Annotated in this window: 113 protein-coding genes and 2 tRNA genes (2 of these 115 only partly in view); 63 read left to right on the forward strand and 52 right to left on the reverse strand. The window is 66.4% G+C overall.

The genetic code is table 11. The features are described 5' to 3' along the window. Window positions 1-157: the 3' portion of a cytochrome c gene (locus CDO87_RS07400; protein ID WP_100928190.1), read on the forward strand. Its footprint begins 242 nt before the window's first position; only the last 157 of its 399 coding nucleotides appear in the window; the start codon falls outside the window, past its left edge; it ends in the stop codon at window positions 155-157. A 1-nt stretch (window position 158) separates the two neighbouring features. Here CDO87_RS07400 and CDO87_RS07405 read toward each other — a convergent pair whose 3' ends face one another. After that, entirely contained in the window at window positions 159-842 is a 684-nt protein-coding gene (locus CDO87_RS07405) for a hypothetical protein (protein ID WP_100928191.1), read from the reverse strand. 344 nt (window positions 843-1,186) lie between these two features. Between CDO87_RS07405 and CDO87_RS07410 the strand changes: the two genes are divergently transcribed. Further along, entirely contained in the window at window positions 1,187-11,338 is a 10,152-nt protein-coding gene (locus CDO87_RS07410) for an Ig-like domain-containing protein (RefSeq protein WP_100928192.1), read from the forward strand. 352 nt (window positions 11,339-11,690) lie between these two features. On the opposite strand, the gene CDO87_RS07415 is transcribed toward CDO87_RS07410, so the two are convergent. Then, window positions 11,691-11,766: transfer RNA gene (locus CDO87_RS07415), tRNA-Lys, on the reverse strand. 466 nt (window positions 11,767-12,232) lie between these two features. Here CDO87_RS07415 and dapF point away from each other — a divergent pair. From dapF to CDO87_RS07435, 4 genes are all read left to right on the forward strand, one after another. After that, window positions 12,233-13,072 carry a diaminopimelate epimerase gene (gene dapF / locus CDO87_RS07420; protein ID WP_100928193.1) on the forward strand — a complete coding sequence of 280 codons (840 nt, stop codon included), beginning with the start codon at window positions 12,233-12,235 and terminating at the stop codon, window positions 13,070-13,072. Continuing rightward, window positions 13,069-14,334: a tRNA (N(6)-L-threonylcarbamoyladenosine(37)-C(2))-methylthiotransferase MtaB gene (mtaB, locus tag CDO87_RS07425; protein WP_100928194.1), complete on the forward strand. Its 1,266-nt coding sequence runs from the start codon at window positions 13,069-13,071 to the stop codon at window positions 14,332-14,334. The genes dapF and mtaB overlap by 4 nt, the downstream gene beginning before the upstream one ends. A 112-nt stretch (window positions 14,335-14,446) precedes the next feature. Then, entirely contained in the window at window positions 14,447-15,070 is a 624-nt protein-coding gene (locus tag CDO87_RS07430) for an FMN-binding negative transcriptional regulator (protein WP_100928195.1), read from the forward strand. 231 nt (window positions 15,071-15,301) lie between these two features. Next, window positions 15,302-16,024 (forward strand): phosphatidylcholine/phosphatidylserine synthase, encoded by a 723-nt coding sequence (locus CDO87_RS07435; RefSeq protein WP_198521839.1) that lies wholly within the window; start codon window positions 15,302-15,304, stop codon window positions 16,022-16,024. A 227-nt stretch (window positions 16,025-16,251) separates the two neighbouring features. On the opposite strand, the gene xylA is transcribed toward CDO87_RS07435, so the two are convergent. The 3 genes from xylA to CDO87_RS07450 all read right to left on the reverse strand — a co-directional run bounded on the left by xylA (window position 16,252) and on the right by CDO87_RS07450 (window position 19,540). Further along, the gene (gene xylA / locus CDO87_RS07440) at window positions 16,252-17,559 is read right to left on the reverse strand and encodes a xylose isomerase (protein WP_100928196.1); all 1,308 of its coding nucleotides are present in this window, start codon (window positions 17,557-17,559) and stop codon (window positions 16,252-16,254) included. 26 nt (window positions 17,560-17,585) lie between these two features. Further along, window positions 17,586-19,037 (reverse strand): xylulokinase, encoded by a 1,452-nt coding sequence (xylB, locus tag CDO87_RS07445; RefSeq protein WP_100928197.1) that lies wholly within the window; start codon window positions 19,035-19,037, stop codon window positions 17,586-17,588. Window positions 19,038-19,294: 257 nt separating this feature from the next. Next, window positions 19,295-19,540, reverse strand: coding sequence for an accessory factor UbiK family protein (locus tag CDO87_RS07450; protein ID WP_100928198.1), 246 nt, complete (start codon window positions 19,538-19,540; stop codon window positions 19,295-19,297). Between the two features lie 97 nt (window positions 19,541-19,637). Between CDO87_RS07450 and lgt the strand changes: the two genes are divergently transcribed. From lgt to CDO87_RS07470, 5 genes are all read left to right on the forward strand, one after another. Next, window positions 19,638-20,546 carry a prolipoprotein diacylglyceryl transferase gene (gene lgt, locus CDO87_RS07455; protein ID WP_100928199.1) on the forward strand — a complete coding sequence of 303 codons (909 nt, stop codon included), beginning with the start codon at window positions 19,638-19,640 and terminating at the stop codon, window positions 20,544-20,546. Further along, window positions 20,543-21,613 (forward strand): class I SAM-dependent methyltransferase, encoded by a 1,071-nt coding sequence (locus tag CDO87_RS07460; RefSeq protein WP_100928200.1) that lies wholly within the window; start codon window positions 20,543-20,545, stop codon window positions 21,611-21,613. The genes lgt and CDO87_RS07460 overlap by 4 nt, the downstream gene beginning before the upstream one ends. Window positions 21,614-21,695: 82 nt before the next feature. Beyond that, the gene (pgeF, locus tag CDO87_RS07465) at window positions 21,696-22,451 is read left to right on the forward strand and encodes a peptidoglycan editing factor PgeF (RefSeq protein ID WP_100928201.1); all 756 of its coding nucleotides are present in this window, start codon (window positions 21,696-21,698) and stop codon (window positions 22,449-22,451) included. A 163-nt stretch (window positions 22,452-22,614) separates the two neighbouring features. Further along, window positions 22,615-22,758 carry a hypothetical protein gene (locus CDO87_RS26980; protein ID WP_198521840.1) on the forward strand — a complete coding sequence of 48 codons (144 nt, stop codon included), beginning with the start codon at window positions 22,615-22,617 and terminating at the stop codon, window positions 22,756-22,758. A gap of 500 nt (window positions 22,759-23,258) precedes the next feature. After that, on the forward strand, window positions 23,259-23,939 hold the full coding sequence (locus tag CDO87_RS07470; protein ID WP_254698363.1) for a Hint domain-containing protein: 681 nt from the start codon (window positions 23,259-23,261) through the stop codon (window positions 23,937-23,939). A gap of 108 nt (window positions 23,940-24,047) precedes the next feature. On the opposite strand, the gene CDO87_RS07475 is transcribed toward CDO87_RS07470, so the two are convergent. Next, window positions 24,048-24,548: an Lrp/AsnC family transcriptional regulator gene (locus CDO87_RS07475; RefSeq protein ID WP_100928203.1), complete on the reverse strand. Its 501-nt coding sequence runs from the start codon at window positions 24,546-24,548 to the stop codon at window positions 24,048-24,050. A gap of 171 nt (window positions 24,549-24,719) precedes the next feature. Between CDO87_RS07475 and trxB the strand changes: the two genes are divergently transcribed. The 6 genes from trxB to CDO87_RS07505 all read left to right on the forward strand — a co-directional run bounded on the left by trxB (window position 24,720) and on the right by CDO87_RS07505 (window position 31,195). Next, on the forward strand, window positions 24,720-25,733 hold the full coding sequence (trxB, locus tag CDO87_RS07480) for a thioredoxin-disulfide reductase (protein ID WP_100928204.1): 1,014 nt from the start codon (window positions 24,720-24,722) through the stop codon (window positions 25,731-25,733). Continuing rightward, on the forward strand, window positions 25,733-26,071 hold the full coding sequence (locus CDO87_RS07485; protein WP_100928205.1) for a ribonuclease E inhibitor RraB: 339 nt from the start codon (window positions 25,733-25,735) through the stop codon (window positions 26,069-26,071). The genes trxB and CDO87_RS07485 overlap by 1 nt, the downstream gene beginning before the upstream one ends. Before the next feature lie 89 nt (window positions 26,072-26,160). Continuing rightward, window positions 26,161-26,712, forward strand: a complete 552-nt coding sequence (locus CDO87_RS07490) for a VOC family protein (RefSeq protein ID WP_100928206.1) — start codon at window positions 26,161-26,163, stop codon at window positions 26,710-26,712. A gap of 145 nt (window positions 26,713-26,857) precedes the next feature. After that, entirely contained in the window at window positions 26,858-28,936 is a 2,079-nt protein-coding gene (locus CDO87_RS07495; RefSeq protein WP_100928207.1) for a bifunctional sulfate adenylyltransferase/adenylylsulfate kinase, read from the forward strand. 236 nt (window positions 28,937-29,172) lie between these two features. After that, window positions 29,173-30,438 (forward strand): autotransporter domain-containing protein, encoded by a 1,266-nt coding sequence (locus tag CDO87_RS27490; protein ID WP_100928208.1) that lies wholly within the window; start codon window positions 29,173-29,175, stop codon window positions 30,436-30,438. A gap of 7 nt (window positions 30,439-30,445) precedes the next feature. Further along, complete coding sequence (locus tag CDO87_RS07505) at window positions 30,446-31,195, forward strand: hypothetical protein (RefSeq protein ID WP_100928209.1); 750 nt, start codon at window positions 30,446-30,448, stop codon at window positions 31,193-31,195. Here CDO87_RS07505 and CDO87_RS07510 read toward each other — a convergent pair. The 3 genes from CDO87_RS07510 to CDO87_RS07520 form a co-directional block, all read right to left on the reverse strand. Further along, window positions 31,183-32,397, reverse strand: a complete 1,215-nt coding sequence (locus CDO87_RS07510) for a peptidoglycan-binding protein (protein WP_100928210.1) — start codon at window positions 32,395-32,397, stop codon at window positions 31,183-31,185. The genes CDO87_RS07505 and CDO87_RS07510 overlap by 13 nt on opposite strands. A 240-nt stretch (window positions 32,398-32,637) precedes the next feature. After that, the gene (locus tag CDO87_RS07515; RefSeq protein ID WP_100928211.1) at window positions 32,638-32,868 is read right to left on the reverse strand and encodes a DUF1150 domain-containing protein; all 231 of its coding nucleotides are present in this window, start codon (window positions 32,866-32,868) and stop codon (window positions 32,638-32,640) included. Window positions 32,869-32,872: 4 nt separating this feature from the next. Beyond that, the gene (locus CDO87_RS07520; protein ID WP_100928212.1) at window positions 32,873-33,283 is read right to left on the reverse strand and encodes an Hsp20 family protein; all 411 of its coding nucleotides are present in this window, start codon (window positions 33,281-33,283) and stop codon (window positions 32,873-32,875) included. A gap of 167 nt (window positions 33,284-33,450) precedes the next feature. Between CDO87_RS07520 and CDO87_RS07525 the strand changes: the two genes are divergently transcribed. The 3 genes from CDO87_RS07525 to CDO87_RS07535 all read left to right on the forward strand — a co-directional run bounded on the left by CDO87_RS07525 (window position 33,451) and on the right by CDO87_RS07535 (window position 35,448). Then, window positions 33,451-33,675: a YdcH family protein gene (locus tag CDO87_RS07525; protein WP_100928213.1), complete on the forward strand. Its 225-nt coding sequence runs from the start codon at window positions 33,451-33,453 to the stop codon at window positions 33,673-33,675. Between the two features lie 79 nt (window positions 33,676-33,754). Next, on the forward strand, window positions 33,755-34,240 hold the full coding sequence (gene purE / locus CDO87_RS07530) for a 5-(carboxyamino)imidazole ribonucleotide mutase (protein ID WP_100928214.1): 486 nt from the start codon (window positions 33,755-33,757) through the stop codon (window positions 34,238-34,240). Between the two features lie 140 nt (window positions 34,241-34,380). After that, window positions 34,381-35,448, forward strand: a complete 1,068-nt coding sequence (locus CDO87_RS07535) for a 5-(carboxyamino)imidazole ribonucleotide synthase (RefSeq protein ID WP_100928215.1) — start codon at window positions 34,381-34,383, stop codon at window positions 35,446-35,448. A gap of 153 nt (window positions 35,449-35,601) precedes the next feature. Here the strand turns inward: CDO87_RS07535 and CDO87_RS07540 are convergent, their stop codons facing one another. Beyond that, window positions 35,602-36,300, reverse strand: a complete 699-nt coding sequence (locus CDO87_RS07540; RefSeq protein ID WP_100928216.1) for an HAD family hydrolase — start codon at window positions 36,298-36,300, stop codon at window positions 35,602-35,604. Window positions 36,301-36,420: 120 nt separating this feature from the next. Here CDO87_RS07540 and clpS point away from each other — a divergent pair, with 120 nt between their 5' ends. From clpS to CDO87_RS07565, 5 genes are all read left to right on the forward strand, one after another. Beyond that, entirely contained in the window at window positions 36,421-36,744 is a 324-nt protein-coding gene (clpS, locus tag CDO87_RS07545) for an ATP-dependent Clp protease adapter ClpS (protein WP_157136587.1), read from the forward strand. Between the two features lie 70 nt (window positions 36,745-36,814). Continuing rightward, complete coding sequence (locus CDO87_RS07550; RefSeq protein ID WP_100928217.1) at window positions 36,815-37,822, forward strand: class I SAM-dependent methyltransferase; 1,008 nt, start codon at window positions 36,815-36,817, stop codon at window positions 37,820-37,822. Window positions 37,823-37,848: 26 nt separating this feature from the next. Continuing rightward, window positions 37,849-38,646 carry an SDR family NAD(P)-dependent oxidoreductase gene (locus CDO87_RS07555; RefSeq protein WP_100928218.1) on the forward strand — a complete coding sequence of 266 codons (798 nt, stop codon included), beginning with the start codon at window positions 37,849-37,851 and terminating at the stop codon, window positions 38,644-38,646. Window positions 38,647-38,746: 100 nt separating this feature from the next. After that, complete coding sequence (gene hemF / locus CDO87_RS07560) at window positions 38,747-39,628, forward strand: oxygen-dependent coproporphyrinogen oxidase (protein ID WP_198521841.1); 882 nt, start codon at window positions 38,747-38,749, stop codon at window positions 39,626-39,628. Between the two features lie 171 nt (window positions 39,629-39,799). Next, entirely contained in the window at window positions 39,800-40,267 is a 468-nt protein-coding gene (locus tag CDO87_RS07565) for an SRPBCC family protein (RefSeq protein ID WP_157814938.1), read from the forward strand. Between the two features lie 93 nt (window positions 40,268-40,360). On the opposite strand, the gene CDO87_RS07570 is transcribed toward CDO87_RS07565, so the two are convergent. Both CDO87_RS07570 and CDO87_RS07575 read right to left on the reverse strand, forming a co-directional pair. Then, window positions 40,361-40,906: a pseudouridine synthase gene (locus CDO87_RS07570; protein ID WP_100928221.1), complete on the reverse strand. Its 546-nt coding sequence runs from the start codon at window positions 40,904-40,906 to the stop codon at window positions 40,361-40,363. Next, the gene (locus tag CDO87_RS07575; RefSeq protein ID WP_100928222.1) at window positions 40,906-41,355 is read right to left on the reverse strand and encodes a nucleoside deaminase; all 450 of its coding nucleotides are present in this window, start codon (window positions 41,353-41,355) and stop codon (window positions 40,906-40,908) included. Before CDO87_RS07575 ends, CDO87_RS07570 begins: the two co-directional genes overlap by 1 nt. Window positions 41,356-41,429: 74 nt before the next feature. Between CDO87_RS07575 and CDO87_RS07580 the strand changes: the two genes are divergently transcribed. The 7 genes from CDO87_RS07580 to CDO87_RS07610 all read left to right on the forward strand — a co-directional run bounded on the left by CDO87_RS07580 (window position 41,430) and on the right by CDO87_RS07610 (window position 48,224). After that, window positions 41,430-42,512, forward strand: coding sequence for a pseudouridine synthase (locus CDO87_RS07580; protein WP_100928223.1), 1,083 nt, complete (start codon window positions 41,430-41,432; stop codon window positions 42,510-42,512). Between the two features lie 84 nt (window positions 42,513-42,596). Then, window positions 42,597-42,794, forward strand: a complete 198-nt coding sequence (locus CDO87_RS07585) for a hypothetical protein (RefSeq protein WP_100928224.1) — start codon at window positions 42,597-42,599, stop codon at window positions 42,792-42,794. Next, entirely contained in the window at window positions 42,794-43,633 is an 840-nt protein-coding gene (locus CDO87_RS07590; protein ID WP_157814939.1) for a hypothetical protein, read from the forward strand. Before CDO87_RS07585 ends, CDO87_RS07590 begins: the two co-directional genes overlap by 1 nt. Before the next feature lie 247 nt (window positions 43,634-43,880). Further along, window positions 43,881-44,795, forward strand: a complete 915-nt coding sequence (locus CDO87_RS07595; protein ID WP_100928226.1) for a 5-bromo-4-chloroindolyl phosphate hydrolysis family protein — start codon at window positions 43,881-43,883, stop codon at window positions 44,793-44,795. A 24-nt stretch (window positions 44,796-44,819) separates the two neighbouring features. After that, window positions 44,820-46,016, forward strand: a complete 1,197-nt coding sequence (locus tag CDO87_RS07600; RefSeq protein WP_100928227.1) for a toxic anion resistance protein — start codon at window positions 44,820-44,822, stop codon at window positions 46,014-46,016. A gap of 2 nt (window positions 46,017-46,018) precedes the next feature. After that, window positions 46,019-47,047, forward strand: a complete 1,029-nt coding sequence (locus tag CDO87_RS07605; protein WP_254698365.1) for a DUF2927 domain-containing protein — start codon at window positions 46,019-46,021, stop codon at window positions 47,045-47,047. A gap of 49 nt (window positions 47,048-47,096) precedes the next feature. After that, window positions 47,097-48,224, forward strand: coding sequence for an SPFH domain-containing protein (locus CDO87_RS07610; protein WP_100928228.1), 1,128 nt, complete (start codon window positions 47,097-47,099; stop codon window positions 48,222-48,224). A gap of 234 nt (window positions 48,225-48,458) precedes the next feature. Here the strand turns inward: CDO87_RS07610 and CDO87_RS07615 are convergent, their stop codons facing one another. Then, window positions 48,459-49,004: a hypothetical protein gene (locus tag CDO87_RS07615; protein ID WP_254698367.1), complete on the reverse strand. Its 546-nt coding sequence runs from the start codon at window positions 49,002-49,004 to the stop codon at window positions 48,459-48,461. A 156-nt stretch (window positions 49,005-49,160) separates the two neighbouring features. On the opposite strand from CDO87_RS07615, the gene CDO87_RS07620 reads away from it, so the two are divergent. The 4 genes from CDO87_RS07620 (at window position 49,161) to dtd (ending at window position 52,706) form a co-directional block, all read left to right on the forward strand. Further along, on the forward strand, window positions 49,161-49,640 hold the full coding sequence (locus tag CDO87_RS07620; RefSeq protein ID WP_100928230.1) for a cytochrome b: 480 nt from the start codon (window positions 49,161-49,163) through the stop codon (window positions 49,638-49,640). Window positions 49,641-49,971: 331 nt separating this feature from the next. Then, window positions 49,972-51,108 carry a TFIIB-type zinc finger domain-containing protein gene (locus tag CDO87_RS07625; protein WP_100928231.1) on the forward strand — a complete coding sequence of 379 codons (1,137 nt, stop codon included), beginning with the start codon at window positions 49,972-49,974 and terminating at the stop codon, window positions 51,106-51,108. A gap of 258 nt (window positions 51,109-51,366) precedes the next feature. Next, window positions 51,367-52,266 carry a carbohydrate kinase gene (locus CDO87_RS07630; protein WP_100928232.1) on the forward strand — a complete coding sequence of 300 codons (900 nt, stop codon included), beginning with the start codon at window positions 51,367-51,369 and terminating at the stop codon, window positions 52,264-52,266. Beyond that, a complete protein-coding gene (dtd, locus tag CDO87_RS07635) occupies window positions 52,263-52,706 on the forward strand; it encodes a D-aminoacyl-tRNA deacylase (protein ID WP_100928233.1) in 444 nt (147 codons plus the stop codon). The genes CDO87_RS07630 and dtd overlap by 4 nt, the downstream gene beginning before the upstream one ends. A gap of 66 nt (window positions 52,707-52,772) precedes the next feature. Here dtd and CDO87_RS07640 read toward each other — a convergent pair whose 3' ends face one another. The 6 genes from CDO87_RS07640 to CDO87_RS07665 all read right to left on the reverse strand — a co-directional run bounded on the left by CDO87_RS07640 (window position 52,773) and on the right by CDO87_RS07665 (window position 64,029). Beyond that, window positions 52,773-53,954, reverse strand: a complete 1,182-nt coding sequence (locus CDO87_RS07640; protein WP_198521842.1) for an HlyD family efflux transporter periplasmic adaptor subunit — start codon at window positions 53,952-53,954, stop codon at window positions 52,773-52,775. Further along, window positions 53,954-56,182, reverse strand: a complete 2,229-nt coding sequence (locus tag CDO87_RS07645) for an ATP-binding cassette domain-containing protein (RefSeq protein WP_100930873.1) — start codon at window positions 56,180-56,182, stop codon at window positions 53,954-53,956. The genes CDO87_RS07640 and CDO87_RS07645 overlap by 1 nt, the downstream gene beginning before the upstream one ends. Before the next feature lie 14 nt (window positions 56,183-56,196). Then, window positions 56,197-57,435: a TolC family protein gene (locus CDO87_RS07650; protein WP_254698369.1), complete on the reverse strand. Its 1,239-nt coding sequence runs from the start codon at window positions 57,433-57,435 to the stop codon at window positions 56,197-56,199. A gap of 196 nt (window positions 57,436-57,631) precedes the next feature. Next, complete coding sequence (locus tag CDO87_RS07655) at window positions 57,632-62,032, reverse strand: Ig-like domain-containing protein (RefSeq protein WP_100928235.1); 4,401 nt, start codon at window positions 62,030-62,032, stop codon at window positions 57,632-57,634. A 186-nt stretch (window positions 62,033-62,218) separates the two neighbouring features. Then, complete coding sequence (locus CDO87_RS07660; protein WP_100928236.1) at window positions 62,219-63,331, reverse strand: Gfo/Idh/MocA family protein; 1,113 nt, start codon at window positions 63,329-63,331, stop codon at window positions 62,219-62,221. Then, window positions 63,328-64,029, reverse strand: coding sequence for a GntR family transcriptional regulator (locus tag CDO87_RS07665; protein WP_100928237.1), 702 nt, complete (start codon window positions 64,027-64,029; stop codon window positions 63,328-63,330). The genes CDO87_RS07660 and CDO87_RS07665 overlap by 4 nt, the downstream gene beginning before the upstream one ends. An 85-nt stretch (window positions 64,030-64,114) precedes the next feature. On the opposite strand from CDO87_RS07665, the gene CDO87_RS07670 reads away from it, so the two are divergent. From CDO87_RS07670 to CDO87_RS07685, 4 genes are all read left to right on the forward strand, one after another. Next, window positions 64,115-65,269: an LLM class flavin-dependent oxidoreductase gene (locus CDO87_RS07670; protein ID WP_100928238.1), complete on the forward strand. Its 1,155-nt coding sequence runs from the start codon at window positions 64,115-64,117 to the stop codon at window positions 65,267-65,269. After that, the gene (locus tag CDO87_RS07675) at window positions 65,266-66,156 is read left to right on the forward strand and encodes an aldo/keto reductase family oxidoreductase (protein WP_100928239.1); all 891 of its coding nucleotides are present in this window, start codon (window positions 65,266-65,268) and stop codon (window positions 66,154-66,156) included. The genes CDO87_RS07670 and CDO87_RS07675 overlap by 4 nt, the downstream gene beginning before the upstream one ends. 9 nt (window positions 66,157-66,165) lie before the next feature. Further along, window positions 66,166-66,669, forward strand: a complete 504-nt coding sequence (locus tag CDO87_RS07680; protein ID WP_100928240.1) for a flavin reductase family protein — start codon at window positions 66,166-66,168, stop codon at window positions 66,667-66,669. A 215-nt stretch (window positions 66,670-66,884) separates the two neighbouring features. Then, window positions 66,885-68,228: a cytochrome-c peroxidase gene (locus CDO87_RS07685; protein WP_100928241.1), complete on the forward strand. Its 1,344-nt coding sequence runs from the start codon at window positions 66,885-66,887 to the stop codon at window positions 68,226-68,228. A 74-nt stretch (window positions 68,229-68,302) separates the two neighbouring features. Here CDO87_RS07685 and CDO87_RS07690 read toward each other — a convergent pair whose 3' ends face one another. Together CDO87_RS07690 and CDO87_RS07695 are read right to left on the reverse strand one after the other, a co-directional pair. Beyond that, the gene (locus tag CDO87_RS07690; RefSeq protein ID WP_100928242.1) at window positions 68,303-68,764 is read right to left on the reverse strand and encodes an NUDIX hydrolase; all 462 of its coding nucleotides are present in this window, start codon (window positions 68,762-68,764) and stop codon (window positions 68,303-68,305) included. A 250-nt stretch (window positions 68,765-69,014) separates the two neighbouring features. Beyond that, window positions 69,015-70,223: a CynX/NimT family MFS transporter gene (locus CDO87_RS07695; RefSeq protein ID WP_157814940.1), complete on the reverse strand. Its 1,209-nt coding sequence runs from the start codon at window positions 70,221-70,223 to the stop codon at window positions 69,015-69,017. Between the two features lie 194 nt (window positions 70,224-70,417). On the opposite strand from CDO87_RS07695, the gene CDO87_RS07700 reads away from it, so the two are divergent. After that, window positions 70,418-71,224 carry a LuxR C-terminal-related transcriptional regulator gene (locus tag CDO87_RS07700; protein WP_100928244.1) on the forward strand — a complete coding sequence of 269 codons (807 nt, stop codon included), beginning with the start codon at window positions 70,418-70,420 and terminating at the stop codon, window positions 71,222-71,224. Window positions 71,225-71,388: 164 nt separating this feature from the next. Here CDO87_RS07700 and CDO87_RS07705 read toward each other — a convergent pair. From CDO87_RS07705 to CDO87_RS07735, 7 genes are all read right to left on the reverse strand, one after another. Continuing rightward, window positions 71,389-72,578, reverse strand: a protein-coding gene (locus tag CDO87_RS07705; protein WP_100928245.1) for an IS3 family transposase whose coding sequence is annotated in 2 segments (ribosomal slippage) — window positions 71,389-72,326 and window positions 72,326-72,578 — 1,191 coding nt in all. Because the reading frame shifts where the segments join, the coding sequence is not laid out codon by codon here. Further along, window positions 72,523-73,086, reverse strand: coding sequence for a hypothetical protein (locus CDO87_RS07710; protein WP_100928246.1), 564 nt, complete (start codon window positions 73,084-73,086; stop codon window positions 72,523-72,525). The genes CDO87_RS07705 and CDO87_RS07710 overlap by 56 nt, the downstream gene beginning before the upstream one ends. A 350-nt stretch (window positions 73,087-73,436) precedes the next feature. After that, window positions 73,437-74,996 carry a TniQ family protein gene (locus tag CDO87_RS07715; protein ID WP_254698371.1) on the reverse strand — a complete coding sequence of 520 codons (1,560 nt, stop codon included), beginning with the start codon at window positions 74,994-74,996 and terminating at the stop codon, window positions 73,437-73,439. A 155-nt stretch (window positions 74,997-75,151) separates the two neighbouring features. Next, window positions 75,152-75,228, reverse strand: a tRNA-Arg gene (locus CDO87_RS07720). A gap of 58 nt (window positions 75,229-75,286) precedes the next feature. Continuing rightward, window positions 75,287-76,669, reverse strand: a complete 1,383-nt coding sequence (locus tag CDO87_RS07725) for a HAMP domain-containing sensor histidine kinase (RefSeq protein ID WP_100928247.1) — start codon at window positions 76,667-76,669, stop codon at window positions 75,287-75,289. A gap of 34 nt (window positions 76,670-76,703) precedes the next feature. Next, window positions 76,704-78,125, reverse strand: a complete 1,422-nt coding sequence (locus CDO87_RS07730; protein ID WP_100928248.1) for an NAD(P)/FAD-dependent oxidoreductase — start codon at window positions 78,123-78,125, stop codon at window positions 76,704-76,706. A gap of 128 nt (window positions 78,126-78,253) precedes the next feature. Then, the gene (locus CDO87_RS07735) at window positions 78,254-78,991 is read right to left on the reverse strand and encodes a TVP38/TMEM64 family protein (RefSeq protein WP_100928249.1); all 738 of its coding nucleotides are present in this window, start codon (window positions 78,989-78,991) and stop codon (window positions 78,254-78,256) included. A 395-nt stretch (window positions 78,992-79,386) separates the two neighbouring features. Here CDO87_RS07735 and rpmH point away from each other — a divergent pair, with 395 nt between their 5' ends. From rpmH to CDO87_RS07795, 12 genes are all read left to right on the forward strand, one after another. Next, window positions 79,387-79,521, forward strand: a complete 135-nt coding sequence (gene rpmH / locus CDO87_RS07740; protein WP_005854912.1) for a 50S ribosomal protein L34 — start codon at window positions 79,387-79,389, stop codon at window positions 79,519-79,521. Window positions 79,522-79,556: 35 nt separating this feature from the next. Then, window positions 79,557-79,949 (forward strand): ribonuclease P protein component, encoded by a 393-nt coding sequence (rnpA, locus tag CDO87_RS07745; RefSeq protein WP_100928250.1) that lies wholly within the window; start codon window positions 79,557-79,559, stop codon window positions 79,947-79,949. Further along, window positions 79,946-80,167 (forward strand): membrane protein insertion efficiency factor YidD, encoded by a 222-nt coding sequence (yidD, locus tag CDO87_RS07750; protein ID WP_100928251.1) that lies wholly within the window; start codon window positions 79,946-79,948, stop codon window positions 80,165-80,167. The genes rnpA and yidD overlap by 4 nt, the downstream gene beginning before the upstream one ends. A 360-nt stretch (window positions 80,168-80,527) precedes the next feature. Then, on the forward strand, window positions 80,528-80,767 hold the full coding sequence (locus tag CDO87_RS07755) for a hypothetical protein (RefSeq protein ID WP_100928252.1): 240 nt from the start codon (window positions 80,528-80,530) through the stop codon (window positions 80,765-80,767). 102 nt (window positions 80,768-80,869) lie between these two features. Continuing rightward, on the forward strand, window positions 80,870-81,721 hold the full coding sequence (gene ttcA, locus CDO87_RS07760) for a tRNA 2-thiocytidine(32) synthetase TtcA (RefSeq protein WP_100928253.1): 852 nt from the start codon (window positions 80,870-80,872) through the stop codon (window positions 81,719-81,721). Between the two features lie 69 nt (window positions 81,722-81,790). Further along, window positions 81,791-83,335 (forward strand): bifunctional diguanylate cyclase/phosphodiesterase, encoded by a 1,545-nt coding sequence (locus tag CDO87_RS07765; protein WP_100928254.1) that lies wholly within the window; start codon window positions 81,791-81,793, stop codon window positions 83,333-83,335. 137 nt (window positions 83,336-83,472) lie between these two features. Then, the gene (gene yidC / locus CDO87_RS07770) at window positions 83,473-85,275 is read left to right on the forward strand and encodes a membrane protein insertase YidC (RefSeq protein WP_100928255.1); all 1,803 of its coding nucleotides are present in this window, start codon (window positions 83,473-83,475) and stop codon (window positions 85,273-85,275) included. Continuing rightward, window positions 85,272-86,015 (forward strand): MOSC domain-containing protein, encoded by a 744-nt coding sequence (locus CDO87_RS07775; RefSeq protein WP_100928256.1) that lies wholly within the window; start codon window positions 85,272-85,274, stop codon window positions 86,013-86,015. The genes yidC and CDO87_RS07775 overlap by 4 nt, the downstream gene beginning before the upstream one ends. Beyond that, window positions 86,015-86,665: a ribosome biogenesis GTP-binding protein YihA/YsxC gene (gene yihA, locus CDO87_RS07780; RefSeq protein WP_100928257.1), complete on the forward strand. Its 651-nt coding sequence runs from the start codon at window positions 86,015-86,017 to the stop codon at window positions 86,663-86,665. Before CDO87_RS07775 ends, yihA begins: the two co-directional genes overlap by 1 nt. A gap of 173 nt (window positions 86,666-86,838) precedes the next feature. Continuing rightward, on the forward strand, window positions 86,839-87,717 hold the full coding sequence (argB, locus tag CDO87_RS07785) for an acetylglutamate kinase (RefSeq protein ID WP_370313263.1): 879 nt from the start codon (window positions 86,839-86,841) through the stop codon (window positions 87,715-87,717). After that, window positions 87,714-88,373, forward strand: a complete 660-nt coding sequence (locus tag CDO87_RS07790; protein WP_100928259.1) for a ferredoxin — start codon at window positions 87,714-87,716, stop codon at window positions 88,371-88,373. Before argB ends, CDO87_RS07790 begins: the two co-directional genes overlap by 4 nt. Continuing rightward, window positions 88,370-88,855, forward strand: a complete 486-nt coding sequence (locus tag CDO87_RS07795; RefSeq protein ID WP_198521843.1) for a histidine phosphatase family protein — start codon at window positions 88,370-88,372, stop codon at window positions 88,853-88,855. Before CDO87_RS07790 ends, CDO87_RS07795 begins: the two co-directional genes overlap by 4 nt. 29 nt (window positions 88,856-88,884) lie before the next feature. Here CDO87_RS07795 and CDO87_RS07800 read toward each other — a convergent pair whose 3' ends face one another. The 6 genes from CDO87_RS07800 to CDO87_RS07825 form a co-directional block, all read right to left on the reverse strand. Further along, entirely contained in the window at window positions 88,885-89,895 is a 1,011-nt protein-coding gene (locus CDO87_RS07800) for an amino acid ABC transporter substrate-binding protein (protein WP_100928260.1), read from the reverse strand. 177 nt (window positions 89,896-90,072) lie between these two features. Further along, a complete protein-coding gene (locus CDO87_RS07805) occupies window positions 90,073-90,783 on the reverse strand; it encodes an ATP12 family chaperone protein (RefSeq protein WP_100928261.1) in 711 nt (236 codons plus the stop codon). Continuing rightward, the gene (locus tag CDO87_RS07810; protein WP_100928262.1) at window positions 90,780-91,457 is read right to left on the reverse strand and encodes an HAD-IA family hydrolase; all 678 of its coding nucleotides are present in this window, start codon (window positions 91,455-91,457) and stop codon (window positions 90,780-90,782) included. The genes CDO87_RS07805 and CDO87_RS07810 overlap by 4 nt, the downstream gene beginning before the upstream one ends. Beyond that, window positions 91,454-92,497, reverse strand: coding sequence for an RluA family pseudouridine synthase (locus CDO87_RS07815; protein WP_100928263.1), 1,044 nt, complete (start codon window positions 92,495-92,497; stop codon window positions 91,454-91,456). The genes CDO87_RS07810 and CDO87_RS07815 overlap by 4 nt, the downstream gene beginning before the upstream one ends. Further along, on the reverse strand, window positions 92,494-92,868 hold the full coding sequence (gene crcB, locus CDO87_RS07820; RefSeq protein WP_100930877.1) for a fluoride efflux transporter CrcB: 375 nt from the start codon (window positions 92,866-92,868) through the stop codon (window positions 92,494-92,496). The genes CDO87_RS07815 and crcB overlap by 4 nt, the downstream gene beginning before the upstream one ends. A 90-nt stretch (window positions 92,869-92,958) precedes the next feature. Then, window positions 92,959-94,236 carry a DEAD/DEAH box helicase gene (locus tag CDO87_RS07825; RefSeq protein ID WP_100930878.1) on the reverse strand — a complete coding sequence of 426 codons (1,278 nt, stop codon included), beginning with the start codon at window positions 94,234-94,236 and terminating at the stop codon, window positions 92,959-92,961. A 598-nt stretch (window positions 94,237-94,834) separates the two neighbouring features. On the opposite strand from CDO87_RS07825, the gene rplO reads away from it, so the two are divergent. The 3 genes from rplO to CDO87_RS07840 all read left to right on the forward strand — a co-directional run bounded on the left by rplO (window position 94,835) and on the right by CDO87_RS07840 (window position 97,440). Then, window positions 94,835-95,296 carry a 50S ribosomal protein L15 gene (rplO, locus tag CDO87_RS07830; protein ID WP_005854878.1) on the forward strand — a complete coding sequence of 154 codons (462 nt, stop codon included), beginning with the start codon at window positions 94,835-94,837 and terminating at the stop codon, window positions 95,294-95,296. 135 nt (window positions 95,297-95,431) lie between these two features. Next, window positions 95,432-96,799: a preprotein translocase subunit SecY gene (gene secY / locus CDO87_RS07835; RefSeq protein WP_100928264.1), complete on the forward strand. Its 1,368-nt coding sequence runs from the start codon at window positions 95,432-95,434 to the stop codon at window positions 96,797-96,799. Then, entirely contained in the window at window positions 96,796-97,440 is a 645-nt protein-coding gene (locus tag CDO87_RS07840; protein ID WP_100928265.1) for an adenylate kinase, read from the forward strand. Before secY ends, CDO87_RS07840 begins: the two co-directional genes overlap by 4 nt. Here CDO87_RS07840 and CDO87_RS07845 read toward each other — a convergent pair. Then, window positions 97,415-97,888, reverse strand: a complete 474-nt coding sequence (locus tag CDO87_RS07845; RefSeq protein WP_157814941.1) for a BLUF domain-containing protein — start codon at window positions 97,886-97,888, stop codon at window positions 97,415-97,417. The genes CDO87_RS07840 and CDO87_RS07845 overlap by 26 nt on opposite strands. Before the next feature lie 321 nt (window positions 97,889-98,209). Between CDO87_RS07845 and rpsM the strand changes: the two genes are divergently transcribed. The 4 genes from rpsM to rplQ all read left to right on the forward strand — a co-directional run bounded on the left by rpsM (window position 98,210) and on the right by rplQ (window position 100,694). Beyond that, entirely contained in the window at window positions 98,210-98,578 is a 369-nt protein-coding gene (rpsM, locus tag CDO87_RS07850; protein WP_005854870.1) for a 30S ribosomal protein S13, read from the forward strand. Between the two features lie 15 nt (window positions 98,579-98,593). Beyond that, window positions 98,594-98,989, forward strand: a complete 396-nt coding sequence (rpsK, locus tag CDO87_RS07855) for a 30S ribosomal protein S11 (RefSeq protein ID WP_100928267.1) — start codon at window positions 98,594-98,596, stop codon at window positions 98,987-98,989. Between the two features lie 117 nt (window positions 98,990-99,106). Continuing rightward, the gene (locus CDO87_RS07860) at window positions 99,107-100,123 is read left to right on the forward strand and encodes a DNA-directed RNA polymerase subunit alpha (RefSeq protein WP_100928268.1); all 1,017 of its coding nucleotides are present in this window, start codon (window positions 99,107-99,109) and stop codon (window positions 100,121-100,123) included. 154 nt (window positions 100,124-100,277) lie between these two features. Further along, window positions 100,278-100,694 carry a 50S ribosomal protein L17 gene (gene rplQ, locus CDO87_RS07865; protein WP_100928269.1) on the forward strand — a complete coding sequence of 139 codons (417 nt, stop codon included), beginning with the start codon at window positions 100,278-100,280 and terminating at the stop codon, window positions 100,692-100,694. A gap of 109 nt (window positions 100,695-100,803) precedes the next feature. Here the strand turns inward: rplQ and CDO87_RS07870 are convergent, their stop codons facing one another. Genes CDO87_RS07870 through CDO87_RS07880 form a run of 3 tightly spaced genes read right to left on the reverse strand, consistent with a single transcriptional unit; the run spans window position 100,804 to window position 101,973 of the window. After that, entirely contained in the window at window positions 100,804-101,226 is a 423-nt protein-coding gene (locus CDO87_RS07870) for a DUF4174 domain-containing protein (protein WP_254698373.1), read from the reverse strand. Between the two features lie 49 nt (window positions 101,227-101,275). Next, the gene (locus CDO87_RS07875) at window positions 101,276-101,731 is read right to left on the reverse strand and encodes a host attachment family protein (RefSeq protein WP_100928270.1); all 456 of its coding nucleotides are present in this window, start codon (window positions 101,729-101,731) and stop codon (window positions 101,276-101,278) included. Window positions 101,732-101,733: 2 nt separating this feature from the next. Further along, entirely contained in the window at window positions 101,734-101,973 is a 240-nt protein-coding gene (locus tag CDO87_RS07880; protein ID WP_100928271.1) for a hypothetical protein, read from the reverse strand. A 124-nt stretch (window positions 101,974-102,097) separates the two neighbouring features. Here CDO87_RS07880 and CDO87_RS07885 point away from each other — a divergent pair, with 124 nt between their 5' ends. Beyond that, window positions 102,098-103,483 (forward strand): trypsin-like peptidase domain-containing protein, encoded by a 1,386-nt coding sequence (locus CDO87_RS07885; protein WP_100928272.1) that lies wholly within the window; start codon window positions 102,098-102,100, stop codon window positions 103,481-103,483. A gap of 2 nt (window positions 103,484-103,485) precedes the next feature. Then, the gene (locus tag CDO87_RS07890) at window positions 103,486-104,796 is read left to right on the forward strand and encodes a replication-associated recombination protein A (RefSeq protein WP_100928273.1); all 1,311 of its coding nucleotides are present in this window, start codon (window positions 103,486-103,488) and stop codon (window positions 104,794-104,796) included. 111 nt (window positions 104,797-104,907) lie between these two features. On the opposite strand, the gene CDO87_RS07895 is transcribed toward CDO87_RS07890, so the two are convergent. From CDO87_RS07895 to rpmC, 14 genes are all read right to left on the reverse strand, one after another. Continuing rightward, on the reverse strand, window positions 104,908-106,113 hold the full coding sequence (locus CDO87_RS07895; RefSeq protein ID WP_100928274.1) for a cytochrome P450: 1,206 nt from the start codon (window positions 106,111-106,113) through the stop codon (window positions 104,908-104,910). Between the two features lie 81 nt (window positions 106,114-106,194). Next, on the reverse strand, window positions 106,195-106,986 hold the full coding sequence (locus CDO87_RS07900) for an MBL fold metallo-hydrolase (RefSeq protein ID WP_100928275.1): 792 nt from the start codon (window positions 106,984-106,986) through the stop codon (window positions 106,195-106,197). Between the two features lie 155 nt (window positions 106,987-107,141). Next, window positions 107,142-107,267, reverse strand: a complete 126-nt coding sequence (locus tag CDO87_RS27435; protein WP_256388405.1) for a hypothetical protein — start codon at window positions 107,265-107,267, stop codon at window positions 107,142-107,144. A 239-nt stretch (window positions 107,268-107,506) separates the two neighbouring features. Further along, the gene (gene rpmD / locus CDO87_RS07905; RefSeq protein ID WP_100928276.1) at window positions 107,507-107,695 is read right to left on the reverse strand and encodes a 50S ribosomal protein L30; all 189 of its coding nucleotides are present in this window, start codon (window positions 107,693-107,695) and stop codon (window positions 107,507-107,509) included. Between the two features lie 3 nt (window positions 107,696-107,698). Then, a complete protein-coding gene (rpsE, locus tag CDO87_RS07910; protein ID WP_100928277.1) occupies window positions 107,699-108,277 on the reverse strand; it encodes a 30S ribosomal protein S5 in 579 nt (192 codons plus the stop codon). Between the two features lie 212 nt (window positions 108,278-108,489). Beyond that, on the reverse strand, window positions 108,490-108,849 hold the full coding sequence (gene rplR, locus CDO87_RS07915) for a 50S ribosomal protein L18 (protein WP_100928278.1): 360 nt from the start codon (window positions 108,847-108,849) through the stop codon (window positions 108,490-108,492). Window positions 108,850-108,860: 11 nt separating this feature from the next. Next, window positions 108,861-109,394, reverse strand: a complete 534-nt coding sequence (rplF, locus tag CDO87_RS07920) for a 50S ribosomal protein L6 (protein WP_100928279.1) — start codon at window positions 109,392-109,394, stop codon at window positions 108,861-108,863. A 12-nt stretch (window positions 109,395-109,406) separates the two neighbouring features. After that, on the reverse strand, window positions 109,407-109,799 hold the full coding sequence (gene rpsH / locus CDO87_RS07925; protein ID WP_100928280.1) for a 30S ribosomal protein S8: 393 nt from the start codon (window positions 109,797-109,799) through the stop codon (window positions 109,407-109,409). A 13-nt stretch (window positions 109,800-109,812) separates the two neighbouring features. Continuing rightward, window positions 109,813-110,118: a 30S ribosomal protein S14 gene (gene rpsN / locus CDO87_RS07930; RefSeq protein ID WP_005854839.1), complete on the reverse strand. Its 306-nt coding sequence runs from the start codon at window positions 110,116-110,118 to the stop codon at window positions 109,813-109,815. Window positions 110,119-110,129: 11 nt separating this feature from the next. Continuing rightward, a complete protein-coding gene (rplE, locus tag CDO87_RS07935; protein ID WP_100928281.1) occupies window positions 110,130-110,711 on the reverse strand; it encodes a 50S ribosomal protein L5 in 582 nt (193 codons plus the stop codon). After that, window positions 110,704-111,015 (reverse strand): 50S ribosomal protein L24, encoded by a 312-nt coding sequence (gene rplX, locus CDO87_RS07940; protein WP_100928282.1) that lies wholly within the window; start codon window positions 111,013-111,015, stop codon window positions 110,704-110,706. The genes rplE and rplX overlap by 8 nt, the downstream gene beginning before the upstream one ends. Before the next feature lies 1 nt (window position 111,016). Next, complete coding sequence (gene rplN / locus CDO87_RS07945) at window positions 111,017-111,385, reverse strand: 50S ribosomal protein L14 (RefSeq protein ID WP_023851005.1); 369 nt, start codon at window positions 111,383-111,385, stop codon at window positions 111,017-111,019. A 96-nt stretch (window positions 111,386-111,481) separates the two neighbouring features. After that, window positions 111,482-111,805 (reverse strand): 30S ribosomal protein S17, encoded by a 324-nt coding sequence (rpsQ, locus tag CDO87_RS07950; protein WP_100928283.1) that lies wholly within the window; start codon window positions 111,803-111,805, stop codon window positions 111,482-111,484. Between the two features lie 4 nt (window positions 111,806-111,809). Beyond that, window positions 111,810-112,019, reverse strand: coding sequence for a 50S ribosomal protein L29 (gene rpmC / locus CDO87_RS07955; RefSeq protein ID WP_005854825.1), 210 nt, complete (start codon window positions 112,017-112,019; stop codon window positions 111,810-111,812). Window positions 112,020-112,332: 313 nt separating this feature from the next. On the opposite strand from rpmC, the gene CDO87_RS07960 reads away from it, so the two are divergent. Continuing rightward, window positions 112,333-112,358, forward strand: partial view of a hypothetical protein gene (locus tag CDO87_RS07960; RefSeq protein WP_100928284.1) — the beginning only. It continues 562 nt past the right edge of the window; the window shows 26 of its 588 coding nt (coding positions 1-26); it begins with the start codon at window positions 112,333-112,335; its stop codon lies beyond the right edge, outside the window.

Below are 112,358 nucleotides of genomic sequence, written 5' to 3' on the forward strand. Positions count from 1 at the left end.
GCTGGTCAGCCACGGCTCGCCCATGCCGGTCTACGGCGACTTTTTCGAAGGGGTTTTCGACGTGCCGATCAAGACCCCGGCCGGACAGCCCGTTCTGACCTCGCGCCCGGTCGTGGACCTCGTGGCCTTCATCACGCAAATTCAGCGGCAGGAATGAGTCAGCGGCAGATGCCCTCGGTCTCCACGTCCTTCCACGGCACCCGCACACGCGGTGTCGTGATGACATGGTCCAGCCGGTCGATGGGCATCTCGGCGGCGATCAGGCTGCGCAGGCGGGCGGTGCGCGGCGCCTCCGGGTCCAGGAGACGGCAGCAGACGTATTCCTCCACGATGCTGCCCTGCTGTTCAAAGCCGTAGTCGAGAAAGCGCGTCGTGTTGTCCGGATCGAAGAGATAGGGGTCCTTCGATGCGACGTGCTCGTTCAGGGCCTTGAGCGGCGTGTAGCCGGTGCGCTTCCGGTTCTGCCATTGCCAGACATGGGTCGCCTCGTGGGCGAACAGCATGGCGTCCAGCAGGTCGACCTCCTCCGGCCAGCCCTCCAGAAAATCGGGGCGGTAGATGTCGTCGCGGATCATCACCTTGTTGAAGAGCACCGTGGCCGCGGGCGCGACGGTGACCTCGGTGGTTTCCGACAGCGGCGGCCAGATGCGTTCCTGGCACGTCGTGCGCGGGCGGACCGGGATCCGGTAGGTCATCGCACCTGCGAAATGGCCATCGACCAGCCGGATCTTCGAGGTGTCGAGGTCCGGGCCGTGGATGGCAGCCAGGTACTCGGCCTCCGACGGGGTCAGGGGCCGGCCACAGGCCGCGAGGAGAAGAAGAAACAGCAGGGCAAGGCGCATGGCCGGAGGATGGCGCGACGACGGGCGGATTGGCAAGCGGTGTCGGAGCGGCCACGCAAAAAAGAGCCAACCGTCTGGCGCCCGCGAATCCCATTCGATCCATCGACCCTTTCCAATTGGCCGCGCACTGGAAAACAGGGCAATTCACACGGTCCCGGTGTGGGGACGAATTGCCCGCAATCTGTGATTGTCAATCCGTGACGCAATCATCGCATAAGGCCCAATTACCGCATTCATAGACAAGTTCAAAACTTGCGCGAATTGACCGAAATCGGGCAGAACTTTGTGCAATTTATGTCTCAGTGCCCCGTTTTTCCGTGGGCCGTTTTGAGGAAATTTTTCTCTTGCCCACGATTTCCCAGTCGCAGATCGACGAGCTTCGCACCAGCGCGTCGACCGCCCTCTCCGCCCTGAACACAGCCTATGCCACGCAGGCCCTGGCCGAAACGCTCCCGCTGATCGGGACCAGCCTCGGCGGGTCCGTGAACGACGCGACGCAGGTGGTCGGCGACGTGCGCACCGCCCTTCTGAACGCCCTGTCGGCGCTGTCGGGGGCGGCCTCTTACACCGCCGCGGAACTGGAAATCGAGGTCGCCAACGCCCTGTCTTCGCTCGGCCTGTCCGGCGTCGTGGTCAGCGCCAGCGTCGGCACCGACAGCGTCACGCTGACACTGGGCGCCAGCGGCGAGGAAACCGCTCACCTCGGCCTTGCGGGCGACCTCGCCCTGCCCGGCCTGGGCCTGTCGCTTTCGGGCACCGCAGAGGTCGCCGCAGCCGCCGCGCTGAACCTGACGCTCGGGGTGGATGCTGCGGGCTTCTTCATCGAAACCGCCGGCTCGGGAGTGGACCTGTCGCTGGGGACGACCTCGGTCGATTTCGCGGCGACCGCCAATATCGGCGTCCTGAATTACATCGTCGCCGATGCCGGGTCCGATCTCGACCTCGACTTTGCCGTCGACCTGATCGACCCGAATGGCGACGGCATGCTGCGCCTGTCGGAGCTGTCGCAGGATTTCCTGAACGTCCTGCTGACCGGCGACGCCGATATCTCCCTTTCGCTCGCCGCAGATTTCGGCACCGGCGCCCTGCCCTCCGTCTCTACCGTGCTGGACGTGGACTGGCAGTTCGTCAACGCCACCGTGACGCCGGGCGATCAGAACATCAGCTTCGGCAACCTGCCGACCGTCGTCCTGAGGGACGTGACGCTGGACCTTGGGACCTTCCTCGAAAACGTCATGCTGCCGATCTTCGACGCGATCGAGCCGCTGATCGAACCCGTGGGCAAGGCGCTTGAGGTCATCACCGCCGACATCCCCTTCCTGAAGTACTTTCCCGACTGGCAAGAGACGCTGGACCTGACCGGCGACGGCACGGTCAACCTCCTGGATCTCGTCAGGCTGGCGGCGCCGAACTTCGACCTGCGCCCGCTCGAGGACTTCATCGAGCTGGCCGAAGACGTGGTCAAATGGGCGGAATACCTGTCCTCCGTCAACCTCGGCGAGGCGGGTCTCAACTTCGGCGATTACGCGCTGGAGACCGGGCAGGACGTGCGGGCGCTTGCGTTCAAGCTGGCGGATTCGGACCTCGACCTGCAGGGGCTGGCGGACAACCTGTCGGACGTGGTCGCCAACGTGTCCGGCAGCGACTGGGGCGCCGCCGGGGCGGATGGCACGACGCCGAAGGACATGCTGCAGGAGATGATCGAGGGCACCAGCTTTGCCCTGCCGATCCTACAGGATCCGGGCCAGGCGCTATCCCTGCTGCTGGGCGGCGACGCCGACCTCGTGGAGATCTACTTCCCCACGGTCGACTTCGAGGTGGGCGGCGACAGCCTGATCAACCTGCCGATCTTCCCGGGCATAACGGTCAACATCGGCGGATCCATCGGCGCCGCGTTCGATCTCGCCTTCGGCTACAGCACACGCGGACTGGCCGCCCCGGGCGCATCCGTTCTGGATGCACTCAACGGGCTCTACATCATCGACGGCGCCGGGCCGGAGGCCTCCGTCTCTGCCACCATCGACCTCGGCGCCTCGCTCGACGCCTATATCGCCAGCATCTACGGCGGCGGCAACATCACCGGGACGATCAACCTCGACATCGCGGATGGCATCCAGAGCGAACCGGGAAGGCTGTACTACGACGAGTTCCTGACGGCGATCACATCCAACCCGTTCAGCGCCTTCGACGCCTCCGGGTCGATCACCGCCGGGCTGTCGCTGGCCGCGAAAGTGCTGGGCGGCGACCTTTTCCGGCTGGAGACACCGCAGTTCACCCTGGCGGACTTCAACTTTTCCGGGCGCGCGGCGCTGGCGACCTCCACCTCCACGCTGGGGCTGGGCGCACTGTCGGGTGGCACGCTGACCCTGAACACCGGCGCGCTCGCGGGCAACCGGCTGGTCGGCGACGCCGCGGATGGCGCAGAGGTGGTCTATGTCAGCTCTGCCGGCGGCAGCGACGTCACCGTCTCGATCAATGGCTATGCCGAGACCTACGGCGGCGTCGCGCTGCTGCTTGCGGCCGGAGGGGCGGAGAGCGACCAGCTTGTTCTGGCCGAGACGCTGTCCATCGCCGCGCAGCTTTCGGGCGATGCCGGCCACGACATGCTCGCGGGTGGCGCCGGTGACGACACGCTGGAAGGCGGCGACGGCAACGACACGCTCTTCGGGCGCGACGGCGACGACAACCTCTCCGGCGGGATCGGCGACGACCTGTTCTATGGCGGCAACGGTGCCGACACCATCGTCGGCGGCGACGGGGAGGACATGGTGACCTATGTCCTGTCCTCCGCCGGGGTGAACGTGAACCTCGGGACCGGGAACGGCACGGGCGGCAGCGCCGAGGGCGACAGCCTGTCCCAGATCGAGGTGCTTCAGGGCTCCAACCACCGCGACACGCTGACCGGCAGCGCCGGGAACGAAATGCTGATCGGCCTGCTGGGCGACGATTCCGTCGCGGGCGCCGGGGGCGACGACGTGCTTCTGGGATCGGAGGGTGCCGACACGCTGGACGGCGGCACCGGCGCAGACACCATGGTCGGCGCGATGGGCGATGACGTGTACTTCGTCGACGATACCGGCGACGTGGTGGACGAGAACCGCTACGGCGAGATCGGCAACGGGACGGTCAGTGCCGCGGCGGGCGGTGTGGACGAGGTGCGCGCGGCGATCAGCTGGTCCATCGCCACCGGCAGCCAGTACCAGATCGAGAACCTGACCCTGATCGGCAGCGCCATCTCCGGCACGGGCAACGATAACGCCAACGTGCTGACCGCGAACCAGTCGGCATTGCCCGGCGGATCGCTCTACGGCGGGGCAGGCGACGACACGCTGAACGGCTCGGCCGCGGGCGAGTGGCTGGACGGCCAGTCCGGTGCCGACAGCATGATCGGTCTCGGCGGCGACGATACCTACGTGGTCGACAATCTGGTCGACGAGATCGTCGAGACCGCCGGGAACGGCGCCGATGCTGTGATCTCCAAGCTCTCGACCTTCGCGCTCGACGCCTGGCACGACATCGAGACGCTCTATGTCGACGACTCGGTGACCGACGGCGACCTGACCGGCAACGCGCTAGACCAGACGCTGGTTGGCGCTGACGGCGACGACACGCTCGAAGGCAAGGGCGGGGCGGATGCCTACTTCGGCGGCGCCGGACGCGACCGGGCCAGCTATCGCAGCGCGGCCTCGGCGGTGCTGATCGACCTGACAGAGGCCACCCAGTCCGGCGGCGATGCCGAGGGCGACACCTACGTCAGCATCGAAGAGATCGAAGGCTCCGCCCACGGCGACACGCTGATCGGCGACGACACCGACAACGAACTCTACGGGCTTGGCGGCGGTGACACGCTGCTGGGCGCGGCGGGCAGCGACACCCTCTGGGGCGGCACCGGCAACGACAGCCTCGACGGCGGGGCGGGCGCGGACACGCTGGTCGGCGGCGATGGCGACGACACCTACGTGGTGGACCACGCCGCAGAGCAGGTGACCGAGATCGGCACCGGCACCGACCTTGTCGAGGCCTGGGTGGACTGGTCGCTCGACACCTCGAGCCAGCAGAACATCGAGGACCTGACCCTCTTCGGCACAGCCCGCACCGCGACCGGCAACGCGCTCGACAACACCCTTACCGGCACGGCGGGCAACGACCGGCTGAACGGCCTCGCCGGAGAGGACACGATGATCGGCGGCGGCGGAGACGACACCTACGTCGTCGACAACGCACTGGATTCGATCGCGGACAGCGACGGCCACGACCTGATCGAACTGCTCTCTGCCGGGACGGGAAGCTTCGACATGTCGGTGCAGGCCGTGGCCGTCGAGGACCTGACCGTCACAGACAACGCCCGCGCCATGGCGATCACCGGCAACGCGCTGGACAACCGGATCACCGGCAACGCCTACGGCGACACCATCAGCGGCGGAGACGGCAACGACACGATCATCGCGGGTGCGGGCGGACGTGCCGTGATGAACGGCGACGACGGCGACGACGACCTGCGGCTGTCGCTTGCCTCGCTGGGGTCAAACTACATCCACGGCGACCTCGGCACCGCCGACATCATGCGGATGGACTGGTCCGACGCGACCGGAACCATCAACTACACGAGCAACTCCGGCGGCACCTATTATCGCACGCACGTCGACAACTTCGGTTACACCTATGTCTACTTCGACGGCATCGAGGCCTTCGACCTGCAGGGCGGCGCCGGATCGGACACCTTGGTCGGCGGCGACCTCGACGACACGCTGCACGGCAACGGCGGCAGCGACCGGCTGTACGGCTATCGCGGCGCGCTGGACGTGTCCGGCGGGGCGGGGCATGACCTCGTCTACGCGACCGTGCGCACGGCAGACGACGTGGACCTCGGGCTCGACTTCACGCTGCGGCTTGCCGATACGCAAGACGGGACGGTCACGGTCAATGCCGGCACCGCGGTCGAAACCCGCTGGGAGGGGATCGAGCAGATCCGCCTGACCACCGGGTCGGGCAACGACCTCTTGGACACGCGCGGCGTCGCCTCCAGCAGCAACCACTTCAACACCTCGAACGCCTTCGATTCCGGCGATGGCGACGACACCTTCGCCACCGACCTGCTGGCGCTCGGGGCCACCGTGTTCACCGCGGGCGCGGGCTATGACAGGTTGATCCTCGACTGGAGCACGGCGAAATACCTAGTGAACCTGACGTCGAACTCGGGCGGCACCTTCTACCGGACCTACGCCGACAACTTCGGCTACGTCTACCAGCACTACTCCGACATCGAAGAGATCCACATCGAGACCGGCGCAGGCAGCGATGAACTCTATGCCGTGGGCGGCCGCGACCGCTTCATCACGCAGGGCGGCAACGACCGCATCCACGGCGCGGACAAGGGCGACACAATCGTTGCGGGCGAAGGTCACGACTGGGCCCACCTCGACCTGCGTTTCGACCCGACGACAGAGACCGACCCGGCGGAGGACATCTCTCTTGTCCTGGCGGACATCGCCTCCGCAGAAGCTGTTTTCTTTGCCGGCACCGGCGACGAAACGCACGTCCAGGGCATTGAGCAGTTCACGCTCTACACCGGCGCGGGCAACGATACCGTCGACACGCGCGGCGTGGGATCGAACTACAACGTATTCAACAAGAGCAACTACTTCGACGCAGCCGATGGGGACGACCTGTTCGCCACCGACCTCAGCGCGCTCGGTTTCTCGCGGTTCGTGGCCGGTGAGGGCTACGACAAGCTGATCCTCGACTGGAGCGCGACGCTCCACGCCACCACGCTGTTGTCCAATTCGACCGACACCTTTTACCGGACCTACGTCGACAACTACGGGTACACCTACCTCTACTATTCGGACATCGAAGAGATCGACATCAAGACCGGCGCAGGCAGCGACATTCTCTATGCCATCGGCGGCCGGGATCGCTTCATCACGCAGGGCGGCAACGACCGCATCCACGGCACCGACAAGGGCGACACCATCATCGCGGGCGAAGGCCACGACTGGGTATCGCTCGACCTGCGCTTCGATCCCGCGACCGAGACCGATCCGGCAGAGGATATCACCGTCAACCTGCTCGACCTGCAGTCGAACACCGCGACCTATTACGCGGGCACCGCCGACGAGACGCAATTGCAGGGGATCGAGCAGATCCACCTCTACACCGGCGCGGGCAACGACACCTTCGACGCGCGGGGCGTGGCGTCCTCCAGCGATTACTTCACCTACAGCAATCACTTCGATGCGGGCGAAGGAGACGACGCCTACCTGACCGATCACCTGTCGCGCGGCACAGGGAACTTCGTGGCCGGGGCGGGTTATGACAAGCTGACCATCGACTGGTCGGCCACCGGCAATGCCGTCGAGTACCAAAGCAACTCCAGCAGCACGTGGTATCGCGGCTACGTGAACGGCTGGGGTTACATCTACCAGTATTTCTCGGACATCGAAGAGATCGACATCACCTCCGGGTCTGGCAACGACAGCCTGCGCGCCATCGGTGGGCGGGACCGTTTCGTCACCAACGGCGGCAACGACCGCATCCACAGCGCGGACAAAGGCGACACGATCATCGCGGGTGAGGGCCACGACTGGGTGTCGCTCGACCTGCGCTTCGATCCCGCGACGGAGACCGACCCGGCAGACGACATCACCGTCAACCTGCTCGACCTGCAGTCGAACACCGCGACCTATTACGCGGGCACCGCCGACGAGACGCAATTGCAGGGGATCGAGCAGATCCACCTCTACACCGGCGCGGGCAACGACACCTTCGACGCGCGCGGAGTGGCGTCCTCCAGCGATTACTTCACCTACAGCAATCACTTCGATGCGGGCGAAGGCGACGACGCCTACCTGACCGATCACCTGTCGCGCGGCACTGGAAACTTCGTGGCCGGGGCGGGCTACGACAAGCTGACCATCGACTGGTCGGCCACCGCCAACGCCGTCGAATTCCAGAGCAACTCCAGCAGCACGTGGTATCGCGGCTACGTGAACGGCTGGGGTTACATCTACCAGTACTTCTCGGACATCGAAGAAATCGATATCACCTCCGGTTCGGGTGGCGACAATCTGCGCGCCATCGGCGGGCGGGACCGTTTCGTCACCAACGGCGGCAACGACCGTATCCACAGCGCGGACAAAGGCGACACGATCATCGCGGGCGAGGGTCACGACTGGGTGTCGCTCGACCTGCGCTTCGATCCCGCGAGCGAGATCGACCCGGCAGAGGATATCACCGTCAACCTGCTCGACCTGCAGTCGGACACGGCGACCTACTACGCGGGCACCGAGGACGAGACGCAACTACAGGGTATCGAGCAGATCCACCTCTACACCGGCGCGGGCAACGACACCTTCGACGCGCGCGGCGTCTTTTCGACCTACGACCTGTTCGGCTACAACAACCACTTCGACGCAGGCGCGGGTGACGACGCCTATCTGACCGATCACCTGTCGCGCGGCACGGCGAACTTCGTGGCCGGGGCGGGATACGACAGGCTGACCATCGACTGGTCGGCCACCGCCAACGCCGTCGAGTACCAGAGCAATTCCAGCAGCACATGGTATCGCGGCTACCTGAACGGCTGGGGTTACATCTACCAGTACTTCTCGGACCTCGAGGAACTGGACATCACCTCCGGCTCCGGCAACGACAGCCTGCGCGCCATTGGCGGGCGGGATCGCTTCGTCTCCAACGGCGGCAACGACCGGATCTACGGCGCGGACAAGGGCGACACGATCATCGCGGGCGAAGGCCATGACTGGCTGCAGCTCGACATGCGGTTCGCCCCCGGGACCGAGATCGACCCGGCAGAGGACATTTCCCTGATCCTGGCCGACGCGCAGACCGCCGAAGCGGTGTTCCACGCCGGAACGGAGAACGAGACGCGCGTCTCCGGCATCGAACAGATCCACCTCGCGACCGGGGCGGGCAACGACACGCTCGACACGCGGGGCGTTGCCTCGCACGTCAACTGGTTCAACCTGTCGAACTGGTTCAGCAGCGGCGCGGGCGACGACCATTTCGCCACCGACCTGCTCGCCATCGGATCGGGCTACTTCGATGGCGGCACGGGCACCGACCTGTTGACCCTGGACTGGAGGACGGCCACCAACGGCATCACCTACCATCCGCAGTCCGACGGGTCGGTCTACTACCGGGTTTACGTCGACGCATACGGCTACGTCTACCAGACCTTCGCCAAAGTGGAGCAGTTCGACCTCGAAGGCGGATCGGGCCACGACAACCTGCGTGGCGGCGCGCTGGACGACACGCTCACCGGCAATGGCGGGCGCGACACGATCGGCGCCGGGGCCGGAAACGACAACGTGTCCGGCGGGGCCGGCAACGACCACATCACCCTTGGCGCAGGCAACGACACGGCCGAGGGCGGCGCGGGCGACGACACCATCCTCGGGTCGACCGGACCAGACGACAACGTGGCCGTGTACCGGACCCCGCTGTCCGGCCTTTTCGTCACCGACCTGGGCGGCGGCGTGTACCAGGTCAGCTCGGCCGGCGAGGGCACGGACCGGCTGGAGAACATCCAGACGCTGCGCCTGACGGACGGGGTGACGACTTCGGATCATGCCATTGCGGACCTCGTGAACACCGCCCCCGCCCTGCCCGCCGACACGGCGGTGACCCTGACACAGGGACAGGCCGGGCCGGTCTACACCGCCAGCGCCACCGACGCGCAGGGCCACGCGGTCACCTTCTCGCTTTCGGGTGCGGATGCGGGGCTCTTCACCATCGACCCGGCGACGGGCGAGATCGCCTATGCCGGCAACGTGGCCGAGCTCCTGCCCAATAGCGCGGCGGGAACCTCCGACTACGCGCTGATCGTGACGGCCTCGGACGGCGTGGCAAGTTCGGCGCAGACCCTGACGGTCACGGCGGTGAACACCTACCTGCCCACCGCGCAGGACGACAGCGTGACCACCGCGCAGGACAGCGCCGTCACCATCGACGTGCTGGACAACGACGCGGACGGCAACGGCGGCGTGCCGACCATCGCCTCCGTCGCGCAGGGCAGCCACGGCACCGTCACCGCGCAGGACGGCCGGATCGTCTACACGCCCACCGCGGGCTACCATGGAGCGGACAGCTTCACCTACGAGATCGCCAACGCGCTTGGCCACCGCACCTCGGCCAGCGTCGATGTCTACGTGAACCGGGTGACGACGCTTGTGGATGGCGAGGCAGAGGACAACCTCCGCCCGTGGACAAGCAAGGCCACGACCTTCAACGCGCAGGGGCGGAAATCCCAGGTCCAGGTGACCTTCGACAACGGCCGCGTCGCCGAGACCACCTACGAGGGCGGGCGCCGGGCCGCCTATTCCGTTGTGGACAGCGACGATGTCTTTGCCTGGGCGCGGCAGGACCGCACCTACGACGCAAACGGTGCGCCACTGGAATACGCGATAACCTACGACGACGGGCGCATCCGCACCGGCACCCTGATCGAGCCGGGCCGCTGGGAAACCGTCATGCGCGGTCCCGACGACAGCATCCGCTGGAGCAATGAGACCACCACCACCTTCGACGGCGAAGGCCAGCCCGCCACGCGGCAGACGGTCTTCGACGATGGCCGCACCGCCACCACCACCTACGTCGACGGCACGCGCGCCACCTACACGATCAGCGACGGAGGCGACAGTTTCGACTGGGCGCAGAAGACCCGCAGCTTCGACGCGGACGGCACCCCGGTCGGCTTCTCGACCACCTACGACGACGGCAGCGTCCGGACCCGCACCTACCTTGGCGACGGACAGTGGGAAACCGTGCTGCGCGGCCCCGACGACGCGATCCTGAAAGGCAACGTGACCACCACGACCTTCGACGACGACGGCGCACGGACAGAGCGCGAGACCGTCTTCGATGACGGCCGCATCGCCACGACCACCTTCACCGGCGGCAAGCGCGCGAGCCATTCCATCGTCGACCACGACGACGCCTTCGGCTGGGCCCGCAAGGACCAAGTCTTCGACGCCAGCGGCGCCCCGGCGGAATACGTGACGACCTACGACAATGGCCGCGTGCGGACCGCGACCTTCCTCGATGATGGCAGCTGGGAAACGGTCCTGACCCGGGCCGACGGCAAGGTCCTGTCCAGCAGCGCGACCACGGACACCTTCGACGCGAACGGCGTGCGTCTGTCCCGGGAAACCGTGTTCGACGATGGCCGCATCGCGACGACCACCTACACCGATGGCATCCGCACCGCCCACAGCGTGATCGACGCCGAGGACGCCTTCGTCTGGACCCGTCAGGACCGCACCTTCGACACCAGCGGCAACCCGGACGAGTTCGTGACAACCTACGACGACGGGCGCATCTACACGGAGACCTTCGTCGACGGCCTCCGGACCGAGGGCACGACGGTCGACTCCGACGACGTCTACGACTGGATGCAGCGGGTCTTCGAGTACGATGCGAACGGCCAATTGGCGACCACCACGACAACCTTCGACGACGGGCTCATATCCGTGACATGAGGGGGGGACGCCGCTTTGCGCGGCGTCTGCCTTTCCTGCCCCGGTCCCACAAACTGCTGTCGCAGCTTTCTAAGGTTGCGCAGGATGCGGCACGTCCCGATCTTTCACTGGCCGGGAGGCGACCCAGACGAAAACTCCCCTTATGCAATCGGCACCAAAAGTACACGATTCGCATACGTTGGCGCTCAACGCACCGCCGCCCCGCAAGATCCGTCTGCTCCGAAGCCCGCCGGACGCCACACGGCACTCCTTGCCGCAGCCCTAAAGGCACCAGAACCACGGTCGGTCATGTAAGGAAGGTAACTGAACCCGTTCGCATCGACGATCATGTGCCGTCATTCCGGGAAGTCAGTGGTGAGCCGTGCAGGATTCGAACCTGCGACCCACTGATTAAAAGTCAGTTGCTCTACCAACTGAGCTAACGGCCCACTGTGTGGAGCGCTGTCTAGTCACAACTGCGAATCCCGTCAACCCCGATATCCGGCTTTTTCTCTGACTATGGGCAGTATCGTCGAATGGCTTGTGTATAAACGAAAAAGCACATGTCGGGAACGTCTATGGCGCCGCTGTCACAGGGAATCAGCCGCTGGCGACATGACCGTCCGGTCGTGCTGCCGCTCGTCTTCGTCGGAGTGCTCCACCGGCCGCTCTCTCCCGCGTCGACCAGACCGATGAATAGCGGACACAGACCCAGCCACAATCGCCAAAGGCACCCGGGCCTCGCAGGCCTACCCAACCCGCTGGCCACCCGCCTCTGCCCGACCGCGGCCCGGCCCACCAACGGCCAGGAACCACCAAGCTTCCGCCGATACCACCGAACGGCGTTTCCTCGTCGCGACGGAGTGACCGCCGGCCTTGCCACCCCCTCTGGCGCGCGTCGGTCTTCGGGCGTATATGCGCGCCATGGACAACGCGCGCGACACAGGCTTGCCCTTCATGAAGATGCACGGGCTCGGCAACGATTTCGTTGTCATCGACGCCCGTGCGCGCGCCGTTCAGGTGACACCCGAACTGGCCATGCGGCTGGCGGACCGGCACATGGGCGTGGGTTTCGACCAGCTCGCCCTGATCGAGCCGGGCCGCAACGCGGACGCGCACCTCGTTTTCCTGAACTCGGACGGCTCGACCTCGGCGGCCTGCGGCAACGCAACCCGCTGCATCGCCCGGCACCTGATGACCGAGACCGGCAAGGACCGCCTTGTCCTGACCACCGACCACGGCGCGCTGCATGCGGTGGATGCCGGAAACGGGCTGACCTCCGTGAACATGGGCGCGCCGGTCCTCGACTGGCAGCGCATTCCGCTGGCGGAGGAGGTGGACACCCTGCACCTGCCCATCGACGGCGATCCGGTGGCGACCTCCATGGGCAACCCGCACTGCACCTTCTTCGTGGCGGATGCAGAAGCCGTGGACCTCACGACCTTCGGCCCGGCCATCGAGCATCACCCCCTTTTTCCGCAACGCACCAACGTGCAGGTGGCGAGCCTTGTCGGCCCCGACCACCTGCGGATGCGGGTCTGGGAGCGCGGCGCGGGGCTGACGCTGGCCTCCGGTTCCTCGTCCTGCGCCACCGCCGTCGCTGCCGCCCGTCGGGGGCTGACCGGGTGCGCCGTGCGCATCGACCTCGACGGCGGCACGCTGCAGGTCGACTGGCGCGAGGACGGCGTCTGGATGACCGGCCCCACCTCGCATGTCTTCACCGGCACGCTGACCGCCGAATGGCTGGGCCAATGACCGACGCGCCCCGATTCACCACGCTGGGCTGCCGCCTCAACGCCTACGAGACGGAAGCGATGAAGCGCCTCGCCGCCGACGCCGGGCTGACCGACGCGGTGATCGTCAACACCTGCGCCGTCACCTCCGAGGCCGTGGCCAAGGCCCGCAAGGAGATCCGCCGCCTGCGCCGCGACAACCCCGACGCGCCGCTGATCGTCACCGGCTGCGCCGCGCAGATCGACCCCGACAGCTTTGCCGCGATGGACGAGGTCACCCACGTCATCGGCAACACCGAGAAGATGGCGCCCGAGACGTGGCGCCGCCTGACCCCCGATTTCATCGGCGACACGCCCCGCGTGCTGGTCAACGACATCATGTCGGTCGAGGAAACCGCCGGCCACCTGATCGACGGCTTCGGCACCCGCTCGCGCGCCTACGTGCAGGTGCAGAACGGCTGCGACCACCGCTGCACCTTCTGCATCATCCCCTACGGCCGCGGCAACTCGCGCTCCGTTCCGGCAGGGGTGGTGGTCGACCAGGTGAAGCGGCTGCGCGACGAGGGCTACAACGAGGTCGTGCTGACCGGCGTCGACCTGACGTCCTGGGGCGCGGACCTGCCCGGGCAGCCACGGCTCGGCGACCTTGTGCTGCGGCTGATGAAGCTGACCGACATTCCGCGCCTGCGGATCTCCTCCATCGACTCGATCGAGGCGGACGACGCGCTGATGCAGGCCATCGCGACCGAGCCGCGCCTGATGCCACACCTGCATCTGTCCCTGCAGCACGGCCACGACCTGATCCTGAAGCGGATGAAGCGGCGCCACCTGCGCGACGACGCCATCCGCTTCTGCGAGGAGGCGCGCGCCCTGCGCCCCGACATGACCTTCGGGGCCGACATCATCGCGGGCTTCCCGACCGAGACGGACGAACACTTCGACGCCTCGCTGCGGCTGGTGGAGGACTGCGGCCTGACGTGGCTGCACGTCTTCCCCTACTCGGCACGGCCCGGCACACCGGCCGCCAAGATCCCCAACCGGGTGGACGGCACCACGATCAAGGACCGCGCCGCCCGCCTGCGCGCCGCTGGCGACGCCGCCGTGATCCGCCATCTCGCAGCGCAGGAGGGGCGCACGGCGCAGGTGTTGATGGAAGCGCCCGACATGGGCCGCACGGAACAATTCACCGAGGTCACCTTCGCCACGCCGCAACCCACCGGCCAGATTGTCGCCGCGCGCATCACCGGCAGCGAAGGCACCCGGCTGACCGCCACGCCGCTCTGAGCCCTCGGCACCACGCCGCGCCTCTGGCCCGACGCCCGGCACGATCCACGCTTTACCCGGCGCAAGCCACATGCGACGAACGCCGCGGCCCCAGACCGGATCCCAAGACCCCATGCACACCAATCCCGCCTTCCGTCAGACCGAAGAGACCGTCGCCCTCGACTTCGCGCGCAGCCGGGCCTTCGGCACGCTCTGCCTCTCGACCAGCGCGGCGCCGCACCTCGCGCATGTGCCCTTCCTGCTGGCCGGGGACGGCCGGACGGTCGACCTGCACCTGACGCGCTCAAACCCCATCGCCCGCGCCTGCCGCGAACCGCGCGAAGTGACCCTGGCCGTCACCGGGCCGGATGGTTACGTCTCGCCGGACTGGTACGGCCTCGACGACCAGGTGCCGACCTGGAACTACGTAGCCGTGCACCTTTCAGGCACCTTGCAGCCGCTGCCGCCCGAGGACCTGCCCGACATGCTTGCCCGCCAGACCGCCGCCTTCGAGGAGTTCATCCCCGGCAAGACACCCTGGACCATGGACAAGATGTCGGAGGAAACGACCGCCCGCTTCCTGCGCATGATCCTGCCTTTCCGGCTGCAGGTCGCGCAGGTCGACAGCACGTTCAAGCTGAACCAGAACAAGCCCGAAGACGCCCGCCGCAGCGCCGCCCACCACGTGGAAGAAGGCTTCGGCTCCGATCTGGCGCATCTTGCCAACCTCATGCGCACCCCGCCGTCCGGCACCTGAGCCGGGTTTCGCCTCGCGTTCCGCGAGACGACCCGCGCGCCTTCGGCGCGAAGTCAGGTATTTTTGCCAAGATGAAGGCAGAAGCGCCGCCCTGCCCTTCATCTTGGTCCAAATACCTCGGGGGAGCGGCCTCTTCGGAGGCCGCGGGGGCGGAGCCCCCATCCAACAGTCGGCTGCGGCACGTCCTTCTGATCGTTTGCTTTCCCACCCGATTTCCTTCATGACGGGTCGATGACCCCGAGCCTGAAGTCCACCGTGACCGTCGAAGCCCGCGCCCTCTGTGTCCACCTGCTGACCGCCACCGGCGCCGTCTTCGCCATGCTCGCCCTGCTGGCGGCCGTGCAGGAGAACTGGCCGGTGATGTTCCTCTGGCTGGTGATCGCCTTCGCGGTCGACGGCGTGGACGGACCTCTGGCCCGGAAATACGACGTCAAGACCAACGCGCCGCGCTTCGACGGGGTGCTCCTGGACCTGATCATCGACTACCTGACCTACGTGTTCATCCCGGCCTTCGCGCTTTTCCAGAGCGGGCTGCTGCCCGGCTGGACCGGCTGGTTCGCGATCATCGTCATCACCTTCGCCAGCGCGATGTATTTTGCCGACAGCCGGATGAAGACGACCGACAATTCATTCCATGGTTTCCCGGGCTGCTGGAACATGCTGATCCTCGTGCTCTTCGCGATCAAGCCGGGGTTCTGGGTGATCCTCATGCTGATCACCGTTCTGGCGGTCGCGATGTTCCTGCCGCTGAAGTTCATCCACCCCGTCCGGACCGAGCGCTGGCGCGCACTGTCCCTGCCGGTGGCGCTGGCCTGGACGTTCTTCGCGGGCTGGGCCGCCTGGGTCGAGTTCCACCCGGAAAGCTGGGCCCACTGGGGTCTGGTCGTGACCTCGGTCTACCTGATCGCCGTGGGCATCGTTCAGCAGATCGTGCCGGCGCGGAACAAATCGTAGGGCGGGGCTTCGCGCCGCCTTTCCCGGTGCGGCTCAGTGCAGCGACAGGCGCCAGATCTCCCGCAGCAACCTGGGCCATCGACATTTTCCTCCCGCATGAAAGAGCCCGTTCAAACATCGGGTCCGCAGTGAGGCGCCATGCCCGTTCCGGCAAGGACCTGCAAAGGCGCCCGCCTGACCGACGCGCGCCTCCGCGACCTGGCCACTAGCCCCGCCAGCCGCAGCCGTCAGACGAAGCGGTTCACGTAGTTCTCCAGCCGCTCCTGCCGGCCGGAGCGCGGTTCCGGCTCGATCCGCTCGTCCAGCACCCGCTTCTGGATGCTCGCCAGGTCGGAGCCCAGCATCGCCCGCGCCCCCTCGCTCTGCCAGCCGGCGTACCGCTCGTCCAGCGCCTGCTCCAGCCCGCCGTCCTCGATCATCGCCGCGGCCGCCTTCAGCCCCCGCGCGCAGACGTCCATGCCGCCCGCGTGGCCCGCGATCAGGTCGATCGGGTCGATGCTCTGCCGCCGCAGCTTCGCGTCGAAGTTCGTGCCCCCGGTGGTGAAGCCGCCGCCCTTCAGAACGTGGTAGTAGGCCAGCGCCACCTCCGGCACGTTGTTCGGGAACTGGTCGGTGTCCCAACCGGACTGGTAGTCGTTGCGGTTCATGTCGATGGACCCCAGCATCCCCTCCGCCGCGGCAAGCGCCAGCTCATGTTCGAAGGAATGCCCGGCCAGGATCGCGTGGCCCTGCTCGATGTTCAGCTTCACCTCGTTTTCCAGCCCGTACTTGCGCAGGAACCCGATGCAGGTGGCCACGTCGAAGTCGTACTGGTGCTTCGACGGCTCCTGCGGCTTCGGCTCCACGAGGATCGTGCCTTCGAACCCGATCTTGTGCTTGTAGTCGACCACCATCGACAGGAAACGGCCCATGTGGTCCAGCTCCTGCTTCAGGTCGGTGTTCAGCAGCGTCTCGTAGCCCTCGCGCCCGCCCCACAGCACGTAGTTCTGGCCGCCCAGCTTGTGGGTCGCGTCCATGCAGCCCTTCACCGTGGCGGCGGCATAGGCGAACACGTCCGGATCGGGGTTGGTGGAGGCCCCGCCCATCCAGCGCCGGTGCGAGAACATGTTCGCCGTGCCCCACAGGAGCTTCGCCTTCGAGGCCGCCTGCTTCTCGCCGATGTAATCGGTGATCTCTTCCAGCGTGCTCAGGTTCTTCGCGTAGTCGCCCTGTTCGGGGCGGAGGTCCGCGTCATGCCAGCAGTAGAACGGCACGCCCAGCAGGTCGAACATCTCGAAGGCAACATCGGCCTTCATCTTCGCCCGGCCCATGTCGTCCTGCGGATGCCAGGGACGCACGAAGGTCTGCCCGCCGAAGGGATCGCCCCCCTCCCAGGCAAAGGAATGCCACCACGCCACGGCAAAGCGCAGGTGTTCCTCCAGCCGCTTGCCCAGCACCACCTCGTCCGGGTCGTAATGCCGGAAGCAGAGCTCCGACGCACTGTCGGCCCCCTCGTACCGAAGCGGCGCAATCCCCTCGAAAAATCCGGTCGTCATGTCAAATCCCCTCCCAAGGATACGTGTTACGGCAGGTCCTTCACCGCCGGATAGGTCGCGCGGTAGGCCGCGAAGGCCTCGGCATAGGCGTCCGCGAGGGCTGCCTCCGGTGCGACGGTCTCGCGCACGGCGGGGGCCACCATGACCTCCTCGACCGTGCCCGCACCGCAGCCCACCATGGCCAGCCGCGCCGCCCCCAGCGCCGCGCCGAAATCCCCGGCCTCCGGCAGGTCAAGCGGCACGCCCAGCACCGTGGCGATGGTCTTCACCCAGAAGCGCGAGGCCGCGCCGCCGCCGATCGCCAGAAGGCTCTGCAGCCGGACCCCGGTCTGGCCGAGGGCCAGCGCACAGTCGCCAAGCGCAAAGGCCACGCCCTCCATCACCGCTTGCGTGATGGCGCGGCGGTCCGTCGCCTGCTCGATGTTCAGGAAACCGCCCCGGATGCGCGCGTCGTTGTGCGGCGTCCGCTCGCCCGAGAGATACGGCAGGAAGCGCAGCCGCCCCGGCCCCGCGATCTCGTCGCCCAGCTCGCGCGCCAGGTCGGCGGGCGACGTCCCCGTGACCCGCGACAGCCAGTTCAGCGAATCCGTCGCGGCGAGGATCACCCCCATCTGGTACCACTGCCCCGGCACCGCGTGGCAGAAAGTGTGGACCGCGCTCTCCGGCAGCGGCGCATAGCCGTCGCGCCCGGTCAGCAGCACGCCCGAGGTGCCAAGCGACACGAAGCCCTGCCCCTCGCGCATCGCGCCGACCCCGCAGGCCGAGGCCGCATTGTCACCCGCGCCGCCCACGACGGCCACGGTGCCGGTCATGCCCCAGCGCTCGGCCAGATCGCGGCGCAACTGCCCGCCCACCTCGGAGCCTTCGACCAGCCGCGGCATCTGCGCCCGCGTCATGCCGCCCGCCTCCAGCAGCCGCCCGGACCAGTCGCGCGCGCCCACGTCCAGCCAGGACGTGCCGGCGCTGTCGGACATGTCGGCGAACAGCTCTCCGGTCAGGTGGAAGTTCATGTAGCCCGCGGGCAACACCACATGCGCGACGCGCGCGAAGGCCTCGGGCTCATGCGCGGCCATCCACGCCAGTTTCGGCGCGGTGAAGCCGGGGAAGACGATGTTGCCGGACAAGGACCGCACACCGTCGGTCGCGTCCAGCGCCGCCGCCTCGGCAAAGCTGCGGGTGTCGTTCCAAAGGATGCAGGGCCGCACCACCACACCTCCGGCATCGAGGCACACCGCCCCGTGCATGTGCCCCGATACGCCTATGCCCCGCACCGCCGCCATGTCCGCCGGACGCTCCGCCGCCATCCGCGTCAGCACGGCATCGACCGCCGCCACCCAGACCGCCGGGTCCTGCTCCGACCAGCCGGGATTGGGATGCGCGGTCTGATAGCTTTCCGACACGCTCGCGACCGGCGCGCCGTCCTCGCCCACCAGAAGCGCCCGCAGGCCCGATGTCCCGAGATCCAGACCGAGATACATGGCTCACCTCCCTGTTTGCGCTGACACAAACACCGAAGCGGCCCGCCAAGTCAAACGGTATACCAGAAACCGGGCGCCCGCCCCGTTTCACCTTGTCCAAATACCTCGGGGAGCGCGAGGGGCAGGCCCCTCGCAGCACGGCGCCCCAGAAGGCGCCCCCGCACATCATGCGCCGGACAGCCCAGAAAACGCAGCGGGCGCGGGGCGTCAGCCCCGCGCCCGCCCCGTGGCGACCTGCGGCAGCAGGGCGCAATCCCTTACTTCGAGGACGACTCCAGCTTGTCCAGCCGCGCCTTCAGCGCCTCGTTCTCCTCGCGCGCCTTCTGCGCCATGGCGCGGACGGCGTCGAATTCCTCGCGGGTCACGAAGTCGCGGTCCGCCAGCCAGCGGTCCACCATTCCCTTGAAGGCGGTCTCCGCCTCTTCCCTCGCCCCCTGCGCCACGCCCATGGCGTTGGTCATCAGCTGGCTCAGATCGTCGAAAACCTTGTTGCGGGTTTGCATGAAAGTCACTCCGGCTTTGCGTTTCATACCTATATGGACACCAAAGGCCCGACGCTCAAGGTTGACGGCATCCCCGGAGCACAGGCAAGAGGCATCCATGATCGCAGCCATCCCCTTCCCGAACCTCTCGTCCGAGGTCTTCTCCGTCTCCGCCTTCGGCATGGAATTCGCGCTGCGCTGGTACGCGCTGGCCTATATCGCGGGCATCCTGATCGGCTGGCGGCTGGCCGTCAGTGCGCTCAAACGCGCCCCGCTCTGGCCCGCCGACACGCCGCCGATGACGCCACGCCAGGTCGAGGACCTGCTGACCTGGATCATCCTCGGGGTCATCATCGGCGGACGGCTGGGCTTCGTGCTGTTCTACATGCCGGGCTACTACCTGAGCCACCCGCTCGAGATCCCGATGATCTGGCAGGGCGGCATGGCATTCCATGGCGGCCTCCTCGGGGTCATCGTCGCGACGCTGATCTTCTGCGCCCGCAACCGCATCCCCATGCTGCCCACCGCCGACCTGCTCGCGCTGGCCACGCCGCCGGGGCTACTGCTCGGGCGGCTCGCCAACTTCGTCAACGCCGAGCTCTGGGGCCGCCCCTCCGACGCGCCCTGGGCGGTGATCTTTCCCGGCGACATGGCCCAGTCCTGCGGCCAGCCCATCGGAGAGCTCTGCGCCCGCCACCCCTCGCAGATCTACGAGGCAATGCTCGAAGGGCTGCTCCTCGGCCTCGTCCTGCTCATGCTGGTGCGGCGCGGTGCGCTGAAGACCCCGGGCGTCGTCGCCGGGACGTTCTTCGCGGGCTACGGCCTCGCCCGTTTCGTGGTGGAGTTCTTCCGCCAGCCCGACGCGCAGTTCGTCAGCCCCGGCAACCCCACCGGCCTTGCGCTGCACATCGACGGCTTCGGCCTGACCATGGGCCAGCTCCTGACCCTGCCGATGATCCTCGGCGGTCTCGCCCTGATCCTCTGGGCGCGGCGGCGCAGGTCCGGGGCCGGTGCGCGCACCGCATGACCGCGCTCAAGGATATCGTCACCCGCCAGATCTCGCGCACCGGGCCGCTCACGCTGGCCGATTACATGGCGCTGTGCCTCTCGCACCCGGAGCATGGCTATTACGCCACCCGCGATCCGCTGGGGGCTGGGGGCGACTTCACCACCGCGCCGGAGATCTCCCAGATGTTCGGCGAGCTGATCGGCCTCGCGCTGGCGCAAAGCTGGCTGGACCAGGGCGCGCCCGACCCCTTCGTGCTGTGCGAGCTCGGCCCCGGACGCGGCACGCTCATGGCCGACGCCCTGCGCGCCACCGCCCGCGTGCCCGGCTTCCACGATGCGCTGACCCTGCACCTGGTGGAAACCTCGCCCGCCCTGCGTGCCGAACAGGCCAGCCGCCTGCCCGGCGCGACATGGCACGATTCGGTCGTCTCCCTCCCCGAGGCGCCGCTGTTCATGATCGCCAACGAGTTCTTCGACGCCCTGCCGATCCGCCAGTTCCAGCGCCACGCGAAAGGCTGGCAGGAACGGGTCGTCGGCCTGAAGGACGGCGCGCCCGTGCTCGGCCTCACCGATCCCGCCCCGCACGAGGCGCTCGACCACCGGCTGGCCGATACCGAGCCCGGCCAGATCGTCGAAACCTGCGCCCCGGCACAGGCCATCGCGCAGGAGATCGGCCGCCGCATCGCGGCCCACGGCGGCGCGGCGCTGATCGTCGACTACGGCGACTGGCGCTCTCGCGGCGACACCTTCCAGGCGATGTACCGGCACAAACCCGCCGAACCTTTCGACAGCCCCGGGGAGGCCGACCTGACCGCGCATGTCGACTTCGAGGCGCTGGCAGGGGCCGCGCACCCCGCCGCCCACAGTGCCCTGACCCCGCAGGGCGTGTTCCTCGAACATCTCGGGATCACGGCGCGTGCGCAGGCCCTGGCGCGCGGGCTGGGCGGGGCCGCGCTGGAAAGCCATGTTGCCGCACATCGGCGGTTGACGCACCCCGCGGAAATGGGGTCACTGTTCAAGGTGCTGGCGCTCTTCCCGCAGGATGCGCCGCCGCCCCCCGGAACCGGTTTGCCCGATCCGTCCTGATGTCCGCCGCGCCGAAAGCCATGTATCCCGCCCCCGCCGCCCCTCTGCCCGCACGCACGACGACCCCGGATTGACGCCAGCAATGACGCTCGAGATCATCACCGCCGACAACCTTTCACCCTTCCGCCACGGCTTCTTCACCCGAAGGGGCGGGGCGTCCTCGGGCATCTTCTCGGGGCTGAACTGCGGCCCCGGCTCCTCCGACCAGTCGGAGATGGTGTCGATCAACCGCGCCCGCGTCGCCGACGCCCTGGGCGTGGAGCCCGGCGCGCTTGTGACCGTGCACCAGGTGCATTCCGCCGATGCGGTGACCGTCGACGGACCGCTGGACGAGCCGCGCCCCAAGGCCGACGCGCTGGTCACCGCGACCGAGGGGATCGCCCTCGCCGTGCTGACCGCCGACTGCCAGCCGGTGCTCTTCGCCGATGCCGACAACGGCGTGATCGCCGCCGCCCACGCGGGCTGGCGCGGGGCGCTGGGGGGCGTGCTGGAAGCGACGATCGAGGCGATGGAGGCACTGGGCGCCGAGCGTGACAGCATCCAGGCCGTCATCGGGCCTTCGATAAGCCAGGGCGCCTACGAGGTCGGGCCGGAATTCCTCGACGACTTCATGGCCGAGGACCCGGCCAACACCCGCTTCTTCGCCAGCGGCACCGGCGACCGGATGCTGTTCGACCTGCCCGCCTACGGGCTGCACCGCCTGCGCAGTGCAGGGGTAGAGGCAGAATGGACCCGCCACTGCACCTACGCCGACCCGGACCGGTTCTATTCCTACCGCCGCGCGACCCACGCGGGTGAGGCGGACTACGGCCGGTTGATCTCGGCCATCCGGCTCTGATCGCGGCCAACCGTCGGCGGCACCGTTCGGAAACAATGCCGCCCGGGTTCGCGATATTATCCCAACTCGGTCACAAGTCCGCCCCATTTGACCGCGACATTCGGGGGCAGAGAACAGGCGGACAAGCCGCCCGACAGAGCAGTCAGAGAGAAGAGCCGGGATCATGAAACAGCGTCGCTTCATCAAGTCGATCATCGAAACCGCCAGGGCGAACGAAAGCACCCGTATGCCCTGGGAGCGTGGCGCGCCCCGCGCCGCGATGATCGCGAACCGCAAACCGGCGGCGCAGGTCCTGAAGCGCGCCTGAGCGCATCTGACCGACACGGGCCCTTCCGGCCCGGACCGAAGACCGGATGACAGGCCGGAACAGGGCGGGGATTTCCCCGCCTTTTCCGTTTCCCCCCCCGGGGCACCGTCGCGCGGCACGCTCCACACCCAAGGAACTGCAGCGGCGAAACCGAGGACGATTCGGGGCCGCGCGGGGCGAACTGTGGCAAAACCGTTCACCCCCCACCGACAATCCCCGCCTCGCCCCGAGGATTGAAGACGCAACACCCGGGTGCGCCTCTCCAATTTTGACCTCCGGGAAGAATTGGGGCTAATTCATCATCAGCGAAGACGCGAAATCATACGTCCTTCTGTCGTTGTTGGTGGGGGCCAGCACGGTTGTGACCGACCTTTTTAAGGGGTGCTCACATGTCCAGTCTCCACCGCGGGTTTTCTCCCGCAGCCTACGCAGGCACTGCTTCCATTTCTCCGGCCCGTGACGCTCACACGGACGGGCGGCCTCGGCGTGCAAGTTCTCTCATGCGCAAGTTCGAGGTCGCCACCCTGCGGCCGGACCTGACCGTCGATTTCACCCAGCACGTCGCCCCGGCGACGCCCTTCTTCGAGGAATGCGCCTCGGCCTTCGCGCGCGGCACGCTGATCGACACCGTGCGCGGCCCGGTCGCGATCGAGGACCTGGTGCCCGGCGACTACATCCAGACCGCGCTCGGCTCCGAACCCGTCACCTGGATCGGCTCCACGACCTACGTGCCCGGACGCGCGACAGAGGACACATCGCTCACCCACCTGACCCGCGTGACCGCGGATGCCATGGGTCTCGGCAGCCCGCCGATGGACCTGCTCTTCGGGCCGGCGGCCCGCATGGTCGTGCGCCACGCGCGGCTGAAGGCGCTGCTGGGACAGGCCGCCGTGCTCGCCCGGGTGGAGGAATACACCGACGGCGACCGCTTCCTGCAGATCAGCCCCGCCGGCACGGTGCAGCTGTATCACCTGATGGTGCGGCGCCACACGACGCTCAAGGTCGGCGGCGTGGAGGTGGAGACGTTCCACCCCGGCAATTCCGCCAGCCAGCAGCTCGGCGCAAAGACGCGCGAGCTGTTCATGTCGATGTTCCCGAACTTCGAAACGCTGGGCGACTTCGGCGAGACCTGCGCCACGCGCACCTCCCGCGAGGTCATCGAGGGCCTGATCGACGCCTGACGACCGCACCCGGCCCGACCGGGGGAGGCAGGCGGCGCATAGCCCCGCCCTACGACCCGTCGCGACAGATTGTAGGGTGGGGCTTCGCGCCACCCTGCGCAGCATGTGTCAGGCGGTGCGGCTCAGCCGCTCTTCCAGCACGTCGAACGGCACGCCGGGCTCGTCCTTTGCGCCGCGGATCACCAGCGAGGTCTTCACGCTGGCCACGTTCGGCGCCGTCAGCAGGTCGCCGGTCAGGAAACTCTGGAAGGTCGACAGGTCGGGCGCCACGCACTTCAGGATGAAGTCCACCTCGCCGTTCAGCATGTGGCACTCCCGCACCAGCGGCCAGCCGCGGCACCGCGCCTCGAAGGCCGACAGGTCGGACTCCGCCTGGCTCTGCAGCCCGACCATGACGAACACCTGCACCTCGAACCCGAGCGCCCGGGCGTCCACGTCCGCGTGGTAGCCCTGGATATAGCCCTGCTCTTCCAGAACCCGCACCCTGCGCAGGCAGGGCGGCGCGGAAATGCCCACCCGCCGCGCGAGTTCCACGTTCGTCATGCGCCCATCCGTTTGCAGTTCGGACAGAATCTTGCGATCAATAGGATCTAGCCGATGCGTCGGCATGCCTCTCCCCCTGCCAATTTTCGCGTTTGTTATACCAGCCCCCGGACTGCGCGCAATAATATTTCGCAAAAGCGCAATATTCTTATCCCATGTTCGCTCAATCCTGACGCATTGCACCTGTGGTCCCGGTGACTATATGCAAGGCCCATCCCGAACGTATGGAGCGGCCCCATGGCAGAGACGTCCCAAACCCGCCACACCAAGGTCCTGATCATCGGTTCCGGCCCGGCCGGATACACCGCAGGTGTCTATGCCTCCCGCGCCATGCTGGAGCCGATCCTCGTGCAGGGGCTGGAACCCGGCGGCCAGCTGACCACCACCACCGAGGTGGAGAACTGGCCCGGCAACACCGAGATCCAGGGCCCCGATCTGATGGTCAACATGGAAGCGCATGCGCGCGCCATGGGCACCGAGATCATCGGCGACATCATCACGAAGATCGACTTCGACGTCCGCCCCTTCGTGGCGCATGGCGACAGCGGCACGACCTACACCGCCGACAGCATCATCCTCGCCACCGGCGCCCGCGCCAAGTGGCTGGGCATGCCCTCCGAGGAGGCCTTCAAGGGCTTCGGCGTCTCGGCCTGCGCGACCTGTGACGGCTTCTTCTACCGCGGGCAGGAAATCGTGGTGATCGGCGGCGGCAACACCGCGGTCGAAGAGGCGCTGTTCCTGACCAACTTCGCCTCCAAGGTCACGCTGATCCACCGCCGCGACGAGCTGCGTGCCGAGAAGATCCTGCAGGACCGCCTGCTGAAGAACCCGAAGATCCACCCGCTCTGGTTCCACCAGCTCGAGGAAGTCATGGGCACCGACATGCCCAAGGGCGTCACCGGCGTGAAGGTGAAGAACGTCAAGACCGGCGAGATTTCCGAGATCCCCTGCGCCGGCGTCTTCGTCGCCATCGGCCACGCGCCCGCCTCCGAACTGGTGAAGGACGTGCTGGAAACCCACATGGGCGGCTACGTGAAGACGAAGCCCGACAGCACCGAGACCTCGATCCCTGGCGTCTTCGCCGCGGGCGACCTGACCGACCACAAGTACCGGCAGGCAGTGACCTCGGCCGGGATGGGCTGCATGGCCGCGCTCGAGGCCGAGCGCTGGCTGTCCGAACAGGACCTCGACGACGGCAAGGACACGGTCGAGCCGCTGGGCTACGGCGTGCCCGTCGAAGCGGGACACTGATGGACCACGACTTCGCCGCCCAGCGGGCCGAGACCCGGGCCACCTATGCCGAACTGCGCGACGGCCCGGGCCTGCCCGAATTCGCCGACGTGGACTATTTCCTCGTCCCCGAGGGCGAGGCCGACTGGCGCCCGCTGGCCGATGCCCTCTCGAAGGAAGGCTTCGACTGCGACTGGGTGGAGGACGACGAGGAAGGCCGCTACCTCGTGGCCACCCTGCCCGACCAGATCATCTCGGCCGACGGCATCTGGCTGGGCGAGGAAGTGGCCACCCGCCTCGCGCTGGACCACGGCTTTGCCCCCGATGGCTGGGGCCTCATGGGCGACGGCGAAGACTGACGGCGCGCGCGTGCCGCGCTGTCGCATGAACGTCATCCGCCCCGGTTAATCACGCCCCGCAAGGCGGGACCGGAAAACGGAGACAGCACATGCGCTGGCGCGGCATCAATCACATCGAACTTTCCGTCCTCGACTACGACACCTCCGTGGCCTTCTACGACCGGCTGTTCGGCTGGCTCGGCTACAAGAGCTTCTGGACGATGGATGTGGGCTACCGCTCCACCTATTACATGGCGCGGTTCCCCGCCCCGCATTCCTACATCGGCATCCAGCCCGCGCGATCGGGCGGCAAGCTGGATCACGCCGCCCGCGCCACGGGCCTGCACCACATCGCGCTCTGGGCCCGCAACCGGCGCGAGGTCGACGCCTTTCACCGCGATTTCCTTTTGGCGAACGACATCCCCGTGACGGAGGCGCCCGCCGAATATGCGATCTACGCGCCCGGCTACTACGGTGTCTTCTTCGACGATCCGATCAACGGCTTTCACTGGGAACTGGCCCACATCCCGATGATGCCGGGCCTTGGCATGGTCCGCCGGTTCCGCGCCGCATGGAAGGACGCCGCCCGAGAACACCCGGACTGGCCGGGCGACGGGATGCAGCAGGCGATGAGAAAACTGCCGGGTCGCGACAAAAAGTGACGCCGCGGCAGCGGATCGTGACCTATCGGCCACGGCGATCCGCGCGGATGGGCGAAATTTCTCCTAACCCGGATTTTGGGGTTTGCTGCAGGTGCGAAATGATGCGATGCGTTCAGCACTGAACACACTTTGAGTCGCCGGTTTCATGACTTCGCTTTCTGCCTCTTCGACGCTTCGGGAAGACGATCAGCTCTTCCGCCTGCTGCGTCAGCTTGAAAAGGCACCCGAGGCCTCGCAGCGGGCCACGGCGGAAGCGCTGGGAATATCTCTCGGCACGCTCAACACGCAGCTCAGGGCGGCGCAGAACGCGGGCCTGATCGTGGTCAGCAACCGGCCCGGGCCGGATCGGCGCCAGCGCTTCGCCTATGCGCTGACACCCGAAGGAACGGCAGTCAAGAACCGGCTGATCGACGCCTTCCTTGCACGGAAATTCACCGAATACGCGGCGCTCCATGCCGAGCTCACGGGCTCTGCCAGCGACCTCGTCCCCCTCAAATACAGGAGCAAACTGATGCAATCCAATCTTGCGCCCATCCCGGAGCTGTACGTCTCCTACGACAGCGCCCAGAAGCTGAAGATCGAAGCCGGCGAGCTGACCTCGCACGATCTGACCCCCCGCCAGATCTGCGACCTCGAGCTGCTGATGAACGGCGGCTTCTACCCGCTTAAGGGCTTCCTGGGCGAAGACGACTACAACGGCGTCGTCGAGAACATGCGCCTGGCCGACGGCCAGCTCTGGCCGATGCCGATCACGCTGGACGTGTCCGAGGACTTCGCCGCCAAGATCGAGGAAGGCCAGGACATCGCGCTGCGTGACCAGGAAGGCGTGATCCTCGCCACCATGACGGTCACCGACAAGTACATCCCGAACAAGTCGAAAGAGGCCGAGAAGGTCTTTGGCGCCGACGACCTCGCCCACCCGGCGGTGAACTACCTGCACAACTCCGCAGGCAAGGTCTACCTCGGCGGCCCCGTCACCGGCATCCAGCAGCCGGTGCACTACGACTTCCGCGCCCGCCGCGACACCCCGAACGAGCTGCGCGCCTACTTCCGCAAGCTCGGCTGGCGCAAGATCGTCGCGTTCCAGACCCGCAACCCGCTGCACCGCGCGCACCAGGAACTGACCTTCCGCGCCGCGAAGGAAGCGCAGGCCAACCTGCTGATCCACCCGGTCGTCGGCCTGACGAAGCCGGGCGACGTGGACCACTTCACCCGCGTGCGCTGCTACGAGGCGGTGCTGGACAAGTACCCAGCCTCCACCACCACCATGTCGCTTCTGAACCTCGCCATGCGCATGGCCGGTCCGCGCGAAGCCGTCTGGCACGGCCTGATCCGCAAGAACCACGGCTGCACGCACATGATCGTCGGCCGCGACCACGCGGGCCCGGGCAAGAACTCTGCCGGCGACGATTTCTACGGTCCCTACGACGCGCAGGAACTCTTCCGCGAGCATCAGGCGGAAATCGGCTGTGAAATGGTCGACTTCAAGCACATGGTCTACGTGCAGGAACGCGCCCAGTACGAACCCGCGGACGAGATCGAGGACAAGGACAACGTCACCATCCTCAACATCTCCGGCACCGAACTGCGCCGCCGTCTGGCCGAGGGCCTCGAGATCCCGGAATGGTTCTCCTTCCCCGAGGTCGTGAAGGAACTGCGCCGCACCAAGCCGCCGCGCTCCAAGCAGGGCTTCACCGTGTTCTTCACCGGCTTCTCCGGCTCCGGCAAGTCGACCATCGCCAACGCGCTCATGGTCAAGCTGATGGAAATGGGCGGCCGCCCTGTGACGCTGCTCGACGGCGACGTCGTCCGCAAGCACCTGTCGTCCGAGCTGGGCTTCTCGAAAGAGCACCGCGACATCAACATCAAGCGGATCGGCTACGTCGCGTCCGAGATCACCAAGAACGGCGGCATCGCGATCTGCGCGCCCATCGCGCCCTACACCGCGACCCGCCGCGCCGTGCGCGAGATGATCGAGGAATACGGCGCCTTCTGCGAAGTGCACGTCGCGACCACGATCGAGGAATGCGAAAAGCGTGACCGCAAGGGCCTCTACAAGCTGGCACGCGAAGGCAAGATCAAGGAGTTCACCGGCATCTCCGACCCGTACGAAGAGCCGCAGAACCCCGAACTGCGCGTCGAGACCGAGAATGTCGAAGTCGACAACTGCGCGCATCAGGTCATCCTGAAGCTGGAATCGATGGGCCTGATCGCGGGTTCCTGATCCGCCCCATCCAGACCGAACGCGAAAGGCCGGGGCATGTCCCCGGCCTTTTTCATGTCCGCCTTGGCCCGACGGGGCAGAACACCCCGCGCCCCAGCATCACAAATCGCGGAGAACCATGCACAGGGCGCAAACCGGATATGCGTTTACGTTGCATTTACCGCCCGGAGGGATATTCTTTCTCAAGCCTTGCCGCTCACCGGCAGCGCCGGTTCGCACGTGTTCCGGGGATCAGCATGAGACTTCTGCGTCGAACATCCGCCTGTGCTGCCGCCTTCCTCTCCATCGGTGCCATGAACGCGGGGGCGGCCCTTGCCGGCTGCAACAACGAATTCTTCTCCGTCGACTACAATTACGGCGGCTCGCAATCCTACGGGTTCCCCGGCGACCTGCAAAGCGGCGAGGACGCGACCTTCGCCGCCGCGGGCGACTTCCAGTTCTTCAAGATCGAGGTGAACGGAAAGGTGCTGTGCAACTCCGTCGCCTCCTGCAACGGCTACACCTACACCGCCCCCGCGACCGACAGCTACTACTTCCTCGCCACCGGACAGAGCGGGCCGGGCACCGGCAAGTCCGGCACCGCCACCTATTCCTGCACCGCCGCGACCACCGGGGCGGGCACCGGAACCGGGACCACGGCGAACAGCGGCGCCGCCACCGGGGGCGGACTTCCCGCGGCGGCGCAGGGCGCGGGCGCCACCGTCGCGGCGGCCGGATCGACCGCCGCCGTGGGCAACGCGATCAACAACGCCATCACCGGCACCGGGCCGAACCTCTCGACCCAAGGGCTGTTCCTGTCCGGCGGCGGCCCGTCCTCCCCGCTGCAGGCCTGGGCCTCGCTCCAGGGCCGCAACTACAGCGGCGACATCGACGGGCGGTCCTTCGAATTCACCCTCGGCGCGGATATGGAGGTGGCCGCAGGCACCCGGCTCGGCCTGTTCCTGTCCTCCGGCCGCGCCGACCTGGACGTTGCGGGCATCGACGTGGAAACGGACGCGCTGTCCTTCGGCCCCTACTTCAAGACCCGCCTCTCCGACACCTACGAGGTCACCGGCTACGCGCTTTTCGCGAGGCCCGATTACGAGGTCGGCGGCACCTCCTACGAGGCCGAGCGCCGCGCCGCGGGCCTGACCGCCAACGCAAACTACATGTGGGGCAACACGGAGATCGAGAGCTTCCTCGGCGTCTCCGGCTTCTCGGAGGATCATCCCTCTGCCGGCGCCCTGTCGTCGCGCACCGTCAGCGCGCTCACCGGCTCCATCGGGACAAAGGCGATCTTCGGCCAGGGCGCCCCGCTCCGGCCCTACGTCAGCATCGGCGCCGACTTCAACCGCTACGACGACGGGGTGAACCGGCGGACGACGCACAACACGCCGCGGCTCGGCACCGGGTTTACCTACCACACCGGCAGCGGATCGCTGTCGATGGACCTGAACGGCGGCCAGATCTTCGAGGACACCCGCGATGTCGAATTGCGGATGAACTACAACTTCAACTTCTGAGGCCCCCTTGCCGACATTCAGCGGGGCGGGGGCCACGTCCCTCGCCCTTTCCTTTCCCGAAGACCTGAAGGCGGCGCGCAGCGTCATCTCCCTCACGTCGATCCCGCCGCGCTTCGCAACGCTCGGCCCGGTGCTTGAGACGCTGACAGCACAAGGCGCCGATGCCGTGGTGCTCGCCCTGCCCCGCACCTTCCGCCGCTTCCCCGGCCCGACAGAGGCGCCGCCGCTGCCCGGGGGCGTGACCCTCCTGTGGTCCGAAACCGACCCCGGCCCGGCGCTGAAACTGCTGGGTGCGCTGGCCGCCTGCCCCCACGCGCGCATCACCGCCTGCGACGACGACACGCTCTACGGCGACGGCTGGCTAAGCGCGCTCCAAGAGGCGGGCACCGGCCGCATCGCCACCACCGGCGCGGGCTGGTCCGTCACCCGGCTGAAACGCCGGGGCTGCGCCCCGCCCGCCACCGACATCGCGCAGGGGTTCTCCGGCCTCAGCATCACCCCCGGCATGTTCGGGCCCGAGGTTTTCGATATCCCGGAGGTGGCGTGGCCGGTGGACGACATCTGGTTTTCGGGTCACCTCGCGCAGCGCGGTATCCCGTTCCACGCCGTCCCCGCCGCCCGCACGCTCTGCACGCCGCTCGACCGGCCCGCCGCGCTGCAATCCGCGCAGGACCTGCCCGACCGCGCCACCGCCAACGCGGCCACGGCCTTGTGGCTCAACGACCGCTACGGCATCTGGCCGTCTCAGTTGCTCTGAACCTGCGCTGTCTCCGCGGCCGGCGGCAGCGTCTCCTGCCCCGCGATCAGCCCGTCGCCGTCGATGTCGATGTCCTGCACGAACTCCAGCCCGTATGCCCGGCTCTCCAGCATCCCTGCATAGAGCGCCTCGAACTCCTCCACGCTCATGCCATAGACCTGCGCAAAGGCCTCGTACCAGTTGTCGGTCTCGCCCACGGCGCGCCAGAAGCCGATCAGGCTCTGGTCGCCGAAACGCCCGGCCAGAAGGGCAGCGGCATAGTGCGACACCGCGTAGGCCCCGGCGGTCCGCACCTCGTCATCGGTGCGCACGCTGGCCAGCGACTTCTGCGCCGCGACGGCCCGCGCCCTCAGCAGGAACAGCGCATCCCCCGCCACATGCGCGTCCCGGGTCCAGTAGCGCGACTCCAGCACCTCCGCCGTGCCCTCCACCATCCAGGCAGGCCCAAGGCGGCGGCGCACCGTCTCGCCCTTGCGCACCCAGCGCTCCACCTTGTCGTAGGCCATCTCGCGCTGCATGTGGTGGACGTACTCATGCACCATGACCGAGGTCAGCGTGTCCCGCGCCAGCCGGAGCTGCGCGGCATCCTCCACCCCCATCGCCAGCCCGCAGAAGGTCATCACGTCGCGGTACATGCTGCCGCCCAGCCCCCGCGTGCCAAGGCAGTTCCGCTCGGCGGAGGCGCGCAAGGTGGTGCCGGGGATCTGCTGCCCCTCCTCCGTCGTGCGCACCAGCTCGCGGAAGGCCTCCGGGGTGACGGCGGCGGCGATCTGCACCCGGCTGGCCAGCCGCACGCCGTACTGCTCCGCCATGTAGGTGCGCGCCTGCGCATGCGCCGCCAGCAGGGCGCGGCGCATCTGCGGGCTGACCTCGTCGGAGACATGCACCTCGGGCATCCTGTAGGACGGCATGAACGGCAGGGCATCGAGGTGAAAGCGACCGATCTCGCGGCACCAGCCGACGGCCGCCCGGCGCGAGAACTCCGGCAGCCGCCCGTAGGCCTCCCGCGCCTCGGGCGCGCTCTCCGACACCAGCGCCGCCACGGCGGCCCTTGTGCGCGGGCCCGACTGGCCGTCCACCGGCCCCGGATCCTGCCCCAGCGCGGAAAGCTGGTTCTGCACGCAGGCGACATGCGCGTCGCCCGCAAGGACCGGGCCGGACAGGCCGCACAACAGGAAAAGGATCGCTGCGACGAAGCGCATGGCACCTCTCTGAACAGAACGCACCCGCGGGCACGCCGGACGAGCCAAGCGCATGTGCCCCGACCTGTCAAATCAAAGCGGGGTTAGCCACCGGGGTCATCCGGCAGGGCAAGCGGTTCTCGGCTGTGGGAAGGAAAGCGCCCGGGACATCGGGCCATCGCCCGCTTCGGGCGCACCGGACAACGGCGCGCCGCGCGGGGACACCGGGCCGGGCGCCACAGGGGCGCCCGCCGGCAGGTCTCAGTGGACCGTCACCGGTGCCAGGTCGTTCTGACGGGCCAGCGCGAAGGCCAGGCTCCGGTTCTTCACAAGCGCCAGACGCTCGCCATCGGCACGGTGCACGGCATAGATCGTGTCGCGGCCGTCCATCTGGTCCTGCATCTCTTCCGGCAGCTCGTCGCGCTGCACGGGACGCACGTAGACCGTCCGGCCTTCGTCCATCAGCTTGGAAATGTCGTACTTGGTATGCATCCAGTTACCCCTTCCTGATCTTGATCGTCTGAACCACGGTCTCCGGCTGGTTCTGCGTCAGGTCGACGTGCAACAGCCCGTTTTCCATCACCGCTTCACCCACCTCGACGCCGTCCGCCAATACGAAACTGCGCTGAAACTGCCGCGCGGCAATGCCGCGGTGCAGGAAAATGCGCTCGGCCGAGTCGTCGCGCGACCGTCCGCGGATCACCAGTTGCCGGTCCTCGACCGTGATCGAGAGGTCCTCCTCGCGGAAACCCGCGACAGCCAGCGTGATACGGAAAGAGTGTTCGGACGTCTGTTCTATGTTGAACGGCGGATAGCCTTCCGACGTCTTCGCGGTCCTCTCCAGCAGCCGTTCCAGCTGCTCGAACCCCAGCATGTGCGGGTAGGACCCCAGTGTGAGTTTGCTCATGGACGCATTCCTTTCAGTCCTTGATACAAGCGACCGTTTCGCGCGTGTCCCTGTCGGCAACCCGCACACCCGGAATATGGGAACAGCCGATGGACCGCGCAAGGGTCTTTGCGCAGAGCCTTCTCTTCGCTATGTTGATGTTTCACGGAGCTTTCAGGAGTCGGCAGATGAACGCCCCAACGGACATCTCCATGAAGAACGACGAGGTCCTGCGCGTCGAACTCGAGGTCTTTCGCAGGGAACACCGCGACCTGGACGAATCCATCCGTGCGCTGCAGACCACCGGCACCGCCGACCAGATCACGCTGCAGCGCCTGAAGAAGAAGAAGCTTCTTCTCAAGGACCGTATCGCGCTGATCGAGGACCGGCTGACCCCCGACATCATCGCCTGAGGAAGGCCGCGGCGCCCGTTGCACCCGGCGCCCGGCCCCCTATAAAGAGGCTTTCCCGCACAGGATCAGGGGCAGCGGCATGACAATCGAGATCGGCATCATCATGGGCAGCCAATCGGACTGGCCCACCATGAAGGAGGCCGCCGAGGTGCTCGACGAACTCGGCGTCCCGCACGAGATCAGGATCGTCTCCGCGCACCGCACCCCGGACCGGCTGTGGGAGTACGGCAAGACCGCGGCCGAGCGCGGGCTGAAGGTCATCATCGCGGGCGCCGGCGGCGCGGCCCACCTGCCCGGCATGATGGCGTCGAAGACCCGCGTGCCGGTGATCGGCGTCCCGGTCGAGACCAAGGCGCTCTCAGGCGTCGATTCGCTCTATTCCATCCTGCAGATGCCGCGCGGCTTCCCCGTCGCCACCATGGCGATCGGCGGCGCGGGCGCGAAGAACGCGGGCCTGATGGCCGCGGCCATCCTCGCCAACACCGACCCCCACCTCGCCCGCCGCCTCGACGACTGGCGCACGGCCCTCGCCGCCTCCATCCCCGAGGAACCCGTCCGCGACTGACCCGGTCCGCGAAGGTCCCGCGCCCGCCCTTCATCTTGGCAAAAATACCGCGGGGGAGTCACCGCAGGTGACGGGGGCAGAGCCCCCGCTTGCAACGCCGGCCATCCCGCGCCAGACAGCCGAAAACACGGAGATCAGCCATGTCCCCTCTCCCCACCGGCGCCACCATCGGCATTCTCGGCGGCGGCCAGCTTGGCCGCATGCTCTCGGTCGCGGCCTCGCGCCTCGGCTTCAAGACGGTGATCTTCGAACCCGGCGGCGACTGCCCGGCCTCGCACGTGGCAAACTACCACCTGCAGGCCTCCTACGGGGATGAGGACGCCCTGCGCCGTTTCGCCGAAAGCGTCGACGTCATCACCTACGAGTTCGAGAACATCCCGACCTCGGCGCTCGACCTGCTGGAAAGCCTGAAGCCCATCCACCCCAACCGCGAGGCGCTCCGCGTCAGCCAGGACCGGCTGACCGAAAAGACCTTCCTCACCGGCCTGGGCCTCGCCACCGCCCCCTTTGCCGACGTGCCCGATGCGGCGGCGCTCGACGCGGCGCTGGAAACCATCGGCGCTCCCGCGATCCTCAAGACCCGGCGCTTCGGCTACGACGGCAAGGGGCAGGCCCGGCTGAAGAGCGCGGACGACGCCGCAGAGGCGCTGGCCGACATGAACGGCGCCCCGGCGATCCTCGAGGGCTTCGTGGACTTCTCGAAGGAGATCTCGGTGATCGCCGCCCGCAGCCAGGACGGCCAGGTCTCGGCCTTCGATCCGGGCGAGAACGTGCACGAGGGCGGCATCCTGCGCACCACAACCGTCCCCGCCGAGGTCCCCTCGCGCCTCATGACCGATGCCGTGCTGCTGGCCGGCCGCATCCTCAACGCGCTCGATTACGTCGGCGTGATGGGGGTCGAGCTGTTCGTGACGCCCAAGGGCCTGATCGTGAACGAGATCGCACCGCGGGTGCACAACTCCGGCCACTGGACGCAGAACGGCTGCCTCGTCGACCAGTTCGAACAGCACATGCGCGCCGTGGCGGGCTGGCCGCTGGCCAACGGCGAGCGTCACTCCGACATCGTGATGGAGAACCTGATCGGCGACGACATGGACCGCCTGCCCGGGCTGATGGCCGACCCGGCGGTGGCGCTGCACCTCTACGGCAAGGCGGAGGTGAAGCCGGGCCGCAAGATGGGTCACGTCAACCGGTTGGTGAAGGGCTGAGCCTCCGGTAGCCGGGTTTCGCTGCCTCCGGCAGCGACCCGCCGGGGGTTTCACCCCCGGACCCCCAAGGTATTTCGGCCAAGATGAAGGGGGCCCGAACCTTTCCGGAGCGGCCGGGCGTTTCTTTGGACGGGCGGTTCCCGGACCGGTGTTTCAGCCGATCTCCCTCACCAGTTCCGGCAGGCCCGACAGATCCGCGATCTCGCGGAAGCGCGCAGCGTCGGGTGCTTCGGCGTGTTCCAGCGCCCAGGCGAGGTCATGCGGCACATGGACGCCCCAGGCCCCGGCTGCGATGGCGGGCACCACGTCGGACTTCATCGAGTTGCCGACCATCATCGCCGCCTCCGCCCCACCCGGCATCGCCCCGAAGATCCGCGCGTAGGTGGCAGGCCGCTTGTCCGACACGATCTCCACCGCGTCGAACAGATCGCCGAGGCCCGAGGCCGCCAGCTTGCGCTCCTGGTGCAGGAGGTCGCCCTTGGTGATCAGCACCAGCCGGTGGCCCGGCGCCAGGGCGTGCACCGCCTCCTCGGCATGGGGCAGAAGTTCGACGGGATGGGCCAGCATCTCGCGCCCGGCCTCCAGCAGTTCGCCGATGACGGAGGCGGGCACGCGGCCGTCGGTGACCTCGATCGCGGTCTCGATCATCGACAGGGTGAACCCCTTCACGCCGAATCCGTAATGGCCGATGTTGCGCCGCTCCGCCGCGACCAGCCGCTCCTCGAGGTGCGCGCGCTCTGCATGATCCTTGAGCAGGTCGGCGAATTTCTCCTGCGTGCCCACGAAGAACCGCTCGTTGTGCCACAGCGTGTCGTCCGCGTCGAAACCGATTGTTAGCAGATTTTGCGCCATTTTGTATTCATCCTCCGTGCCCCCCTTTTCGCCGGGGGCCTCGCGGCTATATAAAGTGGCCGTATACCGGAACGCAAAGCGCGACAGGCACATATGACAGACGCCCCGCAGAAGTGGACGATGGCCGCAGACGAGCCGGATGATGGTCAGGGTGAAACCGGCGTCGTCACCAAGACGAAGCCGAAGACCAAGCGCCCTCCGCTCTACAAGGTCCTGCTGCTGAACGACGACTATACGCCGATGGAATTCGTCGTGCACGTTCTCGAACGGTTCTTCGGCATGACCCACGCGCAGGCGTTCGAGGTCATGCTGACCGTGCACAAGAAGGGGGTCGCCGTGGTCGGCGTCTTCAGTCACGAGATCGCGGAAACCAAGGTCGGGCAGGTCATGGATTTCGCCCGCCGCCACCAGCACCCCTTGCAGTGCACCATGGAAAAGGAATAGGCCCCCGGTTTCACGGGACGGGGCCGCACACGCCTTGTCCGCCAGAGACAAGGGAACGGTCTTTCCGCTCATGACATCCGAACGCCTCCGCTTCGCCATCGAGACCGGCGGCCTCGTCCTTCCGGACGACGGGCCCTTGGCCCTGATCGGTGCGCCCGCCAATGCCCCCGTCGACATGCTGGACACGACCCGCGTGACGGTGATCCAGACCGATGCCGCCGCGCATGACGGCTGGGCCGCGCGCGGCCTGCCGACCGCCACCGCGCCCGAGGGCCGCTATGCCGCCGCCATCGTCTCCCTCCCCCGCGCCCGCGACGCCGCCGAGGCGCGGCTTGCCCTCGCTGCGCAGCACGCCGAGATGGTGGTGGTCGACGGCGCCAAGACCGACGGGGTGGAGGCGATCCTGAAGGCGCTGAAGCAGCGCGTGACGCTCGACGGACAGGTGTCCAAGGCGCACGGGCGCTGCGCATGGTTTCATCCGGGCGAGGCGCTGGCGGACTGGGTTCGCCCCGCGCAGGCGCAGAACGCCCATGGCGACTGGGTTGCGCCGGGCGTCTTTTCCGCCGATGCGCCGGACGAGGCCTCCGTCGCGCTCGCCGGGGCGCTGCCGCAGCTCAAGGGCGACGTGGCAGACCTCGGCGCCGGCTGGGGCTGGCTCTCGCGCGAGATCCTGCGCCACCCGGGCGTGAAGACCCTGCACCTCGTCGAGACGGAGAAGACCGCCCTCGACTGCGCCCGCCTGAACGTCACCGACCCGCGCGCCGTCTTCCACTGGGCCGACGCGACCACATGGACCCCGCCGCAGCCGCCGGGCACACACGCGCCCCGCAGGCTCGACGCGGTGGTCATGAACCCGCCGTTCCACGCCGGCCGCCGCGCCGATCCCGCGCTTGGCCGCGCCTTCATCGAGGCCGCCGCCCGGGCGCTTGCGCCGCATGGCCAGCTCTGGATGGTCGCCAACCGTCACCTCCCCTACGAGACCGCCCTCACCGCGCTTTTCCGCGATGTGGCCGAGATCGGGGGCGACTCACGCTTCAAACTGTTGCACGCTGCCCGGGTCATCCGGACGCGGCGCTGACCGCCGAACGAGGAAAGGCGCGAACCATGAGTTTCTCCATCGAGGGCAAGACCGCCATCGTCACCGGCGCCGCGAACGGCGTCGGGCTCGCCATCGCCAAGCACTTCGCCAACAACGGCGCCAACGTCATGCTCGCCGACATGGACGAGGTGCGGCTGGCCAAGGAATGCGAGAAGGGCGACGAGGACAGCATCAAGTTCTTCGCGGGCGACCTGCGGGAAAAGCTGACGCTGGCCAACCTGCTGTCGGCGACGCTGGACGCCTACGACCGCGTCGACATCCTGGTGAACGGGTCGCGGCAGATGCTGCCGACCGACCCGCTCGACCTCGAGGACAACACCCTCGACAAGCTGCTCGACCAGAACCTGATGACCGCCTACCGGATGAGCCAGCTGGTGGCGCGCCGGATGATCAAGCAGGCGGAGGGCCAGACCGAAGGTCAGGTCGGTGCCATCGTCAACCTGTCGTCGATTGCCGCCCGCCGCACCCATCCGGAGCTTCTGGCCTATTCCGTGTCCTGTGCCGCGCTGGACCAGATGACCCGTTCGATGGCGGTGGCGCTGGCGCCCAGCCGCATCCGGGTGAACGCTCTGGCCTTCGGCTCGGTGATGTCTGCCAGCCTGAAGGACACGCTGAAGGAACACCGCGACTACCGCTCCGACATCGAGAACCACACCCCCCTTGGCCGCATCGCGCCCCCGCGCGAGCTGGCCGAGGCGGTGCAGTTCCTCTCCAGCGACGGCTCGGGCTTCATGACCGGGCAGGTCATGACGGTGGACGGCGGGCGCACCCTGCTGGACCCGGTGGCCGCGCCCGCGCACTGACCGCAGACCCCCGGCTGTCTGCACCGCCGGCACCCTCGCGTCGCGTTGCCCCTGCCCCGGCCCGCCGCTAATGTCCGCCCGAATGCGAGGAGACACCGCCATGATGACCGCCGAAAAAGACCGCGCCAGCGCGTGGTTCCGTAACCTCCGCGACCAGATCGTCGCGGCCTTCGAGGCGCTCGAGGACAGCCATGACGCAGGTCCCTTCGCCGAAGGCAACGCCGGCCGGTTCGACGTCACCCGGACCAGCCGCCAGTCCGACGACGGTTCCGACGCGGGCGGCGGGCTGATGAGCGTGATGCGCGGCGGGCGGGTGTTCGAGAAGGTCGGCGTCAACGTCTCCACCGTCTACGGCACCCTGGGCGTGCCCGCGCAGCAGGCCATGGCGGCGCGCGGCGTCCCGGGCATCGCCGACGACCCGCGCTTCTGGGCGTCCGGCATCTCGCTGGTGGCGCACATGCAGAACCCGCACTGCCCTGCCGTCCACATGAACACCCGGATGTTCTGGACGCCCGGCGCATGGTGGTTCGGCGGCGGCTCGGACCTAAACCCGTGTATCGAGTACGACGAGGACACCGCCCATTTCCACGCCACCCAGAAGGCCCACCTCGACCCTCACGGGACCGAGCACTACCCGGCGCTGAAGGCCTGGGCGGACGAGTATTTCTACATCCCCCACCGCAAGCGCGCGCGGGGCGTCGGCGGCATCTTCATGGACGACCGCAACTCCGGCGACTGGGAGGCGGACTTCGCCCTGACGCAGGACATCGGCCGCGCCTTCCTGCCCGCCTACCTGCCGCTGATAGAAAAGCGCCGCACCCAGCCCTTCACCGATGCGGACAAGGACGTGCAACTCGTGCACCGCGGGCTTTATGCCGAATACAACCTCGTCTACGACCGCGGGACGAAGTTCGGACTGGCCACCGGACACGACGCGAATGCCGTCCTGATGAGCCTTCCTCCGTTCGCGAAATGGGTCTGAAACATTCGTGAACACCCGCCTTTGAGGGGGCTTGCAAGACACCTTGCAAAATCATAAATCACCCGCCGTGACCAAAGGGAAATTCCCGGTCATGGCCGGAGATTCTGGCGCCTCCGAACGCTGCCAATCGTTCGCGCCCCGTGGCCCCGGCCCCATCTCATGGGGCTTATCTTGACCTATCACGACATCGACGCGTCCGCTCCGGTTGCTGCCCGCGCGGACATCCTTATCGAGGCACCGGCTTCGGCCGTATGGGCCGTGCTTTCCGACGTCCCGAGCTGGCCCGCGTGGTTCAGAAACGTGGAGTGGATCAGCGCCCACATCCCGCTGGTGCCCGGCACCGCCTTCGAGATGCGCGCCAACAGGCAGACCGTCCGCGCACGCCTGCAGGTGGTCGACCCGAAGCACCAGCTCGGCTGGACCAGCGCCGCGCTCTTCGTCTCGGCGGGGCACCTGATCACGCTGGAGGACCACGGCAAGACGACCCACGTCCATGCCACCGCCTCCTACCGCGGCGCCTGGCCGATGGCCCTGCCGAAACAGGCGAAACGCCACGCCAAGGCGGTCCTGATCGAGGGGCTCGCCGATCTCAAGGCCGCCAGCGAGGGCAAGAAGCCGACGCTGCACCGCGCCGCCTGAAACATCCCTGAACCAGACGGCCGGGCGGCGGGACACCGCCCCCGGCCAGACACTCCGGCCAGACACTCCGGCCACACGCCCCGGCACCACCGCTCAGGCGTCCCGCCACTCCCCCGGCGCGAGCCCTTCGACCGACCAGTCGCCCACCGACCAGCGCACCAGCCTGAGGCAGGGCAGGCCCACATGCGCCGTCATCCGCCGCACCTGCCGGTTGCGCCCTTCCGAGATCGTCAGCGACAGCCACGCATCGGGCACCGACTTGCGGAACCGCACCGGCGGATTGCGCGGCCAGAGGTCGGGCGGGTCGATCGCCACGCACTCCGCCCGCCGGGTCGGCCCGTCGTTCAGCTCCACACCCTCGCGCAGCGCCCGGATCTGGTCCTCGGTGGGCATGCCCTCCACCTGCACGAGGTAGGTCTTCGGGCGCTTGAACTTCGGCGAGGCGATGCGCGCCTGCAGCCGCCCGTCGTCCGTCAGCACCAAGAGCCCCTCTGAATCGCGGTCGAGCCGCCCTGCCGGGTAGACGCCCTTCACCTCGACGAACTCCGACAGGGTCGAACGCGGGCTGTCCGCGTTGCCCTTGTCGGTGAACTGCGACAGCACGCCCATCGGCTTGTTGAACAGGATCACCCGCGCCATCACCGCCGCTCCCTGAAGAAACCCGTCAGCAGGGCCGAGGCCGCCTCTGCCCCGATCCCGTCGTAGACCTCCGGCACGTGGTGGCACTGGGGGTGCGAGAAGACCCGCGGCCCCTGCGCCACGCCGCCCGATTTCGGGTCCGCCGCACCGTAATACAGCCGCGCCACCCGCGCGAAGGAGATCGCCGCCGCGCACATCGGGCAGGGCTCCAGCGTCACGTAGAGGTCATGCCCCGGCAGCCGGTCCGACCCCGCCGCCGCGCAGGCCGCACGCAGGGCCAGCACCTCCGCATGGGCCGTGGGGTCCGACAGCTCCCGCGTGCGGTTGCCCGCGCGGGCCACCACCTCGCCCGAAGGGGCCACGACGACCGCGCCCACGGGCACCTCGCCCCGGGTTGCCGCCGCGCGCGCCTCTGCCAGCGCCGCGTCCATGTGCGAACGAAAGACCATGTCCCCCCTTAGCGCGCGGGCGTGAGGCAGGAAAGCCGCTTCCCCCGGCCCCCGCCGACACGGTAAGAGGCCCCATGGACAACAAGACCCCTCCCGGAGACCGAATCGCCAAGGTCATCGCCCGCGCCGGCCGCGCCAGCCGCCGCGAGGCAGAGCGCATGATCGCCGAAGGCCGCGTTGCGGTGAACGGCACGGTCATCGACAGCCCGGCCCTGAATGTCACCGACAAGGACCGCGTCACCGTCGACGACGTGGCCCTCGACGGGCCGGAGGAGGCGCGCCTCTGGCTGTACCACAAGCCCACCGGCCTTGTGACGACCACCAAGGACGAACAGGGGCGGCCGACGATCTACGACGACCTGCCCGACGACCTGCCGCGCGTGATGTCCGTGGGCCGGCTCGACCTCAACTCCGAGGGCCTCTTGCTGCTGACCAACGACGGCGGACTGAAGCGGCGGCTGGAGCTGCCCTCCACCGGCTGGCTGCGGCGCTACCGGGTGCGGATCAACGGACGCCCGACCGACTCGATGCTGCAACCGCTGCGCGACGGCCTGACCGTCGACGGCCAGACCTTCCAGCCGATGATCGTCAGCCTCGACCGCCAGCAGGGCGCCAACGCTTGGCTGACCGTGGGCCTGCGCGAAGGCAAGAACCGCGAGATCCGCCGCGCCATGGCCGACCTCGGTCTGTCGGTGAACCGGCTGATCCGCATTTCCTACGGGCCGTTCCAGCTTGGCCAGATGAAGCCGGGCGAGGTGCAGGAAGTGCGCCGCAAGATCCTGCGCGACCAGCTGGGTCTCGGACTGGACGCCGAACCCGATCCGGAGGCAAAGCCAAAGCCGCGCCTCCAGCCCCGCGCCCGCAAAGCGGCCGACCCCACCGGGGCAAAGCCCGTGCCGGCACGCTCCGGCGGCGGCAAGCCCTCTGCAAGCGCGGACGGTCCGTCCCGGCACGCTGGCAAGCCGGGGGCGAAACCCGCAGGCAAGCCCGCCGGAAAATTCGCGGGTAAATTCGCCGGTAAACCGGGCACCAAATCGGGCGCCAAACCGGGCACCCGGGCAGATGCGAAGGCCGGTCCGTCGAAGGGCAAACCTGCACGCTCCGGGCCGTCGCGCCCGGGCAGCGGACCCAAGTCGCCAAGGCCGCGCCGGGACTAGACGCCTTAACGATCTGTTCACCATTTCAAGGTTTTTCCCGGACAGCGCCGCGTTTTCGCCCGGATTCGGCACGAGGTTGAGGTCATGATGACATCGACTCTCGCCCTTCTCATCCTGTTCGGCTCTGCGCTTCTGGTGCTGAGCTACCTGCGCGTCGTCGTGCAGGACACCTGCTCGATGCTGGCCCGATGCGCCGGACGCGCGCGGGACAGCGGGCAGATGATCTCGCGAGGGGCCTTTGTCACGCTCTGGCTTCTGATCTTCTTCCTGAGCTTCTACTGATGCGCAGACTTCTCGCCATGCAGCGCCCGGCGGAGGCGCCCCTGGAATGCCCGAACCAGGACACGGGGCTCAACTTCCTGTTCCTGGCAGCCTTTCCGCTGTTCGCCTGGATGTTCTACGGCGGGTTCTCCGCCATGGCCACGGCCCTCGTCGAACTCTGGATCCTCTCCGTCGCGCTGCGCCTGATCGCGCACGGCACGCGCCTGCACGCCATCTACCGCGTCACCCCCGGCGCAAAGGCCCCGCGCATTCCCCGCAAGCTCCTCGGCTCGCTGCTGATCGGCACGATGATCGTCGTGCTGGCCAGTCACCGCTTCGAGGACATCGTCCTGCCGCTGCTGATCGGCGTCTGCGGCTTCGGCCTCGGCATTGCCGCCTTCGGGCTCGACCCGATGCGAGACAAGACCGACGTGCGTGCCGACAATGGCCGGCAGGAGGCCGACATCCTGCTGGAACAGACGGATCACCGGCTGGCGATGATCGCCGACCGCATCGCCATGCTGGAAGACGCGGAGATCACCCGCCGCACCGAAGCCGCCCGCACGCTCGTCCTGCGCCTGATGCGCGGCTTCGCCCGCGATCCCCGGTCGCTGGCCCGGCTGGCGCGCCCGGTCGACAAGTTCGTCAGCCTGCTCGACGCGGAATCGAACCGGCTCTGCGACGCGCGCTCCGGCGAGGGTGCCCAGTTCGCCCGTCGCCGCTACATCGCCAAGCTGGACGTCATGACCGAAAGCTTCGAGACAAGCGCCCGCAGGACCCGTGTGCGCGGCGACAAGGACGATTTCGAGATGGAGGCCGACCTCCTGCTCGACCGGATGCCCACCAACAGCGCCGCCTGACGACCGCCCCGCGCCCCTTTCCTTCTCCGCCGCCCGGCGCGTCAACGGACAGGTCGTCCGTGGGCAAGGTGACGCTGACTGTGGATAGTTCCCCCTAGCAAGTGCAGCATTTAGCCCCTAAGTTTCGGTCACACGCAGACCATCGGGGGCCTGGATGTCCGGAAACGCCTTGCAGAAGATCAGCTATATCCTGCTGATCGTCCTCCTCTTCGGAGTGTCCACGGGCTGGCTCGGGGGCCTTTGAGCGATGGCAAAGCGCTACGGCGGAAAATACAGCCCCGACGGGGACATGGCGGGCAAACCGACGCTTCGTGAGGACCGTGCCGAGGTGCGCGCCTACAAGGGCGCAAAGGTCGCGCCGGCCGGTGCCCGGTCCAACGTGCTGTTCATTCCCGGGCTGCTCCTCGCCTTCTTCTCGATCAACGAAGCGCCGGCCGACATGGCCGTGGGCCTTCTGGGCGCCGGATCATTGATCCTTGGCGCGTGGCTCCTGCGCGACGGGCTGCAGGCCGAATCCGCCTACCACGAACGCAAGATCGCCCGCCGCCCGTCGATCCCGCGCAAGCTGTTCGCGGCGGGCCTCTGCGGCATCGGTGCCGCGCTGGCCGCCTGGACGTCGCAGCACGGTGTCGCGGCCCCGGCGATCTACGGCGTCGTCGCCGCCGCGCTGCACATCGGCGCCTTCGGCATCGACCCGATGAAGGACAAGGGAATGGATGGCATCGACACCTTCCAGCAGGACCGCGTGGCCCGCGTGGTCGACGAGGCGGAGCGCCACCTCGCCGCCATGAACGAGGCCGTGAAGCGCGCCGACGACGCCCAGTCCGAGGCCCGCGTCGAACGCTTCACCGTCAAGGCCCGCGAGATGATCCGCACCGTGGAGGAAGACCCCCGCGACCTGACCGCCGCCCGCCAGTTCCTCGGCGTCTACCTGATGGGGGCGAAGGACGCCGCCATCAAGTTCGCGGATATCTATTCGCGCACCCGCGACCGCGGGGCCAAAACCGATTTCATGATGTTGCTCACCGATCTCGAAGAGAGCTTCGACAAGAAGATCGAAAAACTGCTTGAGGACGACAACGCCGACCTCAACATCGAGATAGAGGTCCTGCGCGAGCGCCTGCAGCGCGAAGGCGTGCATCTCGACCGGAAGTTGGGCTGAAATTTTAAACGGGGGATCCCTTAGATGTCTGAAAACGTTCGCCAGGAAGCTCAGAAGACGCTCACGATGGTCGATGAGGTCAACGCCACCATCCTGCCGGAACCGGCCGATGCCAATGCCATCGTCCCGCTGAAGGAAGCCCCGGCCGAGACCAGCGAGGAAATCCGCGCCCGGATGGACGAGATCGACATGAGCGACACGAACTCCATCGTGTCCTTCGGCTCCGCCGCGCAGGCCGAACTCCAGACGATTTCCCAGGCGATGCTGACGGACGTGCGCAACAAGGACGTGGGCCCGGCGGGCGACAGCTTGCGCGGCATCGTCACCACGATCCGCGGCTTCTCCGTGTCAGAGCTGGACGTGCGCCGCGAACGTTCGTGGTGGGAAAAGCTCTTGGGCCGCGCCGCCCCCTTCGCCAAGTTCACCGCCCGGTACGAAACGGTGCAGGCGCAGATCGACAAGGTCACCGACGACCTCCTGAAGCACGAGCACCGGCTCCTGAAGGACATCAAGTCGCTCGACCTGCTCTATGAAAAGACCCTGCAGTTCTACGACGAGCTGGCGCTCTACATCGCCGCCGGCGAAGAGAAGCTGGAAGAACTTGACGGCATCGCGATCCCCGCGAAGGAGAACGAGGTCCAGAACGCCGACGAGGGCGACCAGGTGATGAAGGCGCAGGAACTGCGCGACCTGCGCGGCGCCCGCGACGATCTGGAACGCCGGGTGCACGACCTGAAGCTGACGCGCCAGGTCACCATGCAGTCGCTGCCCTCGATCCGTCTGGTGCAGGAAAACGACAAGTCCCTCGTGACCAAGATCAACTCGACGCTGGTCAACACCGTGCCGCTCTGGGAAACCCAGCTTGCGCAGGCGGTCACCATCCAGCGTTCGAAGCAGGCCGCCGCCGCCGTGCGCGACGCCAACGACCTGACCAACGAGCTTCTGACCTCCAACGCCGCCAACCTGCGCGACAGCAACAAGATCATCCGCGAGGAGATGGAGCGCGGCGTCTTCGACATCGAGGCGGTCAAGCAGGCCAACGCCGACCTGATCGGAACCATCGAGGACTCGCTGCGGATCGCGGACGAGGGCAAGGCGCGCCGCGCCAAGGCCGAAGAGGAACTGAAGAAGATGGAACACGAACTGCGCGACACGCTGGCCTCCGCGAAGGCCCGCAAGACCGGGACCGGCGACGTCGCCGCAACCGCGGTGCCGTCCTGATCATGGGCGCAGCGCGCGACATTTCCCGGTCCGCAAGGGCCAGGCTCCGGGCCAATGTCCCGGCCTGGGTCCCGGCGCTCCTCTGCGTCGCGGCCCTATCGGCCTGTGACGAGGCGGCGCTTGCACCCAGCCAGACCGTCGTCACGCCCGAAGCCCGCCCTGCCCCCGTGGCCGCCCCCCCGCCGGTCACCGAAGCGGAGCCGACGCCGCCCTCCGCCGCCTCGCGCGAGATCGCGGCCTATTACTCGCGCGTGCAGGCCGACAACCTCGCCCGCGGCCTCCTGCGCACCGACGGTGGCGGGCCCGACACGCCGTTCACCGACACCATGCTGGTGCGCAACTTCATGGCCATCGCGCTGGAAGAGGAATACATCCGCGGCGAGGGCCTGCGCCCGGCCGGCCCCGGCGCCTCCTCGGCGGTCAAGAAGTGGACCCAGCCGGTGCGCGTCACCACCGAGTTCGGCCCCGGCGTCCCGCGCGAGCAGATCGACTGGGACCGCGCCGAGGTGGCGAAATACGCCGCCCGCCTTGGCCGCATCACCGGCCACCCGGTGTCGATGAGCAACGACAACCCGAACTTCTACGTCCTCTTCATGTCGGAGGACGACCAGCCGCAGATCGCCAACCGCATCCGCCAGCTCGTGCCGGACGTGAACCCCAACGCGCTGCGCATCTTCCGCAACCTGCCGCGCGGCATCCACTGCCTCGTGATGGCCTTCGCCACCGACTACGGCGGCTACGACTACGGCACGGCGATCGCGGTGATCCGTTCCGAACACCCGGACCTGATGCGCCGGTCCTGCGTGCACGAGGAAATGGCCCAGGGCTTCGGCCTGACCAACGACAGCCCCTCCGCGCGCCCGACGATCTTCAACGACGACGACGAATTCGCGCTGCTGACCCGGCACGACGAGCTGCTGCTCAAGATCCTCTACGATCCGCGCCTGCGCCCGGGCATGTCCGCCGAAGAGGCGCTGCCCATCGTGCGCGAAAAGGCCGCCGATCTCGTCGGATCCGGCAATTCAAGCTGACCGCGCCCCCCGCCGCCGTCCGACCGTTTTGAGATAAGGAGAGATTTCAATGCCGATCTGGGATTTCCTCAAGGGACAGTTCATCGACGTCATCCACTGGACGGACGACACCCGCGACACGCTCGTCTGGCGGTTCGAGCGCGAGGGCCACGAGATCAAGTACGGCGCCAAGCTGACGGTGCGCGAAGGACAGGCGGCGGTCTTCGTCCACGAGGGCCAGCTTGCCGACGTCTTCACCCCCGGCATGTACATGCTGGAAACCAACAACATGCCGATCATGACGTCGCTCCAGCACTGGGACCACGGCTTCCAGAGCCCGTTCAAGTCAGAGATCTACTTCGTCTCGACCGCCCGCTTCACCAACCTGAAGTGGGGCACGAAGAACCCGATCATGCTGCGCGACCCGGAGTTCGGCCCGACCCGCATCCGCGCCTTCGGCACCTACGCGATCAAGGTCGCCGACCCCGCGCTCTTCATGCAGGAAATCGTCGGCACCGACGGCGAGTTCACCACCGACGAGGTCGCCTTCCAGATCCGCAACATCATCGTGCAGGAATTCAGCCAGGCCATCGCCCGCTCCGGCATCCCGGTGCTCGACATGGCGGCCAACACCGGCGAGGTCGGCGGGCTGATCGCCAAGGCCATCGACCCGACCATCGCCGCCTACGGCCTGACGCTGCCCGAACTCTACATCGAGAACATCTCCCTCCCCCCCGAGGTCGAGAAGGCGCTCGACGCCCGCACCTCGCGCGGGCTGGCCGGCAACCTCGACGACCACATGAAGTGGAAGGCGGCCGAGGCCATGGGCAAGGGCGGCGCCATGGACCAGTCGATGGGCATGGGCTTCGGCGCGGGCATGGGCATGAACATGGCCCAGCAGATGACCCAGCCCTCCGGCGGTCAGCCCGGGCCCTGGGGCGGCCAGCAGCAACCGGCCGCCGCCGCGCCGCCACCGCCTCCCCCCCCGCCGGTGGAACACGTCTGGCACATCGCAAAGGCCGGGCAGACCACCGGCCCGTTCTCGAAAGCCGACCTCGGCAAGATGGTCACCACCGGAGAGTTCGACCGCGAAACCCACGTCTGGACGCAAGGCCAGGACGGCTGGAAAAAGGCGGGCGAAGTGTCCGAACTGGCACAGCTCTTCACCGTCATGCCCCCGCCGCCGCCGCCGATGTAACCCCTTCGCGGCCCCCGCCCGGACACCCGGGGGCCGCGCCCCCCGTCACCGCGCGCAACGCCGCGCTCCGACGCAAAAGCCGCGCCCCCTTCCGCCCGGCCATGACTCCTCCGCGCGCCACAGGCCGCCGGGGCCACTCTCCGCTGCCGACGCCCGCCACTACACCAGGACGCCCCCACCTTCATCTTGGCCAAAATACCTCGGGGGGCCGCAGGCGGGGGCGGAGCCCCCTCCTCACCCGCCCGACAGTGCCCGCGGCAGGGCGCTCATCAGAGCCGGGGCGTTGCAGGCATAGGGCGGAAAGGCGTGCTCCGTCACACGCTCCACCGGGAAGGGCCGGAACGGATCGACCTGGCTTTCATACATAAGCTCGCCATCCAGGCAGAGGTCCTGCGCCGCGCTGCCGATGTTGAAGCCGAAGCCGCCCGTGCCGCAGCTCGTGCCGAAACCGTCCATGTTCCACGCCTGCGGCATATCCACACCCATGCCCTCGACCAGCAGTTCCGGCCCCTCGGGGTCGAGGAAGAGCCGCCAGTCGGTCTCCTCGTTCAGCATCCGCAGGCCCCAGTGGCCGATGGCTTCGCCGTCCTTCGTCCCGTCGACGTGAAAGCAGATCAGGTCGCTGTCCCGCACCAATGGCGCGGACACGTCCCGCGTGTCGTATTGCAGCGCGCCCGACACCGCGTAGCCGCCAGACCCCTCCCAGCGGAAGGCCATGGTCACCGTCTCCGCCCGGAGCGGCGCCGCCAGCAGGATCATCAGGGTCGTTCGCAGGTACACGCAGCAGTCCTCCATCGTTTGCCCCGAACCTAACCGCCTGATCCCCTGCGGCAAGAGGTCGTCTCCGGCGCGCTTGCCTTGAATCGCGCCGCCCGTAATCTGAACCCGGCAATTCACCGGTGCCGTGCGGCACCGCAGCTTCGGGGATTTCACGGCATGGCCCGCCAAGAGGGATATTCCGGCCTCCAGATCGGCCTTCACTGGACCGTCGCGGTGCTGATCGCCGCCGCCTTCCTGACCCACGAGGACATGGGCCGCGCCCTGCGCAACCGCCTCGAATCGGGGGAGGACGCCACGCCGCTGCACGTCTGGCTGGGGATCGGCGCGCTGGTCTTCATCGCCATCCGCATCGTCGTGCGCGCCTTCCATGGTGCCCCGCCGCCGCCTGCCGGTCAGCCCCGCTGGGCCGACCTCGCCGCGCTCTGGGGGCACCGCGCGCTTTACCTCCTGATGATCGCGGCGCCGCTTCTGGGCATCGGCGCCTGGTACGGCGGGCTGCGCACGTCAGGCGAGGTGCACGAGGTCGTGGGCGAGGCGCTGGTAATCCTCGCCGCCGCCCATGCGGTCGTGGCGCTCCTCCACGCGGTCGTGAAACGCGACGGCGTGCTGACCCGGATGTTCCGCCCGCAGGTCTGAGGGCCCGCGCGGGGCCGCGTTAACAAAGATGACGCAACGTCACGCCGATCCGCGGCGGACCGCGGGCGCAAAGGTTAACAACCGGCCGGTTCGGACCCCCGGACCGGCCGGTTCACCCCTTACAGCGCGTTCACGTTTCCGAACGAATGCTTCCGCCCTTGTGGTCCCGCACCCGGAAACCCCAACAGGTGCCCAGCGCACGGCAGCTTAACCCTACCGCACGCACCGGTGATAAAGGCCAAATGTGAACGCGCGCCGCCCTGCCCCCTTCCCCTCCGCGCCAATCCTCCTAGGATGACCGCAACCGCCATTGATCCAAGACGATTTTGCCATGAGTGACACGCCCCCGCCCTTCGACTCCGCGCCGCCCGAGACCGGCCCCAAGGAAGAGCACCGCTTCCCCTGCGACCAGTGCGGCGCCGACTATCGCTTTGATCCTGAACGCAATATGCTGATCTGCGACTTCTGCGGATCGACCCGCGAGGTGATCGAGCAGCGCAGCCCGTGGGAAGGCGGCCTGAAAGAGCTCGACTTCCGGGCGGCGATCGACAACCTCCTGCCGCTCCAGGAGATGGAGGAGACCCGCGTCACCACCTGTCCGAACTGCGCCGCGCAGCTCGAATTCGACCCGGCGGTGCATGCCACGGAATGCCCCTTCTGCGCCACGCCCGTGGTCGCCGACACAGGCACCCACAGGCACATCAAGCCACGGGGATTGCTGCCTTTTGCGCTGGACGAGGCCGCCGCGCGCGACGCCATGACCAAGTGGCTGGGCAAGCTCTGGTTCGCGCCCGGCGGGCTTCAGGACTACGCCCGCAAGGGCCGCAAGATGAGCGGCATCTACGTGCCCTACTGGACCTACGACGCCAACACGGCCTCCCGCTACTCGGGCGAACGCGGCACGGTCTACTACGTGACCGAAACCGTGGTGCGCGACGGCAAGCGCCAGCAGGTGCAGGTCCAGAAGATCCGCTGGTCGCCCGCCTCGGGCCATGTCTCGCGGTTCTTCGACGACGTTCTCGTGCTGGCCTCCCGGGCGCTGCCGAAGCGGTTCACCGACGCGCTGGAGCCCTGGGACCTGGCCGCGCTGGAGCCCTACCGCCCTGAATTTCTTGCCGGTTTCCGGGCCGAAGGCTATCAGGTCGACCTCGACGAAGGCTTTGTCGAGGCGCGCGCCCACATGGACCGGCAGATCGAGCGGGACGTGAAGTTCGACATCGGCGGCGACCGCCAGCGAATCCACCGCATCGACACGAACGTCTCGGACGTGACCTTCAAGCACATCCTGCTGCCGGTCTGGCTGGCGGCCTACAAGTACCGGGGCAAGACCTACCGCTTCGTGGTCAACGGCCGCACGGGCCGGGTGCAGGGCGAACGGCCATGGTCGGCGTGGAAGATCGCCGTGGCGGTGATTCTCGGCCTGATCGTCGCCGCAGGCGTGGGCTACGTCTTCGCCCAGAACCAATGAGGGGAGGCGGCGCAAAGCCCCGCCCTACATCCCGCTGCGCCCCGTGGATTAACGGATTCGTAACCCGTGACGGGCAATGTGTGACCACCCCGCGATTTGTCCTGCCGGTGACGACCGGAACGTTAACGGCCCGGTGCGCCCCGATGCACCGGGCATGTTTCTCCGGCCCCGGATCCGCAACATGGGCTTGACCCCTTCCGCATTCGCGTCTCTTCCTGATAGATAGCGCAAACACGAATGCCAGAAGGGACCGGACCCATGATCCTCTGCTGCGGCGAAGCTCTCATCGACATGCTGCCCCGCGAAACGACGGCGGGTGAGGCGGCCTTTGCCCCCTACGCCGGCGGCGCGGTCTTCAACACCGCCATCGCGCTTGGCCGCCTTGGCGCCCCGGCGGGCTACTTCGGCGGGCTGTCGAACGACCTCTTCGGCCAGCTTCTGGCGTCCACCCTGACCGCCTCCAACGTCGATCACACCCCGGCGGCACGCAGCGACCGCCCGACGACGCTGGCCTTCGTCACGCTGGTGGACGGCCACGCCAAATACGCCTTCTACGACGAGAACACCGCCGGGCGGATGCTGTCCTCGGACCAGCTTCCGGCGCTGGACGACACCTGCAAGGCCCTGTTCTTCGGCGGTATTTCCCTTGTCGGCGAACCGGCGGCCGACACCTATGCCGATCTGTGCGAACGCGCGGGCGACCGCGTGGTCATGATCGACCCGAACATCCGCCCCGGCTTCATCACCGACGAACCGCGCTACCGCGCGCGCCTGAGCGCCATGCTGAACCGGGCCGACGTCGTGAAGATCTCCGACGAGGACATGGAGTGGCTGGGCACAGCGCCCGAAACGCTGCTGAAGCAGGGCGTGGCACTGGTGCTGGTGACGCGCGGCGCGGAAGGCGTGGACATGGTCAGCCGCGAGGGGACGAAGCGCATCGCCGCGCAGAAGGTCGCCGTGGTCGACACCGTGGGTGCGGGCGACACGTTCAACGCGGGATTCCTCGCCGGGCTCGACCGGGCCGGGCTGCTGACCCGGGAGAAGCTCGCCTCTGCATGGCTCGACGATCTGGCACCCGCCGCCGACCTCGGCGCCCGGGCCGCCGCGATCACTGTCAGCCGCGCGGGCGCCAACCCGCCGTGGGACAACGAGCTGTGAGGGCACTGATCCAGCGCGTCACCAACGCCCGCGTCGAGATCGGCGGCTCCACCGTCGGAGAGATCGGGCCCGGCCTGATGATCCTCGTCTGCGCCATGCAGGGCGATACGGAGGCAGAGGCCGACCGCCTCGCCGCCAAGATCGCGAAGCTCAGGATCTTCCGCGACGACGAGGGCCGCATGAACCGCTCCGTCACCGACACCGGCGGCGCGGCACTGGTCGTCAGCCAGTTCACCCTTGCGGCCGACACCTCGCGCGGGAACCGTCCCGGCTTTTCCGCCGCCGCCAGCCCGGACGAGGGCGAACGCCTCTACAACCACTTCGCCGCGCAGGTCCAGAAGCAGGGCATCCCGGTCGCCACCGGACGCTTCGGCGCGGACATGGCGGTGAGCCTGACCAACGACGGGCCGGTGACGATCTGGATGGACACCGACAGCTGATCCGCGGCAGCCCTGACGGGAAGGCCTTCGACGAGACAGGCAGCGCGCCACAGGCGCCCCGCCGGATCACGGTTCGTGGAAGGCCTCGCGCGATTTGTAGAGCGGTTTCAACAGGTACTGGAGCACCGTCTTCTCGCCCGTGTGCAGCTCCGCCTGCGCCTGCATCCCGGGACGAATCTGCATCGCCGCCTGCCGGTCGGTCATCGCGTCCCGGTCGACGCGCGCCGTCACCTTGTAGTGCGGCGGCATCTCCGGGCGGCGCTCGTCCTTGAAGGTGTCCGCCGAGATCACGTCGACCCGCCCCTTCAGCGCGCCGTAGATCGTGTAGTCGTAGGCCGACAGCTTGATCGTGACTTCCTGCCCGGGACGGATGCCGGCGATGTCCTCGGGCTTCACCTTGGCCTCGACGTACAGTTCCTCGTCCAGCGGGATGATCTGCATGATCTCCTCGCCCGGGCGCACCACGCCGCCGATGGTCGTCACGCTCAGCTTGTTCACCACGCCGTGCAGCGGCGACACCAGCACCGTGCGGTTCAGCTGGTCCAGCGACGCCTTCAGGTTCTGCTTGAGCGTCGCAAGTTCCTTCAGCGTCTCGGAAAACTCCTCGGCCCGGGCCAGTTCCGTGCGCGTGACGATCTCGTCGTAAGCGTTCTTTGCGTCCGCATGGGCCTTGCGGGCCCGCGTCACCTCGATCAGCGCGACCACCTTCTTGTCCAGAAGGTTCTCCATCAGCGCCTTCTCTTCCGCCGCCTGGTCGAGCACCTTCTGCGCCCCCTGCCGCCGCGAGATATAGTCGGACTGCCGCGCCGCCAGCAGCGCCTGTTCCGAGGCGACCATGGCGGGCAGGCGCTCCCTAAGTTCGTCGGGCACCTCCACCACGGAACTGCCGGACAGCTCCGCCTCGAGGCGCAGCCTTCGGATTTCCAGCGCGGTGATCTGGTCGCGCAGATCGTCGACCGAGGACCGGAACTGCGTGCCGTGCAGCCGGGCCAGCACGTCGCCGCGCAGCACCTCGTCGCCTTCCTTCACCAGAAGCTCCGACAGGATGCCGCCTTCGAGGTTCTGGATGATCTGCGGACGGGAGGAGGAGATGATCTCGCCCTCCGCCCGAACGATCTCGTCCAGCCACGCCATCGACGCCCAGACGATGAAGACCCAGACCGAAATGGCGCACAGCCAGATGGTCATCGACGGGCCACGCAGCGACTTCGACAGCTGCGCGCCGAGGTTGGTGGAGGACGCCGCCATCAGGCCGCTCCCGTCGCGGGCATGGACGCGGCCACGGGGGCCGGGGCACCCGCCACCTGCGCGCCGCGCAGATGCGCCAGGACCTGGTCGCGCGGCCCGTCCACGATCATCCGGCCGTTCGCCAGGATCATCGTCCGGACCGCCAGTTGCAGGATCGGCACCCGGTGCGTGGCGATCACCGCCGTGCGCCCCTTCAGCCAGTGTTCCAGCCGGGAAATCAGCGTCTTCTCAAGCGTCTGGTCCAGCGCGGCGGTGGGTTCGTCCAGCAGGCAGACGCTCGGGTCCTGAAGCCACAGGCGCGCCCAGCCGATGGACTGGCGCTGCCCGACAGAAAGCCCCTCTCCGCCGTCGCGGATGTCGAGGTCCAGCCCCTTGGGATGCGCCTTCACGAAGGGGCCGAGGCCCGCGAAATCCAGCGCATCGAAAAGCCTGTTGTCGTCCCGCTCCAGCAGCGACAGGTTCAGGTTGTCCCGAAGCGTGCCGTGGAACAGCCGCACGTCCTGCCCGAGGTAGCCGATGTTGCGGCGCAGGTCCTTCGGTTCGATCTGCGCCATCTCCGTGCCATCGACCAGCACCTTGCCGGCCTGTGGCTGGTAAAGCCCGGTCAGCATCTTCAGAAGCGTGGACTTGCCCGAACCGTTGGCGCCCAGCACCGACATCACCTGCCCGGGCAGTATGCTCAGCGCGTTCACGTCCAGAACCGCCGCGCCTTCGGGGTCGTAGCGAAAGCTCACACCCTGCAGGTCGAAGCGGCCGCCCAGCGTCTCGCGGCGCAGGTAGGTGCGCGTGGCAGAGCGGTCCTGCTGCACCTCGGCGATGGAGTCGAGCCCGTCGAGCGCCGCCTTGACGTTGCCCCAGCGGGCCAGGATGCCCGACAGCTGGGTCAGCGGCGCCAGCGTGCGCGAACACAGGATGCCCACGGCGATGATCGATCCGACGGTGAATTCGCCTGCGAAGACAAGGTAGGTGCCGGTGATGACCGCCGCGACATAGGTGGCCTGCTGGACGCCCTGGCTCCAGAACGTCAGGGTCGCCGCCAGCCTGCGCTGGTCGGAGGATTTCAGCGCCTGCACTGCGCTCAGTTCTTCCCACAGCCGGGCAAAGCGGTCCTCCGCGCGCTGAGTCTTGATGGTGTCCAGTTCGACCACGGTTTCCTGCAACAGGCGCGACTGCTTGGACGACGCGCCCTGCATTTCCTTTGTCAGGCGGATCATGCGGCGCTGCATGAAGAAACCGGGCACAACCATCAGGACACCGCCCGCCACCAGCACCCAGACGACGCTGCCCGCGATCGACCAGACCATCAGCAGGAAGACGAAGATGAAGGGGATGTCGGCCAGCGCGCCCACGGTCGAGGCGGTGAAGAACTCCCGCACCGATCCGAATTCCCGCATGGAGGAGAAGAGCTGCGACGGCGTGCGCCCCGGCAGGTCGGACCGCATGCCCAAGAGGCGCTTCATCAGGAGGCCCTGCACGCCAAGCTCGATCTGCCGTCCTGCCCCGTCCAGAAGCTGGGACCGCGCGACCTTCAGGAACCCTTCGAGCAGCAGCGCCAGTCCGGCGCCCGCCGCCAGCACCCAGAGCGTCGCCTCCGACTGGTGCGGGATCACCCGGTCGTAGACTTGAAGCGAGAACAGCGCGACGGACACCGCCAGCAGATTGGCCACGAAGGAGCCCAGGGCCACCTCGCCGAACTGCTTGGAGAAATGGCCGAACTGGCCCCAGAACCAGTGCTGCTTGCGCTCAACCGCTGCGTGGGTTTCCGCTAGGTAGGCGACCGGTGCCTCCGCCCGGATCAACTGACCGGAAAAGAACCGCGCGAATTCTGCCAGCTCAACCTCGGAGGTGCGGGACACGGTGGTGTCGTCGTAGATCGTCAGCCAGCCCGCCTCCTGCGACAGGACCAGCACAGCCTGCCCGTTCTTCATCACGGCGATGGCAGGCCAGAGACCGGGCACGAGGCTGTCGGGTTCGTCCTCAAGGGCCAGAAGGCCCGCGGCCTCGACCCCTGTGCGCAGGGCGTAGGCATCGTAGCTGTCGTCGCATCCGGCGTTCTGCGACAGGGCTTCGAGGATATCGGTCGCCTTGGCCTCCACCCCGAGCCGCCCGGCCAGCACGCGGATCAGCGTCGCCCGGGCGCGCCCCCGTGTGCTAAACCGCGACGACGCGCCAGAGCCGTGCCCCGAGGGCACCGCCCTCAGCACGGCATCGCGCGCCCGGCCCGCCATATGCAGGACCTGGCTCAAATCGCGCCGCCTTCGGCCAGCGCGCCACGCAGGCGGGCCAGTTCAAGCTCCGCGCGGGCGGCCTTGTATTTCAGCTCGATCTCCGTCTCCAGCGCGCGGGCGTAGGTCTCGTAGGTGTTGACCACGTCCATGACCTGCCGCTGTCCGCCTTCGAACTGGCGCTGGAACATGTCGAGGTTCTGTTTCGCGGCTGCGGTCAGGCCCTTCGCCTCGCCCGCCTGCCGCTCGTAGGCCACAAGCCGCGACTGCTGGCTGGCGATATGACGATCCGCGGTCTCGCGCGCCTCGGCAACCTTGCGGTCGGAGGTCTCCTTCGTGGCCTCGATGGCCTTGAACTCTGCCAGCGTGCCCAGCCCGAAGAGCGAATCCGTCGTCACCTCCAGCCCGCCGCTGGTATCGCCGTAACCGTCGACCGATCCGGTGGCGGCGAGCCCCGGCAGATGGCCGGCACGCTCGATCCGGGCCGTGGCCAGCGCCTGCTCCCGCTCGGCACGGGCGCGCAGGACGCCCAGGGCCTCACCCGCGGTGTCGTCGCGCAGACCGCCCAGCCCGCGCAGGTCGGTCAGGGAGGTCGCGGTCATGGCGTTCAGTTCGGCCAATGCGGTCGCCTCCGCCTCCTGCGCCTCGGCAGAGCGGGCGCGGATCGAGGCCAGCTTCTGTTGCAGGACGTTCAGGTCGGACGTGTTCGAAACGCCGCCCTGCACCCGCTGCTGCATGACCCATTCGAACTTTGCCATGTCGTCGTAGGCGCGGTTGAGATGCAGCGACAGGTCGCGGTTTTCCTCGGCGGTCACGTACAGCGACAGCGCGTCGAACACCCGCTGGTTGCCGTCTTCCACAAGCTGCACGGCGGCGCGTTCCACGTCCGCCTTGGCAAGGTCGCGCTCTGCCACCTTGCGCCCGTTGTCGAACAGCACTTGGTTCACGACCATTTCCGCGACCAGATCCCCGAGGGAGGTCAGCGACACCCGCGGCCCGATCGTGGGCATCCAGTTCTTGCGGGCGGCCTCTTCCAGCAGTTGGGCCACGCGCAGCTCTGCCTCCGCCACCCGCGCGTCGGAGGCGATGACAGCATGCGACACGCGGGCGTAGGGCGTGCCGGAAACGATGACCGACGGCCGGGCCTGAAGGGCGGCGATGATCTCCGAGGCATCGCCCGGCCTGACCACGGCCTTCCGGACGCCCGCATCCTGTTCGGTCGGAATCGTCGCTTCGGCGCCCCTGAAACGTGACACGAAGCCTTCACCTATATCCGTGGAACACCCTGCCACGATTGCCGTCATGGCGATCATGGCCAGGCTCCGCCTGTAAACTACACTCATTTCGTGCCCCCGTTGTCGGCCCGACTGCTCTGATTACCGGGATTCGGGGCCCGGTTGATCCGGACCTCCGAATGTCTTGCTTGTGCACCCTTTGCGCGGGCGTCCGTCTTCAGATCACCACGTTGGTGATGTCGTCGTCGATCAGGACGGTGGACCCGCCCAGCTCGAAGACGTTGAAGGTATTGCCGTCCTGCGTCACCGTCCCGTTCGCGGTGGCGCCGGTGATCGTGACCATGTCGTCCGACCCGCCGTGGATCGCGACCGTATCGGTCGTGGACGACAGCGCCTGGATCTGGCTTTCGGTGATCGTCAGCTGGCTGTCCTCGGCGAAGTGCAGGTCGATCGTGTCGATGTTGAACTGCCGCAGCGCAGAGGCGATGTCGTCCGACATCTGCACCTGGTTGGTGTTCGGATCGTCCGTCACGAGATACGCGCCCGAGGTGTTGCCCGCCTGGTCGGTGGACGCCAGCACGAGGTGCGTGCCGTCCGCGACCGTGTTCTGCAGGAACAGGTAGGTGTCCTGACCCGCCGACACGGTGTTGGCGATCTGCACCTCCGAGACGTTCGGGTTGCCGGACGGATCGCCGACCTTGCCGAGGAACAGGTCGTCGGCGGTGGTGTCGGTCCAGACCTGCGCCACCCCGCCGCCGCTGCGGCCGTAGCCGGTCCAGCTCAGCGTGTCGGGCGCTTCGGTGTCGATGCTCAGCGTCTCGGTGATCGAGGCGGTGTTGCCCGCCGCGTCCACGGCAGAGATCACCACCGGCGTGCTCAGCGTGCCGGTCGGGATCGAGGAGGACGGCACATCCACCGTCCAGCTTCCGTTCGCGGCCACCGTTGCCACATGGGTGTGGCCGTCGATCTCGATCTCGACGGTCGAGCCAGGTTCGACGTTGCCGGTCAGGGTGATGCCCGCTGCGGCCTCGGCAAAGTTCACCACGCCGTCGCCCGCCACCGTGCCGGTGGTCTCCAGCTGGTTCACCAGCGTGTCGATGGCAAAGTTGACCTGCGTCGTCGCCGTGTTGCCTGCCGCATCGGTGGTGTTCACCGTGGCAGAGGCCGGCATCTCGCCCGACGGGACCCGAGCGGCAGAGAAGTCCACCGACCAGTTGCCCTGGCTGTCCACCGTCGCGTTGTGCGTGACACCGTTGAAGCTGACAGAGACCGTGGCACCCGGCTCCGTCGTGCCCTTCAGGGTGAAGCCGTCCGACGCCTCGGCGGCGTTGATGACGTTGTCGCCCTCGACCGGATCGGTGGAGGTGGCGAAGTTCTGCACCTCGGTGTCCACCTTCACGCTGTCCGTCCGGGTCAGCGTGTTGCCCGCGCTGTCCACGATCTGCGCGGTGATCTGCGCGGTATAGGTGCCGGGCGCGATCTCGTTCGCGGCGAAGGGCGCGACCCAGTTTCCGTTGGCATCGGTCAGCACCCGGTGGGTGACACCTTGCATGGTGACATCGACATACTGGCCCGGGGTGGAGGTGCCGGTCAGCACCACGCCGTCGGACGCCTCGACGAAGTTCACCACGTCATCGGTTTCCACCGGGTCCGGGTCGATGGTCAGGCGGCCCGCGTCGGTGTCGATCACCACGTTCTGGGTAATCGTCTGCGTGTTGCCCGCACGGTCGGTCGACACGGCGGTCAGCACGGTGGTCGTCTCGCCCGTCGGCAGCTGCGAGGAGACGAAAGACGCCGTCCAGTTGCCGTTCGCATCGACAGAGGCGTTCACCGTCTGCCCGTTCAGCGTCAGCCGCACCGCGCCGCCGGGTTCGGTGGTACCGGTCAGGGTCAGACCCTGCGAGACTTCGGCGGCGTTCATCACCCCGTCCGCGCCACCGGGCGTGGAGGTCAGGGCAAAGTTGCGCACGAAGGTGTCCACCTCGACGCTGCCGGATGCGGTGGCCGCGTTGCCGGCGGCGTCGACGGAAGTGGCGCTGGCGGTCAGCGTCGTCTCGCCTGCCGGGATCTCGGCGGCGGCGAAATTCGCGCTCCAGGTGCCGTCCGCGGCGACGGTCGCGGCGTGGGTCACGTTGCCCAGTGTCACCTGCACCGAGGAGCCGGGCTGGGTCGTGCCGGTCAGGACGATACCATCCGCGCGCTCGGCGAAGTTGATGACACCGTCGGTTTCCACGGTGGAGGTGGCGATGGTGACGGTGTTCAGCGTGTCCACGGCGATGCTGCCGGAGGTGCTGGCGCTGTTGCCCGCCACGTCAGTCGAGGTGACGGCCACGTTCAGCGCCGTTTCGCCCGCCGGGATGGACGCGGCAGGGACCGTCACGCTCCATGTGCCGTTCGCGTTGGCCACGGTATCGATGGCAAAGGGCGTGCCGCCCGCGGCGCCGACCGTGCCTGTGATGCGCGCGCCCGGCTCTGCGTTGCCGGTGAGGACAAAGCCGTCCTGCGCCTCGGTCGCGTTCACCACGCCGTCGCCTTCGACGGTCGCAGTGTTCACGGTCACGGCGGTCTGGGTGTCGACGGCGATGCTGACGGTCTGCATCGCGGTATTGCCCGCAAGATCGGTCGCGGTGACGGAAGCGCCCAGCGTGCCGACCCCTTCGGGGATCAGCGCGGGGGGCACGGTCACGCTCCACGCGCCGGTGTTGTCGGCGGTGGCGCTCAGGGTCTGGCCGCCGATGGCGACGGCAATGGTCGCGCCCGGCTCTGCCCCGCCCGCCAGGGTCACACCCGCCGCGCGTTCGGACGCGTTCACCACGAAGTCGGCATCGTCGAAGCTGGCGAAGAGCGAGGTGTTGCGGTCCACCGTCACGGTGCCGGATGTGGAGGTCGTGTTGCCTGCAGCATCCACGGCCGTGGCCGTCAGCGTGCCGGTGTATCCCAGCTCCGAATGGCCCGGCGCGCCGTCGATCAGCGACGGCGAGAAGTCGAGCGTCCAGGTTCCGTCCTGCGCCACGGTCGTCGTGCCCAGCGTCAGCCCGCCGGAGGTCACGGTAATCGCCGATCCGGCCTCGCCCGTGCCGGTCACGGTCACGTCAGAGCCATACTCCGCACCGTTCACCACGCCGTCGACGGCAACGCTGCCGGTGTCGATGGTCACGGCCTGCTCGGTATCCACGTCGAAGCTGTGCGAGGTCGTGGAGACGTTGCCCGCCGCATCGGTGGCGGTGACATCCGCCGTGGCCGTATAGGTGCCCGGCGCAAGGTCGCCGCTGCCGAAGGTCACGGACCACGCGCCGCTGGAATCGGCGGTCGCGGTCTGGGTCACGCCGGCGATCACCACGGAAACCGCATTGCCCGGCTGGGACGTGCCGCTCAGCGTCACACCGGCGGCATGTTCGGCGGCAGAGATCAGGTCGTCCCCGGTCAGCGGCACGTTGTCGAGCGCCACCATGTTGACCGTGTCGATCTGAACCTGGTCGGTGACCGTGGTGCTGTTGCCGAAGGCATCGGTGGCCGTCATCGAGAAATCGGTGACGTATTCGCCTTCGGGGAAGACGGTGTCGTCGAAGGTGAAGCTCCACGCGCCGTCCGTGCCGATGATCACCGTTTCCGACACGGTGCCGATGGTGATCGTCAATTCCGCACCCGGCTCGCCGGTCCCGGTGATCGTCACGCCATCGGAATGATCGACCGCGTTGACGATGTCGCCCAGCGAGACGGTGCCATCCGTGATGTCGATGGCCGGGGGCGTCGTGTCGATCACGAAGGACGGGCCGTCGAGATCGGTGACCGTGCCGTTCGGATCGGTGACGGTAACGTCGATGTCCTCGTAGCTGCCGTCATCGGGAAACTCGGGGCCGGTGAAGATCACCTCCCACGTGCGGTCCTCGCCGGCGGTCGCGGTGACCGTGTCGTCGCCGATCACCACCTCGATCACCGAGCCGGGGTTGGCCGTGCCGGTGACGGTCAGGGTGGGATCGTCGTTGCCGCTGATACTGTAGGATTCATCCGGGTTGTCGACGGTCGGCGCGATCCAGTTGTCGCCAGACGATCCGTCGCCGCCATCGCCACCGCCGCCGCCCTTGCCGCCGACCAGAAGCGGCAGACCCAAGAGCGCACCAAGGCCGCCGGCCCCCGCGCCGCCAAGGCCGAGCAGCGGCAGAGCCGCGAGCATCGTGGCCTCTTCGCCCTCACCGTCGAAGTCGGAAACACCCTGCGCCACGACCTCCGGATCGTCGATGAAGATCAGCGAGTCGGACGGGCTCCACTTGCCCCATGTCTCCGTCGGGCCGTACTGAGCGAACAGGACGCCACCCTCGGTCTCGACAAAGCTGACCTCGTTCAGTTCGCCGTTGGCGCTGATGAAGAGACGGCTGTTCGCGGCGCCCGCGCTGCCCGAACTGAAGTAGTCCTCCAGCACGATCACACGGCCATCGGCAAGGGTGATCAACAGGTCATTGGCCGCCCGGTCGTAGCCGCGCAGGTCGCTCTGACCGATGTTTAGGGAAATATCGTTACCTGCGCCGCCAGCAAGAAGAAAACTTTGTCCTTCACCACCAACGGAACCGCGTTCCACCGCACCCTCAGGGGTACGGATCACGAATTCAATCGCATTCATCACTACACCGCTCTTGCCTCTGCGCCCGTCGATTTTTTTATTTGACGGGCATTTTTTGCTCTGATGACCGGTTAACTTATTTTGGTCTCAGTCGCTAGGCGAAATTGACGTTGGTGCCGCCTCACGTCGCTTTGATCAGGATAAATCGCAAGTTCTGCGTCATCTTGTGGCAAAAATGCGGCGGTCTCAGCAACTATCGAAATGCATGGCCTGGCCGCGTTGTGCCGCAAGTTGTGCGGCCAATCCCATTCTCACCGCCCAGGCCCCATCCTGCAGCGAGACCTCGCAGCGCGCGCCATTCCTCACCGCCTCAAGGAATCGGACATGCTGATAATAGGTGGCACCGTTGTGGTCGCCCGCATCCAGAAGAGTCGGGTCGACGGGTATTTCCACGATGCGCGGCGCCTTCGGGCTTCGCGGGCTGACAATGACCTGCGGCACCGGCGCCTCCGATGCGGGGCCGGGCCAGAATCGGGTGGGTCCGGGCACCAGCGCCTCGATCTTGCCAACGGGGCCGACCGCCAACAGCTCCTCCTGGTAGCGGGAACCTTCTGCGTACATGCAAAGCTCCAGCATGGCGCGGGCGCCGTTGGCGAAATCGACGATGACATAGGCGCTGTCCCAGATGTCGGGCACCTCCTCGCCATAGCGTTCGTCGAGGTGGTTCACCTCCTGCCCGGCGCTGGCCATGATCCGCACCGGGTCGGACTTCAGGATCAGGCGCATCAGGTCGAAGAAGTGGCAGCACTTCTCCACCAGCGTGCCGCCGGTGTTCCGATTGAAGCGGTTCCAGTCGCCGACCTTCGGCAGGAACGGAAAGCGGTGTTCCCGGATGGTCAGCATCTTCACACCGCCGGTCGCGGCCTCCACCTGCTGCAGGAAGGTCGCAACAGGCGGCATGTAGCGGTATTCCATCGCCACCCAGATCGGCGCGGGATAACTGGCCGCGATACGCGCGACGCGTGCCGCATCCTCGGGCGCGGTATAAAGCGGCTTCTCCATAAGGATCGGAAGCGGCCTCAGCTCTGCAATCCGTTCGAGCTGCGACAGGTGCAGGTGGTTCGGACTGGCGACCAGCAGCGCGTCGAGGTCAGGCTGGGCCAGAAGGTCGTCGACAGAGGAAACCTGCCCGGCCCCCGGGGCAAGGGCGCGTGCCGCGCCGGCCATCGCCTCCGACGGCTCGTAGATGGCGGCGACGCGGGCATTGGGCAGAAGGGCGATGTTGCGCAGGTGCTCCTGCCCCATCATGCCGCAGCCGATGACACCGTAATTGACGGTCGCGAGAGAGATGTCCTTCATTTCAGCCGTGCCACGTATGTTGCAACTGTCGTGTCGATCCAGCCGCGCGACACCTCCGCGCGCGCGCCCTCGCGCGAGAAACTGATGCGCGAGGCCAGGAGCGTCGGTGTGCCGGCGGTCAGGCCGTAGGACGCTGGCGCCCAGTCGGGCACCGGCGCGACAGTCATCCGGTCCTCCACCCGGCCGATCATCAGCCCAAGCTTGTCGCGGTAGAACAGGTACAGCGACTCCGACAGGTCAGCGCGGGTCATCCTTGCCGCGTAGGAGGCGTCGAGGAAGACCTCTTCGAGGATCGCGGGCACACGGTTCAGACGGCGCAGGCGGCGGATGCGCCACGCCTCCCTGTCCGTTCCGAACGCCGGGAGGTCATCGGGCTTCGGCACCCTCGCCACATCGAGGACCTCGGCGGTGGGCAGGCCGCCGCCTTCCAGCAGCTCGACCCGGAAGAAGGCATAGACCGCCTGCACGTCGGCCCGCGCGCGGATGTAGTTGCCCGACCCCTGCACCCGATCCAAGAGCCCCTTCTCCGTCAGGTCGGCCAGCGCCTTGCGCAGCGTTCCGACGGAAATCCCCAGCTTGGCGGCGTAGTCGCGTTCGGGCGGCAGGCGCTCCCCGTCCGCGAGGCGCCCGGCATTGATCTCCCGGATCAGCATCTCGCTGATCTGGAGGTACAGGGGCAGGGCGTAGCGGTCGGTCATTGCGCGCAATCCGAAATTGATACACCATTGATCTACCCAAAATCCGCGGCTAAGCAATATGGAAAATGCGGACCGGAGACATCTTATGACCGTTGTGCCCATCACCTCCCCCGATCTCGACGCCGCCGAGGTGTCATGGTTCGCGGCGCTCTGTTCCGACGACTACGAATACCTCGGAGTTCCTGAGGGCCGGTTAAGGTCGTCCTGGGCGCATTGCTCCTCCATCGTGCGGGAGGCAGAGCAGCAGGGCTTCCGCAACATCCTCTGCCCGTCGAGCTACCAGGTGGGGCAGGATACCCTGTCCTTCGTCGCGGGCTGCGCGCCGATCACCTCGAAGATCAACATGCTGGCCGCCGTGCGCTGCGGCGAGATGCAGCCCATCATGCTGGCCCGCACCATCGCAACGCTGGATCACATGCTGGAGGGGCGGCTGACGGTGAACATCATCTCGTCCGATTTCCCCGGCGAGAAGGCCGACAGCAGCTTTCGCTACCGCCGCAGCCGCGAGGTGGTGGAAATCCTGAAGCAGGCCTGGACCCGCGACCAGATCGACCACGACGGAGAGGTCTACAACTTTCATGGCCTGACGACGGATCCCGCCCGCCCCTACCAGACCGGCGGACCACTGCTCTACTTCGGCGGCTACTCTCCCGACGCGCTGGAACTGTGCGGCCAGCATTGCGATGTCTACCTGATGTGGCCCGAACCCAAGGACCAGATCGCGGAACGGATGAAGGCGGTGAACGCGGTGGCGGAACGCTATGGGCGTACGCTGGACTACGGCCTGCGCGTCCATGTCATTGTCCGCGATACGGAGGCCGAGGCCCGCGAATACGCCGAACACATCACCTCGAAACTCGACGACGAGATGGGCCGCCTGATCCGCGAACGCGCGCTGGACGCGGGCTCCCTTGGCGTTTCGCATCAGGCCCGCGCGCGCGAACTGGCGGACCAGTACGGTTATGTTGAACGGCACCTCTGGACCGGCATCGGCCGGGCGCGGTCGGGCTGTGGGGCGGCGATTGTCGGCTCCACCGACCAGGTGCTGTCCGAACTGGAAGAGTACCGCCGGATGGGCATCCGTGCCTTCATCCTGTCGGGCTATCCGCATCTGGACGAATGCCGCCACTTCGGCAGCCGGGTCTTGCCGCACCTGAAGACCTGTTCATTGCCCGAAGCTTACGGCAGGGTACCGGCCACCGCCCCCGACACGCCGCTTGCCGCAGGAGCCCGCCGATGACCCCCCGCATCCAGATCACCGAAGACCTGTCGTTCTCGCGCCTCGTCTACGGCATGTGGCGGCTGGGAGATGACGCCGACACATCGCCGGAGCACATCCGCAACAAGATCGCCGCCTGCCTCGACCAGGGCATCACCACCCTCGACCAGGCCGATATCTACGGCGGCTACATGGCCGAGGAGATCCTGGGTGGCGCCCTGACCCCTGCCCTGCGCAAAGAGGTCGAGATCGTCACCAAGTGCGACATCGTCGCGCCCGTGGGCCGGCACGCCGGGCACCGGGTGAAACACTATGACACGACACGCAAGCACATCCGCAGCTCGGTCGATGCCAGCCTGAAGCTGATGCGGACCGATCACATCGACCTGCTGCTGATCCACCGCCCCGACCCGCTGATGGACCACGTGGAAACCGGTGCGGCGCTGGACGAGTTGATCGACAGCGGCAAGGTCCGCGCCGTGGGCGTGTCGAACTTCCGCCCGTGGGACTGGGAACTGCTGCAATCCGGCATGACCACCCCGCTGGCCACCAACCAGATCGAGATCTCGCTGCTGCATCATCAGCCGCTGACCAACGGTGACCTCGCCTTTCACCAGCGGCACGGTCACCCGGTCATGGCATGGTCGCCGCTTGGCGGTGGCGCCCTCTTTGCGGAATCCAGCGCGCCCCTGCGCGCGCGGCTGAACGGGATTGCCGAAGAACAGGGCGTTGATGCCGCAGCGGTCGCCGTCGCCTGGCTGATGACACATCCGGCAAGCATTCTGCCGGTCCTGGGCACGAACACCCTTGAGCGTATTGCCCGGATCGGCGATGCCTCCCGGGTGACGCTCGACCGGGAGACATGGTTTGAACTCTATACCCTCGCCCTCGGCCACGAAGTGCCCTGAGGCCCGCCGGTGACACAGTCCACCGGCCACGAGAGCTTTGATCCGGCGGATGCCGATCCCCGTGCCTTCCGCGCGGCACTGGGCCGTTTCGCCACGGGCGTGACCGTGATCACCTGCGAAACGCCGACCGGACCGCTTGGGATCACCGCGAACAGCTTTGCCAGCCTGTCGCTGGAACCGCCGCTGGTGCTGTGGTCGCCGGCGAAGGCCTCGTCGCGCTACCCGTTCTTCATGGCGGCCAAGCACTTTGCCATCCATGTCCTCGGCGCCGAGCAGGAAAGCCTGTGCAAGCGTTTCGCGCAGGCAGGCGACGCGTTCGACGGCCTGGATTGGGCCACCGGGCCGCACGGCGCACCGCTGATCGAAGGCTGCCTCGCCCGGTTCGAATGCGAACTTTATGCGGCGCATGACGGCGGCGACCATTCGATCCTCGTCGGTCACGTCCTTCGGGTCACGGCCCGCCCCGGCGCGCCGCTCCTGTTCCATGCCGGCCTGTTCGGGCGGCTCGCCTGATCCACGACGATGCCTGAAAGGCGCATCCTGAATGGGCGTTTCGCTAGGTCCAGCACATCCCTGAATCGGGAATAATTGCCAGTTCATTGACGGAAATCGGCGAGTTGTGGGGTAACTCCGAAGATTTCCATTGCACACCTGCTACTTGCATTGTCTGGTCAACGAGATCACGATTTAGTCATCCATACTTCCTTCCCATTGATCAAAGGTCTGCCATGCCTCTGACAACGCATTTCCTGAAGACGCTGACCCGCGTCTTCATCGCCTGCTGCGCCGCGGCGGTGCTGTCCGGCACGCCCGCCCATGCCGAGACGCTGGACGCCGAGGATTACACCCAATTCGACCCGGCGCAGGCGCGGCTCGGGCGGTTGCTGTTCTACGACAAGATCCTGTCCGGCAACATGAACATCAGTTGCGCCACCTGCCATCACCACAGTCTGCACGGCGCCGACGGCGTCAGCCTCGGCATCGGAGAAGGCGGGTACGGCCTTGGGCCAGACCGACTGTCCGGCCTTGTCGGCACCACCCGTGTGAAGGCCCGCATCCCGCGCAATGCCCCGGCCCTCTGGAACCTCGGGCACAGCGACCGCCGCGTGCTGTTCCATGACGGGCGGGTCGAGGTGGACGCGGATCAGCCCTCCGGGTTCCGCACCCCGGCAAAGGACCAGACACCCTCCGGCCTGAACTCGCCTCTCGCGGCGCAGGCGCTTTTCCCAATGACCTCCGCCGACGAGATGAAGGGCCGCGCCGGCGACAACCCGGTGGCCGACGCCTTCGAGGCGAGCTTTACCGAAGGCTGGGACACCATTGCGCAACGCGTGCGCGACAACCCCGGGTACGAGGCCGCGTTCCTTGTCGCCTACCCGGAAATGACCAGCGCCGACGATATCGGCATCGTGGATATCGTCAACGCCATCGCCGCCTTCATCGGGACGGAATGGCAGAGCTTCGACAGCCCCTACGATGACTACCTGCGCGACGGCACGCCGCTCGAACCGCTGGCCGAGCGCGGGCGGGAGCTGTTCTTCGGCGACGCCGGCTGCGTGACTTGCCACAGCGGCCCGCTGTTCACCGACCAGAACTTCTATGCCGCGGGCGTTCCGCAGTTCGGGCCCGGCCGCAAGTTCGAAGGCAACCTCCTGCCGGTGGACATGGGCCGGATGGAAACCACGGGCGATCCGGCGGACGCCTACAAGTTCCGCGTCCCCAGCCTGCGCAACGTCACGCTGACCGGGCCGTGGGGGCACAACGGTGCCTACAGCGACCTGCGCGACATGATCCGCCACATGTGCGATCCGGTCACGACACGCGCCCGCTGGTCGCCCGGCATGGCCCGCCTGCCCGATGTGCCCTGGCTGAGCATCGAGGACTTCACCATCGTCACCCATCGCGAGGAACAGCAGCGGCAGGCCAGGGCACTGGACATCGTGCCCGTTGCGATGGTCGAGGAGGACATCGTGGCATTGGAGGCCTTCCTCGGGGCGCTGACCGGCAAGACCGCGCTGCAGCGCCCGCTGGGCCGCCCGGCACGGGTGCCAAGCGGGCTGCCGGTGGACTGAAGGTTTAGCGACCTCTGACAATCCTGCGGCGCGGCTGCCAGGTGGCCGCGCCTATTCCATGACCGTAGAGGCCCTCAGACTCGCCGTTTCTTCAGGTCGCGCCACAGCGTGCGGGAGCGCTGCTTGTGGTCCAGATCCAGAAGAAGCTGCGCCAGATCTTCCTCCACCACACGCCTCGCCGCGCCCTTTATCGAGAACCAGCGCCGCTTGCGCTGCTTGCGCTCTTTCCAGTCACGGCGCAGCGTTTCGACCAGCATGGGGTAGACGCGGACGGTGCAGGGCACGATGCACCCGTCGGACAAGATCTTTGCGTAGCTGAAGGACCCGATGGGCTGGCGCCCCACGTGACCGACCGCGCCCGCCTCTTGCAGGGCCTCGATCTCGGCCGCGGTCCAGGGTTGCCTTCCGTCCATCTGCCAGCCCTTGGGCATGACCCACCTGCCGGTGTCACGAGAGGTCACCATGAGGACCTGCAACCTGTCCTTGTCGCTCCACCGCAACGGCAGGGCAGCGATCTGTTCGCCGACCTCTGGCATGTGACGTGTCGTGCTCCTCCGCCTCCCGGCTCGCATGTATCGTCGGGGTGGCCTACCGCATTCGGGTAAAGCGGACATGAACCCGGACACATCCTCCAGCCGATGAGGGTAGTGCCGCACGCCCTGTCCGGCAACGATCATGCAGCACCGTCGCGGGGTCGTCGCCGCCGATCACCTGCCAGAGGGAAACGGTGAAGCATGATGCACCCTGCCATTCAGCGTGTGGGTTCATCAAGGTGGCATTGAGGGGTCAAACCAACTTGGCTTTGGCGCCTTCAAGTGCCGACCCCGCTGAAACCTTCGCCGACAACCAGTGGAAGAGGGGCAAGAGACCGACGGTTATGACCAGCAGCACCGCCGCCAGCTGGAACGTCGCCGCGAGCGTCACCCTTTCCGAAACCTGCCCCGCCACCATCGGCCCGGCCGCGATGCAGACATAGTAGACGGTGAAAAAGAGACCCATGCCCAAGGATCGCGACGCAGGCGGGAGTATCAGCGAGGGCAGACTGACCATGGCGCCCACTGCCACGCCCGAGGACAGACCGATCGCTACGACACAGGCGACCGAGTTCCCGATGACCGAGCTAAGCACGACGAAGAACGCGAAGCTCAGGTTTCCCAGCGCGATGATCTGGAGCCTGCGGCCGCTCCGATCCGCCAGAGTCCCGGCAATTGGCCCCATGATAGCCAGGCACCAGAGCACGATTGACGTCACCGAGCCCGCCTCTGCGAGGCCCATGCCGCGGCTGACGAACAACTGCGGGCCAAAGCTGAACACGATGGCCAGCGCTGCATTGTAAAGGCCCCAGATCGCACCCGACACCAGCACCGCCCAGAGAAGGGCGCCACGCACGCTGCCGGACCTTGCCAGGGCGGATTGCGCGCGGTCCCGGGGCGCTCGATACATCGCCCACAGTCCAAGCAGCGCCACGGCGATCAGCCCGGTGACAAGACCCATGGCAAGCGTCAGCCCACCTGAAACCGCAACGACCGGCAAGCCGATCAAGGCAACCGCGATCCCGACCGGCCATGAATTGACGAAAACGGCCATCGCCAGGCTGATCTCCCGCCCCGCGAACCAGTCCGACACCATCTTGGTCAACAGCACATTCAGAAAGACGCCTCCCACGCCGGATAAGACGCGTCCAAGGAGTTGCATGGACCAGTCGCCCGACACGGTCATCATGACCCCGCCGATCAACATGAAGCCCAGCCCCGCGAGAACGACCTGCTTCTCACCGAAGTATCGCCCAAGTGCGCCGCCAGGCGCCGCGATGAAGATGCCGGGGGCAAAATACAGGCCAATCAGGATGCCGACATCGGCAAGGCTGACGGCAAAGGCATCCTCGATGACCGGGGACAGTGCAGCGACCATCTGGAACTGGATCGCCATGGTCATGCGCACCAGAAACAGCAGAGCCAATATGCGCCATCTTTGCGGAAAGACTTGCTGAGGCATGCGGACCTGCTCCGATTGACGTCTGTGACCAAAGTATTGCGGCAGATTACACTCGCCCACTGAACGTGAGTATCGGCCAGACGCATCACGTTTCATGCTGCAACTGCCGGATAGGCCCTCATGCAAATGCGGTATTGGCAAGCCTGCAGGTGCCAAGCAAGATGGTTTGCGTCAGCCATTTTCGAGGCCCGACAGTGGACAAGGAACGATTGACCGGACGCGAAACCGAGATCGCACGCGCCTATGCCAGCGGCGGCACCTACTACCGGATCGCGGACCAGCTTGGCATAGCGCCGTCCACTGTGCGCACGCATCTGGCATCAATCTATCGAAAGCTCGGCATTTCCTCGAAACTGGAACTCTTCAAGATCCTCGAAGGCGACGCGGTCGGGCCACGCGAAGAGACCGACCAGGCCGCGATCATCTCGGAACTGGCCCTGAGCCTCGAAGAGGCGCTCAGTCGCGAACAGGCGATTGGCGAAGTCCTTCGCATCATCAGCCGGTCGGAGGGCCGGATCGACGACGTCATCGAAGCGCTTCTGGGCTACGCGCTGGAGCTCTACGACGCACAGTTCGGATTGTTGCTGACCTATGACCCGGGCAGCGGATTTACCGCGCGATTCATGAAGGGCATACCACCGGCGTTCGAGGACTGGTGGGAGGAGCGCGGCAGCTACAGGCCGAGCCCGCAGACGGCAATCGGCAGGCTCGAGAAGAGCCTGGATGTCGTAAACATCCCCGACGTGCGGGCTGAGCCGATCTTTCGCCAGAACGATCCCCTCCGCCACGCAACGGCTGTGCTGGGCGGCGCGCGTTCCTTCACGGCAATCCCGATGCTGGCTGGAAAACGCCTCATAGGGGCGTTCACGATCTATCGTCAGCAATTGCGTCCGTTCGACGAAAGAACCGTCCAGATCGCCCGCAGCTTTGCGGACCAGAGCGCAATCGCCATCGAGAATGCAAGAATGATAGGGGCGCTGCGTTCGAGCATCAAATGTTAGACGAAGTGGTTCGCTCAGGATCGAAACCCGCGCCGTTCGAGCCTTTCAAGAGCCCATTGAACTGCGCCCAGCCCCTCCCTCCGGGCTACGATAAAGTCCGCTCCGACGAGGAAACGTATAGAGGAGCGACCGAGGTTCAGCGAAGATGACCTGCCACTGAACTTTCATCCAGCCACGACCGGAGCCCGGTTAGTGTTTACGCCGGTTGGCGCAGGTTGAGCAATCGCCCGGCGCGCGGAGCTTTCATCTCGCGCAGCGGGGCGGGCGATTGCGGTGGTCAGGGTCCGCGCGTAGGCAGCCGGGGTCTGGTAATCCAAGGCCGAATGGGGGCGCTCGGTGTTGTAGTCCGTAGCCCAGGCTGCGATCACGATCCGCGCATGGGCCAGATTGCGGAACATGGTCTCGTTGAGCAGCTCGTCGCGCATCCGGCCGTTGAAGCTTTCGACGAAACCGTTCTGCATCGGCTTGCCCGGCGCGATGTCGTGCCATTCGACCCGGTGCTCGGAACACCACCGCAGGATCGCGTTACTGGTCAGCTCCGTCCCATTATCGCTGACAATCATGCCGGGCTTGCCGCGGCGCTCGATCAGGGCCGTCAGTTCACGCGCGACACGGCGCCCTGAGATCGAGGTGTCCGGGATCGCCGCCAGGCATTCCCGGGTGACGTCGTCGACCACGTTGAGCACGCGGAAGCGCTGGCCGTTGGCGAACTGGTCATGGACGAAATCCAATGACCAACGGGCGTTCGGTCGCGCCTCGACCAGGATCGGTGCCCGCGTTCCGACCGCCTTGCGCCGCGCCTTCCGCTTGCGCACCGTCAGCCCTTCTTCGCGGTAGAGCCGATAGATCCGATTGATCCCCGAGGGCTCGCCCTCGCGGCGCAGCAGCACGAACAGGCGCCGGTAGCCGAACCGCCGACGCTCGTTGGCCAGGTCCCGCAACCGGCCGCGCAGAACCGTGTCCGGCGCGCGCTGAGATCGATAGCGGATCATCGTGCGATCCGCGCCGACGATGTGGCAGGCCCGCCGTTCCGACAGGCCATGCTCAGCCTGAAGATAGGCGACGACTTCGCGCTTCACCGCGGGCCCTACCACTTTTTTGAAACCAGATCCTTCATCGCCGCCAGATCCAGCATCTGTTCGGCCAGAAGCTTCTTCAACTTGGCGTTCTCATCCTCAAGCGCCTTCAGCCGCTTGGCCTCTGATACCGTCATGCCACCGAACTTGGCCTTCCAGTTGTAGAAGGTGCCTTCCGACATGCCGTGCTTGCGGCATAGATCGGCGCACTTCGCGCCGGCCTCATGCTCGGCCAGGATGCCGATGATCTGCTCGTCCGTGAATCTCGTTCGCTTCATTGTCCGTCCTCAGGTTGGGCCGGACTCTAATCGACGGTGGAGGAAAAATCCCGTGGCAGGTCATCGCCTCTGCGAGCAGCTCTCGATCGTTCATCGGGCTATTTTGGGCGTGCTCGATGTCGACCTCAACACGAGGGGTGGCCGAAGGATTTTCTGGCAGTAATATGCGCCAGCTGTCACCTTCCATACGAACGTCGCCGAGCATCGTGCATAATTCGTATGGATGCCCTTGTATTTCTCCTCGAGTGATGGCGTCAGGCCCCCCGAAGATATGGTCAAAGGTTGTACCCTCGTGGGACGTAATTCGTTGCACGAAAGCCTTTATCGCGGCGACTTGTGCTTCGGATGGGTCCCACTCTCCTTTCGCGCTGCCAGTCAATGCGTTCCAATGAGAAAAGCCCAATCGAGCAGCAATAACGTCGAGCGCGGCGTGTTGCGGCTGCCCCGTCGCTCTGGCGTAACGCTTTGCCAGAAGTTTCAAAGCCTTAAGCTTATCGTTCTCTGTCATGATCCATGTCCAAGCTGGATCCGACTAGGTGCCCGCTGCTAATCAGACCCGCCGATGGCATGAAGTCTGCTGTTCAAAGTCAAGATCGCTGCAAAGCTTCGTATGGCGGGCACACCGGCCTGCGAGAAAGGCCGTCCCTAAGCTGTGCCATTTTCGAGCGCAGGTCAACACTGATGAATTCCAGGCGTGGGGAGCCCAGCAATTGAAGGCCGTTTGCCCGATGAGGTGGACTAGGATGCCGACCTTGTAGCAGAATGAATTTCTGCGCCGCACGCCGAACGACCGCTTCCGGGAGAGACCACCGGCCCAGTCAGCTCACTCCGCGCTCATGGGGGCTAGGGGCCGAAATGTTACTGCTCGGTAGCGACGTAGACGCGCACGTCCTCGCGCCAGTAAATTCTGCTCAAGTCGTGTGGCATCGCCAGGAGGGCCACATCTGCATTTCTAAGTCTCATAGACAAAGCGCCCTGAGGGCGCTGAGCGACGCCGGCAAGCTGACCCAAAGATATGAAGATTTCGCGGAACTGCATCAGACTACCAGCGGTGACTACTGTCGCCCCTCGACGGTAGAGCTCCGTCGCATCCACTCCGTGCAGCAATCCGTTCTCTACCAGATATCCCACTGTCTTTGCGGTGATGCGTAGCTCCTGCGCGACGGCGCTGATGGAGAGATGGGCCTCACCCGCCGCTTCTCCAGCGTCGGCACCATGCGCCTCCACAGGCACTTTTGCGCCAAAGCCCTTACAAGCTGGGAAGGACTTCTTCTCGCGCTCGTATGCCTCAAGCATTCGCTGCGTCACGAAGCCCGCCGGAACAATGCTGCCATCAGCCTGACGCTTTGCGAGGCCGCGGCGCACCAAGTCCTCTGCGTTGCGCTTGGCGAATCCCTTGAGCGGAAATGGCTTCTGCGCGTTCAACGCAGCCTTTCCCCCCGACGGCACCCCAAGCACCAGCACTCCTCTTCTGACGGAGAAATGGTCGAAGACGTGCCGCCGCACGACGTCACGCAGGGGTTCGAATTCGTCACCGAGGCTCCGGCTTTTCAGCCATGTGGTCCAGGGACCGAAAACACGACCGAAGAAACGCCCATCCACGCCCTCCTCACGCGCCATCGCCGCGAGGCAGTCTGAGAGGGCCACAGGGCCATCTTTCAGCACGTCGTAGCCCAAGGCACCGAAACTCATCCAGTCGGCTTCTCTGTGCCCCGCAAGCGAGGCGTCTGGCCCCTTAGCGACGCGCAGCCCCAGCACCTCGCATGCGCGCGACACCACATTGAGCTCGAGACGGTCGATCCATCGATCGCCCCGCCCTTTCAGGATGCGGTTGGTGAGGTACTGCTCGAAAGAGCTGAGGCCTGCGGGGATCATCGGCTGATCCAAGATCCACCCGTAGTGCTTCCGAAGCTGCGCCGAAAAATCCCTGGCATCTTTGCTAAATTTCTCTGGCGGAAGGTTCACCAGCATGCAGCCGTGCTCGGGGCAGCTTCTGATCGACGAGAATTTCCACTGCAGGCGGCGCGGTACACGCCACGATTCAGCTGTAGACGGCGACTCCGCCCTTACACACTCGGGACAGACACGGACCCGCAAGCGTTGAAAGCTCTTGCGGGAGGCAAATTCGTCTCGCAGACGGAAATGCCCTTTACCAAGATGGCAGACAGACACCCGCTCCAACGCAGCCGCATCGCACCCGGCCAGCTGCGCCAATTGCCCTATCGCGACCTTATCCCCGCGGAACAAGGGATCGATCGGAAAGGCAATATCGCCGCAGAATCGCTGCATGGAGCTTGCGCCGTTCCGGGCCGCGAGTCGGGACAGCAAAGACGATGCCGGCTCGAACGCGGCATGCCGAACAGTCAGCGGCAACTGAGGAAAGGTATTTCCGGGGATGGCAGGGAGGCTCTTGGCCAAACGAGACTTCCGAGATCAGACAAAGGCAGGATTGTCCTGACCCTACGATCACGAGCTCAACTGGGCAACGCCACTCCGTGTTCTGTAAGTTCCGTCTGCGGGGTCAGGCATCTGACATGAAAGTCAGTTTTGCCTGACACCCCACATTGAAATTCTGGCGGACCGAGGAGGATTCGAACCCCCGACCCCTTGATTCGTAGTCAAGTACTCTATCCAGCTGAGCTATCGGTCCGTGAGGCGTGCATGTACCGTCCGTGTCCGGGATGCGCAAGGGGCATTCTCGAGATTTTTCAACTCATGTCCCCCATCGGCAGGCGGATCTCGAAACACGACCCGGTCTCGTCGCTGCGCTTCAGTGCCAGCGTGCCGCCGTGCCCCCGGATCAGTTCCGACACGATCGGCAGACCGAGACCCGATCCGCCCTTGCGCGCGCCGCCCTGGAACGGCTGGAACAGGTGCTCCTTCGCCTTGGGCGGCAGGCCCGGGCCGGTATCCGTCACGTTGATGACCCAGGCCTCGTCCTCCGCCCAAGCGGCGACGGAGATCTCCCCTGGCTTGCCGGTGGCGATGATTGCCTGCCGCGCGTTGCGGACGAGGTTGGCGAGCGCGCGGTAGATCTGTTCCGGATCGCCCCGGATCATCAGGCTGGCGGGTACGTCCTCCGACAGCGAAAGGTCGGAGTCGCCGATGGCCAGCCGCTCGGCCTCCAGCACCTCGTTGGTGAGTTCGGCGAAGTTGAACAGCGTCAGCGAGGGTGCGGGCTCCTCCGCCCGACCGAAGGCCAGCGTGTTCTCGCACAGCGACACGGCGCGCGAGATGGAGTTCACCAGCTTCGGCGCCATGCGCTTGACCGCCGGGTCCTCGGACATCTCGATCCGGTCGGTGAACAGCTGGGCCGAGGTCAGGATATTGCGCAGGTCGTGGCTGACCCGCGCCACCGCACCGCCCAACTGGGCCAGACGCTCTTTCTGGCGCAGCGCCTGCGTCAGTTGCGTCTCGAGCGCCTGCAGCGCCTGTTCCGCCTCGCGCAGTTCCCGGACCCGGGCCGAGGGCGCGATGATGCGGCGGGCGTCTTCGGGGGCTTCGGCGTAACGCATCATGTGGCCGATCACGCGCTTGATCGGGTGCACCATCAGCCGCCGGACGGCCAGGAACAGCAGCAGGGCGGTCATGACCGAGATCGCCGCCGACAGCAAAAGGATGCGCAACCCGTAGTCGACCATGGCGGTGCGCAGTTCGGTTGTGTCCATGGTCACTTCGATCAACTGCCCCGCGTCGCGCGACGGGGCGCCGATCACCCGGATGATCGCCGGCTCACCCGCAATCAGCCTGTAGAGCGCATCCCGCATCAGGTCCCAGGCGCTCGCTTCCCGCAGGTCGAAGGTGATGTCGACCTCGCCCGGAATCGGAGAGGTCAGCACCAGTTGCCGCATGGAGTCGCGGCGGAGCACGACGTTGAAGACGCCTGCATTGTCCAGCAGTTCCGCCTCCAGTTCCTCGGACAGCATGTCGTCGGCCAAGACCGCGAGGGACGCGATCTGCGCCCGCTCCAACCGCGACTCGAGGAAGTCCTCGCGGAAGCGCGCGATCGAGGGCACGAAGATCAGCACTTCGGCCAGCATCACGAAGATCACCGTGAGAAACAGGAAACGGCCAGAGAGCGAGGTTAGCATGGGGCGGTCAGCATGGGGCGGTCAGGTCAATTTCTCAGGGCAGCCATCGTTGGATCAGGCGCACAACCGTCTTCACGGTCTGGTTTTCGAACAATCTGGGGGAAAAATAGGCTCCGGCCACCCGTTTGTTAATCTCTCCAACAGTCGGATAGGGCGAAACCATCGCAGAAATTGCGCTCATCTTGAGATTGTTGGCAATCACCATCGACCAGAAGTTCGCCAGTTCACCCGCCTGGGGGCCGACGATGGACACGCCCACGGGCCGGCCGCGGACCACCATCGCCTTGATGAACCCCTGCGCGGACCGCTCGGCGACAAGGCGGTCGTTGTGGCCGAAGTCGAAGCGAGCGACTTCAAGGCGATCTCCGTGCGCGGTGCGGGCCTCGGCCTCCGTCAGCCCGACCTGCGCCAGTTCCGGGCGGGTGTAGGTGGCGCGCGGGATGTGGGCGGTGCCGGCCTTCGCAGGCAGACCCAGAACGGCAGAACGGACGACGATCCCGGCGTGGTAGCCCGCCACATGGGTGAACATCAGCCCCCCTGCCGCATCGCCGATGGCGTAGACCTTGCGGTTCGTGGTCTTCAGCGCGGCGTCCACCTTGATCCCGGTGCCCGTCGTCTCGATCCCCGCGGCGTCGAGGCCGAGGGTCTCCGTATTCGCACGCCGTCCAACCGCGACCAACAGATGAGAGCCCGCGATCTCGCGGCCGTCCTCCAGAACCACCGACACGCCGTCCGCCTCGGTGCCGCCGACGCGCGTGACCTTTGCCTCCTCGATCACCTCGACGCCCTCGGCGCGTATCGCCTCCAGCACGCGGGCGGCGCACTCGGGGTCTTCACGGCCAAGGGCCTTCGCCCCTTCCAGCACCGTCACGCGAGAGCCAAGCCTGCGGTGCGCCTGCGCCATTTCCATCCCGATGGGGCCGCCGCCGATGATCAGCAGGTGCTCGGGCCGCGTCTTCAGCGACCAGAGCGTCTCGTTCGTCAGGTATGGCACCTTGTCGAGTCCGGGGATCGGCGGCACCATCGGGGAAGAGCCGGTGGCGATCACGATCCGGCGCGCGGTGATCCTGTAGTCGCCTGCCTCCACCTCCGTCGGCGCCACGAACCGCCCGAAGGCACGGATGACCCGCACGCCGAAGCCCTCGAACCGTTCCTGGCTGTCGACCGGCTCGATCTGTTCGATGACACCGGCGACGTGATCCTGCACCGCCGCGTAATCCGTGTCCGGCGTGACGTTGGCGATGCCGTAAGAGGAGAGTCGCCCCATCATGTGCGCCCGGTCCGCCGCAGCAATCAGCGCCTTGGACGGCACGCAGCCGTAGTTCAGGCAGTCGCCGCCCATCTTGTGGCCTTCCAGAAGGATGACGTCGGCGCCCATCTGGCTGGCACCCGCCGCGACGGACAAGCCACCCGACCCGGCACCGAGGATGAGAATGTCGCAGGACAGCTTTTGCATGGGTCAGGTGCCTTCCCGGGTCTTGGCGTTATTAGGCTAGGTGTAACGGGCCATGCCGATGGTATCCGGAACCAGGGCGGCGAAGGCGAGGACATTCGCCCGCCCCTTCCTTGCAAAGGGCCGGCAGCTCAGATCTCGCGCTTTCCGCGCACAGCCTTGATGACCATCGGCAAGGCCGCCAGCGCGCAGAGGGCGAGGATCGGGCCGATCACATGCGGCTCCCACAAGATCGACAAGTCCGGCGTCTCGCCCCGGTCAAACACCTCGCCGACACCGACGCCGATCCACGTGAACACGATGGCGCCCGGCACGATGCCCAGAGCGGTGGTGAACACGTAGTTGCGAAAGCGCACCCCGACCAGCGCGGGCAGCAGGTTCGCGACAAAGAACGGCACGGCGGGCACGAGCCGCAGCAGGAAAAGCACGCTGATCTCGTTTTCGCGCAGCCCGTCGCGCAGCTTTGCGATCCGCCCTTCCGACGCATCCATGCGCGCCGACAGCATTTCACCCAGACCAGCGCGGGCGGCGAGGAAGATCAGGCAGGCGCCCGCAGTTGCCGAAATCACGTTCAGCACGGTGCCGCCCACAAGCCCGAAGAGGAACCCGCCGGTGATTGACGCCACCGCGGCGCCCGGCAGGGAAAAGGCGACGATGGCCACGTAGATCAGCACGAAGGCGGCGGCGATCAGCACGAAATGGTCGTCGCGCAGGGCAATCAGCGCATCGCGGTTCTCGGCCAGCGTCTCGAAACTGAGGGTGTCGCGCAGCGTAAACACACCAACAAGCGCAACCGCAGCGATCAGGATCAGCGGCAGGTGCCGCTTCAGTCCGGCCGCGCCGGCCCTCGGGTCTGTCATCTCGCTCATGGTCCTGTCCCTCGTGTGCGGCCATACTGCCCCATAGATGCGCCGGGCGCCTCCCCGGAAACAGGGTTCTCACACCCGCTTGATCTTCGGGACGCGGAAACGTGACAAACACGGGTCCGGCGCTCCGTTTCTGAAACATTGGCAGCCCGCGCAGTCGGGGCACTGTAACAAACGGAGGTGCCGCGAAGCCGGTTGCGCAACAGGCTGAAATCGCTCACTACGGCGGGGTGCGCGGCGTTCTGCCGTGGCATTTCCCTGCGCCGTTACGACAGCGCAGAAGTTTCTCAACAGGTGTTTGACAAGTGAAGTCCTCTTCCCTATAGGCAGGGCTTCCAACGTCCCTGGCGGGCGACTCGCACTGTCTTCTCGCCTGCCAATGAACCGGAGTAGCCGCGATGAAACGCACCTTTCAACCGTCCAACCTCGTCCGCAAGCGCCGCCACGGCTTCCGTGCCCGCATGGCAACCAAAGCCGGCCGCAAGATTCTGAACGCCCGCCGCGCGCGCGGCCGCAAGAACCTCTGCGCCTGAGCCTGACCCGCAAGGACGACACGGCTGGCGCCGTCATGGCGCCTTCGAAAGCCGCCCCGGTTGAAGCCGAGGCGGCTTTGTTGCCGTTGACGGTCATCAAGCGCCGGCCGGATTTCCTGAAGGCGGCGCGCGCGCGTCGCGTGCCCTGCGAAGGTTTCCTTCTGCAGGCCCGTAAACGCGACCCCGGTGAGGCCGAAGGCCCGCGGGTCGGCTTCACCTGCTCAAAGAAGGTCGGCAACGCCGTCGCCCGCAACCGGGCCAAGCGCCGTCTGCGCGAGATCGCACGTCTGGTCATGCCCGGACGCGTGCACGCAGATCACGACTACGTCCTGATCGGGCGCGCGGAAAAGACCGCGGACCGCCCCTTTGACCTGCTTCAGGACGATCTCCGCAAGGCCCTGGCGGTCGTGCACGGGGGGCGGGAATGACGCCCGCCGCCTGGCTGGTCTCGCTGCCTGTCCGGGCCTATCGGCTGGTGGGATCGCCCTGGGTCGGCCACGGCTGCCGCTACCATCCCACATGTTCTGCCTACGCACTGGAAGCACTTGAAAAGCATGGCGCTTTCCGGGGGACGTGGCTCGCCGCGCGGCGCATCGGACGGTGTCACCCATGGGGTGGCTCGGGCATCGACAACGTCCCCGACTGAGCGCCTGCCTGATGCCGGTCGGCCACAGCGGAACGATCTTTCGCCCGTGGCCGCAAACATCTCTCCATTTTTCGGCTTTTCCTGCTAACAGGGCGGCGCACGTCAACCTGACAGAGAAGGAGTGCATGATGACCAAGCAAAATGCGCCCCGCAAGGCTGTCCCGATGACTGCATGGGGACTACGATCCGCAGCCTATCGCTGCGCCGCGTAACGCCCCCCGCCTCTGATCAGAGGCACACTTTCATCACACATCCATAAACCGCTCCACACCGGCCCCATGCCTTTCGCATGACCCGGTACCCGGCTCGGTCCTTTCTTCAAGCAGGAGCCCTTGGCGTCTGTGCCTTGGGAAGTCTCTCATGATCACGATTCCAAATCCGTCGCCCGTTCGCGGCGAAATCAGCACTCTCATCAGCCGGCACGGTGCCCTTCCGGTGCTGCGCGCCGTACTGTTCACCCTGCTGTCCCGTCAGGGCCGCAAGCGGCGGCCTCCGGTGTTCGCCAACGAGTTGCCCCCGCACCTGCGGCGCGATCTGGGTCTGCCGCCCCAACAGCGCAGCCTGCGGCCCGGACTGCCGCCGAGCGCCGGGCTGTTCTGACAGAGGCCGCGCGGCTGCCACGCCGCGCGGATCTGCGCTTTAGCGGGCCATGCCGTGCGCGTCGCCATTGCGCGGCGGCATCCGAACGGCTAAGCCGCCGCCATGCTCGACGACAACGACGAAATCCACCCGCTCTTTTACGGGGCCCCCAAGACGACGGAGTTCAAGAAGCTCCGCAAGCGGCTTGTGCAGAACGTGCGCGAGGCGGTGGACCAGTACGGCATGGTGCAGGAAGGTGCGCGCTGGCTTGTCTGCCTGTCCGGCGGCAAGGACAGCTACACCCTGCTCGCCATCCTTCACGAGCTGAAGTGGCGCGGCCTGCTGCCGGTCGAGCTTCTGGCCTGCAACCTTGACCAAGGGCAACCCGGCTTTCCTGCGACCGTGCTGCCCGAGTTCCTCGAAAAGATGCAGGTGCCGCACCGGATCGAGTACCAGAACACCTATTCCATCGTCATGGACAAGGTGCCGCAGGGGCGGACCTATTGCGCCCTCTGCTCCCGGCTGCGGCGCGGACATCTGTACCGGATCGCGCGCGAGGAAGGCTGCTCTGCCGTCGTGCTGGGGCACCACCGCGATGACATCCTTGAAACCTTCTTCATGAACCTGTTCCACGGCGGGCGCCTTGCGACCATGCCGCCGAAGCTGGTGAACGAGGAAGGCGACCTGTTCCTGTACCGCCCCCTCGCCCATGTCGCCGAGGCCGACTGCGAGAAGTTCGCGCGCGACATGAACTACCCGATCATCCCCTGCGATCTGTGCGGCAGCCAGGACGGCCTGCAGCGGCAGCAGGTCAAGCAGATCCTCGACGGCTGGGAAAGAAACAGTCCCGGACGGCGGCAAGTGATGTTCAAGGCGCTCACGAACGTGCGGCCGTCGCACATGCTCGACCCGAAGCTGTTCGACTTCGCCGGGCTGGATATCGGCGGCAAAACAAGCAATTCGAGCGACTTCTGATCTCTGCGTTAAGGAGCGGGTTACTCCCGACTTCTAGTCTCCCTTCCGAATGGAAAGGGACGGGCAGAGATGAAGGTTTCCTTCGACAAGAGCCTCGGCAGACTTCGGATCCTCCTGCGCCGTGGCCTGCACGGGCCGCAGGTGCTCGCTTTCCTGCCCGCCGGTGTGCTGACCGCCTTCTGGCTTGGTGGCGAACCGCTGCTGATCCTGACCGCCCTTTGTGCCCCGCTGCTCTATGTCTTCGCCAACGGCGCGCCGCCAGAGGCGCCCGAGGATCCCGCCGAGCGTAAGGGTAATCTCGCGGATGAGGACACCTCCCGGGCACTTGCCCAGCAGGCGCTGGATCGCGCCGTGGCCGCCAACCTGTCCACCGCCTGCATGATCGTCGAACTGGCCGGGCTGGACGATGTATCGCAGCAGGCAGGGGACACGACCGCCGACACGCTGCGCGACCTGTCGCTGTCGCGGCTGCGCAATGCCCTACGCCGCGATGACACCGCCGTGCGCATGGGCGACAACCGTTTCCTCGTGCTGCTGGGCCCGTCGCTCAGGCTGGATCTGGAGGCGCTGCTGCAACTGGCGACCCGCATCCAGAACGCGCTGGAAGAGCCCGCGGCGATCGAGAATTCCATGCGCTACCTGTCGGCCTCCGTCGGGTTCTGCGGCAGTCCTCGCATGCCATCCGGTGCGAAGGGCGCGCAGCTTCTCGAAGCGGCGCAGGTCGCCCTTGCCGAGGCGGTCGCCAACGGCCCCTCCGCCATCCGCGCCTGGTCGGAACACATGCGGCTCGCGCACACGGAGCAGAAGACACTCAAGTCCGAGGTCGACCGCGCCCTTGCCGCCGGGCAGATCCAGCCGTGGTTCCAGCCGCAGCTGTGCACGTCCACCGGGCGCATAAGCGGGGTGGAGGCGCTGGCCCGCTGGATCCATCCGACCCGCGGCATCGTCCCCCCGGCACAGTTCCTCCGTGTTCTCGAAGACGCGGGCCGGATGGAACGCCTGTCCGAGGTCATCCTGCAACATTCGCTGACGGCGTTGCGCAGCTGGGACACCGCCGGGCTGTCGATCCCGCGGGTCAGTGTCAATTTCTCCGACCAGGAGTTGCGCGATCCCCGACTGGTGGAGCGTATCCAATGGGAGCTGGATCGTTTCGGGCTGACGCCGGAACGGCTTGGCGTCGAAGTGCTGGAAACCGTCATTGCCAGTTCCCCCGAAGGGGTCGTGGCCCGCAACATCGTGGAACTGGGCAAGCTGGGGTGCCAGATCGACCTCGACGACTTCGGCACGGGCCACGCCTCCATCACCTCGCTCCGCCGGTTCAAGGTGCACCGGCTGAAGATCGACCGCAGCTTTGTCACGCGCATCGACCGGGACGAAGACCAGCACCGCATGCTGGCCGCAATCCTGGGCATGGCCGACCGGCTGGGCCTCGAAACGCTGGCCGAAGGGGTGGAAAGCGTGGGCGAACACGCCCTCCTCGCACAGCTTGGCTGTGACCATGTCCAGGGGTTCGGCATCGCCCGCCCGATGCCCGCCGACCAGATCGCCGAATGGGCGCATCAGCATGACGAACGCATCGCCGGGGCCCAGCGGCTGGGACGCAGTTCCGGCTGATCTCGCCGTGCGGCGCGCTGCGCCTGCCTGTTACCATGGGCCGCATCTCGCATATATGACCGGAATCCGCTTGACCTTTCAGGCCGGGGACGATTGAACCCGGCGGTGACTTTCAAGTGGAAAGGCAGGCCCCCCCGATGGATGAACAGAACAAGAACCTATTCCTGGCAACGGCGCTCAGCTTCGTTGTCATCCTCGTATGGTTCATTCTCTTCCCACCGCAGGAGCCGGTCGAGGATCCCAATGCCCCGGCTGAGGTGACGCAGACTGCCGACCCGGCGCCCGGCGTGGCCGCCGTCCCGGACGCGGCCCCCGGCACCGAAGCCGCGGCCCCGACCGGACAGCCCGTCGGCGCCGCCGCGGACGCGCCCCGCCTGCCGCTGGAAACCGCGCGTCTCGAAGGCTCCATCGCCCTGACCGGCGGCCGCCTCGACGACCTGCGCCTCAAGGACTACACCGTCTCGCTCGACAGCGACGAAATCGTCCAGGTGTTCCAGCGCGTGGGCTCCAACGATGCCTACTATACGCTGTACGGCTGGGCCCCCGGCGGCGGCCTCTCGATGGAGGAGGTGCCCGGCGCCAACACCGTCTGGAGTGTCGAGACCGGCGAGACGCTGACCACCGAGACGCCCGTGACGCTGCGCTGGGACAGCCCGTCGGGCCTGGTCTTCCGCCGCACCATCGCGGTCGATGAGGACTACATGTTCACCGTCACCCAGACCGTCGAGAACGCCAGCGATGCCTCCGTTTCGCTGGCCCCCTACGGCGTGCTGGCCCGCCATGGCGAACCCTCGAACGTGAAGAACTTCTTCATTCTTCACGAAGGCGGGATTTCCATGATCGACGGCGAACTGGCGGAAACCGACTACGACGATTTCCAGAGCGCCGGTCAGCACCAGGACACCACCATGGAGACCGCCGGGTGGACCGGTTTCACCGACCACTACTGGATGAGCATCCTGATCCCGACCCAGCCCGGGACCAAGATCAGCACATTCCACAACCAGAGCAACGACATCTACCAGACCACGGCGCGCATGCCGACGATGACCGTGGCTCCCGGCCAGACCCAGCAGGTCACCAGCCAGCTTTTCGCCGGCGCCAAGGAATGGGAAACCATCCGCGAGTACCAGAAGAACGGCGTCGACCGCTTCCTCGACAGCATCGACTGGGGCTGGTTCTTCTTCCTGACCAAGCCGATGTTCGCTGTCCTGCACTGGCTGCACGGCGTGATCGGCAACATGGGCATCGCCATCATCGGCCTGACCGTCCTGCTGAAGATCCTGCTCTTCCCGCTGGCCTACAAGTCCTACGCTTCCATGGCGAAGATGAAGGAACTGCAGCCCGAGATGGAGAAGCTGAAGGAGCGCGCGGGCGACGACCGCGAGAAGCTCCAGAAGGAGATGATGGCGCTCTACAAGAAGGAAAAGGTGAACCCCGCCGCGGGCTGTCTGCCGATCCTTCTGCAGATCCCGATCTTCTTCTCGCTCTACAAGGTGATCTTCGTCACGCTGGAACTGCGGCACGCGCCCTTCTTCGGGCCGTTCCAGGACCTGAGCGCACCTGATCCCACCTCGCTGTACAACCTGTTCGGCCTGCTGCCCTGGGCCGCGCCCGAGGCGGGTTCGATCCTCGCGCTGGTCTTCATCGGCATCCTGCCGATCCTGCTCGGCATCTCCATGTGGCTTCAGCAGAAACTGAACCCGGCGCCGGCCGATCCGACGCAGCAGATGATCTTTGCCTGGATGCCGTGGGTGTTCATGTTCATGCTCGGCGGCTTCGCCTCCGGTCTCGTGGTCTACTGGATCACCAACAACACGATCACCTTCACGCAGCAGTACCTGATCATGCGCAGCCACGGCTATCACCCCGACGTGCTGGGCAACATCAGGGGCAGCTTCAAGCGCGGCAAGAAGGGTGAGGCGGCCGCGAAGAAATGACCGCGCGGCTGACCCAGATCTGGCGGTTCCCGATCAAGAGCCATGGCCGGGAGGCCCTGACCGAGGCGCAGCTTGCGCCCGGTCAGACGCTGCCCTGGGACCGTCACTGGGCCGTGGCGCACGAACACAGCGACGCCGATGGCAGCCGCTGGGTGCGCTGCAACAACTTCTCGATCGGAACCAAGGCGCCGCTTCTGGCGGCGATCACCGCCCGGCTGGACGAAGAGCGGGGCGTCGTGACGCTCTCTCATCCCGATCGCCCGGACCTGACCTTCGATCCCGATACCGAGGGCGAGCGGCTGATCGACTGGACGCGCGGCTTCGTGCCGGAGAACCGGGCACAGTCGGCCCGCGTCGTTCGCGGAGAGACGCGCGGTTTCACCGACAGCGAGTTTCCGTCGATCACCATTGGCAACCTCTCGTCGCACCGCGCGGTGGAACAGCGCGTGGGGCAACCGCTCTCCGTGCATCGCTGGCGCGGCAACCTGTGGTTCGACGGCGGCGCTCCGTGGGAAGAGTTCGACTGGATGGATCGCGAGGTCCAGATCGGAGAGGCCGTGCTGCACGTCCGCGAACGCACCGACCGCTGCCTTGCCACCCACAACAATCCCGACACCGGCGCCCGCGACCATGACGTGCTCGGCGCGCTCGACACCTGGGGCCACCGGGATTTTACCGTCCGGGCAGAAGTCGTCCGCCCCGGCCGGATCGCCATCGGCGACGACGTGAGGTGCCTGTGATGGAACTGCGCTTTCCGCTGGCCGAGGAACCCGATGACGCTGCGCGCGAGGCCGCGCGCAAGCTGTTCGTCGGTGAGGTCGACTTCCTCAAGGGTGTCGTCGCGATGAACGGCCTGCCGCCGGACGACCGGGCCGAGGTTTGCTTTGCCGGGCGCTCCAACGTCGGGAAGTCCAGTCTGATCAATGCCCTGACCGGCCGAAAGGGGCTGGCCCGCGCCTCGAACACGCCGGGCCGGACACAGGAAATCAACTATTTCACGCTTGGCAGCGAACGCTACCTCGTCGACCTGCCGGGCTACGGCTTTGCGAACGCGCCGGTCAAGGTGGTGGAGAAGTGGCAGGCCCTGCTTAAGGCTTACCTTGCCGGGCGGGTGTCCCTGCGCCGGGCCTTCGTGCTGATCGACCATCGCCACGGGGTGAAGGCGGTCGACAACGAGATCATGACCCTGCTCGACCGCTCGGCCGTGACCTTTCAGGTCGTGATGACCAAGGCGGACAAGGTGAAGGGTGCCGAGCACGAAAAGATCCTCGAGCAGGTCCGCGGCCAGTTGGCCAAGCATCCCGCCGCCTACCCGGAGATCGTCGTGACCAGCAGCGAAAAGGGCGACGGCATCGGCACCCTGCGCAGCATCATCGCAACGCTGGACTGATCCGCGGCACGCGGGGCCCTGCCCCAACTTGGGGGCACCCGCCGTATCCACGAAACCGTCGGACAGCAGCTTGCGCACTCCCGTCTTTGCCACAACACCCACTGGCATTCCTGTCCCGCGCGCGGCATTGTCGCAGCAGATGCCAAGGGAACGACCAGATGAGACCGCGCAACATGAACAAAGACTGGAAAGCGACCGCCCGGACCCTCTCCGAGGCCCTGCCCTACATGCAACGCTATTCCGGCGCCATCGTCGTCGTGAAGTTCGGCGGCAATGCGATGGGCGACGCCGACGCGATGGCGGAATTTGCCCGTGACATCGTGCTGATGCGCCAGGTGGGCGTGAACCCCATCGTCGTGCACGGTGGCGGGCCGATGATCAACGACATGCTCAAGAGGCTCGACATCAAGTCGGAGTTCGTGCGCGGCAAGCGCGTCACCGACCAGGCCACCGTCGAAGTGGTCGAGATGGTGCTGACCGGCCTCGTGAACAAGCGGATCGTTCAGGCGATCATGGACGAGGGCGGCCGCGCCGTGGGCCTGTCGGGCAAGGACGACGACCTGATGGTCTGCGAGGCCGACGATCCGGAACTGGGCTTTGTCGGCCGCCCGATCGAGATGAACGTGCAGGTGCTGCGCGACCTCTTCACCGCCGGGATCATCCCCGTGGTGGCGCCCGTGGCGACCGGCATGGACCCGCTCGAAACCTTCAACGTCAACGGCGACACTGCGGCCGGGGCAATCGCGGGTGCGCTGAAGGCGGATCGCCTGCTTCTTCTGACAGACGTGGCCGGGGTGAAGGACAGCTCGGGCGAGGTGGTGACGGAGCTTGTCCCCGATGACATCCGCAAGCTGACCGCCGAAGGGGTGATCGCGGGCGGCATGATCCCGAAGACCGAGACCGCGCTGAAGGCGCTGGAGGAAGGCGTGCGCGCCGTGGTCATCGTCGATGGCCGCGTGCCCAACGCCTGCCTGCTGGAGCTTTTCACCGAACATGGCTCCGGCTCGATGATCCGGCAACCGGACCTGCCGCCGCTCACCCCGCGCAGATGACCCTCGACCGGGTGGATGCCGCGGCCCGCGCGCAGGCACTCGCCGTGCGCGGTGCGCTGCATCCCGGCCCGGACGACGGCGCACCCGAAGGCACCGGGACCATCGTGCTGCTGGGCCCGGACGAGCCGCGCTTCTGGCAGGTGTTCACCGCTTCGCCCGAGTATGGCGACGGCGGCAAGGACCCGTTGGACCGCTGGTCGAAACGGGTGATCGGCGCGCTGGCCTCGGACCTCGGCGCGCCCGCCATCTTCCCGTCCGACGGTCCGCCCTACCCGCCGTTTCTGCAATGGGCGGTGGACAGCGGGCGCTGCTGGCCATCCCCCGTGGGCCTTCTGGTGCATGACGAAGCGGGGCTGTTCCTCAGCTTTCGCGGCGCGCTGGCCCTGCCCGACCGGCTCGACCTTCCCGCGCCGCCCACGCGCCCCTGTGACACCTGCGCCGCCCCCTGCACGACCGCCTGCCCGGTGTCCGCGCTGGCAGAGCGGCAGGCCTACGATGTCTCGCGCTGTCAGGCCCACGTGGCAAGCCCTGAGGGGGCCGCGTGCCGGCAGGGCTGCCTCGTCCGGCGCGCCTGCCCGGTGGCGAAAGACTTCCGGCGGCGCCTCGAACAGTCCACCTTCCACATGTCCGCATTCATGAGGCATTACCGACCGTGAAACGCCTGATCCTGATGCGCCACGCCAAGTCCGACTGGTCCCTAGGCCAACCCGACTCCGCCCGTCCACTGAACGCCCGTGGCCAGAGGTCCGCCGAAGCCATGGGCGACTGGCTGCGAGAGAAGGGCTACCTGCCCGACCAGATCCTCTGCTCCAGCGCGCAGCGCACGCGTGAGACGCTGGACCTGTTGCGCATCACCGCGCCGACGAGTTTCCAGAGGGGACTGTACCTCGCCACGCCGGACAAGATGCGCAAGGCGCTGCGCAAGGCGAAGGGCGACACCGTGCTGATGCTGGGGCACAACCCGGGCATCGGGCTTTTCGCGCATAGCATCGTTGCCACGCCGCCGGACCATCCGCGCTTTGACGACTATCCGACCTGCGCGACGTTGGTGGTGGATTTCCCGATCACGGCCTGGAAAGCGCTGGATGCGCCGGGCGAAACTGTGGATTTCGCGGTCGGGCGCGATTTCAGCGACTGATCCGCAAGCCGGTCAGCCCTGCCCCGGCCTCAGCGAAACGGCGGGCTGTAAAGCAGGCCGCCCTCGGTCCATTGCAGGTTCAGTCCGCGCGACAGACCGATGGGCGTGTCCACCCCGATATTGCGCGAGAAGAGCTCGCCATAGTTGCCGCCCGCCTTGATCGCCCGGACCGCCCAATCGGCGTCGAGCCCCAGCATCTCGCCCATGCGCCCTTCGAGCCCGAGCAGCCGGTTGATCTCCGGCGTGCTGGTGCCCTGTGCCTTCAGTTCGTCGACGTTAGCCGAGTTGACGCCCAGCTCCTCGGCGGCGATCAGGGCGTTCAGCGTCCAGCGCACGATATCGGCCCAGTCGTTGTCGCCATGCCGGATCGCCGGCCCCAGCGGTTCCTTCGAGATGATGTCTTCCAGAAGGACGTGGTCACCCGGGTTGGCGAAGGTGGCGCGGATCGCGGCCAGCTGGGAGGCATCGGACGAATAGACCTCGCACGCGCCCTCAAGGTAAAGCGACTGCGCTTCTGCCGTGCCTTCGACCGGCACCGCCTCGTAGCTCATCTGGTAGCGGTCGAAATACTCGTCGACGTTCAGCGCGCTCGTGGTGCCGGCCTGCACACAGATCGACCGCCCGTCCAGTTCCCGCGCCGAGCTCAGCCCCAGCGTCTTGGGCACCATGAAGGCCTGACCGTCGTAATAGTTGATCCCGGCGAAATCGACCTTCAGGTCGACGTCCGTCGCGAAGCTCCACGTCGTGTTGCGCACCAGCAGGTCGATTTCCCCTGCATTCAGCGCGGTAAAGCGGGTCGCGGCGGTGGTCTCCACGAAGTTGACGGCCATCGGATCGCCAAGGACGGCCGCGGCCACGGCCCGGCACATGCCGACGTCGAACCCGCGCCATTCGCCATTGGAATCCTTGGAGGCGAAACCGACGAGCCCGGTGTTCACGCCACAGTTCAGGGTTCCGCGCGTCTTGACCTCGTCCAGCGTCCCTGCCGTTGCGGCGCCCGCAAGCAGCATGGCGAGCCCTGCGCCGATTATCCTGTACATGCCGTCCTCACCTTCAGGTCTTTGCCTCGCCATCAACCGTCGGATCAGCCTTCGGATTCAGGAAATTATGAGGGTTCATCCCTCTTGATCGGCGACAGTTTGGGCGGATTCCTGCCAAGAGGTCAAGCCGCGATCCCGTGCTGTCATCCACGATCCGCCAAAGGCCCGCCCGGGCCTTCAAACGGTTGATAGCACGTAGAAACGCGCGGCGTGCAGAAATTCGTTCCGCTTCAGGGCCACAATTTCTGCCGCTTCCTCGTCGACGCCCCACTGCTCTTCCTGCCAGGTCTCGTCGATCCGGGACAGCCGCCACGCCTCTTCCGCGTCGCGATGTCTGCGGATCACCGCGAGGGCCAGCACCAGCGAGCCCGACATGGATACGAGATCGTGGAACGCGGCAAGCTGGAAGGCGTCCAGGGCGTGCACCTCCCGCGACAGGCGCGCCAATGCGTCCGGCGTCTGCGGCTGGTGCATGACACCGGCGCGCGGTTCCAGCCGTGCGCCGTATGTCTCCGCCGCCCAGTCGAGCAGCGGGTCCCAGCCGTCGATCTGGCGCTTGACCAGTGCGGTGGGCTTGTCGGCGCGGTAGCACAGAAGATCGCTGTCGCCGTAAGAGGCCAGCATCTCCGCCACGTCCGCGCGCTGCGTGGCCACCTTGTCGAGGGCGGAGTTGGACATGCGGGTGAAGGGCATGGTCAACGGGTTCACGCGCTCGTCCTGCGCGCGCCATTCGGCGGCCACCGCCTCGGCCAGCCCTTCGGTCGGGACGATCAGCGGCGTCTTGGCCGGGGTCTTCACCCCGCGCCCGTCCAGCTTGACGGCAAACCCCGGGCCGGACGGTTCGACCGTCGCGTCCTTCCAGAAGCGTTTCATTGCCCATTCGCTCATGCAGAGACCTCCAGGATGTCGAAGATCGCGGCCTGCAGGCCCGCCGTGTCGGACACTACCCGGGCGGCGTTGATCAGCGCCGTCGCCGGGTGATAGCCCCATGTCACGCCAATGCCGGGTATGCCCGCAGCGTCCGCCATGTCCATGTCGTAACTCGTGTCGCCGATCATCACCGCCTGAGGCGCATCCACCCCCACGTCGTCGAGCGCCGCATATAGCATCGCAGGATGCGGTTTCGACGGATGGTCGTCGGCAACCTGCGTGGTGACGAACCGGCCCGTCAGGCCGTGCGCGTTCAGAAGCGCCGTCAGCCCCTTGCGGGACTTGCCTGTCGCCACGCCCAGCAAGACGTTGTCGATGGCGCCCAGCCGGTCGAGAAACTCCGGGATGCCCGGATAGAGCGGCGAGGCCATGGCCCCGCCCTCCTTCACGATCGCCGCGTAGGACCGCTTGTAGGCCTCCACCAGATGCGTCCGGCGGACGACGCCCAGTTGCGGCGCAAGCCGTTCCATCGCGACCGGCAGCGACAGGCCGACGATGCCCAGCACATCCTCGCGCGCCGGCTGCGGCAGGTCCTGACTGTCGAAGGCCCGGGTCATCGCGGCGAGGATATCGCCTTGGCTGTCCACCAGTGTCCCGTCGACGTCGAAGATGACAAGCTTCAGATCGGTCAATGCAGCGCCTCGAACGGATCGTCGTCGGCAAAGTCCTCTTCCCAGCCCAGCGTGTCCCAGCTTTGCTTCATGTGCTCGGGCAGCGGGGCGGTCACGGTGAAGGGCTTCTTCGTGACCGGGTGCAGCAGCGTCAGCGACCGCGCGTGCAGGTGCAGCTTCTTCGAGATGATCCCGCCAAGCTGTGCGCCCCAGCCGTCGCCGAGGTTCTCCTGACCGGAGCCGCCGTACTTGCCGTCGCCGATGATCGGGTGCCCGATCTCGGCCATGTGCGCGCGAAGCTGGTGGGTTCGGCCGGTGATCGGCTCCATCGCCACCCAGGACGCGCGTCCCGCGACGCGGTAAAGCGTGGCGTATAGCGTATGCGCCCGCTTCGCGCCCTCGGTCGTGGCGATGTCCTTCGGATGCACGCAACGCATCTTCTCCGCCTCGCCGCCCTTGCCGTGGCCGGGCGCCTTCACCAGGCCGTACTTGATCTCGCCAAGGTAGGGGGTCGGCACACCGGCGACGAGCGCCCAGTAGATCTTGCGCGCCTCGCGGTGCCGGATCGCCTCCGTCAGCGACTTGGCCACGGCACGGGTGCGCGCCAGCAGCAGCACGCCCGAGGTGTCCTTGTCCAGCCGGTGCACGAGCCGGGGCTTTTCATCCATGCCAAAGGTCAGCGCCTCCGACAGGCCGTCGACGTGCCGGGTCTGGCCGGAGCCGCCCTGCGTCGCCAGCCCCGGGGGCTTGTTCAGCGCAATGATGTGGTCGTCCTTCCACAAGACGCAGTCGCGGATCATCTCCGCGTCCTTCTCGTTGAAGGAGGGTTTCGGCGCGCTTTCCACCTGCCCCGGTTCGGGCAGCGGCGGGATGCGCACCTGCATGCCCGTCTCGATCCGCGAGGATGCCTTGCAGCGCCCGCCGTCGATCCGCAGTTCGCCCTTGCGGCACATCTTTTCGATGCGGGCCTGGGCGACGTGGGGGAACAGCCGCTTCAGCCAGCGGTCCAGCCGCTGGTCGCCGTCGCCCGGCCCCACTGTGATGGTCTGTACCCGGCTCATGTCGTCACGCTCCGTGCCAGCAGCAGCCCCGCAAAGAGCGCCGCGATGGAAACGACCACCGACGCGCCCACGTAAAGCGCCGCGATGCCAAGTTGCCCGCGTTCGTAAAGCGTCACCGCGTCCAGCGAGAAGGCCGAGAAGGTGGTGAACCCGCCCAGCACGCCGGTCATCAGGAACGGCGCAAGGCGGTTGCCGCCCAGATGCGCCAGCACCACGACCAGAACGCCCATGGCGAAGCTGCCGACGATGTTCACCGTCAGCGTCCCCCAGGGGAATCCCTTGCCCATCAGGCGCGCCATGCCAAGGCCGGTCATGTACCGGGCCGAGGCGCCGAGCGCGCCGCCAAGGGCTACTTGCAGAAGTGGTGTCATGCCGGTGTCGTCACGAATGTGGGGGTGGTTGTCAAGCATGCGAAGGCCGCCCCGCGGGATGCGGGACGGCCTTCGCTCGTCAATTCAGGCTCAGGCTGCCTTGGCGCGGCGCTGACGGCGCGGACGGCCCTTGGCTGCGGCGGGCTTGGCATGGGCCGGCTTGTGGCCGCCGCCGTGCTTCGCACCGTGACCGCCGCCACCGGGACGACCGCCCCGGCCACGACCGTTGCCGCGGCCCACGGGCTTCACCGGTTCCCAGGCTTCGCCGCCCGCGACCTCGATCTCGCGGCCCATCAGCTTCACGATGGCCTTGAACTCGCCCATCTCCTCGGCCGAGCAGTAGGCGACCGCCGTCCCGTCCCGGCCCGCGCGCGCGGTGCGCCCGATCCGGTGGACGTAGTTGTCGGCGACGTTGGGCAGATCGTAGTTGTAGACGTAGCGCACCGACGGGATGTCGATCCCGCGGGCGGCCACGTCTGTCGCGACCAGCACCGTCAGCTCTCCGTCACGGAAGGCCTTCAGCGCGCGGTCCCGCTGACCCTGGCTCTTGTTGCCGTGGATCGAACCGGCGGCAAAGCCCTTGTCCTCGAGGTGGCGCTTCAGCTTCTCCGCACCGTGCTTGGTGCGGGCAAAGACCAGCGCGGCCTCGGTGCGGTGACCGTCGAGGTGGTTGACCAGCAGCGATGTCTTGGACTTCTGCTCGACGAAGTGCACCGACTGGTCGATGCGTTCGACCGGCTGGCCCGGAGGTGTGACTTCGATCCGGATGGGGTCGGTCAGGTAGGCCGCGGCGATCTCGGCCATCTGCTTCGGCATGGTGGCCGAGAACAGCATGGTCTGACGCTCTTTCGGCAGGACCTTGGCGATCTGCCGCAGCGCGTGGATGAAGCCGAGGTCCAGCATCTGGTCGGCCTCGTCCAGCACGAGGAAGCGGGTCGCGTCCAGCCGGACGGCCTTCTGCTCCATCAGGTCGATCAGGCGGCCCGGGGTGGCGACCAGCAGGTCGGTGCCCTTGGCAAGACGGTTGATCTGCCCGTTGATGGAATTGCCGCCGGTGACCAGGCCGATCTTGACCGGGGTGTTGGCGGAGTAGGCGCGCAGGTTGTCCACGATCTGCTTGGCCAGCTCGCGGGTCGGCGCAAGGATCAGCCCGTGCACCTGTTTCGGGCCGGGGCGCGACTGGTCGCGCATGATGGTGGTGACGATCGGCAGGCCGAAGGCGGCCGTCTTGCCGGTGCCTGTCTGCGCAAGGCCCATCACGTCGCGGCCGTTCAGCGCGTGCGGGATGGCCTGGGTCTGGATCGGGGTCGGATCGGTGATGTTCAGGTCGGCGAGGTTCGCCAGGAGGCGGGGCGGCAGCCCCAGCATGTCAAAATCCAAAAGGTGTTCCTTCGAAGCGCCAGCAGGCGCGAATAGCGTGGCACCCGCCGGAAGGGCAGGACCGCAAGGGGACCGCGAACGCGGGCACCGGACCGTATGTCGGGCGCCTGTCGCGGGTCTGGACCCAAGCGTGATGTGGGAGCCATGTCAGGGAGTGTGGTCGGCAGGTTGGATGTGCCGAAACAGCCGTGCGGGCCATATTGCCCGTCTGCCCCGCTCACGCGGCGGGTGCGGCTGAGGGGCATATGATCGCTGCGGTGCGGAAAGTCAATCGCTACCGAGCATCATGGTCCGTTTATCGTCATGGCGTCCGGCGCGGCCCGGCAGGGTCGGCCCACTTGCCCCGGCATTCGCGAGGTGTATTGAGCCATATCGCTCCCGACTGAGGACACACATCGAACGGTCGCACGCTCCGGTTCCCGCCGGGGGAAAGGGCGGGCCGCACTCCTCCCTTGCACGGCAGCCCCTCAGCGACTATACGCCCCCGGTGGCCCGACTCGACTTGCGCGGCCACACTTCACAATCAAGAAAAGCCGTGGTTGGCCCGTATCGCTTCGAGGGCCACATCCGGCAATGGAGAAGCGACATGAAACTCAATGAACTGCGCGACAATCCCGGCGCAACCAAGACCAAGAAACGCATCGGCCGCGGCCCGGGTTCGGGCAAGGGCAAGATGGGTGGCCGTGGTATCAAGGGTCAGAAATCCCGTTCGGGCGTGGCGATCAACGGCTACGAAGGCGGCCAGATGCCGCTCTACCAGCGTCTGCCCAAGCGTGGCTTCACCAAGCCGAACCGCCTGAGCTTTGCCGTGGTGAACCTGGGCCTCATCCAGAAGTTCGTCGACGCAGGCAAGCTGGACGCCGCCAACATCAACGAAGACACGCTGGTGTCCTCGGGCCTCGTGCGCCGCAAGCTGGACGGCATCCGCGTCCTCGCCAAGGGCGACGTGACCACCGCCCTGACCATCGACGTGACCGGCGCCTCCAAGTCGGCTGTCGAAGCCGTCGAAAAGGCCGGTGGCGCGCTCAAGGTCGCGGCTGCGGAGTAACCTCCGCCCGCGCCCTGCGGCGCAAAACCGGGTTGTGAGCGGCGTCAGCGCCGCTTACATAGCCCCCAGTTTTCCCAAAGCGCCGCCAGACGGAAAACCCGTCTTGGCGGCGTTTGCCTGAAAAGAGAGATCCGCATGGTATCCGCAGCAGAGCAGATGGCCGCCAACACCAGCTGGGCCGCGCTGGGTAAGGCAACCGACCTGCGCAACCGCATCTTCTTTACCCTCGGCCTTCTGATCGTCTATCGCCTCGGCACCTTCATCCCGGTTCCCGGAATCGACGGCGCCGCGCTGCGTGACTTCGTGGAGCAGGCCTCGACCGGCGTTGCGGGCATCGTGTCGATGTTCACCGGCGGTGCGCTCGGCCGGATGGGTATCTTCGCGCTGGGGATCATGCCCTACATCTCCGCCTCCATCATGGTGCAGCTTCTGACGGCCATGGTGCCGGCGCTCGAGCAGCTCAAGAAAGAGGGCGAGCAGGGCCGCAAGAAGATCAACCAGTACACCCGCTACGCCACTGTCGCGCTGGCCACCATGCAGGCCTACGGCCTTGCCGTCAGCCTCGAAGGCGGCGACCTCGTGACCGATCCGGGCTGGTACTTCCGTGCCTCCTGCGTGATCACGCTTGTCGGCGGCACCATGTTCCTGATGTGGCTGGGTGAGCAGATCACCGCGCGCGGCGTCGGCAACGGCATCTCGCTGATCATCTTCGTCGGCATCGTCGCCGAACTGCCCGCAGCCCTGGCGCAGTTCTTCGCTTCCGGCCGGTCGGGCGCCATCAGCCCTGCGGTGATCGTCGGCGTGATCCTGGCCGTCGCGGCGCTGATCGCCTTCGTCGTCTTCATGGAGAGGGCGCTGAGGAAGATCACGATCCAGTACCCGCGCCGCCAGGTCGGCATGAAGATGACCGAGGCGCAATCCTCCCACCTGCCGGTGAAGGTCAACCCGGCTGGCGTTATCCCGGCGATCTTCGCCTCCTCGCTGCTGCTGTTGCCGGTGACGATCTCCACCTTCTCCGGCTCGGATTCGGCTGGCCCGGTGATGTCGACGATCCTTGCCTACTTCGGTCCCGGCCAGCCGCTCTACCTGCTGTTTTTCGGGGCGATGATCGTCTTCTTCGCGTACTTCTACACGTTCAACGTCTCCTTCAAGCCGGACGACGTGGCGGACAACCTCAAGAACCAGAACGGCTTTGTCCCCGGCATCCGTCCGGGCAAGAAGACGGCGGAGTACCTCGAATACGTGGTAAACCGCGTGCTTGTGGTGGGCTCCCTGTACCTGGCCGGTGTCGCGCTGATGCCGGAAATCCTGCGCACGCAGCTTGCCATTCCGTTCTATTTCGGTGGTACTTCCGTACTGATCGTGGTTTCCGTGACCATGGACACCATCCAGCAGGTGCAAAGCCACCTCCTGGCGCATCAATACGAAGGTCTTATCCAGAAATCCCAGTTGCGTGGTAAGGGTAAGGCGCGCAAGAAACGTGGAGGACCTGCGCGGCGATGAATATCATTCTTTTGGGGCCGCCGGGGGCGGGCAAGGGCACACAGGCTCGGTTTCTCGTGGAAGAACGCGGCATGGTGCAGCTCTCGACCGGCGACATGCTGCGCGAGGCGAAGGACAGCGGAACGGAAATGGGCAAGAAGGTCGCCGACGTGATGGCACGCGGCGAGCTTGTCACCGACGACATCGTGATCGGCCTGATCCGCGAGAAGCTGACCACCGAGAAGGCGTCGGGCTTCATCTTCGACGGCTTCCCGCGCACCCTGAAGCAGGCCGATGCGCTGGGTGAGCTGCTGGAGGAAGTGGGCCAGACGCTGGACAAGGTGATCGAACTCCGCGTCGAGGACGAGGCCCTGGTGAAGCGCATCACCGCGCGCTCCACCTGTGGCTCCTGCGGCGAGGTCTACAACGACATCACCAAGCCGATCCCCGAGGATGGCAAGTGCTCGAAGTGCGGCGGGACGGAGTTCAAGCGCCGCGCCGACGACAACGAGGAATCGCTGCGCACGCGCCTGATGGCGTACTACAAGCAGACGTCCCCGCTGATCGGCTACTACTACCACGCAGGCGTGCACAGCCGCGTGGATGGGCTGGGCGAGATCGACGAGATCAAGTCGGCTATTGGCGGGAAGCTCGACGGCTGAACGTTATCCCTGAAACGAGTTGACCGAGAGAGGCCGCGAGAGCGGCCTTTTTCCTGCGCCGTCCCACGGCCAGCAGTTCGACATGGGCCCGCAGGCTTGAATCCGAGATGGCAGAGGACTTCAGGCTCTCGATGAACGCCGCCGCACGCGTTTGCAACACGTCGTCGTAGCCCATGGCAAAGCGCGCAAAACTGCGGGTGTCGGTCTGCATCGTCCGGATCACGTTGAAATCGGTATGGCGCGGGTCGCGGCGCAGGGACTCCGTCACCTGCCCGACCGCCTCGGCCGGCCCTTCGAGGAGCTGGATGTAGTGGGTGCGCGTCCGGAAGAGGAACCCCGTCAGGCCAAGTTCCGCATTGCGTTTCCGCGCCACCCTGAGGATATCCCTGTCGGTCCCGCGGCCCATCGCATGAACCGCGCGACTGACGTAAACGACCTGTGTGATCATCCACTCCCCCGAGCACACCATTTTCGTTGACCGGACCACAATGTCATGATCCGGGTGCACGGACAACGGTTTATGTACTGGCTTATACGCCAGTTCAGGGCTATATCCCGATTTGCCCGAAACGAGGACTTGACAGGGGTTGACGTTGTGGCGTCCGCCCCTTAGGTAGCCCCATCCCGCATGGGAAGCCGCCCGAATCGAAGGCCTTCGTGCCGGGCAGATCACCTGAGAAATGACGGACAGCCCGTGCGCCGACCGCACGGGCTCATGTTGTGAAAAAAGGGCCCGGTGCTACGGGCTCGCAACGAAAGGAACAGAGACTTGGCACGTATTGCCGGCGTCAACATCCCGACCGCCAAGCGCGTCCCGATCGCGCTCACCTACATCACCGGTATCGGCCACACATCGGCCCGGGCCATCTGCGAAGCCGTGGGCATCGACGCGACCCGTCGCGTGAACGAGCTTTCGGACGCCGAAGTCCTCGCCATCCGTGAGCACATCGACGCCAACTACACCGTCGAGGGCGACCTGCGCCGCGACGTGCAGATGAACATCAAGCGCCTGATGGACCTTGGCTGCTACCGCGGCCTGCGCCATCGTCGCAACCTCCCCGTCCGCGGCCAGCGGACCCACACCAACGCACGCACGCGCAAGGGCCCCGCAAAGCCCATCGCAGGCAAGAAGAAGTAAGGGAGGCACCGACCAATGGCACGCGATACTCGCCGCACCAGCGGCAAGAAAAAGGTCTCCAAGAACATCGCCGCTGGCGTGGCGCATGTGAACTCGACCTTCAACAACACCAAGATCCTGATCTCCGACGTTCAGGGCAACGCCATCTCCTGGTCCTCCGCAGGCACCATGGGCTTCAAGGGTTCGCGCAAGTCGACCCCCTACGCTGCCCAGCTCGCCGCGGAAGACGCAGGCAAGAAGGCACAGGAACACGGTGTGAAGACGCTCGAAGTCGAAGTGCAGGGCCCCGGTTCGGGTCGTGAATCCGCGCTGCGTGCGCTGGCTGCCGTCGGCTTCAACATCACGTCCATCCGCGACGTGACCCCGATCGCGCACAACGGCTGCCGTCCGCCGAAGCGCCGTCGCGTCTGATCCGACCAGAATATTCGACGAGGCGGGGCACAATGCCCTGCCTCGTTCTGTCGTTTCGAAACCTCGGGCGTCGGCATCTATTGGACATGGGACGCCGGCAGGTATGGAGGGAACTGCATGATCCACAAGAATTGGGCAGAATTGATCAAGCCGACCCAGCTTGAGATCAAGCCGGGCGCTGATCCGTCCAAGCAGGCGACCTGCGTCGCCGAGCCGCTGGAGCGGGGCTTTGGTCTGACACTTGGCAACGCACTGCGTCGTGTGCTGCTGTCCTCGCTGCAAGGCGCGGCCATCACCTCCGTGCAGATCGACAACGTCCTGCACGAGTTCTCCTCGGTTGCAGGCGTGCGCGAGGACGTCACCGACATCATCCTGAACCTCAAGCAGGTCGCCCTGAAGATGGAAGTAGAAGGGCCGAAGCGCCTCTCCGTCTCCGCGAAGGGCCCCGGCGTGGTAAAGGCCGGCGACATCTCCGAATCCGCCGGCATCGAGATCCTCAACCGTGACCATGTCATCTGCCACGTCGACGAAGGCGCGGAAGTGTACATGGAATTCACCGTGAACACGGGCAAGGGCTACGTCAGCGCCGACAAGAACAAGCCGGAAGACGCACCCATCGGCCTGATCCCGATCGACGCCATCTATTCGCCGGTCAAGAAGGTCGCCTACGACGTTCAGCCGACCCGCGAAGGCCAGGTTCTGGACTACGACAAGCTGACGCTGAAGGTGGAAACCGACGGTTCCGTCACGCCGGAAGACGCGATTGCCTACGCGGCGCGCATCCTGCAGGACCAGCTGTCGATCTTCGTCAACTTCGAAGAGCCCGAGTCGGCCACCCGCCAGGACGACGACGACGGTCTGGAGTTCAACCCGCTGCTGCTGAAGAAGGTCGACGAGCTGGAGCTCTCGGTCCGTTCGGCAAACTGCCTGAAGAACGACAACATCGTCTACATCGGCGACCTGATCCAGAAAACCGAAGCCGAGATGCTCCGCACCCCGAACTTCGGCCGCAAGTCGCTGAACGAGATCAAGGAAGTGCTGTCCGGTATGGGTCTGCACCTCGGCATGGACGTCGAGGACTGGCCGCCGGACAACATCGAGGATCTGGCCAAGAAGCTGGAAGACTCGTTCTGAGAATAGCGGTGGGTCCGTCTTATGACCGGACCCACCCTTTGACGAGGCGGCAACGCCTCGTTCCGGGCCTCACGGCCCCAAGGAGAGCCGGTGACACGCATCGCCGGACTGACAAAGCAAAACCGCCCGTAGAGGGCACGTTAGGAGTAAGAAAATGCGTCACGCAAAAGGCTACCGCCGCCTGAACCGCACCCACGAGCACCGCAAGGCACTCTGGGCGAACATGGCCGGCTCGCTCATCGAGCATGAGCAGATCAAGACCACCCTGCCGAAGGCAAAAGAACTGAAGCGGATCATGGACAAGCTGATCACGCTCGGCAAGCGCGGCGACCTGCACGCCCGCCGTCAGGCCGCGTCCCAGCTCAAGGAAGACAAGGACGTCGCGAAGCTGTTCGACATCCTCGGCCCGCGCTACGCAGAGCGCAGCGGTGGTTACACCCGCGTCCTGAAGGCCGGCTTCCGTTACGGTGACATGGCCCCGATGGCCATCATCGAGCTGGTGGACCGCGATCCCGAGGCAAAAGGCGCCGCCGACAAGGCCCGCCTCGAGGCGCTCGAAGCAGAAGAATAACTACGGACGGCGCACGACGCCGATCCGTGGGTCACAGACCCGGGACAGTGAAAGCCCCCGCCGCGCAAGCGACGGGGGCTGTTTCTTTGTAGTAAGCGGCATGGCCGGATCAGTTCGCCATCTCGCGCTGCCGCATGGGCATGGCGTCAATCGTGGCAAAGAGGTCATCGACCGACAGCGGTGTTTCCTGACGCAGCTTTACGCCGCCGTCCTTGCCGACCAGCAGCACTTCGAACCCGTCGACCGCCAGGGCGGCCCGCAGACGCCCCTTCTCGTGCGGTGCGGTATCCGTCAGCACCACGATGTCCCGCTCTGCCAGACCAGCCTCTGCGGCCCGCAGCAGCGCGATCTGGTCTGCGTAATGCGCGTCGTCGCTGTCGGGGGCAAAGACCAGAACGGGCCGCGCAGACCATCGGTAGGCCTCCAGATCCTCACGGTCCGGCGACAGGCGCAGGAACAAGGCGTTGTCCGCCGCGGCGGCGCTGCCAGCAAGGCCAAGCGCCACCGCAAGTTTCTTCACAATGGCCGTCATGTCAGCTCTCCTTCCGAAGGTGTGCCTGCGACGTCCATCTGGCCCGGCATCACGCTGCGTCCAGCTCCCGCTTCACCAGCTTCTCGATCTCGCGGACGGGGTGGTTGGTCAGCGTCTTCGGCACCTCGGCAACGACCTTGTCGGCCACCTCCTTGTGCATCTCTTCACGCAGCACACCCAGAACCTGCGGCGAGGCGACAATCACAAGGTGCTTGAAAGAACCCTTGTGCGCCTCCTCATAGAGCTTCTCGGCGAGGTCGGCCGCGAAGCGCTCCTTCGCCAGTTCGTGCCAGTCGGTGTCGTCCATGGCCGAGCGCTGCTGCACGCCGGTGTCGTTCATCCGGCCGGGCCGGTTTGCAGACTGCTCGCGGTCCGAGGGGTTCTCCTGCTCGTCCTCGTCGAAGACATCCAGGTTCGGATTGTCGTGGTCGGTCAGGTTGCGCAGAAACAGCGCCTTTTCACTGTCCGTCACAACGACCCATGTTCCGTTTTTCAGCTTGCTCATGCTCAGGTGCTCCCCTTGTCCGTGCCGTGATGGCCGCCGAGGTTCCCGGAGCCTGCTTCGTCCGATTTCGTGACGCGGGTCGCGCCCGGATCGTCCTTCTCGGCACGCTTCATTTCGTCTCGGGTGCCCACCTTTCGTTCAAGGTTGCCCTGCGCGCGGCCCTGGTCGGACGGCGTGTCGACGTCATCGACATAGGCTTCCGTCTCGCGGCGCCCGTCCTTGGATTTCAAACGCTCCGGCATGGGGTCCTCCTTTTCTTTCCGTTCTCTGCAAGGTCAACGCCCGGGCAGGGAGCGGCGTTCCGCCGGGTTGAAACGTACCCCCGCGGCAGGCATATCAACCGGACACGAAAACCGGAGGTTCCCCGTGCGCGTCCTGCTGCTCTGCCTGACCGCCATTCTCGCCCAGCCCGCCCTCGCCCAGACCGAGGTGCCGCAAAGCCAGGCCCAGATTTCGCTCAGCTTCGCGCCTCTCGTGAAACAGGCAACCCCCGCGGTGGTTAACATCTACGCCAGCCGTGTCGTGCAGCGGAACCGCAGCCCCTTCGCCGACGACCCGATATTCGGCAACCTATTCCGCGACTTCCAGAGCCAGGCCCGCCCCCGGATCCAGAACTCCCTCGGCTCCGGCGTGATCCTGTCGGGGGACGGGATCGTGGTGTCGAATTACCATGTCGTCGGACAGGCCACCGACATCCGCGTGGTGCTGAACAACCGGCAGGAGTACGCGGCCAAAGTGCTCCTGGGCGACGAGGAATCGGACCTCGCCATCCTCCAGCTCGAAGGCGCCACCGACATGCCCCACCTGCCCCTCCGCGACAGCGACACGGTGGAGGTGGGCGAACTGGTGCTGGCCATCGGCAACCCTTTCGGCGTCGGGCAGACCGTCTCTTCGGGCATCGTCAGTGGGCTGGCACGCTCCGGCACCGCCACCGGCAACGCGCGCGGCTACTTCATCCAGACCGACGCACCGATCAACCCCGGCAACTCCGGCGGCGCGCTGATCGACATCGAGGGGCGCCTGATCGGCATCAACACCTCGATCCTCACCCGGTCGGGCGGGTCGAACGGCATCGGCTTCGCTATCCCCTCCGGCCTCGTGGCGCAATTCGTGAAACAAGCCGCCGCCGGCAACACCCGCTTCGAACGGCCCTGGGCCGGGATGACCGCACAGCCGGTGAACGCGGACCTGTCAGAGACGCTGGGCCTCGGCCTGCCCGGCGGCGTCGTCATCGCCGAACTGCATGCCGCCAGCCCATTTGCAGAGGCAGGTCTGCGCACCGGCGACGTCATCCTCGAGGTGGACGGCATGGCAGTCAACACCCCCGCCGAGGTGCTGTTCCGCATGTCGGTGCGCGGCATCGGGGCAAAGGCCGACGTGCTCTACATCCGTGACGGCGACCAGTCCCACGCCCGCGTCGCCATGATGACCCCGCCGGAGGACCCGCCGCGCGACACTGTCAGCCTCGGCGAAGACGCGACCCTGCCCGGCCTCTCCATCGCCCGCGTCAATCCTGCCGTACAGGCGGACCTGGGCCTGCCCCTCTCCACCAGCTACGGCGTGGCTGTCCTCGACCCCGGCCCCTACGGCGCGCGGGCCGGGCTGCAGCGCGGCGACCTCGTGCTGCGGGTCAACGGCGCGCCGGTGGCCTCACCCGCCGACGTCGAACGCCTGATGCGCCGCGCCGGGCGGCTGATCCAGATCGAGGCGCTGCGCGGCAACCGCCGCCTCGTCCTGCAGTTCCGGATCTGACCGTGGCCGACCTCTTCGACAACTCACCCTCCCCCGCCGACAACGCCCCCCGTCCCCTGGCCGACCGGCTGCGCCCGCAGACGCTGGCCGAGGTCATCGGGCAGGAGCAGGTGCTCGGCCCGGAATCTCCGCTGGGGGTCATGCTGGCCGCGGGCAACCTCGGCTCGATCATCTTCTGGGGGCCGCCCGGCGTCGGCAAGACCACCATCGCGCGGCTTCTGGCCGATGCAACCGACCTGCACTTCGTCCAGATCAGCGCGATCTTCACCGGCGTGCCGGAGCTGCGCAAGGTCTTCGACGCGGCCAAACTGCGCCGCCAGCAAGGCCGCGGCACGCTGCTTTTCGTCGACGAGATCCATCGCTTCAACAAGGCGCAGCAGGACGGCTTCCTGCCGCACATGGAGGACGGGACGATCCTCCTCGTCGGTGCCACGACCGAGAACCCCTCCTTCGAACTGAACCGCGCGCTGCTGAGCCGGTCGCAGGTGCTGGTGCTCGAACGCCTCTCTGCCGGGGACCTCGAAAAGCTGGCCACCCGCGCCGAAACCATGCTCGACCGCAAGCTGCCGCTCGACGAAGGTGCCCGTCACGCGCTGATCGACATGGCTGACGGCGACGGCCGCGCCCTCCTGAACCTGATCGAACAGGTGATGTCGTGGAAGATCACAGCACCACTCGGCACCGACGGGCTGAAGACCCGCCTGATGAAACGCGCCGCGCAATACGACAAGTCCGGCGACGGACACTACAACCTGATCTCGGCACTGCACAAGTCGGTGCGCGGCAGCGACCCGGACGCGGCCCTCTACTGGTTCGCACGGATGCTCGACGCGGGCGAAGACCCCCGCTTCCTCGCCCGCCGCATCACCCGCATGGCGGTCGAGGACATCGGCCTCGCCGATCCGCAGGCGCAGGCCGTCTGCCTCGACAGCTGGAACACCTACGAGCGCCTCGGCTCGCCAGAGGGCGAGCTGGCGCTGGCACAGGCGCTGATCTACCTCGCCCTGGCGCCCAAGTCGAACGCCGCCTACGTGGCCTACAAGGCCGCGCGCAGGGCGGCGAAAGACACCGGCTCCCTCATGCCGCCCAAGCACATCCTGAATGCGCCCACCCGGCTGATGAAGGAGCAGGGCTATGGCACCGGCTACGCCTACGACCACGACGCCGAGGACGGCTTCTCCGGGCAGGACTACTTCCCCGAGGACATGGGCCGCACCCGGTTCTACGACCCCGTGGACCGCGGCTTCGAACGCGACATGCGCAAACGCGTCGACTACTTCGCCCGCCTGCGCAAGCAGCGCGGCACCGACTGACGCCCCACCCCCTTCATCTTGGCGGCAAATACCTCGGGGGGCCCCGAAGGGGCGGGGGCAGCGCCCCCTCCGCACTCTCCGCCCGCACCACGCACAGGGCCCCGCAGGACCTCAGCGCACGCTCACCGGCAGCGTCGCCCAGCCCCGGAACCGGGCCAGCGGCACGCGCTTGCGGTCCCCGTTCGGCACAAGCCGGGGAAACCGTGCGACGAAGCGGCCGATGGCGATGCGCCCTTCGACCCGCGCCAGGGTCGCGCCAAGACAGACATGGATGCCGGTGATAAAGGCGATCTGGCGGTTAGGGCGCCGGGTGATGTCCAGCACGTCGGGATGGGCAAAGATCTCCGGATCGCGGTTCGCCCCGGCGATGGAGGTGTGGATGTAAGTGCCCTTCGGCAGAACGCCGCCCGAAAGGGCAATGTCCTCTCCCGCCAGCCGGTTACCGATCTGCAGCGGGCTTTCCACGCGCAGGAATTCCTCCACCGCGGTGCCGATCAGTCCAGGGTCGTCCAGCAGCATGCGGTGCTGGTACGGGAAATCCAGCAGCAGCCCGATGGCGTTGCCGACAAGGCTGGTCGTCGTCTCGTGCCCGGCGTTCAGCAGGAAGATGCAGTTCTGGATCAGCTCTTCGCGCGTCAGCCGCCGTCCGTCGTGTTCGCCGAAGATCAGGTTCTGCAGCACTTCGCCCTGGCGCGCAGCGTCCGGGTTGCGACGCCGGTGGTCGATCAGGTCGCCCAAGATCTCGCCGAACTCCGTGACCGCGCGGTTGCCCTCCTCCAGCTTCTCAGCTGAGACCACCGGGTCCAGCGCACCGAGGATGGCAAGGGAATAGCCCCTCAGGCGGGCGCGATGCTCCTCCGGGATGCCCAGCATGAAGGAGATGATCTCGGTCGGCAGGACCTTGGCGAAATCGTCGATCATGTCGAAGCGGCCCATCTCCTCCACCCGGTCCAGAAGGCGGTCAACGATGCCCTCGATCAGCGGCTCGAACTCGGCCAGCTTGCGCGGGGTAAAGGCGCCGGACACCAGCTTGCGCACCACCGTGTGATAGGGCGGATCGTTGAACACGAGGCTGGAGGTATGATGGGTGTGCAGCGGACAGGCGCCGAACTTCTCGTCGAAGGCGCGGGTCTTGTCCGACGACATCTCACGCGACTGGTAGATCTTCAGAACGTCGTCGTAGCGCGTCAGGTAGACGGACCCGTCGGGGTTGCGGTGCATCGGCGCCCGTTCCCTGAGCGCCGCCAGCATGGGATGGGGATTCTCGATGAAGTCCGGCCCAATGGCGTTCAGGTCAAAGCCGGCGGTGTCGAGCATCTCATGTCCTCCCCGCAGCAGAGTGCGGGAAGGGCAATTTGCCTGCAAGGGGGTGCGTGATGCGCCCCCGGTGGCTGTGCGTCAGCCCAGTTCGCCGGGCTTGTACCACTCGCCCATCTTCACTTCGGCCGCGTCGCCGACCATCTCGGCGAAAGCCTCGGGGTCCTGCGTGCCGCCGTCGCGGCCCCGGTAGTGATAGGGATAGACCACGGCGGGCATGAAGGCCTTGACCGCCTCGGCCGCCTGCTCGGCTGTTTGGGTGAACGGCAGGTTCATGCACATGAAGCACAGGTCGATGTCGGTCAGCGCCTCCATCTCGGGCGTCGGTTCGGTGTCGCCAGAGACGTAGATCCGGAAATCGCCCATGGTCAGGACGTAGCCGTTGTCGCGGCCCTCCGGGTGGAAGTTCATCCGGTCCTCGGTCACGTTGTGTGCCGGGATCGCGTCGATGGTCAGCTCGCCGAAGGTCTTCGAATCGCCGTTCGCCATGGCCTCGGCGCTCGGCTTGATGTCCTCGTTCAGCATGTCGAAGACCGCCGGGTTGGTGTAGATCGCAACCGGCTTGTCCACGGGCTTCACTGCCGAGAGCGTCTCGGCGTTGTAGTGGTCGCCGTGCTCGTGCGTGATGAGGATCAGGTCCGGGGCGGGCAGGCCCTCGTATTCCGAGGCCTCGCCGACCGGATCGACGTAGATCACGCCCACCGGCGTCTCAAGCACGATGGAGGCGTGGTGGACCGGGTGCACGGTCACGGCGCCCATGTCCGTCTCGAACATGTCGCCCATGTGGGCCTCGGCGCGGGCAGCGAAGGGCAGGACCATGATGGTCCCGGTCGCGGCGGCGGAATGCAGAAAAGTCCGGCGGTTGATGGTCATCGAAACGCTCCCTGTTCGTTTGGTGACGCAAGGGTAGCGCCCGGCCAGTTCCCGGCAACTTGAACTCTGCGTGAGAAATGTGTCTGCGATGCAAACGAAAATCGCCGCCCCTTGCGGGACGGCGATTTGGCGGGCCTGTTCTGGCGTGCGGGCGATCAGCCGCGCAGGCCACCTTGGGCGCGCAGGTATTCGGTCCAGCTCGGGACCGGCTTGTGGTTCGCCACGCTTTTCAGGCGCTCGACGACAAACCCTTTCGCGATGCTGCGGAAGATGGGGGTCATTTGGTGTCTCCAGTGTGCGACTTTATTGTCTTACTGGCAGATAGACCCGGCGGAGGCCCGTTACAAAGCCCGTTTGGACAATGCCGCAATGCAGAAAACGCATAAGTTTTGTGCAGAAAATTAATTTCAAAATCAGCCGTTTGGGCGATCTTTTCCGCCGATATCGTCACCCCTGCCCCAATAAAAACACCCGCCGGCGGAACCGGCGGGTGTTTCTGATACAAATCCGGAAGGACGGTTCAGCCGCGCTCTTCGATGATCTCCACGAGGTGCGGGATCTTGCGGATCATGCCGCGGATGGAGGGAGTGTCCTCCAGTTCGCGGGTCTTGTGCATCTTGTTCAGGCCCAGGCCGATGAGCGTCTTGCGCTGGATCTCCGGGCGGCGGATCGGGGAGCCGATCTGCTTGACGACGATGGTCTTTGCCATGGGTTACGCCTCCTCAGCGACCTGGCTCGATTCCTGCGGCGCTTCATCGCGCTTGGGCAGGATGTCGGCCACTTTCTTGCCACGACGCTGCGCAACGTTGCGCGGCGACTGCTCCTTCGAGAGGCCCTCGAGGGTGGCGCGGATCATGTTGTACGGGTTCTGCGAGCCGATCGACTTGGCGACAACGTCGTGCACGCCCAGCATTTCGAACACGGCACGCATCGGACCACCGGCGATGATCCCGGTACCCTGCGGTGCGGTGCGCATCACCACGCGGCCAGCACCGTGACGGCCTTCGACGTCGTGGTGCAGCGTGCGGCCTTCCTTCAGCGGCACGCGCATCATCTTGCGCTTTGCCTGCTCGGTGGCCTTGCGGATGGCCTCGGGGACCTCCTTGGCCTTGCCCTTGCCGAAGCCGACGCGGCCCTTCTGATCGCCCACGACCACGAGCGCGGCAAAGCCGAAGCGCTTGCCCCCCTTGACGGTCTTGGACACACGGTTGATCGCGACGAGGCGATCTGCGAATTCCGGTGTTTCGTCGCGGTCGCGACGGTTGCCCCGGCGGTTATCACGTTCTGCCATCTGGCATTCCTTCCTTGTGGTGCCCAAGAGCACCGGTTTGGCCAATCCAGGTGGTGCGCGGACGCGGACCCCGGATCATCGAGGCGGTGACCCGCCTGCAAAAGAGGGTGCCCCGAAGGCGCACCCTACCTTCTGTCCCTTGGCCGACACGTCTTGCGACGCACCTTCGGCGGGACGGTGAGCAGGGCGGAGAAACTCCGCCCCGCCACGCATCAGATCTTCAGACCACCTTCGCGGGCGGCGTCGGCCAGGGCCTTCACCTTGCCGTGGAACAGGAAGCCGCCACGGTCGAAGTAGGCTTCTTCCACACCGGCTGCCTTGGCACGCTCGGCAATCGCCGCGCCGACCTTTGCGGCCGCCTCGACGTTGTTCTTGCCGACCACGCCCAGCGTCGGCTCGAGCGAGGATGCGGAGGCAAGTGTCTTGCCGGCCACATCGTCGATGAGCTGAGCCGAGATGTTCTTGTTCGAGCGGTACACCGACAGGCGCAGGCGCCCGGCGTTGACCTTGCGAAGTTTGTTCCGGACGCGCAGACGGCGCTTCAGGAACAGTTGACGTTTCGTATTTGCCATCGTTCCCGTCCTTACTTCTTCTTGCCTTCTTTCATGAAGATGTATTCGCCCTTATAGCGGATACCCTTCCCCTTATACGGCTCCGGCCGGCGCCAGTCGCGGATGTTGGCCGCAACCTGGCCCACCTGCTGCGCGTCGTGACCTTCGATGATGATCTCGGTCGGCTTCGGGCAGGTGATGGTGATGCCATCAGGGATCGCGAACTCCACGTCGTGCGAGTAGCCGAGGTTCAGCCGCAGGGTGTTGCCCTGCAGTGCAGCCCGGTAACCCACACCCTGGATCTCCAGCTCTTTCTTGAAGGTGTTCTGCACGCCGTGCACCAGGTTGGCGACGACGGTGCGGGACATCCCCCACTGCTGGCGCGCGCGCTTGGACGACCCGCGGGGGGTCACCTTCACGGCGCTGTCCTCGACGACGATGGTCACGTCGTCGGTGGCAGTGAAGCTCTGGGTCCCTTTCGGGCCCTTCACTTCGATGGTCTGGCCGGAGACCTTGGCGTCGACGCCCGAAGGCAGCTCGACCGGTTTCTTACCAATACGAGACATGTGAAAGCCTCCTTAGAACACGGTGCAGAGCACTTCGCCGCCGACGTTGGCTGCGCGTGCATTTGCGTCCGACATCACACCCTTGGGGGTGGAGACAATCGACACGCCCAGGCCCTGACGGACCTGCGGAATGTCATTGACACCCATGTAGACGCGACGACCGGGCTTGGAGACCCGCTTCACTTCGCGAATGACGGGGGTGCCGTCGAAGTACTTCAGGCTGATCTCGAACGCGGGGTGGCCGCGCTCGTCCGTGCTCTTTTCGTAGCCGCGGATGTAGCCTTCGTCAGCCAGCACGTCCAGAACCCAGCCGCGCAGCTTGGACGCGGGGGTCGAGGTCGTCGACTTGCCGCGGGCCTGTGCGTTGCGGATACGGGTGAGCATATCGCCGATAGGATCGTTCATATCATACCCTCCCTTACCAGCTGGATTTCACGATGCCGGGCAGCTTGCCGTTCGAACCCAGTTCGCGCAGCATGATCCGGGAGATCTTGAGCTTGCGGTAGTAGGCATGCGGACGGCCAGTGAGCTGGCAGCGGTTGTGCAGACGGGAGGGCGCAGAGTTGCGCGGGAGCTTTGCAAGCTCCAGACGCGCCTTGAAACGCTCTTCCATCGGCTTCGATTCGTCGTTGGCGGCTTCCTTGAGCGCGGCCCGCTTGGCGGCATACTTCTCCACCAGGCGCTGGCGCTTCTTCTCGCGCTCGACCATGGATTTCTTGGCCATGTCTTTTCCCCTTACGCCTTGGTGAACGGCATGTTGAATGCGGTCAGCAGTGCCTTGGCCTGCGCGTCCGCGGTATGCTCGCCGAAGTCGATGGCGGTGGTGGTGATGATGATGTCCATCCCCCACACTTCGTCGACCTTGTCGAACTCGATCTCCGGGAACACGATGTGCTCCTTCAGGCCGGTGGCAAAGTTGCCGCGGCCGTCGAAGGACGCCTTCACGCCCCGGAAGTCGCGGATGCGGGGCATCGCGACGGTGATCAGGCGATCGAGGAATTCGTACATGCGCACGTCGCGGAGGGTGACCTTCGCGCCGATGATCATGCCTTCACGCAGACGGAACGGTGCGTGCGACTTCTTCGCCTTGGTGCCGACGGCCTGCTGGCCTGCGATCTTGGTGAGGTCCTCGACGGCCGACTTGGCCTTCTTGGAGTCACGGACGGCTTCGGCGCCACACCCGATGTTGATCACGATCTTGTCCAGACGCGGGATCTGCATGTCGTTGGTGTAGCCGAACTGCTCCTTGAGCGCCGCCTTGATCGAGTCCTTGTACTGGGCCTTCAGACGCGGGGTGTAGTTTGCAGTATCAAGCATCGATCACGTCCCCCGTGGTCTTGGCGTAACGGACCTTCTTGTCGCCTTCCATGCGGAAGCCAACGCGGGTCGGTTTGCCGTTTGCGTCGACGATGGCCAGGTTCGACAGGTCGATCGGCAGCGCCTTCGGGACGCGGCCACCCTGCGAGGTCTGGCTCTGGCGGGTGTGACGGATGGCCATGTTCAGACCTTCCACGACAGCCTTGCCGGCTTTCGGGTCAACGGACTGGATCTCTCCGGTCTTGCCCTTGTCCTTGCCGGTGAGGACGACGACCTTGTCGCCTTTCTTCAGCTTGGCAGCCATCTTACAGCACCTCCGGGGCGAGCGAGATGATCTTCATGAAGTTCTTGGCACGCAGCTCGCGCACGACCGGCCCGAAGATACGGGTACCCACCGGCTCACCTGCGTTGTTCAGGATCACGGCGGCGTTGCGGTCAAAGCGGATCGAGGTGCCGTCTTCACGGCGGACTTCCTTTGCGGTGCGCACGACGACGGCCTTGCGGACGTCACCCTTCTTCACGCGACCACGCGGAATGGCCTCCTTCACCGACACCACGATGATGTCGCCGACAGAGGCATAGCGGCGGTGGGAACCGCCCAGAACCTTGATGCACTGAACTTTCCGGGCTCCGGAGTTGTCAGCGACATCCAGATTGGTCTGCATCTGGATCATGGATTTTCTCCCGACGTCCCGGGCCGCTCTGCAGAGAACATTGACCCGGGGGTTTCGAATGGTATCGGGGCCGCGATAACGGCCCCGAGCGTGCCCTTAGTGGGCGGCTTCTGCTTCGTGCGCGGCGTCTTCGACCTTCTGAGCCTCGGTAGCAGCTTCGGCGCGCTGCTTGTTGTGCTCTTCCAGCATCGTTTCCGTCATGACTTCCCAACGCTTCGTCTTCGACTTCGGCGCGCACTCACGGATGAGGACGGTCTCGCCGACGTTGAACTGTTCGTTCTCGTCATGTGCGCGGTACTTCTTGGACTTCTTGATCGTCTTCTGAAGCACGGGGTGCTTGAAGCGACGCACGACCTGAACGGTCACGGTCTGCTTGTTGGCCGTGGAGGTGACGGTGCCTTGCAGGATACGCTTGGGCATTTCGTTATGCCTCCACAGATGCGGCCGCGGCGGCCTTTTCGTTCAGGATGGTCTTGATGCGGGCAACCTCGCGGCGCACCTGACGGATGCGGGCGGGGTTGGACACTTCACCGGTGGCCATCTGGAAGCGCAGGTTGAACGCTTCTTTCTTCAATTGGACAAGCTGGTCCCGGAGCTGGTCCGGTGTCTTGTCACGGAGTTCCTGGGCGCTCATTGCACCTCTCCTTTTCAATCAACATCACTGGTAGGCCCCTGCCTGCGTTGCCGCGCAGGGTCACCCTGATTCCAGTGGAGTCCGTGGATGAGCGGCCCCTATACGCGCGAAACCCCAACATGGCAAGGGCTTTGCGCACAGGTCTTGCGGGCCGGTGAGAAACCGCCTCGTCGTATCGCCTTGCTCCGGGTCGATACGACCCGCGCTCCCGTTCAAGGCGCCCCTCTTGCGTCAAGATACTTGCGTCAAGACACGTTCCGCAGCAAGATTCTTTGGTATTCGTCAAACGCGTCGCCGAGCCCGGACTGCATCCATGAAACTTCATGACTTCAATTTCGA

The organism is Sagittula sp. P11, from assembly GCF_002814095.1.
GTDB lineage: Bacteria > Pseudomonadota > Alphaproteobacteria > Rhodobacterales > Rhodobacteraceae > Sagittula.

Coding starts and splice junctions, on each gene's coding strand:
- CDO87_RS07405 (WP_100928191.1), bottom strand. CDS start 842: ATGCGCCTTGCCCTGCTGTTTCTTCTTCTCCTCGCGGCCTGTGGCCGG.
- dapF (WP_100928193.1), top strand. CDS start 12,233: ATGCGCGCCATGGACAACGCGCGCGACACAGGCTTGCCCTTCATGAAG.
- mtaB (WP_100928194.1), top strand. CDS start 13,069: ATGACCGACGCGCCCCGATTCACCACGCTGGGCTGCCGCCTCAACGCC.
- CDO87_RS07430 (WP_100928195.1), top strand. CDS start 14,447: ATGCACACCAATCCCGCCTTCCGTCAGACCGAAGAGACCGTCGCCCTC.
- CDO87_RS07435 (WP_198521839.1), top strand. CDS start 15,302: ATGACCCCGAGCCTGAAGTCCACCGTGACCGTCGAAGCCCGCGCCCTC.
- xylA (WP_100928196.1), bottom strand. CDS start 17,559: ATGACGACCGGATTTTTCGAGGGGATTGCGCCGCTTCGGTACGAGGGG.
- xylB (WP_100928197.1), bottom strand. CDS start 19,037: ATGTATCTCGGTCTGGATCTCGGGACATCGGGCCTGCGGGCGCTTCTG.
- CDO87_RS07450 (WP_100928198.1), bottom strand. CDS start 19,540: ATGCAAACCCGCAACAAGGTTTTCGACGATCTGAGCCAGCTGATGACC.
- lgt (WP_100928199.1), top strand. CDS start 19,638: ATGATCGCAGCCATCCCCTTCCCGAACCTCTCGTCCGAGGTCTTCTCC.
- CDO87_RS07460 (WP_100928200.1), top strand. CDS start 20,543: ATGACCGCGCTCAAGGATATCGTCACCCGCCAGATCTCGCGCACCGGG.
- pgeF (WP_100928201.1), top strand. CDS start 21,696: ATGACGCTCGAGATCATCACCGCCGACAACCTTTCACCCTTCCGCCAC.
- CDO87_RS26980 (WP_198521840.1), top strand. CDS start 22,615: ATGAAACAGCGTCGCTTCATCAAGTCGATCATCGAAACCGCCAGGGCG.
- CDO87_RS07470 (WP_254698363.1), top strand. CDS start 23,259: ATGCGCAAGTTCGAGGTCGCCACCCTGCGGCCGGACCTGACCGTCGAT.
- CDO87_RS07475 (WP_100928203.1), bottom strand. CDS start 24,548: ATGCCGACGCATCGGCTAGATCCTATTGATCGCAAGATTCTGTCCGAA.
- trxB (WP_100928204.1), top strand. CDS start 24,720: ATGGCAGAGACGTCCCAAACCCGCCACACCAAGGTCCTGATCATCGGT.
- CDO87_RS07485 (WP_100928205.1), top strand. CDS start 25,733: ATGGACCACGACTTCGCCGCCCAGCGGGCCGAGACCCGGGCCACCTAT.
- CDO87_RS07490 (WP_100928206.1), top strand. CDS start 26,161: ATGCGCTGGCGCGGCATCAATCACATCGAACTTTCCGTCCTCGACTAC.
- CDO87_RS07495 (WP_100928207.1), top strand. CDS start 26,858: ATGACTTCGCTTTCTGCCTCTTCGACGCTTCGGGAAGACGATCAGCTC.
- CDO87_RS27490 (WP_100928208.1), top strand. CDS start 29,173: ATGAGACTTCTGCGTCGAACATCCGCCTGTGCTGCCGCCTTCCTCTCC.
- CDO87_RS07510 (WP_100928210.1), bottom strand. CDS start 32,397: ATGCGCTTCGTCGCAGCGATCCTTTTCCTGTTGTGCGGCCTGTCCGGC.
- CDO87_RS07515 (WP_100928211.1), bottom strand. CDS start 32,868: ATGCATACCAAGTACGACATTTCCAAGCTGATGGACGAAGGCCGGACG.
- CDO87_RS07520 (WP_100928212.1), bottom strand. CDS start 33,283: ATGAGCAAACTCACACTGGGGTCCTACCCGCACATGCTGGGGTTCGAG.
- CDO87_RS07525 (WP_100928213.1), top strand. CDS start 33,451: ATGAACGCCCCAACGGACATCTCCATGAAGAACGACGAGGTCCTGCGC.
- purE (WP_100928214.1), top strand. CDS start 33,755: ATGACAATCGAGATCGGCATCATCATGGGCAGCCAATCGGACTGGCCC.
- CDO87_RS07535 (WP_100928215.1), top strand. CDS start 34,381: ATGTCCCCTCTCCCCACCGGCGCCACCATCGGCATTCTCGGCGGCGGC.
- CDO87_RS07540 (WP_100928216.1), bottom strand. CDS start 36,300: ATGGCGCAAAATCTGCTAACAATCGGTTTCGACGCGGACGACACGCTG.
- clpS (WP_157136587.1), top strand. CDS start 36,421: ATGGCCGCAGACGAGCCGGATGATGGTCAGGGTGAAACCGGCGTCGTC.
- CDO87_RS07550 (WP_100928217.1), top strand. CDS start 36,815: ATGACATCCGAACGCCTCCGCTTCGCCATCGAGACCGGCGGCCTCGTC.
- CDO87_RS07555 (WP_100928218.1), top strand. CDS start 37,849: ATGAGTTTCTCCATCGAGGGCAAGACCGCCATCGTCACCGGCGCCGCG.
- hemF (WP_198521841.1), top strand. CDS start 38,747: ATGATGACCGCCGAAAAAGACCGCGCCAGCGCGTGGTTCCGTAACCTC.
- CDO87_RS07570 (WP_100928221.1), bottom strand. CDS start 40,906: ATGGCGCGGGTGATCCTGTTCAACAAGCCGATGGGCGTGCTGTCGCAG.
- CDO87_RS07575 (WP_100928222.1), bottom strand. CDS start 41,355: ATGGTCTTTCGTTCGCACATGGACGCGGCGCTGGCAGAGGCGCGCGCG.
- CDO87_RS07580 (WP_100928223.1), top strand. CDS start 41,430: ATGGACAACAAGACCCCTCCCGGAGACCGAATCGCCAAGGTCATCGCC.
- CDO87_RS07585 (WP_100928224.1), top strand. CDS start 42,597: ATGATGACATCGACTCTCGCCCTTCTCATCCTGTTCGGCTCTGCGCTT.
- CDO87_RS07590 (WP_157814939.1), top strand. CDS start 42,794: ATGCGCAGACTTCTCGCCATGCAGCGCCCGGCGGAGGCGCCCCTGGAA.
- CDO87_RS07595 (WP_100928226.1), top strand. CDS start 43,881: ATGGCAAAGCGCTACGGCGGAAAATACAGCCCCGACGGGGACATGGCG.
- CDO87_RS07600 (WP_100928227.1), top strand. CDS start 44,820: ATGTCTGAAAACGTTCGCCAGGAAGCTCAGAAGACGCTCACGATGGTC.
- CDO87_RS07605 (WP_254698365.1), top strand. CDS start 46,019: ATGGGCGCAGCGCGCGACATTTCCCGGTCCGCAAGGGCCAGGCTCCGG.
- CDO87_RS07610 (WP_100928228.1), top strand. CDS start 47,097: ATGCCGATCTGGGATTTCCTCAAGGGACAGTTCATCGACGTCATCCAC.
- CDO87_RS07620 (WP_100928230.1), top strand. CDS start 49,161: ATGGCCCGCCAAGAGGGATATTCCGGCCTCCAGATCGGCCTTCACTGG.
- CDO87_RS07625 (WP_100928231.1), top strand. CDS start 49,972: ATGAGTGACACGCCCCCGCCCTTCGACTCCGCGCCGCCCGAGACCGGC.
- CDO87_RS07630 (WP_100928232.1), top strand. CDS start 51,367: ATGATCCTCTGCTGCGGCGAAGCTCTCATCGACATGCTGCCCCGCGAA.
- CDO87_RS07640 (WP_198521842.1), bottom strand. CDS start 53,954: ATGGCGGCGTCCTCCACCAACCTCGGCGCGCAGCTGTCGAAGTCGCTG.
- CDO87_RS07645 (WP_100930873.1), bottom strand. CDS start 56,182: ATGGCGGGCCGGGCGCGCGATGCCGTGCTGAGGGCGGTGCCCTCGGGG.
- CDO87_RS07655 (WP_100928235.1), bottom strand. CDS start 62,032: ATGAATGCGATTGAATTCGTGATCCGTACCCCTGAGGGTGCGGTGGAA.
- CDO87_RS07660 (WP_100928236.1), bottom strand. CDS start 63,331: ATGAAGGACATCTCTCTCGCGACCGTCAATTACGGTGTCATCGGCTGC.
- CDO87_RS07665 (WP_100928237.1), bottom strand. CDS start 64,029: ATGACCGACCGCTACGCCCTGCCCCTGTACCTCCAGATCAGCGAGATG.
- CDO87_RS07670 (WP_100928238.1), top strand. CDS start 64,115: ATGACCGTTGTGCCCATCACCTCCCCCGATCTCGACGCCGCCGAGGTG.
- CDO87_RS07675 (WP_100928239.1), top strand. CDS start 65,266: ATGACCCCCCGCATCCAGATCACCGAAGACCTGTCGTTCTCGCGCCTC.
- CDO87_RS07685 (WP_100928241.1), top strand. CDS start 66,885: ATGCCTCTGACAACGCATTTCCTGAAGACGCTGACCCGCGTCTTCATC.
- CDO87_RS07690 (WP_100928242.1), bottom strand. CDS start 68,764: ATGCCAGAGGTCGGCGAACAGATCGCTGCCCTGCCGTTGCGGTGGAGC.
- CDO87_RS07695 (WP_157814940.1), bottom strand. CDS start 70,223: ATGCCTCAGCAAGTCTTTCCGCAAAGATGGCGCATATTGGCTCTGCTG.
- CDO87_RS07710 (WP_100928246.1), bottom strand. CDS start 73,086: ATGACAGAGAACGATAAGCTTAAGGCTTTGAAACTTCTGGCAAAGCGT.
- CDO87_RS07725 (WP_100928247.1), bottom strand. CDS start 76,669: ATGCTAACCTCGCTCTCTGGCCGTTTCCTGTTTCTCACGGTGATCTTC.
- CDO87_RS07730 (WP_100928248.1), bottom strand. CDS start 78,125: ATGCAAAAGCTGTCCTGCGACATTCTCATCCTCGGTGCCGGGTCGGGT.
- CDO87_RS07735 (WP_100928249.1), bottom strand. CDS start 78,991: ATGAGCGAGATGACAGACCCGAGGGCCGGCGCGGCCGGACTGAAGCGG.
- rpmH (WP_005854912.1), top strand. CDS start 79,387: ATGAAACGCACCTTTCAACCGTCCAACCTCGTCCGCAAGCGCCGCCAC.
- rnpA (WP_100928250.1), top strand. CDS start 79,557: ATGGCGCCTTCGAAAGCCGCCCCGGTTGAAGCCGAGGCGGCTTTGTTG.
- yidD (WP_100928251.1), top strand. CDS start 79,946: ATGACGCCCGCCGCCTGGCTGGTCTCGCTGCCTGTCCGGGCCTATCGG.
- CDO87_RS07755 (WP_100928252.1), top strand. CDS start 80,528: ATGATCACGATTCCAAATCCGTCGCCCGTTCGCGGCGAAATCAGCACT.
- ttcA (WP_100928253.1), top strand. CDS start 80,870: ATGCTCGACGACAACGACGAAATCCACCCGCTCTTTTACGGGGCCCCC.
- CDO87_RS07765 (WP_100928254.1), top strand. CDS start 81,791: ATGAAGGTTTCCTTCGACAAGAGCCTCGGCAGACTTCGGATCCTCCTG.
- yidC (WP_100928255.1), top strand. CDS start 83,473: ATGGATGAACAGAACAAGAACCTATTCCTGGCAACGGCGCTCAGCTTC.
- CDO87_RS07775 (WP_100928256.1), top strand. CDS start 85,272: ATGACCGCGCGGCTGACCCAGATCTGGCGGTTCCCGATCAAGAGCCAT.
- yihA (WP_100928257.1), top strand. CDS start 86,015: ATGGAACTGCGCTTTCCGCTGGCCGAGGAACCCGATGACGCTGCGCGC.
- argB (WP_370313263.1), top strand. CDS start 86,839: ATGAACAAAGACTGGAAAGCGACCGCCCGGACCCTCTCCGAGGCCCTG.
- CDO87_RS07790 (WP_100928259.1), top strand. CDS start 87,714: ATGACCCTCGACCGGGTGGATGCCGCGGCCCGCGCGCAGGCACTCGCC.
- CDO87_RS07800 (WP_100928260.1), bottom strand. CDS start 89,895: ATGTACAGGATAATCGGCGCAGGGCTCGCCATGCTGCTTGCGGGCGCC.
- CDO87_RS07805 (WP_100928261.1), bottom strand. CDS start 90,783: ATGAGCGAATGGGCAATGAAACGCTTCTGGAAGGACGCGACGGTCGAA.
- CDO87_RS07815 (WP_100928263.1), bottom strand. CDS start 92,497: ATGAGCCGGGTACAGACCATCACAGTGGGGCCGGGCGACGGCGACCAG.
- crcB (WP_100930877.1), bottom strand. CDS start 92,868: ATGACACCACTTCTGCAAGTAGCCCTTGGCGGCGCGCTCGGCGCCTCG.
- CDO87_RS07825 (WP_100930878.1), bottom strand. CDS start 94,236: ATGCTGGGGCTGCCGCCCCGCCTCCTGGCGAACCTCGCCGACCTGAAC.
- rplO (WP_005854878.1), top strand. CDS start 94,835: ATGAAACTCAATGAACTGCGCGACAATCCCGGCGCAACCAAGACCAAG.
- secY (WP_100928264.1), top strand. CDS start 95,432: ATGGTATCCGCAGCAGAGCAGATGGCCGCCAACACCAGCTGGGCCGCG.
- CDO87_RS07840 (WP_100928265.1), top strand. CDS start 96,796: ATGAATATCATTCTTTTGGGGCCGCCGGGGGCGGGCAAGGGCACACAG.
- CDO87_RS07845 (WP_157814941.1), bottom strand. CDS start 97,888: ATGATCACACAGGTCGTTTACGTCAGTCGCGCGGTTCATGCGATGGGC.
- rpsK (WP_100928267.1), top strand. CDS start 98,594: ATGGCACGCGATACTCGCCGCACCAGCGGCAAGAAAAAGGTCTCCAAG.
- CDO87_RS07860 (WP_100928268.1), top strand. CDS start 99,107: ATGATCCACAAGAATTGGGCAGAATTGATCAAGCCGACCCAGCTTGAG.
- rplQ (WP_100928269.1), top strand. CDS start 100,278: ATGCGTCACGCAAAAGGCTACCGCCGCCTGAACCGCACCCACGAGCAC.
- CDO87_RS07870 (WP_254698373.1), bottom strand. CDS start 101,226: ATGACGGCCATTGTGAAGAAACTTGCGGTGGCGCTTGGCCTTGCTGGC.
- CDO87_RS07875 (WP_100928270.1), bottom strand. CDS start 101,731: ATGAGCAAGCTGAAAAACGGAACATGGGTCGTTGTGACGGACAGTGAA.
- CDO87_RS07880 (WP_100928271.1), bottom strand. CDS start 101,973: ATGCCGGAGCGTTTGAAATCCAAGGACGGGCGCCGCGAGACGGAAGCC.
- CDO87_RS07895 (WP_100928274.1), bottom strand. CDS start 106,113: ATGCTCGACACCGCCGGCTTTGACCTGAACGCCATTGGGCCGGACTTC.
- CDO87_RS07900 (WP_100928275.1), bottom strand. CDS start 106,986: ATGACCATCAACCGCCGGACTTTTCTGCATTCCGCCGCCGCGACCGGG.
- CDO87_RS27435 (WP_256388405.1), bottom strand. CDS start 107,267: ATGACCCCCATCTTCCGCAGCATCGCGAAAGGGTTTGTCGTCGAGCGC.
- rpmD (WP_100928276.1), bottom strand. CDS start 107,695: ATGGCAAAGACCATCGTCGTCAAGCAGATCGGCTCCCCGATCCGCCGC.
- rpsE (WP_100928277.1), bottom strand. CDS start 108,277: ATGGCAGAACGTGATAACCGCCGGGGCAACCGTCGCGACCGCGACGAA.
- rplR (WP_100928278.1), bottom strand. CDS start 108,849: ATGGCAAATACGAAACGTCAACTGTTCCTGAAGCGCCGTCTGCGCGTC.
- rplF (WP_100928279.1), bottom strand. CDS start 109,394: ATGTCTCGTATTGGTAAGAAACCGGTCGAGCTGCCTTCGGGCGTCGAC.
- rpsH (WP_100928280.1), bottom strand. CDS start 109,799: ATGAACGATCCTATCGGCGATATGCTCACCCGTATCCGCAACGCACAG.
- rpsN (WP_005854839.1), bottom strand. CDS start 110,118: ATGGCCAAGAAATCCATGGTCGAGCGCGAGAAGAAGCGCCAGCGCCTG.
- rplE (WP_100928281.1), bottom strand. CDS start 110,711: ATGCTTGATACTGCAAACTACACCCCGCGTCTGAAGGCCCAGTACAAG.
- rplX (WP_100928282.1), bottom strand. CDS start 111,015: ATGGCTGCCAAGCTGAAGAAAGGCGACAAGGTCGTCGTCCTCACCGGC.
- rplN (WP_023851005.1), bottom strand. CDS start 111,385: ATGATCCAGATGCAGACCAATCTGGATGTCGCTGACAACTCCGGAGCC.
- rpsQ (WP_100928283.1), bottom strand. CDS start 111,805: ATGCCCAAGCGTATCCTGCAAGGCACCGTCACCTCCACGGCCAACAAG.
- rpmC (WP_005854825.1), bottom strand. CDS start 112,019: ATGAGCGCCCAGGAACTCCGTGACAAGACACCGGACCAGCTCCGGGAC.